The 115,343-nt window shown below is 58.6% G+C and carries 98 protein-coding genes and 3 tRNA genes (1 of these 101 running past the window's edge); 63 read left to right on the top strand and 38 right to left on the bottom strand.

What is annotated here, in order from left to right:
* From EB809_RS11810 to EB809_RS11710, 21 genes are all read left to right on the top strand, one after another.
* Nucleotides 1-225, top strand: partial view of a LegC family aminotransferase gene (locus tag EB809_RS11810; RefSeq protein ID WP_223807927.1) — the final stretch only. Its footprint begins 936 nt before the window's first position; only the last 225 of its 1,161 coding nucleotides appear in the window; its start codon lies beyond the left edge, outside the window; the stop codon is at nucleotides 223-225.
* On the top strand, nucleotides 222-1,388 hold the full coding sequence (neuC, locus tag EB809_RS11805) for a UDP-N-acetylglucosamine 2-epimerase (protein WP_123635019.1): 1,167 nt from the start codon (nucleotides 222-224) through the stop codon (nucleotides 1,386-1,388). Before EB809_RS11810 ends, neuC begins: the two co-directional genes overlap by 4 nt.
* 5 nt (nucleotides 1,389-1,393) lie before the next feature.
* Nucleotides 1,394-2,458 carry an N-acetylneuraminate synthase gene (gene neuB, locus EB809_RS11800; protein ID WP_123635018.1) on the top strand — a complete coding sequence of 355 codons (1,065 nt, stop codon included), beginning with the start codon at nucleotides 1,394-1,396 and terminating at the stop codon, nucleotides 2,456-2,458.
* Nucleotides 2,455-3,078: an acetyltransferase gene (locus EB809_RS11795; protein WP_123635017.1), complete on the top strand. Its 624-nt coding sequence runs from the start codon at nucleotides 2,455-2,457 to the stop codon at nucleotides 3,076-3,078. Before neuB ends, EB809_RS11795 begins: the two co-directional genes overlap by 4 nt.
* A 45-nt stretch (nucleotides 3,079-3,123) precedes the next feature.
* Complete coding sequence (locus EB809_RS11790; RefSeq protein ID WP_123635016.1) at nucleotides 3,124-4,170, top strand: nucleotidyltransferase family protein; 1,047 nt, start codon at nucleotides 3,124-3,126, stop codon at nucleotides 4,168-4,170.
* Entirely contained in the window at nucleotides 4,167-5,177 is a 1,011-nt protein-coding gene (locus tag EB809_RS11785) for a Gfo/Idh/MocA family protein (RefSeq protein ID WP_123635015.1), read from the top strand. Before EB809_RS11790 ends, EB809_RS11785 begins: the two co-directional genes overlap by 4 nt.
* Nucleotides 5,174-5,875, top strand: coding sequence for a cytidylyltransferase domain-containing protein (locus EB809_RS11780; protein ID WP_123635014.1), 702 nt, complete (start codon nucleotides 5,174-5,176; stop codon nucleotides 5,873-5,875). The genes EB809_RS11785 and EB809_RS11780 overlap by 4 nt, the downstream gene beginning before the upstream one ends.
* The gene (locus EB809_RS11775) at nucleotides 5,859-6,623 is read left to right on the top strand and encodes an oxidoreductase (RefSeq protein ID WP_123635013.1); all 765 of its coding nucleotides are present in this window, start codon (nucleotides 5,859-5,861) and stop codon (nucleotides 6,621-6,623) included. The genes EB809_RS11780 and EB809_RS11775 overlap by 17 nt, the downstream gene beginning before the upstream one ends.
* Nucleotide 6,624: 1 nt before the next feature.
* Nucleotides 6,625-7,905, top strand: a complete 1,281-nt coding sequence (locus tag EB809_RS11770; protein WP_123635012.1) for a hypothetical protein — start codon at nucleotides 6,625-6,627, stop codon at nucleotides 7,903-7,905.
* Nucleotides 7,906-8,134: 229 nt separating this feature from the next.
* Nucleotides 8,135-9,448 carry a hypothetical protein gene (locus EB809_RS11765; protein ID WP_123635011.1) on the top strand — a complete coding sequence of 438 codons (1,314 nt, stop codon included), beginning with the start codon at nucleotides 8,135-8,137 and terminating at the stop codon, nucleotides 9,446-9,448.
* 18 nt (nucleotides 9,449-9,466) lie between these two features.
* Nucleotides 9,467-10,252: a glycosyltransferase family 2 protein gene (locus EB809_RS11760; RefSeq protein WP_190294880.1), complete on the top strand. Its 786-nt coding sequence runs from the start codon at nucleotides 9,467-9,469 to the stop codon at nucleotides 10,250-10,252.
* A 1-nt stretch (nucleotide 10,253) separates the two neighbouring features.
* Nucleotides 10,254-11,201, top strand: coding sequence for a UDP-glucuronic acid decarboxylase family protein (locus tag EB809_RS11755; RefSeq protein WP_123635010.1), 948 nt, complete (start codon nucleotides 10,254-10,256; stop codon nucleotides 11,199-11,201).
* An 8-nt stretch (nucleotides 11,202-11,209) separates the two neighbouring features.
* On the top strand, nucleotides 11,210-12,169 hold the full coding sequence (locus tag EB809_RS11750; RefSeq protein ID WP_123635009.1) for an NAD-dependent epimerase/dehydratase family protein: 960 nt from the start codon (nucleotides 11,210-11,212) through the stop codon (nucleotides 12,167-12,169).
* Nucleotides 12,153-12,710 (top strand): sugar transferase, encoded by a 558-nt coding sequence (locus tag EB809_RS11745; protein WP_123635031.1) that lies wholly within the window; start codon nucleotides 12,153-12,155, stop codon nucleotides 12,708-12,710. Before EB809_RS11750 ends, EB809_RS11745 begins: the two co-directional genes overlap by 17 nt.
* 196 nt (nucleotides 12,711-12,906) lie before the next feature.
* Nucleotides 12,907-14,847, top strand: a complete 1,941-nt coding sequence (locus EB809_RS11740) for a nucleoside-diphosphate sugar epimerase/dehydratase (RefSeq protein WP_123635008.1) — start codon at nucleotides 12,907-12,909, stop codon at nucleotides 14,845-14,847.
* 65 nt (nucleotides 14,848-14,912) lie between these two features.
* Nucleotides 14,913-15,515: an adenylyl-sulfate kinase gene (gene cysC, locus EB809_RS11735; protein WP_123635007.1), complete on the top strand. Its 603-nt coding sequence runs from the start codon at nucleotides 14,913-14,915 to the stop codon at nucleotides 15,513-15,515.
* Between the two features lie 217 nt (nucleotides 15,516-15,732).
* The gene (gene tviB / locus EB809_RS11730; RefSeq protein ID WP_123635006.1) at nucleotides 15,733-16,998 is read left to right on the top strand and encodes a Vi polysaccharide biosynthesis UDP-N-acetylglucosamine C-6 dehydrogenase TviB; all 1,266 of its coding nucleotides are present in this window, start codon (nucleotides 15,733-15,735) and stop codon (nucleotides 16,996-16,998) included.
* A gap of 226 nt (nucleotides 16,999-17,224) precedes the next feature.
* A complete protein-coding gene (locus EB809_RS11725; RefSeq protein ID WP_123635005.1) occupies nucleotides 17,225-17,593 on the top strand; it encodes a histone-like nucleoid-structuring protein, MvaT/MvaU family in 369 nt (122 codons plus the stop codon).
* 180 nt (nucleotides 17,594-17,773) lie between these two features.
* Nucleotides 17,774-19,180 (top strand): mannose-1-phosphate guanylyltransferase/mannose-6-phosphate isomerase, encoded by a 1,407-nt coding sequence (locus EB809_RS11720; protein WP_123635004.1) that lies wholly within the window; start codon nucleotides 17,774-17,776, stop codon nucleotides 19,178-19,180.
* Nucleotides 19,181-19,529: 349 nt separating this feature from the next.
* On the top strand, nucleotides 19,530-20,282 hold the full coding sequence (locus EB809_RS11715; RefSeq protein ID WP_123635003.1) for a hypothetical protein: 753 nt from the start codon (nucleotides 19,530-19,532) through the stop codon (nucleotides 20,280-20,282).
* Nucleotides 20,283-20,384: 102 nt separating this feature from the next.
* A complete protein-coding gene (locus tag EB809_RS11710; protein WP_123635002.1) occupies nucleotides 20,385-20,759 on the top strand; it encodes a hypothetical protein in 375 nt (124 codons plus the stop codon).
* 65 nt (nucleotides 20,760-20,824) lie between these two features.
* Here EB809_RS11710 and EB809_RS21245 read toward each other — a convergent pair whose 3' ends face one another.
* The gene (locus EB809_RS21245; protein ID WP_123635001.1) at nucleotides 20,825-21,349 is read right to left on the bottom strand and encodes a cold-shock protein; all 525 of its coding nucleotides are present in this window, start codon (nucleotides 21,347-21,349) and stop codon (nucleotides 20,825-20,827) included.
* Between the two features lie 202 nt (nucleotides 21,350-21,551).
* On the opposite strand from EB809_RS21245, the gene EB809_RS11700 reads away from it, so the two are divergent.
* Nucleotides 21,552-21,770, top strand: a complete 219-nt coding sequence (locus EB809_RS11700; protein WP_123635000.1) for a SlyX family protein — start codon at nucleotides 21,552-21,554, stop codon at nucleotides 21,768-21,770.
* 285 nt (nucleotides 21,771-22,055) lie between these two features.
* On the opposite strand, the gene dapE is transcribed toward EB809_RS11700, so the two are convergent.
* The 6 genes from dapE to map form a co-directional block, all read right to left on the bottom strand.
* Nucleotides 22,056-23,189 carry a succinyl-diaminopimelate desuccinylase gene (gene dapE / locus EB809_RS11695; protein WP_123634999.1) on the bottom strand — a complete coding sequence of 378 codons (1,134 nt, stop codon included), beginning with the start codon at nucleotides 23,187-23,189 and terminating at the stop codon, nucleotides 22,056-22,058.
* A 253-nt stretch (nucleotides 23,190-23,442) separates the two neighbouring features.
* A complete protein-coding gene (gene dapD / locus EB809_RS11690; RefSeq protein ID WP_123634998.1) occupies nucleotides 23,443-24,471 on the bottom strand; it encodes a 2,3,4,5-tetrahydropyridine-2,6-dicarboxylate N-succinyltransferase in 1,029 nt (342 codons plus the stop codon).
* A gap of 87 nt (nucleotides 24,472-24,558) precedes the next feature.
* A complete protein-coding gene (locus tag EB809_RS11685; protein WP_123634997.1) occupies nucleotides 24,559-24,900 on the bottom strand; it encodes an ArsC family reductase in 342 nt (113 codons plus the stop codon).
* Nucleotides 24,901-24,905: 5 nt separating this feature from the next.
* A complete protein-coding gene (gene dapC, locus EB809_RS11680; protein ID WP_123634996.1) occupies nucleotides 24,906-26,102 on the bottom strand; it encodes a succinyldiaminopimelate transaminase in 1,197 nt (398 codons plus the stop codon).
* Nucleotides 26,103-26,122: 20 nt separating this feature from the next.
* On the bottom strand, nucleotides 26,123-28,792 hold the full coding sequence (locus EB809_RS11675) for a [protein-PII] uridylyltransferase (RefSeq protein ID WP_123634995.1): 2,670 nt from the start codon (nucleotides 28,790-28,792) through the stop codon (nucleotides 26,123-26,125).
* 84 nt (nucleotides 28,793-28,876) lie between these two features.
* The gene (gene map / locus EB809_RS11670; protein ID WP_123634994.1) at nucleotides 28,877-29,647 is read right to left on the bottom strand and encodes a type I methionyl aminopeptidase; all 771 of its coding nucleotides are present in this window, start codon (nucleotides 29,645-29,647) and stop codon (nucleotides 28,877-28,879) included.
* Nucleotides 29,648-30,000: 353 nt separating this feature from the next.
* Between map and rpsB the strand changes: the two genes are divergently transcribed.
* The 15 genes from rpsB (at nucleotide 30,001) to rnhB (ending at nucleotide 45,150) form a co-directional block, all read left to right on the top strand.
* The gene (gene rpsB, locus EB809_RS11665; protein ID WP_123634993.1) at nucleotides 30,001-30,741 is read left to right on the top strand and encodes a 30S ribosomal protein S2; all 741 of its coding nucleotides are present in this window, start codon (nucleotides 30,001-30,003) and stop codon (nucleotides 30,739-30,741) included.
* Between the two features lie 190 nt (nucleotides 30,742-30,931).
* Nucleotides 30,932-31,801: a translation elongation factor Ts gene (tsf, locus tag EB809_RS11660; RefSeq protein ID WP_123634992.1), complete on the top strand. Its 870-nt coding sequence runs from the start codon at nucleotides 30,932-30,934 to the stop codon at nucleotides 31,799-31,801.
* A gap of 189 nt (nucleotides 31,802-31,990) precedes the next feature.
* Nucleotides 31,991-32,719 carry a UMP kinase gene (gene pyrH, locus EB809_RS11655; protein ID WP_123634991.1) on the top strand — a complete coding sequence of 243 codons (729 nt, stop codon included), beginning with the start codon at nucleotides 31,991-31,993 and terminating at the stop codon, nucleotides 32,717-32,719.
* A gap of 59 nt (nucleotides 32,720-32,778) precedes the next feature.
* The gene (frr, locus tag EB809_RS11650; RefSeq protein ID WP_123634990.1) at nucleotides 32,779-33,336 is read left to right on the top strand and encodes a ribosome recycling factor; all 558 of its coding nucleotides are present in this window, start codon (nucleotides 32,779-32,781) and stop codon (nucleotides 33,334-33,336) included.
* Nucleotides 33,337-33,410: 74 nt separating this feature from the next.
* A complete protein-coding gene (gene uppS / locus EB809_RS11645; protein ID WP_123634989.1) occupies nucleotides 33,411-34,193 on the top strand; it encodes a polyprenyl diphosphate synthase in 783 nt (260 codons plus the stop codon).
* Nucleotides 34,194-34,214: 21 nt separating this feature from the next.
* Nucleotides 34,215-35,057: a phosphatidate cytidylyltransferase gene (locus EB809_RS11640; protein ID WP_123634988.1), complete on the top strand. Its 843-nt coding sequence runs from the start codon at nucleotides 34,215-34,217 to the stop codon at nucleotides 35,055-35,057.
* Between the two features lie 16 nt (nucleotides 35,058-35,073).
* Nucleotides 35,074-36,270 carry a 1-deoxy-D-xylulose-5-phosphate reductoisomerase gene (gene ispC / locus EB809_RS11635; protein WP_123634987.1) on the top strand — a complete coding sequence of 399 codons (1,197 nt, stop codon included), beginning with the start codon at nucleotides 35,074-35,076 and terminating at the stop codon, nucleotides 36,268-36,270.
* Nucleotides 36,271-36,401: 131 nt separating this feature from the next.
* Nucleotides 36,402-37,751, top strand: coding sequence for an RIP metalloprotease RseP (gene rseP, locus EB809_RS11630; protein WP_123634986.1), 1,350 nt, complete (start codon nucleotides 36,402-36,404; stop codon nucleotides 37,749-37,751).
* A gap of 44 nt (nucleotides 37,752-37,795) precedes the next feature.
* Nucleotides 37,796-40,114 carry an outer membrane protein assembly factor BamA gene (bamA, locus tag EB809_RS11625; RefSeq protein ID WP_123634985.1) on the top strand — a complete coding sequence of 773 codons (2,319 nt, stop codon included), beginning with the start codon at nucleotides 37,796-37,798 and terminating at the stop codon, nucleotides 40,112-40,114.
* A gap of 72 nt (nucleotides 40,115-40,186) precedes the next feature.
* The gene (locus EB809_RS11620) at nucleotides 40,187-40,681 is read left to right on the top strand and encodes an OmpH family outer membrane protein (protein WP_123634984.1); all 495 of its coding nucleotides are present in this window, start codon (nucleotides 40,187-40,189) and stop codon (nucleotides 40,679-40,681) included.
* A gap of 296 nt (nucleotides 40,682-40,977) precedes the next feature.
* Nucleotides 40,978-42,009 carry a UDP-3-O-(3-hydroxymyristoyl)glucosamine N-acyltransferase gene (lpxD, locus tag EB809_RS11615; RefSeq protein WP_123634983.1) on the top strand — a complete coding sequence of 344 codons (1,032 nt, stop codon included), beginning with the start codon at nucleotides 40,978-40,980 and terminating at the stop codon, nucleotides 42,007-42,009.
* Nucleotides 42,010-42,020: 11 nt separating this feature from the next.
* Nucleotides 42,021-42,458 (top strand): 3-hydroxyacyl-ACP dehydratase FabZ, encoded by a 438-nt coding sequence (gene fabZ, locus EB809_RS11610; protein WP_123634982.1) that lies wholly within the window; start codon nucleotides 42,021-42,023, stop codon nucleotides 42,456-42,458.
* The gene (gene lpxA, locus EB809_RS11605; protein WP_123634981.1) at nucleotides 42,458-43,249 is read left to right on the top strand and encodes an acyl-ACP--UDP-N-acetylglucosamine O-acyltransferase; all 792 of its coding nucleotides are present in this window, start codon (nucleotides 42,458-42,460) and stop codon (nucleotides 43,247-43,249) included. The genes fabZ and lpxA overlap by 1 nt, the downstream gene beginning before the upstream one ends.
* A gap of 76 nt (nucleotides 43,250-43,325) precedes the next feature.
* The gene (lpxB, locus tag EB809_RS11600) at nucleotides 43,326-44,495 is read left to right on the top strand and encodes a lipid-A-disaccharide synthase (RefSeq protein ID WP_123635030.1); all 1,170 of its coding nucleotides are present in this window, start codon (nucleotides 43,326-43,328) and stop codon (nucleotides 44,493-44,495) included.
* On the top strand, nucleotides 44,482-45,150 hold the full coding sequence (rnhB, locus tag EB809_RS11595) for a ribonuclease HII (protein WP_123634980.1): 669 nt from the start codon (nucleotides 44,482-44,484) through the stop codon (nucleotides 45,148-45,150). The genes lpxB and rnhB overlap by 14 nt, the downstream gene beginning before the upstream one ends.
* A 24-nt stretch (nucleotides 45,151-45,174) precedes the next feature.
* Here rnhB and EB809_RS11590 read toward each other — a convergent pair whose 3' ends face one another.
* Nucleotides 45,175-46,215 carry a GGDEF domain-containing protein gene (locus tag EB809_RS11590; RefSeq protein WP_190294878.1) on the bottom strand — a complete coding sequence of 347 codons (1,041 nt, stop codon included), beginning with the start codon at nucleotides 46,213-46,215 and terminating at the stop codon, nucleotides 45,175-45,177.
* A 236-nt stretch (nucleotides 46,216-46,451) separates the two neighbouring features.
* Here EB809_RS11590 and EB809_RS11585 point away from each other — a divergent pair.
* Nucleotides 46,452-46,528, top strand: a tRNA-Met gene (locus EB809_RS11585).
* 71 nt (nucleotides 46,529-46,599) lie between these two features.
* Nucleotides 46,600-46,676, top strand: a tRNA-Met gene (locus EB809_RS11580).
* A gap of 244 nt (nucleotides 46,677-46,920) precedes the next feature.
* On the opposite strand, the gene EB809_RS11575 is transcribed toward EB809_RS11580, so the two are convergent.
* Both EB809_RS11575 and EB809_RS11570 read right to left on the bottom strand, forming a co-directional pair.
* Nucleotides 46,921-47,907, bottom strand: a complete 987-nt coding sequence (locus EB809_RS11575; protein ID WP_123634978.1) for an IS110 family transposase — start codon at nucleotides 47,905-47,907, stop codon at nucleotides 46,921-46,923.
* 383 nt (nucleotides 47,908-48,290) lie between these two features.
* Nucleotides 48,291-48,785, bottom strand: coding sequence for a GNAT family N-acetyltransferase (locus EB809_RS11570; protein ID WP_190294877.1), 495 nt, complete (start codon nucleotides 48,783-48,785; stop codon nucleotides 48,291-48,293).
* 260 nt (nucleotides 48,786-49,045) lie between these two features.
* Here EB809_RS11570 and EB809_RS21070 point away from each other — a divergent pair, with 260 nt between their 5' ends.
* Nucleotides 49,046-50,170: a fibronectin type III domain-containing protein gene (locus tag EB809_RS21070; RefSeq protein WP_223807926.1), complete on the top strand. Its 1,125-nt coding sequence runs from the start codon at nucleotides 49,046-49,048 to the stop codon at nucleotides 50,168-50,170.
* Here the strand turns inward: EB809_RS21070 and EB809_RS11560 are convergent.
* The 4 genes from EB809_RS11560 to EB809_RS11545 form a co-directional block, all read right to left on the bottom strand.
* Entirely contained in the window at nucleotides 50,162-52,780 is a 2,619-nt protein-coding gene (locus EB809_RS11560) for a CHASE2 domain-containing protein (RefSeq protein WP_123634976.1), read from the bottom strand. The two genes, EB809_RS21070 and EB809_RS11560, sit on opposite strands and share 9 nt — an antisense overlap.
* A gap of 87 nt (nucleotides 52,781-52,867) precedes the next feature.
* A complete protein-coding gene (locus tag EB809_RS11555) occupies nucleotides 52,868-54,517 on the bottom strand; it encodes a FecR domain-containing protein (protein ID WP_223807925.1) in 1,650 nt (549 codons plus the stop codon).
* 24 nt (nucleotides 54,518-54,541) lie between these two features.
* A complete protein-coding gene (locus EB809_RS11550) occupies nucleotides 54,542-55,288 on the bottom strand; it encodes a response regulator transcription factor (RefSeq protein WP_123634975.1) in 747 nt (248 codons plus the stop codon).
* A gap of 179 nt (nucleotides 55,289-55,467) precedes the next feature.
* Entirely contained in the window at nucleotides 55,468-57,621 is a 2,154-nt protein-coding gene (locus EB809_RS11545) for a DNA topoisomerase 3 (RefSeq protein WP_123634974.1), read from the bottom strand.
* 134 nt (nucleotides 57,622-57,755) lie between these two features.
* Between EB809_RS11545 and EB809_RS11540 the strand changes: the two genes are divergently transcribed.
* Nucleotides 57,756-58,091, top strand: a complete 336-nt coding sequence (locus EB809_RS11540; protein ID WP_123634973.1) for a BolA family protein — start codon at nucleotides 57,756-57,758, stop codon at nucleotides 58,089-58,091.
* 76 nt (nucleotides 58,092-58,167) lie between these two features.
* Nucleotides 58,168-58,788, top strand: a complete 621-nt coding sequence (locus EB809_RS11535; RefSeq protein ID WP_123634972.1) for an L-threonylcarbamoyladenylate synthase — start codon at nucleotides 58,168-58,170, stop codon at nucleotides 58,786-58,788.
* A 15-nt stretch (nucleotides 58,789-58,803) separates the two neighbouring features.
* On the opposite strand, the gene EB809_RS11530 is transcribed toward EB809_RS11535, so the two are convergent.
* Nucleotides 58,804-59,445 (bottom strand): hypothetical protein, encoded by a 642-nt coding sequence (locus EB809_RS11530; protein ID WP_123634971.1) that lies wholly within the window; start codon nucleotides 59,443-59,445, stop codon nucleotides 58,804-58,806.
* A 184-nt stretch (nucleotides 59,446-59,629) separates the two neighbouring features.
* On the opposite strand from EB809_RS11530, the gene EB809_RS11525 reads away from it, so the two are divergent.
* Nucleotides 59,630-60,322, top strand: coding sequence for an SDR family oxidoreductase (locus EB809_RS11525; RefSeq protein ID WP_223807924.1), 693 nt, complete (start codon nucleotides 59,630-59,632; stop codon nucleotides 60,320-60,322).
* A gap of 29 nt (nucleotides 60,323-60,351) precedes the next feature.
* Here the strand turns inward: EB809_RS11525 and EB809_RS11520 are convergent.
* Nucleotides 60,352-60,428, bottom strand: a tRNA-Arg gene (locus tag EB809_RS11520).
* Between the two features lie 160 nt (nucleotides 60,429-60,588).
* Between EB809_RS11520 and EB809_RS11515 the strand changes: the two genes are divergently transcribed.
* Both EB809_RS11515 and EB809_RS11510 read left to right on the top strand, forming a co-directional pair.
* A complete protein-coding gene (locus EB809_RS11515) occupies nucleotides 60,589-61,299 on the top strand; it encodes a TIGR04283 family arsenosugar biosynthesis glycosyltransferase (RefSeq protein ID WP_123634970.1) in 711 nt (236 codons plus the stop codon).
* Nucleotides 61,277-61,927 (top strand): TIGR04282 family arsenosugar biosynthesis glycosyltransferase, encoded by a 651-nt coding sequence (locus EB809_RS11510; RefSeq protein WP_123634969.1) that lies wholly within the window; start codon nucleotides 61,277-61,279, stop codon nucleotides 61,925-61,927. The genes EB809_RS11515 and EB809_RS11510 overlap by 23 nt, the downstream gene beginning before the upstream one ends.
* Nucleotides 61,928-61,986: 59 nt before the next feature.
* On the opposite strand, the gene EB809_RS11505 is transcribed toward EB809_RS11510, so the two are convergent.
* Nucleotides 61,987-63,987 (bottom strand): tetratricopeptide repeat protein, encoded by a 2,001-nt coding sequence (locus EB809_RS11505; protein ID WP_123634968.1) that lies wholly within the window; start codon nucleotides 63,985-63,987, stop codon nucleotides 61,987-61,989.
* A gap of 234 nt (nucleotides 63,988-64,221) precedes the next feature.
* Here EB809_RS11505 and rfbB point away from each other — a divergent pair, with 234 nt between their 5' ends.
* The 6 genes from rfbB to EB809_RS11475 all read left to right on the top strand — a co-directional run bounded on the left by rfbB (nucleotide 64,222) and on the right by EB809_RS11475 (nucleotide 70,243).
* Nucleotides 64,222-65,271: a dTDP-glucose 4,6-dehydratase gene (gene rfbB, locus EB809_RS11500; protein WP_123634967.1), complete on the top strand. Its 1,050-nt coding sequence runs from the start codon at nucleotides 64,222-64,224 to the stop codon at nucleotides 65,269-65,271.
* Nucleotide 65,272: 1 nt separating this feature from the next.
* Entirely contained in the window at nucleotides 65,273-66,154 is an 882-nt protein-coding gene (gene rfbA, locus EB809_RS11495; RefSeq protein ID WP_123634966.1) for a glucose-1-phosphate thymidylyltransferase RfbA, read from the top strand.
* Entirely contained in the window at nucleotides 66,099-67,217 is a 1,119-nt protein-coding gene (locus tag EB809_RS11490; protein ID WP_317848718.1) for a DegT/DnrJ/EryC1/StrS family aminotransferase, read from the top strand. Before rfbA ends, EB809_RS11490 begins: the two co-directional genes overlap by 56 nt.
* Nucleotide 67,218: 1 nt before the next feature.
* A complete protein-coding gene (locus tag EB809_RS11485; protein ID WP_123634964.1) occupies nucleotides 67,219-68,016 on the top strand; it encodes a sulfotransferase family protein in 798 nt (265 codons plus the stop codon).
* A 79-nt stretch (nucleotides 68,017-68,095) separates the two neighbouring features.
* Nucleotides 68,096-69,382, top strand: a complete 1,287-nt coding sequence (locus tag EB809_RS11480) for an ATP-grasp domain-containing protein (RefSeq protein WP_123634963.1) — start codon at nucleotides 68,096-68,098, stop codon at nucleotides 69,380-69,382.
* On the top strand, nucleotides 69,383-70,243 hold the full coding sequence (locus tag EB809_RS11475) for a hypothetical protein (protein WP_123634962.1): 861 nt from the start codon (nucleotides 69,383-69,385) through the stop codon (nucleotides 70,241-70,243).
* Between the two features lie 9 nt (nucleotides 70,244-70,252).
* Here EB809_RS11475 and EB809_RS11470 read toward each other — a convergent pair whose 3' ends face one another.
* Together EB809_RS11470 and EB809_RS11465 are read right to left on the bottom strand one after the other, a co-directional pair.
* On the bottom strand, nucleotides 70,253-72,106 hold the full coding sequence (locus EB809_RS11470) for a hypothetical protein (RefSeq protein WP_123634961.1): 1,854 nt from the start codon (nucleotides 72,104-72,106) through the stop codon (nucleotides 70,253-70,255).
* A gap of 62 nt (nucleotides 72,107-72,168) precedes the next feature.
* Nucleotides 72,169-73,671 (bottom strand): flagellin, encoded by a 1,503-nt coding sequence (locus EB809_RS11465; RefSeq protein ID WP_123634960.1) that lies wholly within the window; start codon nucleotides 73,669-73,671, stop codon nucleotides 72,169-72,171.
* 383 nt (nucleotides 73,672-74,054) lie between these two features.
* Between EB809_RS11465 and EB809_RS11460 the strand changes: the two genes are divergently transcribed.
* The 5 genes from EB809_RS11460 (at nucleotide 74,055) to EB809_RS11440 (ending at nucleotide 79,625) form a co-directional block, all read left to right on the top strand.
* Nucleotides 74,055-75,500, top strand: coding sequence for a flagellin (locus tag EB809_RS11460; RefSeq protein WP_123634959.1), 1,446 nt, complete (start codon nucleotides 74,055-74,057; stop codon nucleotides 75,498-75,500).
* A 72-nt stretch (nucleotides 75,501-75,572) separates the two neighbouring features.
* On the top strand, nucleotides 75,573-75,998 hold the full coding sequence (locus EB809_RS11455; RefSeq protein WP_123634958.1) for a flagellar protein FlaG: 426 nt from the start codon (nucleotides 75,573-75,575) through the stop codon (nucleotides 75,996-75,998).
* A gap of 330 nt (nucleotides 75,999-76,328) precedes the next feature.
* Nucleotides 76,329-78,308: a flagellar filament capping protein FliD gene (gene fliD, locus EB809_RS11450; protein ID WP_123634957.1), complete on the top strand. Its 1,980-nt coding sequence runs from the start codon at nucleotides 76,329-76,331 to the stop codon at nucleotides 78,306-78,308.
* A 33-nt stretch (nucleotides 78,309-78,341) separates the two neighbouring features.
* Entirely contained in the window at nucleotides 78,342-78,743 is a 402-nt protein-coding gene (gene fliS / locus EB809_RS11445; RefSeq protein WP_123634956.1) for a flagellar export chaperone FliS, read from the top strand.
* A gap of 114 nt (nucleotides 78,744-78,857) precedes the next feature.
* Nucleotides 78,858-79,625, top strand: coding sequence for a substrate-binding periplasmic protein (locus EB809_RS11440; protein WP_123634955.1), 768 nt, complete (start codon nucleotides 78,858-78,860; stop codon nucleotides 79,623-79,625).
* A gap of 3 nt (nucleotides 79,626-79,628) precedes the next feature.
* Here the strand turns inward: EB809_RS11440 and EB809_RS11435 are convergent, their stop codons facing one another.
* Complete coding sequence (locus EB809_RS11435) at nucleotides 79,629-80,558, bottom strand: histone deacetylase family protein (RefSeq protein WP_123634954.1); 930 nt, start codon at nucleotides 80,556-80,558, stop codon at nucleotides 79,629-79,631.
* 225 nt (nucleotides 80,559-80,783) lie between these two features.
* Between EB809_RS11435 and EB809_RS11430 the strand changes: the two genes are divergently transcribed.
* Complete coding sequence (locus tag EB809_RS11430) at nucleotides 80,784-83,519, top strand: GNAT family N-acetyltransferase (RefSeq protein ID WP_123634953.1); 2,736 nt, start codon at nucleotides 80,784-80,786, stop codon at nucleotides 83,517-83,519.
* Between the two features lie 262 nt (nucleotides 83,520-83,781).
* Here EB809_RS11430 and rdgC read toward each other — a convergent pair whose 3' ends face one another.
* From rdgC to EB809_RS11390, 8 genes are all read right to left on the bottom strand, one after another.
* The gene (rdgC, locus tag EB809_RS11425; protein ID WP_123634952.1) at nucleotides 83,782-84,720 is read right to left on the bottom strand and encodes a recombination-associated protein RdgC; all 939 of its coding nucleotides are present in this window, start codon (nucleotides 84,718-84,720) and stop codon (nucleotides 83,782-83,784) included.
* Nucleotides 84,721-84,878: 158 nt separating this feature from the next.
* Nucleotides 84,879-85,079 carry a DUF2788 domain-containing protein gene (locus EB809_RS11420; protein ID WP_123634951.1) on the bottom strand — a complete coding sequence of 67 codons (201 nt, stop codon included), beginning with the start codon at nucleotides 85,077-85,079 and terminating at the stop codon, nucleotides 84,879-84,881.
* 9 nt (nucleotides 85,080-85,088) lie between these two features.
* Entirely contained in the window at nucleotides 85,089-85,862 is a 774-nt protein-coding gene (gene yaaA / locus EB809_RS11415) for a peroxide stress protein YaaA (protein WP_123634950.1), read from the bottom strand.
* Nucleotides 85,863-85,964: 102 nt separating this feature from the next.
* Complete coding sequence (locus EB809_RS11410) at nucleotides 85,965-86,204, bottom strand: glutaredoxin family protein (RefSeq protein ID WP_123635026.1); 240 nt, start codon at nucleotides 86,202-86,204, stop codon at nucleotides 85,965-85,967.
* A 28-nt stretch (nucleotides 86,205-86,232) separates the two neighbouring features.
* Nucleotides 86,233-86,976, bottom strand: a complete 744-nt coding sequence (locus EB809_RS11405) for a YciK family oxidoreductase (protein WP_123634949.1) — start codon at nucleotides 86,974-86,976, stop codon at nucleotides 86,233-86,235.
* 32 nt (nucleotides 86,977-87,008) lie between these two features.
* Nucleotides 87,009-87,689, bottom strand: a complete 681-nt coding sequence (locus tag EB809_RS11400; RefSeq protein WP_123634948.1) for an HAD family hydrolase — start codon at nucleotides 87,687-87,689, stop codon at nucleotides 87,009-87,011.
* On the bottom strand, nucleotides 87,686-88,411 hold the full coding sequence (ubiG, locus tag EB809_RS11395; RefSeq protein WP_123634947.1) for a bifunctional 2-polyprenyl-6-hydroxyphenol methylase/3-demethylubiquinol 3-O-methyltransferase UbiG: 726 nt from the start codon (nucleotides 88,409-88,411) through the stop codon (nucleotides 87,686-87,688). Before ubiG ends, EB809_RS11400 begins: the two co-directional genes overlap by 4 nt.
* 40 nt (nucleotides 88,412-88,451) lie before the next feature.
* Entirely contained in the window at nucleotides 88,452-89,783 is a 1,332-nt protein-coding gene (locus EB809_RS11390; RefSeq protein WP_123634946.1) for a TRZ/ATZ family hydrolase, read from the bottom strand.
* A gap of 158 nt (nucleotides 89,784-89,941) precedes the next feature.
* Between EB809_RS11390 and mtnA the strand changes: the two genes are divergently transcribed.
* Entirely contained in the window at nucleotides 89,942-91,015 is a 1,074-nt protein-coding gene (mtnA, locus tag EB809_RS11385; protein WP_123634945.1) for an S-methyl-5-thioribose-1-phosphate isomerase, read from the top strand.
* Nucleotides 91,016-91,064: 49 nt separating this feature from the next.
* Here mtnA and EB809_RS11380 read toward each other — a convergent pair whose 3' ends face one another.
* Nucleotides 91,065-93,884 carry an insulinase family protein gene (locus EB809_RS11380; protein WP_223807922.1) on the bottom strand — a complete coding sequence of 940 codons (2,820 nt, stop codon included), beginning with the start codon at nucleotides 93,882-93,884 and terminating at the stop codon, nucleotides 91,065-91,067.
* A gap of 73 nt (nucleotides 93,885-93,957) precedes the next feature.
* Nucleotides 93,958-94,257: a hypothetical protein gene (locus EB809_RS11375; protein ID WP_123634943.1), complete on the bottom strand. Its 300-nt coding sequence runs from the start codon at nucleotides 94,255-94,257 to the stop codon at nucleotides 93,958-93,960.
* A gap of 546 nt (nucleotides 94,258-94,803) precedes the next feature.
* Here EB809_RS11375 and EB809_RS11370 point away from each other — a divergent pair.
* Complete coding sequence (locus EB809_RS11370; RefSeq protein ID WP_123634942.1) at nucleotides 94,804-96,789, top strand: SDR family oxidoreductase; 1,986 nt, start codon at nucleotides 94,804-94,806, stop codon at nucleotides 96,787-96,789.
* A gap of 88 nt (nucleotides 96,790-96,877) precedes the next feature.
* Here the strand turns inward: EB809_RS11370 and EB809_RS11365 are convergent, their stop codons facing one another.
* From EB809_RS11365 to EB809_RS11340, 6 genes are read right to left on the bottom strand one after another with little or no spacing between them, the layout of a single operon-like run.
* Nucleotides 96,878-98,653, bottom strand: a complete 1,776-nt coding sequence (locus EB809_RS11365; protein ID WP_123634941.1) for a BatD family protein — start codon at nucleotides 98,651-98,653, stop codon at nucleotides 96,878-96,880.
* Nucleotides 98,647-100,509: a VWA domain-containing protein gene (locus tag EB809_RS11360; protein WP_123634940.1), complete on the bottom strand. Its 1,863-nt coding sequence runs from the start codon at nucleotides 100,507-100,509 to the stop codon at nucleotides 98,647-98,649. Before EB809_RS11360 ends, EB809_RS11365 begins: the two co-directional genes overlap by 7 nt.
* On the bottom strand, nucleotides 100,502-101,512 hold the full coding sequence (locus tag EB809_RS11355; RefSeq protein ID WP_123634939.1) for a VWA domain-containing protein: 1,011 nt from the start codon (nucleotides 101,510-101,512) through the stop codon (nucleotides 100,502-100,504). Before EB809_RS11355 ends, EB809_RS11360 begins: the two co-directional genes overlap by 8 nt.
* A complete protein-coding gene (locus EB809_RS11350; RefSeq protein ID WP_223807921.1) occupies nucleotides 101,506-101,991 on the bottom strand; it encodes a DUF4381 domain-containing protein in 486 nt (161 codons plus the stop codon). Before EB809_RS11350 ends, EB809_RS11355 begins: the two co-directional genes overlap by 7 nt.
* Nucleotides 101,992-102,013: 22 nt before the next feature.
* The gene (locus tag EB809_RS11345) at nucleotides 102,014-102,949 is read right to left on the bottom strand and encodes a DUF58 domain-containing protein (protein ID WP_123634938.1); all 936 of its coding nucleotides are present in this window, start codon (nucleotides 102,947-102,949) and stop codon (nucleotides 102,014-102,016) included.
* 4 nt (nucleotides 102,950-102,953) lie between these two features.
* Nucleotides 102,954-103,916, bottom strand: a complete 963-nt coding sequence (locus EB809_RS11340; protein ID WP_123634937.1) for an AAA family ATPase — start codon at nucleotides 103,914-103,916, stop codon at nucleotides 102,954-102,956.
* A 434-nt stretch (nucleotides 103,917-104,350) separates the two neighbouring features.
* Between EB809_RS11340 and EB809_RS11335 the strand changes: the two genes are divergently transcribed.
* Nucleotides 104,351-109,243, top strand: a complete 4,893-nt coding sequence (locus EB809_RS11335) for an NAD-glutamate dehydrogenase (protein WP_123634936.1) — start codon at nucleotides 104,351-104,353, stop codon at nucleotides 109,241-109,243.
* 181 nt (nucleotides 109,244-109,424) lie between these two features.
* On the top strand, nucleotides 109,425-110,096 hold the full coding sequence (gene can / locus EB809_RS11330) for a carbonate dehydratase (RefSeq protein ID WP_123634935.1): 672 nt from the start codon (nucleotides 109,425-109,427) through the stop codon (nucleotides 110,094-110,096).
* Here can and EB809_RS11325 read toward each other — a convergent pair.
* Nucleotides 110,082-111,056 carry a sensor domain-containing diguanylate cyclase gene (locus EB809_RS11325; RefSeq protein WP_123634934.1) on the bottom strand — a complete coding sequence of 325 codons (975 nt, stop codon included), beginning with the start codon at nucleotides 111,054-111,056 and terminating at the stop codon, nucleotides 110,082-110,084. The two genes, can and EB809_RS11325, sit on opposite strands and share 15 nt — an antisense overlap.
* Before the next feature lie 3 nt (nucleotides 111,057-111,059).
* On the bottom strand, nucleotides 111,060-112,073 hold the full coding sequence (locus tag EB809_RS11320; protein WP_123634933.1) for a response regulator: 1,014 nt from the start codon (nucleotides 112,071-112,073) through the stop codon (nucleotides 111,060-111,062).
* A gap of 388 nt (nucleotides 112,074-112,461) precedes the next feature.
* Between EB809_RS11320 and EB809_RS11315 the strand changes: the two genes are divergently transcribed.
* Entirely contained in the window at nucleotides 112,462-113,334 is an 873-nt protein-coding gene (locus EB809_RS11315) for a DUF6160 family protein (protein WP_123634932.1), read from the top strand.
* A gap of 75 nt (nucleotides 113,335-113,409) precedes the next feature.
* Nucleotides 113,410-114,858: an exodeoxyribonuclease I gene (sbcB, locus tag EB809_RS11310; protein ID WP_123635024.1), complete on the top strand. Its 1,449-nt coding sequence runs from the start codon at nucleotides 113,410-113,412 to the stop codon at nucleotides 114,856-114,858.
* Nucleotides 114,859-115,343: the final 485 nt, after the last annotated feature.

Genomic DNA, 115,343 nt, shown 5'->3' with positions numbered 1-115,343 from the left:
AGAAGCAATTTCTGGCTAAACGCCGTCCTGTGTCCGGATCAGGTATCGAGAGATCGATTGCTTGAGGTGACTAACGCCAGCAACGTAATGACTCGCCCAGTCTGGCAGCTAATGTGTGATCTGCCGATGTACCAGCATTGCACACGAGGAGCCCTCGACATCTCACGAAGCATAGCAGAGCGCCTCGTTAATCTTCCCAGCAGCGTAAAACCGGCCCAGCCATGAAAACAGTCGCCGTATTTACCGGAACCCGGGCAGAGTATGGCTTACTGCACCCACTGCTCACGAGACTGACACAGCACTCAGAAATGAACTTGCAACTGATCGTCAGTGGCATGCATCTGTCGCCTCAATTCGGCGAGACTTGGCGGACCATTGAGGCCGACGGGTTTACCATTGACGCCAAGGTGGAGATGCTCCTCGCCTCAGATACGAGCTGTGGCGTTGCCAAATCCATGGGGGTAGGGGTGATCGGTTTTGCAGATGCATTGGAGCGTTTGCAGCCAGATTGCCTGGTGATCCTGGGAGATCGATATGAAGCTCTGGCTATTGCTCAGGTAGCGGCCGTCATGCGCATCCCAATTGCACACCTCCACGGTGGAGAACTCACTGAAGGTGCTTACGATGACCCAATTCGCCACGCTATCACTAAACTCTCGCACTACCATTTTGCTGCCTCCGAGGAGTATCGCCAGCGAGTAATACAGATGGGTGAGCAACCGGATAGTGTCTGGAACGTTGGCGCGTTGGGCATTGAAAACATACGGACTGTCCCGAGGGTTTCCCTCGCCGCAATCAACCAGAAGTTCGGGCTTGACTTGAAACAGCCGTTTTTCCTGGTGACTTACCATCCTGTCACTGCTGGCGACGAAGACAGTGAGCAAACGTTCGACAACCTGCTAACGGCACTGGATGAGTTTCCGGAGCACCAGGTTTTGCTCACCTACCCCAACTCCGACAACGGCGGGCACCGGCTGATTCAGATGCTTGAACACTTTGCCAGTGAACGCATTGGCAGAGTGTTCGCCATACCCTCTCTGGGCATGCAGTGCTACCTGAGTGCAGTGGCTCTCGGTGATGCTGTTATCGGCAACTCTTCCAGTGGCGTCATAGAGGTGCCCTCACTTAATACACCAACAGTCAATATTGGTGTTCGCCAAAAAGGGCGCCTTGCCGCAGATTCCGTGATTCATTCCGGAACGACCCGAGAGGGTATCAGCCGCGCCATCGAACGGGCTTTGTCGCCCATGACCAAACAGGTTTCAGAGTCCTGTGGCAATCCCTATGGCAGTGGTGAGACATCGGCGAGGATTGTTGACATCCTGCGTGAGCAACAGCCCCCCGGTGCCAAAGTCTTTCATGACATCTCCGAACGCCAGGAGGATTAAAGCGAATGGTAAGAGTAATCGCAGAAGCCGGAGTGAATCATAACGGCGATCGTGAGATGGCTTTTCAATTGGTCAAAGTGGCGGCTGATTCCGGTGCCGATGCCGTTAAATTCCAGACATTCAACGCTGAACGGCTGGCTGCGCTGACGGCCCCGAAGGCAAAGTATCAGCAAGCCACCACCGATGCACTGGAAAGCCAGTTCGCGATGCTCAAGAAGCTGGAGTTGCCATCCGAATGGCACGTTGAACTCCAGCGTTACGCAAACGACCTTGGCATTACCTTTATATCGACAGCTTTTGATTTGCAAAGCCTTGCGTTCCTGCAAACGCTGGACCTGCCCTATTACAAAATTCCATCCGGGGAGATCACCAATGGCCCCCTGCTGCTGGCATTTGCACAAACCGGCAAGGAACTGATTATCTCCACGGGCATGGCAACGCTGAGTGAAATTGAACAGGCGCTCGCAGTAGTCGCTTATGGCTACGCCCACCAAGGAGAGCCGGAACGCCTGGAGCAGATATGGCGCTTCTGGAGCAAGCCGGGGGTACAAGCGTCATTGGAAGGTAAGGTCTCGTTGCTCCATTGCACCTCCCAATACCCAACACCCATGGAAGAAGTTAACCTGAAGGCCATGAGTGCACTGGCAAACGCGTTTGGCTTACCTGTTGGTTACTCAGATCACACCCAGGGCCTGGTTATACCGACCGCTGCGGTCGCACGGGGCGCCACCATCATCGAAAAACACTTCACGCTGGATCGCAACTTACCGGGCCCGGATCATAAGGCATCGCTTGAGCCCGATGAACTCAAAGAACTGGTCAGCAACATTCGTGGCGTTGAAAAAGCCCTGGGCGATGGCGTCAAAAAGCCTCAGCCCAGTGAATGGGATACCCGTGAGGCTGCGCGGCAGCAGGTGATTTTCTGCGAAACCGTCGGGAAAGGTGAGAGGATTGAGCGGCACGCGTTGTCGACCGCTCGCTGCGGGCGAGGTGCTTCGCCAATGACACTCTGGGATATGGTAGGCAAAGTGGCATCTGATACCTACGCAAAGGGAGATGTGCCGGAGTGACCAGCAGGAAAGTAGACGACCTTCGAGCAAGAGATTGCATTTTAATCGGTGCTGGCGGACATGCGCGGGTTATTCAGGGGCTGGCGGAGCTCTGTGGCGCCAACATCCTTGGAGTCTGCGATCCAAAGTTCCGGGATGGAGGAGATAAGCTCTGGTATGGTCTGGAGGTTTTAGGCGGTGACGAGTATCTCTCGCAGGTTAGTCCGGAGAAAGTTCTGTTGCTCAACGGAATCGGAATGATGCCCGGCAACTCTGTTCGCAAGGTCGTATTCGAGAGGCTCAAAGAAATGGGTTTTTCTTTTCCGCCACTGGTACACCCATTTGCCTGGCTTTCCCCCTACGCGTGTATTAGTGATGGTGTACAGCTGATAGCGGGGGCTGTGGTACAACCCGGTGCAAGCATTGGGACAAACACCATTGTGAATACGCGCAGCTCCATTGATCATGACTCCCAACTGGGCGCTCATTGCCATCTGGCTCCCGGTGCCACCCTGTGCGGTGATGTGCGTATTGGTGACGGAAGCTTCGTTGGTGCTGGTGCCACGGTCACCCAGGGAATCAGCGTGGCGCCGCAAACGTTTATCAAAGCCGGGTCCTTGACGACCAGAGACGTTCCATAGGCGTCCGAATAGCGAACCCCATCTCTCAAACGGAATACTTAATACATGAAAAAGTGGCAGAACATTCTCATTCAGCCGGATCTACCGCTGGAAGACGCCATTTCTATTCTTGATAAAGGTGGTCTAAGGATTGCCTTGATCGTGGCCGACAATCAGCGATTGATGGGCACACTGACTGATGGTGATATTCGCCGGGCTCTTCTGAAGCATGTACGGCTGGACGCCCCGGTAAAAGAAGTGATGTGCGCCAATCCCCACGTCGCCGATGTTGGCTGGTCCAAGGATAAAATTCTGTCTGTTATGGAAGACCTTGAACTGCTGCAAATCCCATTGCTGGACACTGAAGGTCGCGTTGTGGGGTTGGAAACATTGCATGGACTGATGGAGCGCCGAACCGTTGAAAATCCGGTTTTTCTCATGGCCGGCGGTTTTGGAACAAGGTTGCAACCACTGACCAACGAATGCCCAAAACCATTGTTGAAGGTGGGTGATAAACCCATTCTCGAGTTGATACTTGAGAGCCTTGCGAAGGCAGGATTTTATCGCTTCTTTATCTCGACACACTATTTGCCGGAAATGATTCGTGAGCACTTCGGTGATGGTTCCCAGTGGGGTGTGAATATCGAGTATGTTCATGAGGAAGAGCCCCTCGGTACGGGCGGGGCCCTGGGGTTGTTGCCAAAAGACCAGATTGACAGCCCCTTGATCATGATGAATGGCGATCTCTTGACCACCGTAAACTACCGTGGGTTGCTCGATTTCCACCTTGAGCATAATAGTGTGGCGACGATGTGTGTGCGCGAGTACGAACACAGGGTGCCCTATGGCGTTGTGCAGACCGATGGCACCTACATCCATAGCATGGAAGAAAAGCCGGTGCAGAAGTGCTTTATCAACGCTGGTATTTACGTGGTTTCACCGGAACTGGTCAGTGAAGTAGGGGCAGGTGAGCGAATCGACATGCCGAGCCTGCTGGAGAAGCAAATCGATCAGGACAAAAAGGTCTCCATGTTCCCGGTACACGAATACTGGCTGGATATTGGCAAGATGGATGATTTCAAGAAAGCACAGAAAGAAGTGGATCTCCTGTGAACACCTGCCCGGTAAAGCTGGCCCTCGTGGTTGGAAGTGGGAGTATCGCGAAGCGGCATATCAGAAATCTACGTGAGCAATTTCCTGATTCAAATGTTATTTGTGTCAGCTCTTCTGGACGGGTATTGGATAAAAATGAAGTTGGTGCGTCGGCAGTGGCGCCGGATCTGGCCACTGCGATAAGTTGGCAGCCGGATTTTGCGATTGTGGCTTCTCCCGCTCCCTATCACCTCAGGAATGCCGATGAGCTGTTGGCGGCGAATGTGCCGGTACTGATCGAAAAGCCCTTGTGTGCTTCCTTTGCTGAAATGAAGCAGGTAGATTTGAGCCGGCACACTGCAGGTGTAGGAATAGCGTACAATTTGCGTTTTATGCCTGCGGCGAACATGGTCAAAACCCTTCTAGACGACAAAGTGGTAGGAGCCATAAGCACCGCCTTTGCTGAAGTGGGCCAGTACCTGCCGGACTGGCGACCTCATAGTGACTATCGGGCGGGCGTATCCGCGAGAAAGGAATTAGGGGGTGGCGCGCTGCTGGAACTGAGCCACGAACTTGACTACCTGAACTGGTTTTTTGGTCCGTTTTCACGAGCGTTGGGTGTCATCCGATGCACAGGCCAGTTGGATATCGATGTAGAAGATAACGTTGACGCCCTGCTCGAACAGACACAGGGGCTAATGGTCCATGTCCACCTGGATTTCAATCAGCGCCAGCCCTGTCGGCGTTTCAAGGCTGTTGGAGACCAGGGAACCCTTGTTTGGGACCTAATGGCCAATGAAATTAGCTTGTTGCGTCCAGGTGGTCGTGTTGAGCAGGTATATGCTGACCCCAGTTACGATCGAAACCAAATGTACACGGATCAAATGAACACATTTGTCAAATTTACTCAGGGAGAGACGATGTTTGAATCATCTCTGGATTCTGCCTCAGGCGTAATGCGACTGATCGAGTCTATCAGGGTGTCCAGCGAACACTCTGCTTGGTGTGATGTGGAAGGTCTATCGTGAGCCGTATTTTCGCATTCGTATTCGCTAGAGGCGGTTCAAAAGGATTACCCGGGAAAAACCTCCTCCCACTGGGCGGTGTACCGCTCATTGGGCATTCCATCAAAGTCGCAAAAGCTCTACCGCAGGTTTCAAAAGTGTTTGTTTCAACGGACGACGCTGAGATAAAGAAGGTTGCCGAGCAACATGGCGCAGAAGTGATTGACCGCCCTGCAGAACTGGCAGGCGATAAGTCCCCTGAATGGGAAGCGTGGCGTCACGCTATTGGTTATTTGGAGCGCACTGGGCAACATTTTGATGTCTTCCTGAGCCTTCCTGCGACGAGCCCCCTGAGATCCGTGTCGGATGTCACAGCTGTTATTGATGCTCTGAATAGTGATACGGACGCAGTCATTACGGTAACCCCTGCCTCAAGGAGTCCATTCTTTAACATGGTTTCCAGGGACTATGATGGAGTATGCCGGATTCTGTCGCCATCAAACGGATATACCCGGCGGCAAGATGCCCCCGAGGCATTTGACGTGACGACCGTAGCCTATGCTCTGAGAAGGGAGTTCATTAAAGGGAAAGGCGGGCTTTTTGATGGAAAGGTAAAGTCCGTCGTTGTCCCCAAAGAGCGAGCTGTGGATATTGATGACAACATGGATTTTAAATTCGCGGAATTACTCTATGCGGAGGCTCAGCATGCTGTTGGAGAATAAGGTTATTCTGGTCGTTGGTGCCGGGGGGGTAATTGGGAGCGAGATCGTGCGCGCCGTAGTTCGCGAGGGTGGGCGAGTGATTGCCGCCGACGTGAATATGGACTTGGTAAGGCCTTTGGTGAACGAGTTTGGGGAGGGTACTGTTTTACCCGTACGAATTGATATAACCGATAAGGCGTCCATTGAGCAGGCATTTGCAGTTGCAGACAAAACTTGGCATCGCGTGACTGGTGCTGTAAACACGGCCTATCCGAGAAATAGGAATTACGGACGCAAAGCGCTGGAAGTTACCTACGAGGATTTTTGTGAAAACGTAAGTCTGCACCTCGGTGGCTACTTTCTGTTTATGCAGCAATGTGCTGTGTACTCTCAGAAACGTGATATTGAGTTCTCGTTGGTCAATATGTCGTCAATTTATGGCTCGATTACACCTAAGTTTGAAATTTATAACAATACTGACATGACGATGCCGGTTGAATACGCTGCTATTAAGTCGGCGGTGCAGCATACAACCAGCTATTTTAATGCCTATATGAAAGGAGGTAAGTTTAGGGCAAATTGCGTGAGTCCGGGTGGTGTCGAAAATGGACAGAATAAAGATTTCCTGCAGGCATATCACAATGAGTGCAATCAGAAAGGCATGCTGGAGTCCAGAGACATCTGTGGGTCTGTAGTTTTTTTGTTGTCTGCTCTATCCAGTTATGTGATAGGTCAAAATATTATAGTTGATGACGGATTCTGTGTTTAAAATGAAATTCCGTTTTGCTCTAAGCTTTAGGCCCTTACTGTTTTTTTGGGTTGTTGTGTTTTTTATTGTTGAAATTAGTGACTGGGTTCTCCCATTTGATGCGCGAGGCCAGTCGTTTTCGTCTTGCCTGATATATTACTCTGTGTTTTTTGCAGTATTTGTTTTTTTCTCTTTGCTTGCTATTCCTAAGTTTTATGCGACTATAAATTTTGGTTCAGTAGGCCGGCTACAGAAAGTTTTAAATTGGTTTTTTTTGATTTCATTTTTATCTCTCGTTGCGGTTTTTTTTGATCGAGTCTACATACAGGGAGTAAGTTACAGTAATGGGATTGCGCAGGCTCGTGAATCATGGCGAGCGATGGCTTCAAGTCGTGATGGAGCTTCAAGTATTATAAATGTTTTAGGAAATCTTTTATTTCCGTTTTGTTTTTTTGTTTTTGCGCTCAGCTATAGTTTTTTTGAGAGTCTGATCAAGCCTAAGCTTTACTTATACGGGTCCGTTCTTTTGATTTTTTTGTTTTCAGTCTTGACAGGCGGTCGAGAGTTGTTGTTGATTTTGTGTGCTATCGCTGCATCTTCGGCGTGCCTAAGAATTAGCATTAATGCGCCTCTTCTGCCTAAGAAAATAAGGCTTGAGACTATTTTCTTTGTCGCTCTTGTTCTGGGGTTTTCTTTATATGTTGGTTTTCTAAGATCTCAGTCCTACTCCGATGGCCTGAGTTGGTATTCTAACTCTCTCGCAGAAAGATTAGGTGGCGTTAAAAGTTCAGAATTCGTGCAAGATTCTTTTGTGTCTCCAATAGCGATGCCTGTTCTAATTTATCTAGCCCACGTGAAATGGGTTTTTATCAATGTGATCGATGGAGGCTTAGAAGGAGGGTTGTCAACTTTTAGGCAAATATTTATATTGTTTGATCGTTATACTTTTTTTTCAGATGATGTTGTTGGTTTCAGTTCTCCAAAATATTCACCAAATTGGATCTCTGCTATCGGTTCATTTTACTACGATTTTGATTTCTTCGGTTTGGTTTTGTGTATAGCAGGGGTCTTTATTTTATGGTTTACAGCTCTAGGATTCTTGAGGGTTTGCGAACTCTCACGTTGTTTTTTTTCCGTCTTTTACTTCTATGTTGTATGTTCAGTTATAATAATGATGCCTTTCGCTTTTATGTTTGAAATAGTTCAGTTTATCTATCTGTGCATTCCTCTCATGTTAACATTGTTTTGGGGTTTTTTAGTTAGCTTTCAGGGTCGTTCTGACTATGAATTTAGGGTTCATTAATGTATATGCATATCGCCCACACGGGCATCATGCAAAATTCCTCTCTCATTTAGCAAAATCTTCGGGCTATAAACTAACTTCTTTAGATTGCTTTGGGGCTCCGTCACACTGTTACGTTAGGGAGTATAAAGGAACTGGACGCTCTGAGTGTCTCAAGTGCTCATTGGCTGGGCTTCACTCTTTTGGTTTCGATACCAATGAATCTGTCAGGAAGTACTGGAACACCTCCTTGAATGGTGCAGCCGATGAAACCGTTAAGTCCAGTGCCTATACGCTCACTAGAATAGAGTCATTCGACGATCGATCCTCTGAAGCAGTTCAACGGGTTGTCGGTAAATTATCAGGCGACGCGTTCAGGTTTTACCATGCCGTCCGAGCTTGGATTGAGGTGCAGGCCTTGGATGCGGTCATTTTGTTTAATGGCCGGATGGATTATAACCGAGCCGCTATGGAGGCATGCCATGATATGGGCGTTACTTGCATCACTCACGAACGCCCGTTGTTCGGCCATGGAATTATACTCAATAGAAATTCCAATTGTTCTTCTCTCACTAATATTCACCGTATAAATCGGAAATATAGAGATAAACCGCTCACATCAAGGCAGGTCAGTATTGCTTCGGCCTTGGGGGCACAACGGCTTATTGGAGGTAACCCCCTTGAGTGGAAAAAGTATAACGAGCATCCTGCTTCGGCAAAGACTTGGCCTATAGCGGGTGCCACGCGGCGAGTCCTGGTGTGTCCGAGCAGTAAAAATGAATTGTTAGGACATCCGGACTGGGAAACGCCTTGGAGAGACAATACGGACGCTTTGGATCATGCAGTCAGACACGGCGTATTCAGTTATCAAGACCTGCTGATACGCTTCCATCCATCCTGGGCTGTACCCTTTGGTGTCGTGACTGCCGAGAAGTGTGAACAGCACTATCGCTCCTGGTGCGAATCCCGTGGCGTTTCGTTCATCCCGAGCGACAGCAAGGTGAACACCAAGGACCTGATTCGGCTGGCCGACATGATTGTTCTGAACGGCAGTAACACGGTTCTTGAGGCCGGTATGCTTGGGAAACCGGTCGTCTGCTTTGGTCCTGCGCCCTACACCCACTCCGGTGCGGCCATTGATGTACTATCATTTAGTGACATTGAGCACTTGGATTTCGCTGACATTGTCTCTAAAGACCCCCGTGAGATCGTGCAGAATACCCTGCGGTACTATTACTCGAAAGCGGCGCGTGAACCCCTATTCATAGATTTTGTACGATCCAGAACGGTCACAGAGTGCGCGTTTTACGGCGGAGCTGACCCGTCATTACTGGAACGCCTGTTGAGTGATGGTGGTGAGTTCGAGGGAGATTCCGTCTTTGCCGACGGAACTGAATATGAGGACTCGGTTATCGAAGCGTTCTTAGGTAACGACGTGGCAAAACTGGAAGAATATGCGAGCTGGCAGTGGGAAACAGAAGCTTCAGAAGAGTTAAAAATAACCCGTCGAGGTGTGTTCCGACTAATTGATGGAATTCGACGCCTGACACCGAAAGGTGTGTGACGGCACGAGGAGTGAATAGTGGAAGAAGTCAGTGTCAGTGTCGTCATGCCGGCATACAATGCAGCTCAATATATAGAGAACACGATTTCGTCGCTTCAGCATCAGACCTATAATAACTGGGAGCTGATTGTTGTTGACGATTGCTCTACGGATAGCACTTGCGATCTAGTCACTCGCATCGCTGAAGATGATCACCGGATACGTCTTATTCGACTGGAAAAAAATTTCGGCGGCCCTGCTGGCCCAAGAAACGTAGGTGTGAGTGAGGCCCGGTATGATCTTGTTGCGTTTTTGGATTCCGATGACATCTGGCATCCCCAGAAACTGGAAAAGCAAGTTGATCTTGTCGAGTCACCGGATGAGTTTTTTGCCTGTTCATCCATGATAGATTTTGAGGATGATTCGACAATTGAATTCCCGGAAATAGGGCAGGTATCCGTCGATCATATCGGTTTCATGGCCCAGTCTTTCAGAGCCAAGATTCCGACCTCAAGTGTTGTTGTATCGAAGTCACTGGTCAGCAAGTTCCCATTTGAAGAATCTCCGAACTATAAAGCGGTTGAGGATTTTCACTGCTGGTTGAGAATTCTTAACGCCGGTGTTAAATGCAGAAAGGTCCGGGAACCGCTTTTATATTACAGAAAAAGTGAAGGCCAGATTTCTGGATCCAAACTCAAGATGATGAAAAAGGTCTTCATGGTCCACATGAATTATCCAGGCCGAGGGCTTTTAACTTCTATTCTATTTACGGCGTCCCATATTTTGGGTGGTCTTTATTTCAGGTATTTACGGAAAGGAATGTGATATGAGAGTGTTGGTTACAGGCGGCGGTGGATTTCTAGGATCCCATTTATGCGAACGCCTTCTCCAGGACGGGCATGATGTGCTTTGTGTCGATAACTTTTTCACCGGTCGAAAGCGTAATATTGCCCATCTCATGAATAATCCCTATTTTGAGGTAATGAGGCACGACGTTACGTTTCCTCTCTACGTGGAAGTGGATCAGATTTACAATCTTGCATGTCCTGCGTCGCCTGTTCACTACCAGCATGACCCTGTGCAAACTACAAAAACCAGCGTGCATGGTGCAATCAACATGCTGGGCCTTGCAAAACGACTCCGGGCACGTATTTTTCAGGCGTCAACGAGCGAGGTTTACGGTGATCCGGAAGTGCATCCCCAGCCGGAAAGTTATTGGGGGAAGGTAAACCCCATTGGCATCCGCTCTTGTTACGATGAGGGAAAACGGTGTGCTGAAACACTGTTTTTCGATTATTACCGACAGCACAATTTGCCGATCAAGGTGGCGCGTATCTTCAATACTTATGGTCCGAGGATGCACCCTAATGATGGCCGGGTGGTCAGTAATTTTGTGGTCCAGGCACTGAAAGGCGAAGATATCACGATATACGGAGAGGGGCAGCAAACCCGTAGTTTTTGTTATGTTGATGATTTGATAGAGGGCTTTGTCAGGCTGATGAATTCTCCGGAAGAGCTCACAGGACCCGTAAATATGGGTAATCCGCGTGAGTTTACTATCAAAGAGTTGGCTGAGCAGGTTATTGAATTGACGGGGTCGTCCTCCAACTTGGTCTTTAAGCCGCTTCCGCAGGATGATCCCAAGCAGCGGCAACCGGATATTCAAATGGCTCGCCAAGAACTGGGCTGGGAGCCGACTATCAGGCTGGAAGAAGGGCTGCGCAAAACCATCTCTTATTTTGACGAACTGCTTACCCTCAATGATTTGGACTGATCGTTAGCATGGCGAAGAAGTTGCTGGTTACCGGTGCTTCCGGATTCGTAGGTCGTGAGCTGTGCAAACATCTGGTATCGACGGGTTATGAAGTGATTGGCGTGACCCGTTCAGATAGAGCCGATTTACCTCCTGGAGCGATTCTACACCGCTGCAATCTGGAGAAGGATTTCTTGGGCGACTCGCTGCTGCGGGACGTCGACTGTATCGTGCACTTGGCTGGCCAGGCACACGGAAAGGGTGGCGAAGATCATCAAGAGCTGGACCATTTCCGGCAAGTCAACGTGGACGTGACACTCCGCTTGGCTAAGGCCGCACTGGATTCCGGCGTTCGTCGCTTTGTGTTTGTCAGCTCAATCGGAGTGCATGGGGCAATAACAGATGGGAGGCCGATCTCAGAGCAAGCACCGTTTAATCCGGAGTCGCCTTACGCCGTTTCGAAGATGGAGGCCGAATTAGCCTTAATTCGGCTTTTTGAGGAAGAAGGCGAGAGCGAGTTGACGATTGTGCGACCACCGCTTGTTTATGGTGATCAGGCGCCCGGCAATTTTGGTAAATTGCTTAAGCTCGCGCGTATGGGGATACCGTTGCCGTTGGGGCGCTGCTCAAACAGAAGGAATATAATATCGCTCAGCCAATTGGCAGCGTTCATGGCGGTTTGCATAGATCACCCGGCCGCTGGCAACGAGACCTTTGTTGTTGCTGAAGAGAGTCCGGTTTCAACCAGCGATATGGTGAGGGCTTTGAGAGCCGGTATGCGCCGTTCTGCCGGACTTTTTCCCGTCCCCCAATGGCTCATGAGTTCCCTGCTTAAGTTTGTGGGAAAGCGAGGTATGTATATTCAGTTATTTTGTGATTTGGAAATTGATGGAAGCAAGGCACGAAAGAAGCTGGGTTGGGTCCCGAAATCCGGATCGATAGAGCAGCTCGAGGAAATAGGGAAGCGTTATGCTGATTCGCTTGATTGATTTGACGCTGGCGGGCATCGGGTTGCTTCTGGGAGCACCGGTATTCCTTCTCTTGTTCATCGTGGGTTTGTTCGACACCGGATCGCCGCTGTTTGTGCAGGAACGAGTCGGATTGAGGAAAAAATCGTTTCGATTGGTTAAATTCCGCACCATGAATGTGACGGCTAAATCGGTTGCCACCCATTTGGCAAATTCCAGCGATATTACTTCGTTTGGAAGGTTTCTGCGAAAGACCAAGCTGGACGAGCTGCCTCAGCTCTGGAACGTGTTTATGGGCGATATGAGTATCGTGGGTCCCCGGCCTTGCCTGTTTAGTCAGGAAGAATTAATCATGGAAAGAGAGGCTCGCGGAGTGCTGGATGCACGGCCGGGTATTACAGGTTTAGCCCAGGTAAACGGCATTGATATGTCTACTCCAAAGCTGCTCGCTGAAACGGATCAGCGGATGCTTCAGTCCTTGTCTTTGAAAATGTACTTCAAGATGATCTTGTTGACGGTGGCCGGAAAAGGCTCTGGAGATCGCATAAGGACCGGCATGTAAGCAGAGCATCCTCGCCGACTCATTGGTTAATGAATCGAGAAGCAGGCAATGCATTCATGTTATCAATTGGCTTCGGTACTGGCTTCAAGTTTCCGTAAGGTATAGGGCACCTCGTTGGCATCGACAAGTGATATATGGCGACATGAAAGGTTTAGCTTGCGGCAATTCCTTGGCGGAATCTGAATAAGGACAGATTATGTTGGATAAGTTTCTGAACCTGCCTAGATATCAAAAGAGGATGATATCCGTGGCATCTGACATGTTTGTCCTTTTTTTCGCGATATGGGCCGCTTTTGCCCTGCGCCTGGACCAGCAGTACTGGCTTCCTACCCAAGAGCAATTTGCGGTAGCGTCTCTAACCGTCATGGTTACAATTGGTGTCTTCATAAAACTGGGATTATATCGCGCGGTTATTCGTTATCTGGGCGACAAGGCATTCTTAGTGATTGTTTATGGCGTTGTTGCATCAAGCCTAACGCTGATTGTGCTTGGCTATCTGTTTCAGGCTTTTGTTCCGCGATCTGTTCCCATTATTTACGGTGCGGTTGCCTTCCTTTTCGTTAGCGGTACCCGGTTGAGCGTGCGCATGATTGTTAATCGTCCGCGCATGCGGCGCAAGGAGCGTGTCGCTATCGTAGGGGCGGGAGATACGGGGCTGCAGCTTGCTTCGGCGCTTGAGAAGGGTACCGAGTATGGGCCCGTACTTTTTCTGACATTCACTCCTGCGAATCATCGATCAACCATAAATGGATTGCCGGTTGTTGGAATCGAGCATGTTTCGAAAGCTGTGGAGAAACATCGCGTCCAGCGACTACTGCTAGCTCTTGATGCCGATTCTCGTGTAGATCGAAAGAGGTTACTTAAGCAGTTGGAGGTCCTTTCAGTGCCAGTTCAGACTGTTCCCTCAATGTCGGAACTCGTTGCTGGCCGGGCCCGTATCAATGATATCCGCGACCTGGATATTGAGGACTTACTTGGACGAGATCCCGTTCAGATTGATGCGTCGGTTGTTGAAAGCAGCCTTTGTGGGAAGTCTGTTTTGGTGACCGGGGCGGGTGGTTCAATCGGCTCAGAATTATGTCGACAAATCATCCGGCACCGTCCCAGTGTGCTGGTTCTGTTTGAGCAGTCCGAATTCTCTCTTTATTCAATAGAAAGAGAACTTCGAGCAATTAATCAGGTTGAAGGGTTGGGCGTTGAGCTACATCCTATACTTGGAAGTGTCTGCCATCGTCGACGCTGCGAAGCCGTATTGAAAGCATTTGCCGTTCGTGCTGTTTATCATGCCGCTGCCTATAAACACGTTCCGCTGGTAGAGCACAACATTATAGAAGGATTGCAGAATAACGTGTTCGGAACTTGGCACATGGCTGAAGCTGCCATAGCGGCGGGGGTAGAGAAGTTCATTCTGATCTCCACGGATAAAGCTGTGCGACCTACAAATGTCATGGGAGCTTCGAAACGATTGGCTGAGTTGGTTCTGCAGGGTTTATCTGAACGGGTCAGCAAGACGCGCTTCACAATGGTGCGTTTCGGTAACGTGTTGGGGTCAAGCGGCTCAGTTGTGCCGCTATTTAGGGATCAGATTCGGGACGGTGGGCCAATCACCGTTACACATCCAGATATTATTCGATATTTTATGACGATACCCGAGGCTACCCAGTTGGTGTTGCAGGCTGGCTGCATGGGGAGCAAAGGAGAGGTTTTTGTCCTCGATATGGGTGAGCCAGTTAGAATTGTTGATTTGGCACGAAAGATGATCCATTTGATGGGTTTGGAAGAAAAATCTGAGGAGAATCCCGACGGAGATGTTGAGGTGGTTTTCAGTGGATTGCGGCCCGGAGAAAAACTGTATGAGGAGCTTTTGATCGGGGATGATCCTCAAGGTACTGAGCATCCAAGGATCATGATGGCGAGAGAGGTCAGTCTGCCTTGGTCCGAGGTAAGGGAATTGATTGACTTGATTCAAACGGCCAGCGAGCGATTCGATTTGACAACATTGAGCAAATTGCTCAAAGAGGCACCCTTGGGATATCAGCCGAATGGCGATCTTTCTGATTTGGTTTGGCTTAGCAATAGCATGTTTGTTGGTGATCGGGGCCCAAATGCAAATCCCTTGAAGGGTAATGTGCATTAGCCTGATTTGGTCAGGAGCTCGGATAGGTGCAATTATCGTGTGGTCATCGGCGAAGGAATGTGTGAATGAATCACGATATCGTGTGGCACCAGCATAAAATCAGCCGTTCAGAACGTGCCGGCCTCAAGAATCAGGGCCCCTGCTTGCTCTGGTTCACTGGTTTAAGTGGTTCGGGTAAGTCGACGATTGCTAATGCACTGGATATAGCGCTCTTCCAGCGCGGTTACCATACGTTTCTCTTGGATGGAGATAATGTGCGGCACGGTCTCAACAAGGATTTAGGTTTCTCGTATGATGATCGAGTTGAAAACATTCGCCGAATTGGTGAAGTGAGTAAGCTATTCGCAGATGCGGGACTGATTGTTCTCAGTGCATTTATTTCACCTTTTACCGATGATCGCAGAATGGTGCGAAAGCTATTCCCGGCGGGTGAGTTCATTGAGGTGTTCATGAACACACCTTTGGAAACATGCGAATCCCGAGACCCAAAAGGCTTATACAGCAAGGCTCGATCGGGGCAGATAAAGCACTTCACAGGTATCGATTCACCCTACGAAATTCCTTCGCATCCCGAAATTACGCTGGATACTTCTCAACTGAGCATTGAGGAATGTGTTGAGAATCTGCTCCAGTATCTGAAAGAGAGAAATCTTATTCTCGATAGCTAGGCTATTTGCCATATTTACTATGGCGATAGATCTGGAATTATTCGGGCATCTTGGTCTGCATGTTCGCTCGAATGGCTTGTCGAAAGAGTTTAAACGTGAGCACTACCTTTTTTGCGCCCTTGGCCTGGATCATATTGCCAGATTTCCCTTCCAAAAAGTTCGATAACTCAATTAAACTGACGAATCAAAACTTCCCTGTGTGCAAAGGATCTGAGAAATGGGAAAAAAAGTTGCTGTGATCGGTCTGGGTTATGTTGGCTTGCCGCTGGCTGCTGCTTTCGGCGGAAAGATGGACGTTGTTGGTTTTGATATCAATCCAAAACGGATCGCTGAACTGCGGAAAGGGCAGGACTATACGCGGGAAGTGTCTACTTCTGAGCTCGCTGAAGCAAAGGGACTTTCGTTTTCAGATTCCGTTGAAGGGATAAGGGACTGTCAGATCTTTATCGTCACGGTCCCTACGCCAATTGACGAATTTAAGTCCCCTGATTTGACACCGCTCGTTAAAGCCAGTGAAACCGTCGGCCAGGTCCTGAAAGCAGGCGATATCGTCATTTATGAATCGACCGTTTATCCCGGAGCAACCGAGGAAGTTTGCGTCCCCATTCTTGAAAGAGTCTCTGGACTCAAATTCAATCGGGATTTCTATGCCGGCTATAGTCCGGAACGGATCAACCCAGGCGATAAAGAACATCGCATAACAAGTATCAAGAAGGTGACTTCAGGATCCACACCTGAGATTGCCAGCGAAATCGACGCGCTTTATGGAAATGTGATTACCGCAGGCACTCACAAAGCCAGCTCCATCAAAGTCGCCGAGGCGGCCAAGGTCATCGAGAACACCCAGCGTGACGTCAATATCGCCCTAATGAATGAGTTGGCCATGATCTTCGCACGCCTTGGTCTGGACACTCAGGACGTGTTGGCTGCGGCGGGCACCAAATGGAATTTCCTTCCGTTTAAACCGGGCCTGGTTGGCGGGCATTGTATTGGTGTCGACCCCTATTATCTGACTCACAAGGCACAAGCCGTCGGTCATCATCCGGAAATGATTCTTGCGGGTCGTCGTATGAATGACTCCATGGGCGCTTATGCCGCCTCTGCGCTGGTTAAAGCAATGATCAAGGCCGGGCAGACAATATCCGGGGCCCGCATACTGATTTTGGGCCTGACATTTAAAGAGAATTGCCCAGATTTGCGGAATACACGCGTTATTGATGTCGTTCGTGAATTGCGGGATTTCGGATGTCAGGTTGATGTCGCCGATGTTTGGGCAAGTAATGAAGAAGCGCAGCACGAGTATGGGATAGCATTGGCGAATCAGCCGGAAGCAGGCGTCTATGAAGGCGTCATACTGGCCGTACCGCATCGTGATTATATTGAAATGGGTGCCAGTGAAATTCGAACCTATCTGAAACCGGGCGGCATCTTCTTTGATCTGAAGGCTGTATTCGGGAAGTCGGAATCCGATTTACGACTCTGATTTATTGAAGGGCGATATCGGTAATTTCGTATTCTTGTCGTTTTTACTCGATATTGTCATGAAGCTCAGGTCATATTTCCTCATTTAATTGTCACTGAGGGATTATTGATCTATTATCGCTGTTGTCAGTTTTTGACTCGGCAAAGAACGATATTTCTTTTGCTTTACTTTCCGAATTTACGAATTCAGTTTCAAAGTTGTTTTTGACCAATTAAGGGTAAAATCCATGGCAAAGATCAATGAGTATTACCAGAAAAAACAGCTGATGGATAAGCTTGCAGACGAATTGAAGAAGCTCGAGGAAGACAACGCATTGAAGCGTGAACTTGAGTTTGAAGAGAAGATCCGCGGTCTGATGAAGGACTACAACAAATCCGCCAAGGATGTGTTGCAGGTCCTGGGTGCGATTGATCCGTCAGTGTCTGGCGCCAAAGCCGACGCGGCAGGCTCCTCTCGCCCGAAGCGTCCGCTGAAGACTTATAAAAACCCGCACTCCGGCGAAGTTGTGAAAACACGCGGTGGTAATCACAAAACGCTGAACGAGTGGCGCGAGAAATACGGTAAGGAAGCCGTACAGGGCTGGCAGCAGGATTAAGCCAGTCGGGCCCCGGCAGTTGAGGTGCCGGGGCCTCGTTTCTTTTAATTTCCGCCGCATTATTTCTCGTTAATAAAACTGTCTTATTGGCTTTTCCCGGCCATTTGACCTCCTTCCAAAGAAGCATTGAGTAGCGCTTTTACGTTAGAATCCGATCAAAGTTTCTGACAAGGATGCTCTATGCTAGCCGTCATTCTTTCCGGTGGGTCCGGTACCCGATTGTGGCCGCTATCCCGCGAGGCTTATCCAAAGCAGTTCCTGCCTGTAGTCACAGAAGAGTCGCTATTGGCCGAAACCATTACGCGTGGTTTGGGGTGTGCCCCGTCGACACGTGTTATGGCGATTACCAATGAAGACCACCGCTTTGTCGTGGCAGCGCATCTGCATGAGCTGGCGGACAAGAAAACCGATGGGATCATTCTCGAACCGGTTGGTCGGAACACGGCGCCGGCAATCGCGCTGGCGGCGCTGGCCGCTGCAGAAAGCGATCCGGAAGAGTTGTTGCTGATCATGCCTTCCGATCACGTCCTTCGTAACCAGCAGGCGTTTGCCGAGGCTGTCGCGGTCGGAGCCAAAGCCGCCGCAGGCGGCAAGCTGGTGACCTTTGGTGTGGTGCCTGCTACGCCTCATACCGGTTACGGCTATATCAAGGCGGGCGACATGGCCGAGGGCTCCGCTCCGGTGGAGGCCTTCGTAGAAAAGCCTGATGAAGCTACGGCTCAATCCTATCTGGATCAGGGCGGCTACTACTGGAACAGCGGTATGTTCCTGTTCCGCGCGGATCGCTATCTCGAAGAATTGGGCAAGCACAACCCGAAAATGCTGGAAGCCTGCCGGAACGCTTATGCCGGCAAACAGTCGGATATGGACTTCGTGCGCGTCGATCGGGAAGCCTTCGAGGCCTGTCCGGATGATTCCATTGACTATGCGGTGATGGAAAAGACCCAGGATGCCGTAGTCGTACCTCTGGACGCCGGATGGAGTGATGTGGGGTCCTGGTCCGCGCTGTGGGAAATTCAGCCGCGGGATGAGCATGGCAACGTCTGTCGGGGCGATGTCATCACCGAGGACGTATCCGGCTCCTACATCCATTCTGAGGGCCGTCTGATTGCGGCGCTGGGCATCAGTGACCATGTTATCGTCGAGACCGATGACGTGGTCCTGGTGGCGGACCGTAACCGGGTTCAGGATGTGAAGAAGCTCGTCGCCCAGGTGAAGGCCCAGGGGCGCGCCGAGCACCGCTTCCACAAGAAAGTCCACCGGCCCTGGGGAACCTACGAGGGTATTGCGATGGGCGAGCGCTTCCAGGTCAAGCGCATCACCGTTAACCCGGGCGCGTCCCTCTCCCTGCAGAAACACCATCACAGGGCCGAGCACTGGGTTGTGGTCAGTGGGACCGCCAATGTGGTTCGCGGTGACGAGGAGATTCTGCTGACAGAAGATCAGTCCACATACATTCCCGTTGGCCACCGACATCGTCTGACCAATCCGGGCGTCATCCCGCTGGAATTGATCGAGGTCCAGACCGGGAGTTATCTCGGCGAAGACGATATTGTACGGTTCGCCGATACTTATAACCGGGTCTGACCCGCGTTCGTAGCCGGGGTACAGGAGTTAACCGGCTACGAGATCCATTATCCAGTCATACAGGTCAAAGGAGGACCTTATGTCACAATGGCCAGGGAACCGGCCGCAAGCCCCTCGTTCGTCTTCTTCCGGCGCCTCGAGTCGCACTTCCCATCTCACGTTGGCCTCTGTTTCACCGGGGTGGCACGCCTTTGCTGACTCGTTGGCCGTCGCCCTGATGCGCTCGTCGAGAGGAATCGTCTGGTTAAGGGGAGAAGCCGGTTCGGGCAAGACCGAATTGCTGCGGGCTCACATCCCGCATTGGCCATTTCCCTCGGTGTGGATGGACTTGCGGAGAGAGTGTGAGGTGATGGCGAGTCTCGAGCCGGCTGTGCCATCGGGCAATGAGGTGAGTCCGGCCCGGACGGTGTTGATCCTCGATGATATGTCGCCAGACGATCTGCTTTACCTGATGAAAGACCCTCTACATCCGGCGAGCGAGTTGTTGCTGTCTCACCCGGGCCCTGTGCTGTTGGCCAGTCGGGCTTCGGGGCAAGAGGATGCCCAGTCACTGATGGCCCACTCCGGCCGTTCGGTCGACCCCATGGATATGCCGCCCTCTGGAATCGACCACCGGTTGAGCATTATAAGAGGCAAGCAGTCGGCGATTGAGCGCGAATGGCGTGTCGAGATCGACCCTGATGCGTTGCATCGAGCGGCCCGTGGACTTTCGCCCGAAGGGCCGGAGACGCCGGGTGGTTCGTTGCGTTGGCTGTCTGCGGCGGCGGCGCGTGTGGCGATGGTGGCCGAGCGGGGCGATCCGGCGTTGCGAAGTGTCGAGGCGCGTATCGAAGATCTTAACCGGGCCTTGTTATTGGCTCAGGCCCGCGGTGGCGACGTTGACTCGCTGGAGTACGACATCCGTCTGGCGGAGATCGAGCGGGCGGCGTACAGCGTCGACTGGCATGAAAAGGCGCGCCGCGGCGATTTGCGGACGGTGCGGGTAGTCGATGTGGAGCGGGAGATTGTCGCGGCACGTGGGGCAACGTTCAATGACGGTGGCCCGGATGTGCTGTGTCGGCAACCCCGGTGTTGTCCCGCACCAATTGCCGAAGACAGCTAGCTGCGGCATTATGGCCGGATTTGGCGTTTCTCGATGCTGCGAGAGCGGTCGTTCTCGTGCCGTTGCATTGAGCGTCGTTATTCGAAGGTTTGATGTTCTGCTATGAACGATCTGGAAATCTACGTGCGTGAACTGGATACAGCCCGGTTGGAAGCCTGGCTGGGAGAATCCCTGGATGGCCTTGCGATGGCCGCTGTCGGCAGTGTCGGTGTTGCTAAAGGTAAGGGCTATTATCAGGGCGTGCCGGTACGCGTTTCGTTATACCCCGGCGCCTTTTCCAAACATTTCACCAGTGTCGTACTGGAAGGCGATGAGCTGCCATGGCGTTCGGATCTGGACTGTGCCCGTAATGCCTGGCGTCGTCTTGACGTTGAAGTGCGTTGCAGCCCGGGTGACTGGAAGGAAGGGGATCCCGTGCAGGATGAAAAATGGTGGCGGTTGGATCACCGGGGTGAGCAGATGGTGAACTGGAACTGAATGGCCAGAGGTCCATGGGAATCCCGAGCCATGTCGGGATTCCCATGGACTTGCAGCGGTTTCGGTCAGTCTTCCAGGATGCTGACGTTGTCCGCCTGCAGACCTTTATCGGCCTGAACGACGTTGAAGCGCACCAGTTGGCCTTGACGCAAAACGCGACGACCACGGCCGCGAATGGCTCGGAAGTGGACGAAGACCTCATCACCGCTTTCGCGGACAATAAAGCCAAAGCCTTTCTTCACGTTGAACCACTTAACGGTTCCTTCCTCATTGCCTTCCGGCCCGAAATCATCCTCCATGCCATCGCTGGCGGGACGATCATTCTGGCTGCCGCTGGCGGATTTGCTTTGGGTTAGTGCCACGGCCAGGAAGCCAGCAATGCCAAACAGGACTACGGCGATCACGTAGGCGGCAATACCCTGCGCGCTGCCGAGCACAAAGGTGGGGTTGTCGGCGACATCATTGGTGCCCGATTGCGACAGGATCTGGAAAAGTTCCGGTGTAAAGGTGACCAGGAAAAAGGCCAGGACGAACGGGGCCGGAATAGCGATCAGCAGGGCTACCAGAATCGCTTTCTGTGGATTACGCATTGGACGACTTATTCTCCCATCAATCGATCAATCAAAAACATAAGGGCGCCTGAATCACGTAAAATGGGGGCTCAGGCGTAACAAAATTGCAGAGGTTCCAGGCGACCACAATAGCCGGATTAGCCGGGTAGCCCATCTGCAAGCGCAGCATCATAACAGATCAGTCTGTGGACGACCCACCCCAGAGCAGGAGTTCCGTCACATGAATTGGGAAGAACTGGAAGCACGAATGGTGGAACTGGAAACCCGTGTGGCCTTCCAGGACGACGTGATAGCCACCCTGAGCGACCAATTGTCACGTCAGGAGATCGATATGCGGGAACTTTGGGAGGCCAAGAGACTACTCAAGAAACAGTTGGAAGCGGTGTCGCCCTCCAACATCAAGCGGGAAGAGGAAGAAGCGCCGCCACCACATTATTGAGGTTAAGCAGGGTTTTGCGGGCGCCTGGCGGCGCCTCAGAAGCTAAAGCATCTGCTACATGCTCGAGTTGGCTGACCAATGTAGCCGATGCTTCAGCGGGGTTGGGCTGACACAGGAAGCCCAACAAACCGGGTTTACGGCCAATCCCATTCAATACCGGCCAAGCCGGTTTTTAAAACCCAAGCGCTAGGCATCTCCGCGATAACGGGAACATCCGGTGCCCACTTCTTGTTGGGCTTCCTGTGTCAGCCCAACCTACCGGATCGCGGCCGTGATCACCGGCGTTTATTTCGCCAGCAACCGCACCAGAATCTCTTCATAGATCGCCGACAACGTATCCAGGTCGTCGGCCTTCACGCACTCATCGATCTTATGGATCGTTGCATTCACCGGGCCCAACTCCACGACCTGGGCGCCCGTCGGAGCAATAAAGCGACCGTCAGAGGTGCCGCCGGACGTTGAGAGCTCCGTCGGCTCGCCGGTAACGGCCTGGATTGCCTCGCTGGCCGCATCAACCAGGGAGCCTCGGTCGGTCAGGAACGGCTGGCCGCTCAGGTGCCACTGCAGGTCGTATTTCAATCCGTGGCTGTCCAGGATCTCGATCACGCGCTGCTGCAGGCTGTCCGCGGTGTTCTCGGTGCAGTAGCGGAAGTTGAAGTGAACGGTCAGTTCGCCTGGAATCACGTTGCTGCCGGTGCCGGCTTCGACCTTGGTGATCTGGAACGTGGTGGCAGGGAAGAATGCATTGCCTTCGTCCCACTGCGTCCGGGCCAGCGCGTCCAGTGCCGGGGCTGCCGTGTGCACCGGATTTTCGGCCAGGTGAGGGTAGGCCACATGGCCCTGGATGCCGTGTACGGTCAGGTAGCCGTGCAGCGACCCCCGTCGGCCGTTCTTGATGATGTCGCCTACCCGATGCGTGCTGGACGGCTCGCCGATCAGGCACCAGTCCATCTTCTCGTTGCGGGCTTCCAGGGCTTCGACCACTTTGACGGTGCCGTCATGGGCCGGACCTTCCTCATCGCTGGTAATCAGCAGCGCAATCGAACCCTTGTGATCCGGATGCTGGGCGACAAAGCGTTTGCAGGCCGTCACAAAGGCCGCCAGGCTGCCTTTCATATCGGCGGCCCCCCGACCATACAAATAGCCATCCCGGATCGCCGGCTCGAACGGCGCCTGTGACCAGTTCTTTTCCGGACCGGTCGGCACCACATCGGTATGACCGGCGAACGCCAGCACGGGCCCTTCCTTTCCACGACGCGCCCAGAGGTTCTGGACCTCGCCAAAGTTCATGGCTTCACCCTCAAAACCCAGCGGGGAGAGGTGTTGCATCATCAGCGCCTGGCAATCCGCGTCATCGGGCGTGACGGATCGGCGGCGAATCAGTTCTATGGCGAGCTCAAGGGTGGGGGATAGGGACATGCGGGTCTCTTGGGTTGATTGGATCTGCGGGTTATTGGATTAACCGAATGTTCAGTACGGGCCGTGGCTTCTTGCGAGAGGCCGGTAGGTTGGGCTGACGAAGGATGCCCAACAATTCTCGACTTGCAGCCGGTTGGATGCCATCCGCGTTCATAGCGGAAACTGTTTGCGTTCAGTACCTTAGGGCGCTCACCCCGTTGGGCTTCCTTCGTCAGCCCAACCTACGGTGATTTAGCGCCCCTCCGGCAAACAATCAATTATTTGCGTGCAACGCCTCGTTCAGTTCGATCGCGGTCTTGTTGGTCTTGCACTCCACCGCGCCGTTCTGGGAGTTGCGGCGGAACAACAGGTCCGGCTTGCCGGCCAGGTCCCGCGCCTTGACCGTCTGAACCACCTCGTTCTTGTCGTCCAGCACGGCAACCTTGGTGCCGGCGGTGATGTACAGGCCGGCTTCAACGGTGGTGCGGTCGCCCAGCGGGATGCCGATGCCGGCATTCGCGCCGATCAGGCAGTTCTCGCCGACGGCAATGATGATGTTGCCGCCACCGGACAGGGTGCCCATGGTCGAGCAGCCACCGCCCAGGTCGGATCCTTTGCCAACCATGACGCCGGCGGAGATCCGGCCTTCGATCATGCTGGTGCCTTCGGTACCGGCGTTGAAGTTGATAAAGCCTTCATGCATGACGGTGGTGCCTTCGCCCACGTAGGCGCCCAGGCGAACCCGGGCGGTATCCGCGATACGCACGCCGCGCGGCACCACGTAGTCGGTCATCTGCGGGAATTTGTCGACGGACTTCACTTCCAGCAGGCGGTCTTCCGTCCGGGCATCCATCTGGCGGTCAGCCAGCTCGTTCAGATCAATCGCGCCCTCGTTGGTCCAGGCTACGTTGGGCAGCAGGCCGAAGATGCCGTCCAGCTTGAGTCCGTGCGGCTTAACTAGGCGATGGGAGATCAGGTGCAGCTTGAGGTAGACCTCCGGGGTGCTGGAGGCGGTGTCGTCGGTATCCAGCAGTGTGACGACGGCCGGGCGTTTGCTGCCGGCGGCTTTCTCGGCCAGACGAGCCTGATCGTCCTGTCCGGCGCTACGCAGGGCCTCCGCAAATTGGGTCAGCTGTGCTGCATCGGCTTCGATGGCCTGGTTGCCGCCCTGATATCCCAGCGTGTTGGATGCGATTTCCCGGATGGTCGCCTCCGGCATGTACAGGGGCTTCTGGTAAAACGTTTCCAGCCACTCGCCCTTGCTGTTCTGGGTGCCGATGCCGATGCCGAATGCGAAACTCATGGGGGTTGTGCTCCTTGATCAGTAAACGGTTGCTTCGGGCGCCGCGAGGCGCCCGGATTATCCTGAAACGGGATCTGAAAATAGGTTTCAGCCGATGAGGCGGGTCCAGTCGTCGGCGTTGAAGCCGACATGAATCTGGCCTTTCAGCTCAACGACAGGCCGCTTGATGATGGACGGATTCTCCATCATGACTGCCAGCGCGGAATCGCGGTCTATGTTATCACGAACGTCATCCGGCAGCTTGCGCCAGGTGGTGCCGCGGCGGTTCAGCAGGATTTCCCAGCCGACCTGTTTCTCCCAGCTGGCCAGCCGATCCTCGTCAACGCCTTCCTTCTTGAAATCGTGGAAGGTGTAGCTCTGGTCAGCGTTGTCCAGAAACTTGAGGGCTTTCTTGACCGTATCGCAGTTTTTGATGCCGTAGATGTCCATGGGCCTTACTGCTCCTGAATGAAGGTACGGATGCGTTCGGCGGCCTCGATGCATTCGGCCAGCGGTGCAACCAGCGCCATACGAATTCGGTTTTCCCCTGGGTTTCGTCCGTTCACGTCGCGGGACAGATAGCGTCCCGGCAGTACATGAACGTTCTGCTGGGCCGCCAGGTCACGGGCGAAGATGTCATCGGCGAAGGGTGTCTCTGGCCACAGGTAGAAGCCGGCATCCGGGGCCGATACGCGCATCACCTCGGACAGGATGGGCACTACCGCATCGAATTTCTCGCGATAGGCGGCGCGATTTTCCCGGACGTGATCTTCATCCTGCCAGGCGGCGATGCTGGCCAGTTGGTGCTGGATCGGCATGGACGAGCCGTGATAGGTGCGGTAGCGCAGGTATTCCTTGAGCACTTGGGCGTCGCCAGCCACGAAGCCCGAACGCAGGCCCGGCAGGTTGCTGCGTTTCGACAGACTGTGGAAGACAATGCAACGCGCATAGTCATCGCGACCGATAGCGGCGCAGGTCTGCAGCAGGCCTTCCGGCGGATTGTTCTCGTCCGGATAGAGTTCGGAATAGCACTCATCCGAAGCAATCAGGAAATCGTGCCGGTCAGCCAGCTCGATCAGCCGCTTGAGCGTATCCCGGGGGATGACGCTGCCGCTCGGGTTACCCGGCGAGCACAGGTACAGGATCTGGCAGCGATCCCAGACCTCGCTGGTCACCGCTTCGAAATCCGGGATGAAATGATTGTCCGCCTCGCAGGGCAGGAAATGCGGCTCGGCGCCAGCGAGAAACGCGGCCCCCTCATAGATCTGGTAGAACGGGTTGGGCATGACCACTTTCGCGCCCGGAATGGGGTTAACGACGGCTTGGGCGAGGGAGAAGATGGCCTCCCGCGTGCCGTTTACGGGAATGATGTGATCGGCTGCTGTCAGCGTGCCCGGCGTCAGCTCAAAACGCGCCGTGGCCCAGTCGGCGATGGTCTGGCGCAGCTCTTCCATCCCTTTGGTCGTCGGGTAGTTGGCCAGACGGTCCAGGTTGTTACGCACCACGTCCTTTACGAACGAGGGCGCGGCGTGCTTGGGCTCACCAATGCCCAGGGCGATCGGCGCGAGCGACGCGGGCGGCGTGATGCCGGCCTTGAGTTGCGCCAGTTTCTCAAACGGGTAGGGATGAAGACGGTCGAGATTCGGATTCATGCTTGGTTCTCTGGGAAAATTTAGACGCCCACGCTCTCGTCCAGCTGGCGGCACAGGTCGTCCTGTAAGGCCTGGCAGACGACAGGGTCACTGAGCGGTGCACCTTCCTCGTCGGTGACGAAGAACACGTCTTCGACTCGCTCGCCCAGCGTAGCGATCTTGGCGTTGGTCAGCCGAACGTTGTTTTCCAGCAGGATGCTGCCGATACGTGCCAGCAGACCGGGGCGGTCCGGTGTGATGACTTCCATAACGGTCCGCTGGTTCACCGTGTCATTGGAGAAGGTGACCTGGGTCGGGAACGAGAAGTGCTTGAGCTGTCGCGGTGTGCGGCGATGGATGATGTCCGGGTAATCCTCGGGATCGTCCAGCTCCTCAATCAGGCGCTGGCGAACCCGTTCCTTGCGCGCCTGGTCCTTGCCCAGCGGCTGGCCCTGTTCATCCAGCACCACGTAGGCGCTGATGGAATAAGGGCCGTCGCTGCTGCTGATGCGGGCGTCAACGATGTTGAGGTTAAGTTGTTCGAGCACGGCGGTTGTGGCCGCGAAGAGAGCCGCCCGGTCTTTCATGTAGATCACGATCTGCGAAAAGCCATCGGTTGGCCCGCCGCGGGTATCGCGGATCATGACCAGCGGATCGGGATCGTTGCCGTGACGGATAATGGCGGCGGTCTGCCAGGCGATGTCGACGGTGGAGTCCTGCAGGAAGTAGTCCTCGTCCATCACATCCCAGATGGCATCGATCTGCTCGTCGGTAATGTTCTGGGCCAGCAGGATTTCACGGGCCTCGGATTGGGTGGCCTTGATCCACTCGTTGCGGTCCACCGGTGTCTCTGACCCCCGGCGCAGGGCTCGCTTGGCCTCGATGTAGAGCTGGCGCAGCAGGGAGGCGCGCCAGGTATTCCAGAGTTTCGGATTGGTCGCGCTGATGTCGCAAACCGTCAGCACGTACAGATAGTCCAGGTGCACCTGACTGGGCACGGCCCGGGCGAAGGCGTGGATGATGTCCGGGTCGGAGATGTCCTTGCGCTGGGCGGTCATCGACATCAGGAGGTGGTTTTCCACGAGCCAGGCAATCAGGTGGGTGTCCCGTTGGCTCAGGTGATGGCGGTCGCAAAAGTCGATGGCTTCCTCGGCGCCCAGTTCCGAGTGGTCGCCGCCGCGGCCCTTGGCGATGTCGTGGTACAGGCCGGCAATATAGAGGTTTTCCAGTTTGGGCAGGCGATGTACCAGGCGTGAGGCGAGCGGGAAGTTGGAGAGTGCCTCGTCGCCACTCATCTGCACCATATTGCGGATCACCCGCAGGGTGTGGGCGTCAACCGTGAATATATGGAACAGGTCGTACTGCATCTGCCCGATAATGGCCCCGAATTCGGGCAGGTAACGGCCCAGCACGTTGTACTTCTTCATGAAGGACAGGGTCTGGTCGAGGGCGTGCGGTGTGCGCAGCAGCTCCATGAACAATGTGGTGACCGCGAGGTCGGAGCGGAACGCGTCGTCGATCAAATGACGGTGGGCCCGCAGGGATCGGATGGTGGTTGCCCGGATACCGCGGATAGTCGGGTTCTGGGCCATCAGTACGAAGATTTCCATCAGCGCATAGGGCGCGTACGCAAACACCTGATTGTTGATGGCCTCGATGTAACCGTTACGGATCTGGAAGCGCTTGTTGATCGGGTGGATGTCGTCGTTCCCGTCGGAGCCCAGGATCGCCTCGTCGTAGTACTGCAGGATCACGTCCGTCAGTTCCGCCAGGGCCAGGACCGTGCGGTAATACTCCTGCATCATGATTTCCACGCCCAGGCGTTTGCCTTTGTCGTGGTATCCAAGCATCTCGGCCAGGGCGCGCTGGTGGTCGAACAGCAGGCGGTTTTCGTTGCGGTCGGCGATCAGCTGTAAGCCGTAGCGAAGGCGCCACAGGAAGTTCTCGCCGTTGAGGATGATCTGGTATTCCTCCTCGGTGAGAATGCTGAACCGGGTCAGGTCGGCAATGGACTCCAGGCCAAAGTGGCGCTTGGTGATCCAGCCGATGGTCTGGATGTCCCGCAAGCCGCCGGGCGAGCCCTTGATGTTGGGCTCCAGGTTGTACTCGGTGTCGCCGTATTTTTCGTGGCGACGGCGTTGTTCTTCCCGCTTGGCGATGAAATAGGCTCGATCGGCGCTGACGTCGTCTGAGTAGACCTGCTCCGAAAGGGTCGCACGCAGGCTGTCTGGACCGGCGATGGTGCGGGTTTCCAGCAAGTTGGTGAGGATGGTGACGTCGTCCCGCGCCGCTGCCTTGCTTTCCTCGATGCTGCGGACGCTGTGGCCGATATCCAGGCGCAGATCCCAAAGCAGGGTGATAAAGCTGGTCAGGTCCTCCTGCCACGCTTCGTGGACCTGGTCGCGCGTGAGAATGAGCAGGTCGATATCCGAGTGGGGGTGGAGTTCCCCGCGGCCATAACCCCCGACGGCAATCAGGGCAATATCGTCCGATGCGGCAAACTCGTAACGACTCCAGAGCAGGGCCAGGATGCGATCGACCGAAAGCGCCCGGGCCATGACCAGTTCACGGACATCAGCGCCGTTACGAAACGCCTGGGCGTGGGTCTCGAAAGTGGCCTTCAGGGCTTGCCTGGCCGGCCCGATCGGTGAAGGCGCTTCGGCGATCTGGGCTTCCAGACTGGCTGTATCAAGGACGTCGGCTGTCGCCATGGTAGTCGTGGCCTCGGCGGCTAATGGCAGGCCGGGCAACCCGGCCTGAGACACTATAGGGCAGGATCGGGTTGCTCTGCTGGCTTAAAACGTCTCGTCCGAGCGCTTCGTCAGCACTTCGTGGCCATCGGCTGTTACCAGGATGGTGTGCTCCCACTGGGCTGACAGCTTGTGATCCTTGGTGACCACGGTCCAGCCATCCGGTAGCAGTTTACAGTGGTACTTGCCCTGGTTGATCATTGGCTCGATGGTAAAGGTCATGCCTTCCTGCAGCTCGAATCCGGTGCCCGGACGGCCATAATGCATGACCTGAGGCTCCTCGTGGAAGACGCGCCCGATGCCATGCCCGCAATAGTCGCGAACGACCGAATAACGGCTTTTCTCCGCGTGCTGCTGGATGACATGGCCGATATCGCCAAGACGGGTGCCCGGGCGGACAAGCTCGATCCCTTTATAGAGGCATTCCTGGGTAATGCGCACGAGTCGTTCCGCCGCAATTTTAGGTTCGCCTACGAAGAACATCTTGCTGGTGTCGCCGTGGAACTCGTCTTTGATCACCGTGACGTCAATATTCAACGTATCGCCGTTCTTGAGCACCTTCTTTTCGCTCGGAATGCCATGGCAGACGACATGGTTGACGGACGTGCAGATCGATTTCGGAAAGCCCTTGTAGTTCAGGGGCGCCGGGATAGCCTTCTGGACGTTGACAATATAGTCATGGCAAATGCGGTCCAGTTCTTCAGTGGTTACGCCGGGCTTGACGTGTTCACCGATCATCTCCAGCACATCGGCGGCCAGGCGGCCGGCCACACGCATCTTTTCAATTTCCTCAGGGGTCTTGATCGATACCTGCATCAGTAAGGCTTTCCTTCACACGGATTAAGCGCCCATTTTAGGGAGGTGCCACGGATGGTACAAGGCAACGCTTTCTAATTGGACCATATGCCCGCTCTATATAGGCATCATTATAAGGCCTTGATCTTCGGCAAATGCGTAGTGCGTTAATGAAAAACAAGTGGCGTATTTGGGCGATCATGTGGTATAAACGCGCCCGCTGAAGCCATTGTCCGGACGCTTGTTTAGGTAGTGATCAGCAAAAAACACACATGTGTCGACACGTTGACCCAGGGTGCTTGTCAGGATCGGATCCTGCAGGTTGGGCAATTGGACACGTGGAGGACTAACCCAAAGTTTGAAAGGTATTGATCATGGCACAAGTCAACATGCGTGACCTGCTCAAGGCAGGCGCTCACTTCGGTCACCAGACTCGTTACTGGAACCCGAAAATGTCGAAGTTCATCTTCGGCGCCCGCAACAAGATTCATATCATCAACCTGGAACAGACTGTTCCGGCCATGGACGAAGCGCTGAACTTCATCCGTCAGCTGGCCGAGAACAAGAACAAGATCCTGTTCGTGGGCACCAAGCGCGCCGCGGCCAAGATCATCAAGGAAGAGGCTCAGCGCGCCAACCAGCCGTACGTCAACCATCGCTGGTTGGGCGGTATGCTGACCAACTACAAGACGATCCGTCAGTCCATCCGTCGCTACCGTGATCTGGAAACCCAGAGCCAGGACGGTACCTTCGACAAGCTGACCAAGAAGGAAGCGCTGGAGCGCACCCGTGAGATGGACAAGCTCGAGCGCAGCATCGGCGGTATCAAGGACATGGGCGGCCTGCCGGACGCACTGTTCGTGATTGACGTGGACCACGAGCGCATCGCCATCAAGGAAGCCAACAAGCTGGGCATCCCGGTTATCGGCGTTGTCGATACCAACAGCGATCCGGACGGCGTCGATTACGTGATCCCGGGTAACGACGATGCGATCCGTGCGATCCAGATCTACGTGAAAGCCGTTGCCGATACCTGCCTCGAAGCGAGCCAGGGCGGCACTGGTGCTGATGAGTTCGTTGAAGTCAGCGAAGAAGACGCACCGGCTGCTGAATAAGGCGGTGCAACCGGCTGATTCAGATTCAGCGACGAAAAAGGGGGGCTGAGTCCCCCTTTTTTGTAAGGGTTGCAGGTGCTCGCAATGACACAGGGTCGACCGCATGCATACCCGGTCGGCCCCGCGAATTAAAGAGGTGGCGCCCAACCACGGGTGTCATTGACCGGATATTGAAACGAGAGGATTGAACATGGCTGCTATTACCGCTGCAATGGTCAAAGAGCTGCGTGAGCGCACGGGTCTGGGCATGATGGAGTGCAAGAAAGCACTGGTTGAAGCCGAGGGCAGTGTTGAAAACGCGATTGAAGAGCTGCGCAAGTCTTCCGGCCTGAAAGCGGCCAAGAAGGCCGGCCGTACTGCGGCTGAAGGTGTTGCCGTGCTGAGCGTTGCCGACGACAACAAGAGCGCTACGTTGCTGGAAGTGAACTCCGAGACTGACTTCGTCGCACGTGACGATAACTTCATGACTTTTGCCAACGAAGTTCTGGAAGTTGCGGTCAAGACCGGTGAGACTGACGTGGCCAAGTTGATGGAAGGCGATCTGGAAGGCAAGCGTGAAGCGCTGGTCCAGAAGATCGGTGAGAACATCACCGTTCGTCGCATCCTGAAGATCGAAGGCGACGTGGTCGATGGCTACGTTCACAGCAACAGCAAGATTGCTTCTGTTGTGGCCCTGACCGGCGGTAACGCTGAAACGGCACGTGACATCGCCATGCACGTCGCAGCGGTTAACCCGCGGGTTGGCAAGCCGGACGAAATGCCGCAGGACGAAGTCGAGAAAGAGAAGGACATCATCCGCGCGCAGCCGGACATGGAAGGCAAGCCGGAGGAAATCGTCGAGAAGATGATGACCGGCCGGATCAACAAGTTCCTGAAGGAAAACAGCCTCGTGGAACAGCCTTTCGTGAAGAATCCGGATCAGACCGTCAAGGCGCTGCTGAAAGAGCAGGGTGCCGAACTGGCCGGTTTCATCCGTCTGGAAGTCGGTGAAGGCATCGAGAAAGAAGAAGTGGATTTCGCTGCAGAAGTGGCTGCAGCGGCAGGTACTGGCAAGGCCTGATCCCGCTTCTGCAAGCCGCGTCGCGCGCCGTTCCGGCGGCGCCGCCGCGGGTTGCATCCGGAACGGTCTGACGTCGGGCCGTTCCGGATGCAGCCCTGACCCTGATAACGTCTGCGACGGCGAGCTTCGGCGGCGACAGGCGTTGTCGGCCGTCAAGTCATCGTTCACGCCATTAGGGGAACCCTCGCCATGCCGAAACACTCGCAGTCCCAGCCCAAATACAAACGCGTCCTTCTCAAGCTCAGCGGCGAAGCCCTGATGGGTGAGCAGGATTTCGGCATTGACCCCAAGGTCCTTGATCGCATGGCGCTGGAGATCGGCGCATTGATCGGTATTGGTGTCCAGGTGGGGCTGGTCATCGGCGGGGGTAACCTGTTCCGGGGTGCCGCGCTCAACGCCGCGGGTATGGATCGGGTGACCGGCGACCACATGGGCATGCTGGCAACCATGATGAACGGACTGGCAATGCGGGATGCGTTGGAGCGCTCCAACATCCGCACGCGCGTTATGTCCGCCATTCCGATGAGTGGTATTGTCGAGCATTACGACCGTCGCCGGGCCGTGCGCGACCTGAAAGACGGCGACGTAGTGATTTTCTGTGCCGGTACCGGGAACCCCTTCTTCACGACGGATTCGGCGGCGTGTCTGCGGGGCATCGAGATCGATGCCGACGTCGTTCTCAAGGCGACCAAGGTCGACGGCGTTTACTCCGCCGATCCGGTCAAGGATCCCTCGGCTGAGAAATACGAAAGCCTGACCTATGATGAAGTGCTCGACAAAAAGCTCGGCGTCATGGATCTCACTGCCATTTGCCTGTGCCGCGACCAGGGTATGCCGGTTCGCGTGTTCAACATGAACAAGTCCGGCGCGCTGACCCGTATCGTGGTGGGCGAGGCAGAAGGTACACTGATTGAATAAGGCTCGACCGAGCCTGAACACGCATTTTCCGGGCAACGGACTGAATTGAGGAATTCAAAGTGATCAACGAAATCAAGTCAGACGCCGAAAAGCGCATGAAGAAGAGTCTGGACGCGCTGCACTCGGCCTTCAACAAGATCCGCACCGGCCGCGCGCATCCGGCCATCCTGGACAGCGTCACGGTCAACTACTACGGCCAGGAAACCCCGCTGAAACAGGTGGCTGCGGTCAACGTTGAAGATTCCCGTACGCTGGCGGTTGCCCCGTGGGAGAAGAACATGGTCCCGGCCATCGAAAAGGCCATCATGATGTCTGACCTGGGTCTGAACCCGGCCAGCAATGGCGATATTATCCGCGTGCCCATGCCGATGCTGACCGAGGAAAGCCGTCGCGAGCTGGTCAAACAGGCCAAGGCGGACGCCGAGCACGGTCGCGTTTCCATCCGTAACGCACGGCGTGACGCGAATAACGACCTGAAAGAACTGCTCAAGGAAAAGGACATCACCGAAGACGAAGAGCGTAAGGGCGAGGAAGAGGTCCAGAAGCTGACCGACCGCTACATCGCTGAAGTCGAAAAGATGCTCAAGAGCAAGGAAGACGACCTCATGGAGGTCTGATTCCTGTTCTGGAATTTACCGGGGGCGACCGGGGACAATGATCCCGGCGCCCCCGTGACGTATCAGGGGAAGGCATGACGGAAAGTCTATCCGCCAACATACCGGTGACGGCGGCCTCAACGCCGCGGCATGTGGCCATCATCATGGATGGCAACAATCGCTGGGCGAAGCTGCGCCGACTGGCGGGAGTCGCGGGTCACAAGGCCGGCGTCAACGCAGTGCGCTCGACGGTCGAGACCTGCGCCCGGAATGGCGTCGAGGTGCTGACGCTGTTCGCATTCAGCAGTGAGAACTGGCGGCGGCCCAAGGATGAAGTGTCGGCGCTGATGCGCTTGTTTCTGATGGCTCTGGAACGCGAAGTCCGTAAGCTGCATCGCAACAACATCCGCTTGCGCATTATCGGCGATCGCTCCGCGTTCAACGACAAGCTGCAGGAGCACATGGCCCGGGCAGAAGAATTGACGGCCGGGAACACGCGTATGACGCTGGTGATCGCCGCCAACTATGGCGGGCACTGGGATATTACCCAGGCGGCACAGTCGCTGGCGCGGGACGTCCAGAATGGCCTCCTGCAACCGGGCGACATCACCGATGAGCATCTGCAAAAGCGGCTGTGCATTGGTGATCTGCCCATGCCTGACCTGCTGATCCGTACCGCCGGAGAGCAGCGCATCAGCAATTTCCTGTTGTGGCATCTTGCGTACACCGAATTCCACTTTTCCAATGTGTTCTGGCCGGATTTCGACGAGCGGGAGATGCTCGCGGCACTGGAGGCCTATGCCGGCCGCAAGCGTCGTTTTGGCCAGACGGACGATCAACTGGAGAAGGCCGCCGCGACTGGCTCCGAATCCAAATAAATAACAAGAGCGAGCCCTGTTGTGCTCAAAACACGTGTCATCACAGCCCTCATCCTGGCTCCGATCGCCATTGGATGTATTTTTTTCCTGCCACCACTGGGCTTTGCCCTGTTTACCGGGATCATCATTTCCATCGGTGCCTGGGAGTGGGCCAACATGGCCGGCATGACGGCCGGTCCCGCCCGCATTGGCTATGCCCTCGCCACTGCACTGGTTCTTTTCCTGTTGTTGCAAAGCACGGCGCTGACCGTCCTGGTGCTGGCGGTGATCTGGTGGGTCGTTGCCCTGTTGTTGGTACGGGCCTATCCGGGCGGCAGCCAGCAATGGCAGCCGGTTCCGGTCAGGGCGCTCATGGGCGGGCTGGTGCTCGTCCCCGCCTGGGTCGGTTTGAACCAGTTGCGCTCCGGAGATTTTCATCTGGCCAATGCGGATAATAATCTGCTCCTGTTGCTCTACGTCTTTTGCGTGGTTTGGGTGGCAGATATCGGCGCCTATTTTGCGGGGCGCGCTTTCGGCAAAGCCAAGCTCGCCCCCCGGGTCAGTCCCGGGAAGTCCTGGGCCGGCGTCTGGGGCGGGCTGGTCGCTGTGGCGGCGCTGTCTTTGATTGTGAGCCTGGTGATTGGTTGCAGCGCCAACGAAACGGGACTGCTGCTGGTCGTCAGTCTCATTACCGGGGCGGTGTCGGTGCTTGGGGATTTGCTTGAAAGCATGCTCAAGCGCTTCCGGGGCATCAAGGACAGCAGTCAGTTGTTGCCCGGTCACGGTGGTATCATGGACCGCATTGATAGCCTGACCGCGGCCATCCCCGTCTTTGCCCTGTGTATTACCCTGCTGGGCTGGCTTCAGGTCAGTCCGATTGCATGAACCTGCTGGGGGCACCATGCGTCACGTAACCGTCCTGGGCGCGACGGGCTCAATCGGCCTGAGCACGCTCGATGTCATTGCCCGCCATCCGGATCGTTTCCGTGTCTTCGCGCTGACGGCCTGCCGTCAGGTCGACAGCATGCTTGAGCTGTGCCGGCGGCATCGGCCGCGCTATGCCGTCATGGCCGACCCTGAGGCCGCTGTGCGGCTTCAACAACAGGTGCCGGCGGCTTGGCAGGTTGAGGTTCTATCCGGGCCAGAAGGGCTGGTCGCTGTCGCTGATGCGGATGACAGCGATACCGTTATGGCGGCGATCGTCGGCGCGGCCGGGCTTGAGCCGACACTGGCTGCCGTGCGCGCCGGCAAACGGGTGCTGCTGGCCAATAAGGAAGCGCTGGTCATGTCCGGCGCCCTGTTTATGGATGCGGTGGCCGAGAGCGGGGCGGAGTTGCTACCGATCGACAGCGAACACAACGCGATTTTCCAGTGCCTGCCGCCGCACCAGGTGCGTGATTTCCAGGGAGCTGGCGTCCGTCGGGTATTGCTGACCGCCTCTGGTGGCCCGTTCCGCGAAACGCCGGCGGACGCCCTGGTTGATGTGTCTCCCGAGCAGGCTTGCGCCCATCCCAACTGGAGTATGGGGCAGAAGATTTCGGTAGATTCGGCCAGCTTGATGAACAAAGGGCTGGAGTTGATCGAAGCCTGCTGGCTGTTCAATACCCGGCCGTCGCAAATTGAGGTGCATGTGCATCCGGAAAGCATCATCCACTCCATGGTGGAGTATGTGGATGGCTCGGTGCTGGCCCAGTTGGGAAGCCCCGATATGCGAACACCGATCGCCAATGGGCTGGGCTGGCCGGAGAGGATTGATGCCGGTGTCGCTCCTCTGGACCTGTTTGCCCTTGGGCGCTTTCATTTCGAGCGGCCGGACTTGCAGCGTTTCCCCTGCCTGCGGCTGGCAGCGGAGGCGTTTGAATGCGGCGGTACCGCGCCAGCCGTTCTGAATGCGGCCAATGAAGAGGCGGTGGCTGCCTTCCTGCGTCGTGAGATCCGTTTTACCGATATTCCGGCCGTGATTGAATCGGTTCTGTCGTCGTTGCCGGCGGTTGCCGCGGACGGTTTTTCCGTTATCTTCGAAAAAGATCGTGAATCCCGGGCCTTCGCTGTGGAACAGATTCGCAGACGCGCGGTCTCAGTGTCTGGCCTCAAGTAAGGTCGGTCTCCTGGCGGGTGTCTTTCCCGAGGCGGTCGGCCGCTATAAAGAGGCGTGTGACGACGGGCATCGTCACGGTCGGAGCCTGCCCCCGGCAGGTCGGCCTTAACCTGGTTTGAATCCGGAGCAACATGCAGTTTATTGAATCAGCGCTTGCGCTCATCGTGACCCTGGGCATCCTGGTCACCATCCACGAATACGGGCACTTCTGGGTGGCCCGCCGGTGTGGCGTGAAGGTTTTGCGGTTTTCTGTCGGCTTCGGCAAGCCCATGTTTTCCCGGTACGACCGGCACGGCACCGAGTTTGCGGTGGCCGCCATTCCGCTGGGCGGCTACGTCAAGATGCTGGACGAGCGGGAAGGGCCGGTGCCCGATGATCAGCTCGACCAGGCCTTCACCCGGAAGTCCCCCGGCAAGCGCATCGCCATTGCCGCCGCCGGTCCTGCCGCCAATTTCCTGTTTGCCATCTTCGCCTATTGGTTGTTGAGCGTCGTGGGCGTCACCACAGTCGCGCCGGTGGTGGGGGACGTCAAGCCGGGCAGTGTGGCCGAACGCATGGGGTTGTCGCCCGGCATGGAAATCATCAGCGTCGACGGCGAGCCGGCAGCCAACTGGCGCGACATCGGCGCCTCGTTACTGGAACGTGCCGGTGAATATGGCCAGGTTCGCATGACCGTCCGGGAAGATGGCCGGACCAGCGAGCATTCGGCCGATCTCCAGGGCTGGCGGTTGGATCAGGATGAACCCAATCCGATCGACCTGTTTGGTATCGCGCCATACCGCCCGGATGTGCCAGCGGTGCTCGGCCAGGTTATGGAGGGTGGCCGTGCACAAGCGGCTGGTCTGAAGGCCGGCGATCATATCGAAGCGGTTAACGGTACACCGGTGGAGGATTGGTTCGCTCTGGTCAAGAAGATCCAGGCGTCGCCCGAGAAAACACTGACATTGACGCTGACGCGTGATGGGCAGGAGCGGCAGGTGGATGTCACGCCTGCAAGACACGAAACCGAGGACGGTCAGGTGATTGGTCTGGTTGGTGCCGGGGTCAAGCCGGTCGACTGGCCGGACGACATGATGCGGAATACCCGATACGGTGTCCTGGCAGCTATTCCGCATGCGGTGGGTGAGACCTGGGGGGACACCCGCCTGACTCTGATCGCCATCAAGAAAATGGTGACCGGGTTGCTGTCTTTGAATAATCTCAGCGGCCCCATTACCATTGCCCGCGTTGCCGAGCAAAGCGTGAGCTCCGGGTTCGAGGATTTCATCCAGTTCCTGGCGTATCTGAGCGTGAGCCTTGGCGTGCTGAACCTGTTGCCGGTTCCCGTTCTGGACGGCGGCCATATTATCTTCTACAGCCTGGAGGCCATCCGGCGCAAACCGCTCTCCGAGCAGGTGCAGGCGGCCGGAGTGAGAATAGGGATGGCCATGATCCTGACATTGATGGTCTTTGCTCTTTACAACGACCTGATGCGGTTGTGAGAATCACGACCTTCCGTACGCGCATAAACAGGCGAATTATCTGAATGAGACGTTCTCTTCTGAGTGTGGCAGTAGGCCTCATTTCCACAGTAGGGGTCCTGCCATCGGCTCTGGCTGACCAGTTTGTCGTATCCGATATCGAAGTCGAAGGATTGCAGCGGGTGTCCGCCGGGACCGTATTTGGTGCCTTCCCCGTTGATATCGGTGAGCCGGTCGACGAAGTGTCACTGGCGGATGCGATCAAGAACCTGTTCGGTACCGGGCTGTTTACGGATCTGAGCGCCAGCCGGGACGATGACGTCCTGGTCCTGACCGTCAAGGAGCGGCCAGCCATCAGTTCCATCGATATTGAAGGGAACAAGGCGATCGAGACCGATGCGCTCAAGCAGGCCCTGGACAGTGCCGGCCTGAAGGAAGGGCAGGTCTTCAAGCGCGCCACCCTGGAGCGACTCGAGCTGGAAATCCAGCGCTCCTATGTGGCCCAGGGCCGCTACAGTGCCCGGGTCAAGGCGACGGCGGAAGAACTGCCCCGCAACCGGGTGGCGATCAAGCTGGACATCAACGAGGGCGAAGTCGCCTCGATCCGTCATATCAATATCATTGGCAACGAATCCTTCTCCGACGAACAGCTACTCGACCAGTTCGAACTGGAAACATCCAACTGGTGGGCCTCGATCACCAACTCCGACAAGTACGCTCGCGAACGTTTGAGCGGCGATCTGGAAACGTTGCGCTCCTGGTATCTGGACCGCGGGTATATCGATTTCAACGTGGAGTCCAGTCAGGTCTCCATCTCTCCGGACAAGAAAGACGTCTTCATCACCATCGCGATTAATGAGGGGCCGAAGTACACCATCTCGGACATCAAACTGCGTGGTGACCTGATCCTGAAAGAAAGCGAACTGCGTGATCTGATCAAGCTGAAGTCCGGCGATACCTACTCACAGCAGGCGCTGACCAATACGTCCGAACGTCTTTCCCGTCGTCTGGGCAAGGAAGGCTACACCTTCGCCAACGTCAACGCGGTGCCGGAAACTCACGATGATCACACCGCATCGGTGACGTTCTATGTTGAGCCGGGTAAGCGTGCCTACGTTCGCCGGGTCAACTTCAAGGGGAACGTCAGCACCCGTGACGAGGTTCTGCGCCAGGAAATGGTGCAGATGGAAGGCGGCGTGGCTTCGACCGATCTGATCGAATACTCCAAGACGAAACTGGAACGACTGGGTTTCTTCAAAACCGTGGACGTGGAAACCGTCCGCGTGCCGGGTCACGATGATCAGGTCGACGTCAATTACACCGTGGAAGAGCAGCCTACGGGCAGCCTCTCCGCCTCGCTGGGTTTCTCGCAGAGTTCCGGCGTGATCCTGGGGGCCAGCGTCTCCGAGAAGAACTTCTTCGGCACCGGCAAACAGGTCACCATCGGCGCCACCCATAGTGATTCGGTGAAGAGCGCCAAGTTCTCTTACACCAACCCGTACTACACCGTCGACGGCGTCAGCCGCGGCTTCAGCCTGTACGGCCGGCAGACCGATTACGATGAAGAGGACATTACGTCTTATCTGCTGGACGAGTACGGTGGCAGCATCGACTTCGGCTATCCCATCGACAGCATCACCCGACTGAACTTCGGCACCGGTTATACCCGGACCAAGATCAAGCTTGACGACTATCCGGCTCAGGAAGTGACGAAGTTCATCGATGAATACGGCGATACCGCCGATACTTTCCATCTGACCGGTAGCTGGAGTCGCAACTCGCTAAACCGCGGCGTCTTGCCAACCGCGGGCTTCAGCCAGTCGATTTCGCTGGATGTGGCGGTGCCGGGCAGCGACCTGACGTATTACAAAGCGTCTCATCGGACCAACTTCTATCAGCCGCTTAACGACAACCAGACCTGGGTTTTCCATACGCGGACGGACGTTGGATACGGCGATGGCTACGGCAACAACAGTGAGCTGCCGTTCTATGAGAACTACTTTGCCGGTGGCTACGGTTCGGTTCGGGGTTATGAGGCCAACTCTCTCGGGCCGCGTGCTACCAATGCCGATGGTGACAACTCCGATCCGGATCCGTTCGGCGGTAACCTGCTGACCGAAGGCAGCATGGAGCTCATCTTCCCGACACCGTTTGCCGGCGATACCCGGTCCATGCGAACGGCGTTCTTCCTGGACGCCGGTCAGGTCTTTAATACAAGCAGTGGGTCTGGCCCGAAAATGGGTGAAGTCCGTACGTCGGCCGGTATCAGCTTCCAGTGGATTACCGCGATTGGCCCGCTGGCGTTCAGTCTGGCCAAGCCTCTGAACGACAAATCCGGGGACGATACGCAGGTGTTCCAGTTCTCACTGGGGCAAACTTATTAATCGCCGGGCTCAAATCGCTAAGCGCAATCGGTACAATGCGCAGTACAAGACGAATGAACAGGAGTTTTCAGCATGATGAAGAAGATGATGGTCGCAGCCCTGGCCTTGATGCTGGCGGTGCCGGCACTGGCCGACACCAAGATTGGTGTCGTGGACTTGCGCCGCGCTCTTTTTTCTTCGGATGACGCGCAGGCATTCAGCAAACAGCTTCAGTCCGAGTTCAGTGACGATGAACAGAAAGTCCGGGACGCCCAGGAAGAAGCTCGCAAGCTCAAGGAACGTCTGGAAAAAGACGGTGCTATGATGAACGAGTCCGAGCGCAACGAGCTGTCGGGCAAATTCAAGGACAAGGTCCAGGAATTCCAGTATCTCAAGAACCGTCTGGACTCAACCGTCAACAGCCGCAAGCAGAAGTTCCTCGAAGACGCCCGTCCGCAGGTGGATGCGGCCGTGAAGGCACTGCTTGAAGAGCATGACCTGGATCTGGTGCTGCCGAGCGAAGCCGTTGTCTATGCCAAGCCGGATATGGACCTGACCAAAGAGTTGATCAAGAAACTCAACAAATAAGTCGATGGGTCGCTGCCTGAAAACGACGTGAGCGCCCCCGAATCAGGGGGTTCCAGCCATTGTCCCGCTGCGGGGCCTCTGGCAGGATTCGGCGGTGTTTTTCGGGCGACTCGTTTTGGCGAAGAGCCCCTGTCCAGGGGCGGGTTGTATTTCGCCCTCAATAGGGAGGCGAGGCGACCCGTCACCTTTTCAGGGGCTTTTCAGGTCTGGTGGCTGGCACAAGGGAAGCTGTCCGCGTCCTGTGTATTTGCGACGGTGAGCCCGAAGCAGTATCCCAAGACAGGGTGGAGTGAATCATGACGAACAAAGTCCATACGCTGGGCGACATTGCACAGGCACTGGGCGGCCGCGTAATCGGGGATGAATCGGTCCAGATCAGCGGCATTGCGACGCTGCAGTCTGCGGGAGAGGGCCAGATCTCTTTCCTGGCCAACCCGTCCTACGGCCGCTATCTCAAGGAGACGCAAGCTACGGCCGTGATCGTCTCGCCGGACATGGCTGACGAGTGTCCGACCAATGTCCTGTTACTGGACAATCCCTACCTCGGTTATGCTCGGTTGAGCCACTGGTTTGATCCCGAGCCCAATCCTGAGGCCGGCATTCATCCCTCGGCTGTGGTTGATCCGTCGGCAACGATTGCCGAAACAGCCTGGATCGGTCCCCAGGCGGTTATCGAGGCAGACGTGTCGATCGCTGATCATGCGGTGATTGGTGCGGGTTGTGTGGTCGGTCAGCGCTGCCGGGTCGGGGAAGGGTCCCGACTCAACCCGCGGGTGACGCTCTATCACGACGTCGTCGTCGGCAAGCGTTGCCTGATCCTGAGCGGGGCCGTGATCGGTTCCCAGGGGTTTGGATTCGCCAATGAAAAAGGCGTCTGGCATCGCATCGCCCAGGTTGGAGGCGTGGTCATCGGCGATGATGTGGAGATCGGCGCCAACACGACAATTGATCGCGGCGCGCTGGACGACACCGTCATCGGCGATGGCGTCAAACTGGATAATCTCATCCAGATTGCCCATAACGTGAGCATCGGTGACCACACGGCTATGGCGGCACTGACCGGGATAGCCGGCAGTACCCGGGTGGGACGGCACTGCGTCTTTGGTGGCGCATCCGGTGTGGGTGGACATCTCGAGATTGCCGACAACGTGCACCTGACCGGCATGACGATGGTGACACGCAGTCTGAAGGAACCGGGTGTTTACTCGTCAGGTACCGGCGTGGATACAAACCGCAAGTGGCAAAAGAGCGTCGTGCGCTTCCGTCAGCTGGATGATCTGGCGCGGAAATTGCGCGAGTTAGAGAAGAAACTGCTTAAACGAGCCTGAGGCCGTACCTGATGATGCATATTGAAGAAATTATGGAATTCCTGCCCCACCGCTATCCGTTCCTGCTGGTGGATCGCGTCACGGAAGTCGAGAAAGGGCAGTCCATTGTCGGCTACAAGAACATTTCGATTAACGAGCCGTTCTTCAACGGACACTTCCCAGGCAAGCCGATCATGCCGGGTGTGCTCATTATTGAGGCCATGGCGCAGTTGTCAGGGATTCTCGGGTTTGTGACTGTCGACCGGAAACCGTCCGATGGCGTGATACACTACCTCGCCGGTTCCAGTAAGGCACGCTTCAAGCGGCCGGTGGTACCGGGAGACCAGTTGCGTCTTGAGTCCCGTTTCATTTCGGACAAGCACGGCATCTGGAAGTTTGACTGCCGCGCGCTGGTGGATGACAAGGTTGCCTGCGTCGCGGAAATCATGACCGCTGAGAGAGAAGTTTGATGGCGACACAGGTCTGGTCGGGAGTCCATCCTCAGGCGATCGTTGATCCCGGAGCGAAGTTGGGGAAGGACGTGACCGTGGGTCCCTTCAGTTATGTGGGACCCGATGTGGAAATTGGCGACGGTACGGAAGTTCTGTCCCATGTGGTGATCAAGGGGCCGACCGTCATCGGCCGCAATAACCGCATTTTCCAGTTTTGCAGTGTGGGCGAAGAGTGCCAGGACAAGAAGTACGCCGGTGAGCCGACGCGGCTGATTATCGGTGACAACAACGAGATCCGTGAAAACTGCACCATCCACCGTGGCACGGTCCAGGATCGGGGTGAAACGGTGATTGGCAGCAACAACCTGCTGATGGCCTATGTGCATGTGGCGCACGATTGCGTTGTGGGTGATAACACCATCCTGGCGAACTGCGCGACCCTGGCCGGCCACGTGTCGGTGGGTGACTGGGCGATTCTGGGCGGGGGCACGATGGTGCATCAGTTCTGCCATATCGGCGCCCACAGTATGAGCGCTGGCGGCAGTATCGTCCTGAAAGACATTCCGGCTTATATCATGGCCAGTGGCCAGTCGGCGTCTGCTCATGGTTTGAACGCCGAGGGCCTCAAACGGCGCGGTTTCAGCCGTGAGGTGATCACCGAGTTGCGTCGGGCCTACAAGGTGATCTACCGGCAGGGGCACACCCTGGCACAGGCCCTTGAGGTACTGGAGCGGGATTTCTCCGGTCAGCCTGAGCTTGATGCGCTGATCGAATCCCTGCGCATCGCGCATCGCGGTATCGTTCGATAACGGGGTGACCGTGACGGAATCCCCGCCTTTCCCTGCGGTCTCAGTCAAGCACGAGGCCGCGTCCCCGAAAGCCTCCATTATCAGCGAGCGTGCGTTCACCATCGGTATCGTCGCGGGCGAGGCGTCCGGCGATATTTTGGGCGCCGGGCTTATCCAGTCGTTGCGCCGGCGCTATCCGAATGCCCGCTTTGCCGGCATTGGTGGTGAAGAGATGCAGGCCGAGGGCTTTCACTCCCTGGTGCCCATGGATCGGTTGTCCGTCATGGGGCTGGTGGAGGTGCTCGAGCGTCTGCGAGAGCTGGTCTCCATTCGCAAGCGAGTGCGCGACTACTTCCTGACCACGCCGCCGGCCATCGTCATCGGCATTGATTCCCCGGACTTTACCATCGGCCTGGAGTTGCAGTTGCGCGAGGCCGGGATCCGCACCGCACACTACGTCAGCCCGTCCGTCTGGGCCTGGCGCCGTAAGCGCATCCACAAGATTGCGCGGGCGGTGGACAAGATGCTCACGCTGTTTCCCTTCGAGGCCCGGTTCTACGAAGAGCACGATGTGCCTGTGGCTTGTGTCGGGCATCCGCTGGCCGATGCGATTCCGATGGAGCCGGACACCCAGGCGTACCGACAATCGCTGGAGCTTGACGCGTCTGCGCCGGTGCTGGCCATATTGCCCGGCAGTCGCGCTGGTGAAGTGGAGAGGCTCGGCGAGCTTTTCCTTGCAGCGGCGCGTTGGCTGCAGTCCCGTACACCGGATCTTCAACTGGTCATTCCCTGTGTGAATCGTGCAAGGCAAATGCAACTGGAAGCACTGCTCGACGCGATGGACGTCAAGCTGCCGGTGCGTCTGGTTTTGGGGCGTTCAAGGGATGTCATGGCTGCAGCTGATGTGGTGTTGCTGGCTTCCGGAACCGCCACGCTGGAAGCGATGCTGCTCAAGAAACCCATGGTGGTGGGCTATCGTCTGAACAGCTTTACCTACTTTCTTGCTTCTCACCTCGTTAAGGTGCCGCACGTCGCGCTGCCCAACCTGCTCGCCCGTCGGGAGCTGGTGCCCGAGCTGCTACAGGATAAGGCGACTCCTGAAGCGCTTGGTCAGGCGGTACTGGACCGGCTGACGCCGGGGCCGGACATTGACGCGCTCAAAGAGGCTTTCTCCGAATTGCATGATATGTTGCGCCGCAATGCCAATGAACGCGCGGCCGAGGCCTTGGTGCCGCTGATTGAAGGGGGCGTCGATGGCCGCCGCTAGTCTGGTCGGACAGCCGTTTGTGGCGGCGTATCAGGGCGATTTACTGGCCGGTGTCGATGAAGTGGGGCGAGGTCCGCTGGCGGGGCCTGTCGTCACTGCCGCGGTTATTCTTGACCCGGCCCGGCCGATCGAAGGCCTGACCGACTCCAAGAAGCTGACAGAGCGGCGCCGCGAGGCCCTGGCTGGTGAAATCCGGGAAAAGGCGCTGGCCTGGTGTTTGGGGCGCTGCGAAGTGCATGAGATCGACGAACTGAACATCTATCAGGCGACGATGCTGGCGATGGAGCGGGCCGTGGGTGGCTTGCGACCGGCGCCAGAACATGTGCTGGTCGACGGTAACCGCTGTCCGAAGTGGTGCTGGCCCAGTGAGCCGGTGGTCAAGGGCGACAGCCGCGTCGCTGCCATCAGTGCCGCGTCGATCCTCGCCAAGGTGGCGCGCGATCAGGAGATGCTGGCGTTGGAAGATCATTACCCCGGCTATGGCCTCGGTGCCCACAAGGGATATCCGACCCCGGTTCACCTTGAAGCCCTGGCGCGTCTGGGCGTGACGCCTGTCCATCGTCGCTCGTTTCGTCCTGTCAGGGAAGCGCTGGAGAGCGTTGGTGCGGCAACGGCTTCGGCCCCTGTCTTTCCCACAGATCTGTTTGACGTCTAAGGTGTTGGTTGCATCGCGCTCGCATCAGGCCGGTGCGCGTCGCTTCATTTCATAAAGTCGCTGGTCGGCCAGTCGCAGAAGTTCTTCCGTCGTGGTGTTGGTTTCCGGGCGAATACAGGCGATGCCGTAGCTGAAGCTGACCGAAACCGCCTCCCCACGGATCGTCACCGGATTTGATTTAAGATCGTCCTGCATCCGGCTGGCGATCTGTTCCGTCCGCTCTTCCGTCTGTCCGGGGAGTAAAGCGATAAATTCATCGCCAGCGAAGCGGAACAGGCTGTCATCCCGGCGCATCAGAGATTGCATTCGGCGGGCCACGTGGACCAGGCAGGCATCGCCGGCTTCGTGCCCCCAGGTGTCGTTGACCGTCTTGAAGTCGTCCAGGTCGAGAAAGAGCAGGGCGAGTGGCTGCTCTTGACGCTGTGATCGGCCCAGTTCCTGTCCCAGCACCGCTTCCATATCCCGTCGATTGCGCAGGCCGGTTAACGGGTCACGTGTGGCGAGCAGGCGAAGTTGCTCCCGCGCCCATATGCTGGTCAAGCCGGCAGAGGCCTTGATCGCCAGCTGGTGGAGGAAGAAGGATTCCATCTCCGGCTGATAGCGCGTGACGTCGCCGGATCCCAGTATCAGAGCGCCGATCAGTCGTCCCTCCATCTGCAGGGGCAGAATGGCCAGTGAGCGGATACGGCTCCGTAGGTGGCGTGGAACGAGCGTCTGCAGGGGACGGATGTTGTCGCGGAGAACCGGCGTATCACTGTTTTCGGTCAGGCGGAGAAAGTCGACCGCACTCACCAGCAGGCGCTCGGAAAGGCCACCCTGTTCGCCCAGCAGCGCAAGGATGCGGCGGTTGTCTTCGATATCCGTCAGCGCAAACCAGACCTCATCCAGTTCAAATCGATCCCGGACCTGTTCGGTCAGCCCGTCAGCGAACTGGCTCAGTTCAGCCGCCCGCAGCATATCCAGTTCAATGTCGAACAGCTTCGCTGCGATGGCTTCATTGCGGCGGGCCTGCTGAATCAAGGCCTCCAGACGATGAGTGGCATGTTTGTGATCGGATGACGGCATGACAGGTCCGGTGAAAGGCTCAGCACAAGGCGTGCTGATCGTATCGTCCATTTATGATCTTTCTGAATAACCTGTAATGCGTCAATTGGCAAGCCCGGCGCCGGAACTGATGCGTGGTTTTACAATGTGTGAAATCCGCTACGAGAAACGTTTGACACCCACCCCGCAAGGCCGTATTATTCGCGCCACTGAGATCAAGGGCACATTCACGAAGTGCTTGATTTCTAAAAGTTTGATGCGGGGTGGAGCAGTCTGGTAGCTCGTCGGGCTCATAACCCGAAGGTCGTTGGTTCGAATCCAGCCCCCGCTACCACGTTTACCCAAAGTTGGGTGTTGCCGGGAACGCTTCCAGAGTTCTCGGTCTAAAGTTAAAAGCCGTTTTGATGCGGGGTGGAGCAGTCTGGTAGCTCGTCGGGCTCATAACCCGAAGGTCGTTGGTTCGAATCCAGCCCCCGCTACCAATATGAGAAAGGCCAGTCTGAGGACTGGCCTTTTTTGTTCCTGGGGGCTTTGTGAGTCAACTCCTTTTTTGGCGCTTCGCGCGGAAATGGCGTTGCCGCAAGTGCTTCATCGCACTTGCTCCCCGCTACCAATATGAGAAAGGCCAGTCCGAGGACTGGCCTTTTTTGTTTGTGCCCGGGCTTTAAAATGTAGCAGGCGAGTCAGTATCGTAGATACCATCTGTCCCTACAGTCCTCAATGGGCTTACGCTGCCCACTGAGGATCGTAGCCTTGCTGGTGCTTCAGCACGCCGTAGGCCATCTGCACCAGTTTTCGCATAGCGGCGCCCAAGGCGCTCATCTTGGCTTTGCCTCGCGCCAGCAGACGCTCGTAGTGTCCTTTGATCCGCCTGTTGTGCCGAGTCGCCACAATGGCTCCCATATAGAGTTTGGCGCGTAAACGCCCATTGCCGGCTTTGCTCATCACGGGGCGCTTGTGGACGGATGTTCCGGAATCACGCATCACCGGCACCAGGCCGGCGAACGCGGCGGGTTCACTGGCATGGCGGAAGTCCCGACTGCGCAGCATGGCCGTCAGTTCGGCCGACAGGACGCGGCCAATCCCCGGAATGCTCTTCAGCAGTTCTCGGTCGTTCTTCAGCCCCGGGTGATCGTCAAAATGATCATCCACCTGCCGCTCCACCCGGTGCCGCTCCTCTTCCAAGGTCTGGATCATCTTGCGGATAGAGTCCTGGACCGCCTTGGACGCGTCTTGGATCTGTGCCTTTTCCTGGCGGTTGTATTCACGCTGGATGTCCGTATCCAGGGCATCCAGGCGGCTCAGCAGCGCTTTGAGTTGGCGAACTTCGAAGGGCTCCGGCTGCCACGGCTGGTGGGCACGGCTGTCGAGGAATCGGGCCAGGATGATGCTGTCCCGCTTGTCTGTCTTCGAGCGCCGCCCCAGGCTCTTGCCGAACTCGCTCACCCGGTGCGGGTTGCTCACATACACCGTCATGCCGGCGTCATATAGGGCATAGGCCAGGGCCTCGTGATACACCCCGGTGGCCTCCATCATCACGTGGATCGACTCCGGTGCCTGTCCGGTTTGCTTGCACAGCCACTGGATGAGCTCTCCAAAGGCCGGCTTGTCGTTCCCAAAGATCCGAGTCTTCAGCTTGAGGGTGTTCGGATCTCTCAGCCAGCAGACGTCCAGTTTATTCTTGCTGACATCAATACCAATCTGTGCCGTCATATCGTCATCTCGCCTTGTACATGCAGCCTCTCTGGCGTGGCCAGGGACTCGGATACCATTCAGAGTGCGATAAAGAGGAAGCCGGGTTACATCTACAACGCAGGGTCTATGCCCTCAGGTTGGGCGCTATATACCCGGCTTCCAGGTGAACTCTGGTAGCTAGCCAAAGTTCATGGACAGATACAAGGTTGGGCTGACGCAGGAAGCCCAACAATCGGGGCTTGTCGCCGCTCTCATTCAGCTTGATGGTCGCCAAGCGCCCATGCTCCATGCATTTTCGCGATAACAGGAGCGTCCGGTATGCGCTTGTGTTGGGCTTCATTTGTCAGCCCAGCCTGCCCTCGGTCCCTGTTAAAGCTCCAGCTCCACTCCAACTGGGTGCTTTAGTCGTCATCCAGCAAATACGTCATCGGAAAGCGCTCAATCCTCAAATTCTCCCTCTCGATCCATTCCGCTTCACCCGCTTTAAAGCCGTGCTTCTCGAATAGCGGTCTGGATACCCGGCTGGCGTCCGCCGACAGTTCCCGCACTCCGTCACGGCGGGCGGATATCAGCAGCTCTTCAAGTAACGCCGAGGCGATGCCGCGGCGCGCGAAGTCCGGGTGGGTGTACAGCATATTGATGTGGTCGTGCGGCTGTCGCTGGGCGAAGCCTGCGATCCGGCCGCTGTGTTGGGCGATGAGGGTTTGCCCCTGGCTCAGGGTCAGGGCGATGGCCTGGGTACTTTCGCCCCATTGGCGCCAGACCTCGATCACGTCCGGTTCATAGCTTGTCGCGCCCTGTTCGATGATCGACTGGCTGTACAGGGCGCCGATGGCTGCGCAGTCGAATTCCGGCCGGAATCGTCGGATGGCGAAGTGAGTGGTGCGTTTGGCCATGGCGTCGTCCAAATTAGTGTCAAAATATTGGCTAAAAAATAAACCATAAAATGACGTAAAACACATTAGTTTTTACGCCGCTTGGATACAGTGACGCTGTATCGTCAAATTAGTGGTGTCAAAACATGTTTTTTACCGTCATTAATCGGTCATGGGCAGGGATTGCCAGTCTGACATTATCCCTTCTGCTTGTTGGCTGCGGTGGCGGTGGATCGTCGGATGACGTCTCCACTTCGTCCAGTGCCACGTCCGAGTCTATCGTGCTGAATGGTGGCGCGATCAAGGGCATTATCAGTGATGGTGACGTTACCGCCTGGACGCTTGATAAGAACGCGGACACCGGGCGTTTCGAAATCGGCAGCGCTCTGGGTGACTCCGTGATGACCGACAAGCAGGGGCGTTTCCAGTTGCCGATCAAGCGCAAGGCCTCTGGCTGGATCCTGGTTGAACTGCGTGCCAATGGCGCTACCCGGATGACCTGTGACGTCGTACCGTCCTGTTTTACCGGCACGTCCAGTGCAGTAGCCTTTGGCGAGACCTTCCCGCTGAATGATCATTTCCGGCTGCGAGGTGCGGTCAACCTGTCGGACACTCGCGAGGTTTATCTGACTCCTCTATCAAGTCTGGCCGTTGCTCTCGCTGAGGCCTTTGACGTGGGGTTCTCCGCGACCAGTCTCACCCGGGCCTACGCAGAGATGGAGTCGGCCTTTGGTCTCCAGGCCGGTACCCTGCAGTTGCCGCCGCCGGATCTGGTGCGACTCAACGGCTTTTCCGGTAGTACTGACGCGGTGCAGCTGGCCGTTATCAACGCCGCATTTTTGTCACTGGTCGATGGCGACCACTGGCAATCCATCGAAGAAGTCCTGACGGACAGCGAGTCACTGATTCGTGACGAGGGAAGCTTTTCTTCGGCGTCCGACGGCGGCAATAACCTGTCTGTGGAATCGGTCATGCTGGAAGCTGCCGTTTTGTCAGAAGGGCTGAAATCCGAGGTGAACAATGCCTCGGTCGTGGCGACACTGGATGAGGTCTCCACCCGCACCCAGGCCTACTATGCGGTCGTCGCCGGTAACGGGAGCGAGGCCGATACGCCCAGCGATAACAGCGGCGGCGTCATTGTTGACCATACGGCAACGCTGACCTGGGATGCACCGCTCACCCGCATGAATGGCGACAGCATTGCCATGGGTGAGCTTCAGGGATACGAGATCGTCTACGGGCACAGCGCCGATCGTCTCGACAACACGATTACGATCTCAAGCGCCAGCACCACGACCCATACCATTGAAAACCTGGATTCAGGTGACTGGTACTTTGCTGTTCGGGCGATCGATACCGAAGGGCTGACAAGCCCCCTGTCCCAGGTAGTGAGCAAGTCAATCTGAGTCTAAGGTCTCAGCTGCGATGGTGGCCAGCGGATCGGCCACCGGCAGACGCAGGGTAAACGACGACCCCTGGCCTTCCTTCGACTCCACGCTGATTTCCCCCTTGTGCTTGTCCACCACGACTTTGACGAACGACAGGCCCAGGCCGGCGCCCCGGTTGCCGGATAATTCCGTGCTCTTCTGGCGCCGGTAACGGTCGAACAAATGAGGCAGTTCGTGAGCCGCGATGCCCATGCCTTCGTCGGAGATCGTCAGGCAAACCTGATGGCCGGCCCGGAACACCTGGATGGTGACGGTGGAACCCGGTGGGCTGTATTGCACGGCGTTGGTCAGCAGGTTGATGACCGCTCGCTCCAGCAACTCGGCGTTGCCCCGCAGCCAGATGTCGTCCAGACCGTGCAGGGCGAGTTCGATGCCTTTGCTCTGGGCCTGTTCGCTGACGCTGTCGCGGGCGTTCTCGACCACGGACAGGAATTCACAGTCGTAGAACCGGGTCTCGGTCAACTGCTCGGCCCGGGCCAGCTGCACGAATTCCTCGGCCAGTTGGTAGCTGCGCCGAGCCAGGTTGCCCAACTGCTCCAGCTGCTCCGGGCCGATGGATTCCGGGCGCCGCTTGAGCTGGGCGATCAGGGCCAGCTGGGAGACCAGGGGCGAGCGCACGTCGTGCGAGATGAAGTCGATGGCTTCCCGATGCTGTCGTTGCTGCTCGCGCAGCTCGGAAATATTGGAGATGTTGGCGATGATGCCGTGCTGCTCGTGATCGGACATGCTGAACGGCGCCAGGTGGATCAGCAGATCCATGCCGCGTACGCGTAAATCGACGGTACGGGTCTGGCCGAGTGTCAGCGTGTCGGCAATGGTTTCCTGCCAGGGCGTGCCGTCTCTGGGGTCATGGGCGTTGAGCAGGCCGGGCAGTGGCATACCAATGAGGCTTGGCCGTGGCTCGCCGAACCATTCCTCAATGTGACCGTTGACGAACTGGATGGTGGCCAGGGCATCGGTCACGATGACGCCGTCCGGCATGCGCTCGAAGCCGCGGCCGATGAATTCCCGCATCCCGGTCAATGATTCGATGGCGCCCCGGACCCGCTCGATGCGCGCCCCGATATTTTCGGCCGGGTAGTCCTTTTCCACGCCGCCGCCATGACCGGGATGGTCCAGTCGCAGCCGCTGCAGGTAGCGGCGGCTGGCTTCCCGGGTCAGGCTGGGTGGCAGCGCCAGACCCATATCGAACTGCCGTTCACCGCGTTTGAAGCGCAACCAGCTCTGGTCGCCCTTGTGCATCCACAGGCCATTGGTCAGCCGATCCGGCCTGTCCACCTCTGAGAGGCTGTGACAGGCCAAGACGTCGTCATCCTGGGACAGCCACCAGCCACGGGCCTGCAAGAGCTGGGAAAGGTCTTCCAGGACGCGTAGCGGCTGATGATCGTTGGGTTCCTTGAGGCCGAGACCGGGATCGCGGCTGAGGAGATCGAGCTGACGGTTGAGAAACGTATTGAGCAGCGTCAGGCGGCGGGTACTCCAAAGCGGGTAGGCGATCAGCGGGATCAGCAGCGATTGGGAGACTGGAATCCAGACATTGGCATGCCGGTACAGCAAAGTGGTCGCGAGCAACAGCAATGCGCTGGTCATCAGGCAGACCCACAGGGTATGGGACGGTTTAAGCTGGGGCAGGGCCAGGCTGATGAACAGGATGATCGCCACGAGCAGCAGCCATTGCTGATAGGGCGGCATGGTGATCATCAGCTTGTTCTGGACCAGGGCGGAAAAGGCATTGGCATGGAATTCGACGCCGGACATGGGGGCTGCCAGGCCAGACAGCGGCGTTGGCAGTACATCACCAAAGCCCGGGGCTGTCGCACCGACAAAGACCGTCTTGCCGGCGAAGCGGTCCATGGACACCCGCCCCTGCAACACATCGCTGTAGGACGTGGTGGATATTGTCCCGACGCGTCCCGAAAGCGGAATATAGGCGTACTGGCTACGGACATTCACGTAGGGGGACGCCTGATTCTCACCCGAGTTGCGGGCCGGCACATCGCTGCCACCGAGTTGTGCGGCGGCCACGGATAACGCCGGCCAGGTGGCCTCGCCGAGACCGCTGTAGAGGTAGAGGCCGCGGGCGATGCCGTCTTCATCCAACTCCACATGGACATGGCCGAGCGCCCCGGCGGCCTGGGTCAATTGCGGTGTCGGTAGCTGTTCGGTGAGCGGGGCGTCGGCGGTGGACGGGTATAAGTGAACCGGCAGGACGACCTTGCCATGCGCCTTCATGGCGGCCGCCAGGGCATCATCACCGGGACCGGCTTCGCTGAACAGCACATCGAAGACGATGACGTTGGCTCCGGCCTCCGTCAGGCGCTCGATGAGCTTGGCATGGCGCTGACGGGGCCAGGGCCAGCGGCCGAGCTCACGCAGGCTTTTCTCGTCGATAGCCACCAGCTCCAGGTTAGAGGCCGGTGCGAGAGGCGTGCTCAGGGCGAGGGTGTCGTAGAGCCAGAGGTCGAGGCGCTGAGGCAGGCCGGCAAATTTCAGTGCGAACGCAATGAGAATAAGGGGGAGGGCCAGCTTCCAGGCAGTGCGTGTCAGTCGGAACCAATCCCTGTGCATGCGTCTCGCTTATTGAAGCCCGTTTCCTGGAGGTGTGAAAAAACGTGGCGTTTGCGACGCTTTGACACGGACTCCATCCGTTACGGTTTAATTGACAAATAGCTCCCTGCCCGGTCCCCATCGGCCGTTGATCGGTCCATCAGAAAGCGCTTTCAGCCGCACAAAATACCGTCTTCCGGGAATCAGGCGCAAGGCCGCCGTGGTGTCGGCCACGTTCGCCTCCTTGATGATGTGCTTGAAAGACGGGTCTTCAGACAGCTGTAGCTGGTACTTGTCGGCGCTTGCGACCTGTTGCCAGAAGATCCGTACCTGGCTGTCGACGTAGTTGATGTTGATGATCCGTGCCGGTGGCAGGGTGCCATTGACGACCAGTTTACGCGGCTGGCTGGTGGCACTGGAGTTACCCCCGGTGCGGGTCACCACCCGCCAGTAATATTCGCCAGGAGTCAGGGCGCGGGATGGAATTGCATTGCTGTCCGGCGCCCACTCGCTGGTGGCCACCAGGTCCGAAAAGTCAGATGAGCTGGCAATTTCCACCCGGCCTACCTCGTTATCACCTTCATAGGTCCAAGCAAACGACGGCATCTTGTCATCAATTTTGGCGTCGGCTTCGGGGGTTTGCAGCTCGGCGGCGCGGGCTTTCTGATCCACGGTAATGGACTGCTTGTCGGGCATGCCGGGATTGCCATGGCGGTCGATGGCCGCCAGCCGCACCTGGTAATGGCCATTGGCGAGATTATCCAGGCGCATTTTGGGCGACGACGACGTTTTACGCGCCACCCAATTGCCTGTGTCGGTGTTGAAAATGTCCATCTGATAGGCCTGGGCGCCCTGGATATCCTGCCAGGCGATGTCCAGCGGCATCTTGTTGGTGGTGCCGGGGATCGCGCCGGGTTCGGGCGCCGGCGGCAAATGCCGGATGTCCACCGGGTTTTGGGTGCCCAAGCCCGCTGTCCCGCTGTAGCCGGCCGGTATACCAACCGTGCGGCCGTGTGGTCCGAATTCGACCTTGCCTTCGGTCACCTGAAGTTGGGTTGTCGATGAGGTGGCTTGCAGGCTGAATTTGGTTCCCCGCACAGCGGCCACAGCAGAGGGCGTATCAACCTCGAAGCGCGAGCCTTTGTCGATCAGCTTTTCCACTTCCGCGTCGAGCTCACCCCGGTCAAGGCGCATGCGGGTGTCCACCATGCCGGTCTTGCCGAAGCGAGTAAGTCGGTTGAACATCAGGTCGGTGTTGCGCCCGAGGCGTAGGAGGGAGCCGTCTGCCAGTTGAACCACGGCAAAACCGCTACCCGTTGCGATTTCGTCACCGGCTCGGATGCGGGACTGTGCCGTCAGCGCCTGGCGCCGCCCGGTCACACCGTCGACGTGCTGAACCGGTCCGGAAACGGCCAGGGCCACGGCGGGTTCGGGACTCTTCTCAAGCCAGCTGACCGGGATGCGGATGCTCTGGCCGGGCACGATGTCACCGGGGCTGGACACCCCGTTGTGCTGCAGGAGCTGATTCAGGTTGTGGGTGGATGCCAGCAGGCGTTTGCCCACCTGTTCCACGGTCTCGCCCGGGCGCAGGGTGTAGCGCCAGTCATCCACGCCATGGGCCTGGGCCACCTGCAGGTTGCCCTGTTGTGACCCATGGGTGACGGACAGGTCCGCCTGGGTGTGCGAGGCCAGGATCAATAACGTGAGGCCGCCCAGGAGCCGGGCGGCGGCACGGATGACAGTGGATAGCATCGGCATGAATCGTTTAACCCGTCGGAGACGTCATTGGATGGACGGCGAATCACCGATCGGTAGTGAGCCATCGTCGGCTGCATCCAGGGCGATCTCGTCCATCGATTCCAGGCGGTAGCCGCGCTGGTAGATGGTCTTGATGCGGAAGCCGTTCTCGGGCTTGATACCCAGGCGCCGGCGCAGGCGGCTCATGTGAGTGTCTACGGTCCGGGTATTGATGTCGCGGGTCACGCCCCAGACCCGCTCCAGTAACATTTCGCGGGTGAGCAGGCGGCCCTTGTTCTGGAACAGGAACAGGGTCAGGTCAAAGTCCTTGTCGGTCAGCGTCACTTGTTCGCCGTGCAGCACAATCGTGCGTGCCTTGGTATCGATGGTGAACGGCCCGAACTCCAGTACCGGGCGATCAACCTCCGGGTTGCTGCGGCGGGCCAGGGCGTGGATGCGCGCCAGCAACTCGCCCGGACGGGCCGGTTTGGACAGGTAATCGTCGGCACCGGCGTCCAGCGCCTGCACAATGTCCTGCTCGCTGTCGCGCTGGGTCAGGAAAACCACGGGAATGGGCCAGTTGAGCTGCTCGCGAACGCTCTTCAGCACGTCAATGCCGGTCATGTCCGGAATCTGCCAGTCGAGGATCAGCAGGTCGTAACTGCGGTGTGTGACAGCACTCAGGAAAGACTGGCCGGTCTGGAAGCTGTCACATTGGTGTTGATTGTCGGCCAGCAGGGTTTCGATGTTTCTTGCCTGAGCCAGCTCGTCTTCCAGTAATGCGATTCGCATTGAAAGTCTCCTGCGTATTGTCGTGCGCCATTACCGCCATCGCATTGAATATTGTTGCAAATTGCCAGCGAGGGGTCAGTGTCAATGTGTAGCGTACTGTTAACCAGATCGCCCGAATGCTCCAGAGGTCTGTAATAAATGGCGACGGATAGCGTGCTTTTCAGGCGGGGGCGAGACGTCTACTGCGGGCGACCCGGCCTTCCGTCGACATCCCCTACTGTTTGTCGGCAGGCGGGGAAATTACTGCAGCCCCAGAACCAGCCTTTTTTACCGTGACGACGCACCAGGGGCGAAAAGCAGGCCGGGCAGGGCGCGGGTGCCTGGTCGGTGCCGTCGTTGTGATCACTGTCGTCTTCGATTGGGCGCGTGCCTTTGCATTGGGGGTAGCGCGTGCAGGCCCAGAACCGGCCGAACTTGCCGGTCCGCTCCCGCATCGGGGCTCGACAGGCCGGGCAATGGACGCCGGTTTGCTCCACCGGTCCGCTCGAGGAGCCGCTTGCGGCTGGTGCGGAGCGGATCGGGCCGAGCAGCTCGCCGATCTGGTTTTCAATCGAGGCCAGGAACGCCCTTGGGTCGCCTTCACCCTGGCGAATCCGCTCCAGCGTGGCTTCCCAGACCGCGGTCATGTCCGGCCGTGCCACCGCATCGGGGAGTGCGCCAATCAAATCCTGGCCCTTCTCCGTCGACTTGATGGCGCGACCATCACGGATCAGGTAGTCCCGCTTGAACAGGGTTTCGATAATGCCGGCCCGGGTCGCCTCGGTGCCCAGGCCGTCCGTGTCGCGCAGCGTTTTGCGCAACTCGGCGTCCGACACGAAACGGGCGATGTTTGTCATGGCAGACAGCAGCGTGGCGTCGGTGAAATGGCTGGGTGGCTGCGTCATCCGATCCTTGATCTGGGGCGATGTGCAATCGACCGGATCGCCAACGTCCAGTCGGGGCAGCGGCCGTGCCGGCTTTTCATTCTGCTCTTTGAGGCGGATTTCCAGCACTTTCCAACCGGCGTCCAGGACGCCGGTTTCGGTGGCGCGGAAGTCATAGTCGGCCACGGTCAGGTCCAGTCGCCCTTCGCGGTGAACGGCATCGGGGAAGAACTGCATCAGGTAGTAGCGGCTGATCAGCTCGTAGACGCGCATCTCCGATCGGCTGAGATTGCCCGCCGGCCGCTTCCGGGTCGTCGGAATAATCGCGTGGTGGGCATCCACTTTCTTGTCGTCCCACGCGCGGGAGTGGCGCTTGAGTTCGGCTTGCTGTGCCAGTCTGGAGAGGCCGGGCGCGATAAATTGCAGCGCCTCGACCACGGCGTGGCGTTGCCCGAAGTGTTCCTCAGGCAGGTATCGGCAATCCGATCGGGGGTAGGTGATCAGCTGGTGCTTTTCATACAGGGACTGGGCCGCATCCAGTACGGATTTCGCGCCCAGGCCGTACAAGCGACCGGCCTCGATTTGCAGGGCCGACAGGGACAGCGGCAACGGCGGTGCTTCGTTGCGTTCACGGAAGCGGGCCTGGGTAATCGTGCCCGTCCGGCCATCCACGTCGGCGGCGACCTTTTCCACCAGGTCTCGGTCGAGGACGCGATCCTCTTCGTCCATGGCCTGTCGGAACGCTTCCCCCGGTCGCCAGCGGGCCGTGAACGTTTCCGGCGGTTCCGAACGGCTCGCTCCGGTGACGGTGAGCGTATAGAACGGCTTGGGTTCGAAGTTGGCAATGGTCAGGTCCCGCTCCACCACCAACCCCAGAACCGGCGTCTGGACCCGGCCCACGGAATAGACGCCCTGCTGGCCCTGTTGTTGGTAGCGCAGGGTGTAGGCCCGGGTCAGGTTGATGCCGTAGAGCCAGTCCGCCCGCTGGCGCGCGAGGGCAGAGTGGGACAGATGCCGGAACTCGCGGTTGTCGCGCAATTGCGAGAGTGACCGTACCACCGCGGTGGGGGTCAGATCCTGGATCAGCAGCCGCTCGACCGGCATGCGCACGCGACAATAGCGCAGGACTTCGTCGACCAACAGCTGGCCCTCGCGATCCGGGTCGCCGGCATGGACAATCGTTGTCGCCTGGCCAACCAGCGTCTCCAGGATCTTGAGCTGGTTGCGCACGTTGTTTTTGGGCAGCACGGCCCACTGCTCCGGGAAAATCGGCAACTCATGCAGGCGCCAGGACTTCCAGCGTGGGTCGTAGTGGGCCGGTTCCGCCGGTTCCAGCAGGTGGCCGATGCACCAGGTCACCACGTCGCCGTCACCGCAGCGCAGGTAGCCTTGCCCTTTTTCGATATGACCGGGCAGGGCCGTTGCAATCGCGCGGGCGAGGCTGGGTTTTTCGGCGATGAACAGGCGCATGGTGATACCGGGTCGGAAACAGGCGATGGAAGATGGCGAACCCGCCGGATCGTGTCAAGGGTGGACCGCGTCTTCTCAAGCAGGCGGGGTCGGGATTACGTTACAATAGAGAGTATTGTTAAGGGAGGTTCTTTATGGCCGAAACGGCACCCATCCAGACTGCCATTGAACAGAAGCTGAACCAGGGGTTCCAGACGACGCACCTGGCGGTCGAAAACGAAAGCCACATGCACAGTGTGCCCCCGAATTCGGAGACGCATTTCAAGGTGACGCTGGTCAGTGACGACTTTGCCGGCAAGAACCGCGTCAAACGGCACCAGGCGATCTACGGTGCGCTCGGAGCGGAGTTGCAGGCCGGCGTCCACGCTCTCGCCCTGCATCTGTATACGCCCGAGGAATGGCAGGCCCGCAACGGGGTATCACCAGCATCGCCCCAGTGTCTTGGCGGGTCCCGGCACGACAAGGCGTAAGCTCACTTTCGCCAGGAACATCATTGCACCGGTCCTGACCGGATGACCTATTTCGCTCAATCAAAAAGGATGCCCCATGAGCCAGTTTTTCCAGATTCATCCGGAGACGCCACAGCTGCGCCTGATCAACCAGGCTGTCGACATCCTGCGAAAGGGCGGTGTCGTGGTCTATCCCACGGATTCGGCCTATGCCATCGGTTGTCAGCTTGAAGACAAACAGGCGACGGATCGCATCAAGCGCATTCGCCGCCTCGACGACAAGCACAACTTCACGCTGGTATGTCGCGACCTGTCCGATATCGGGCAGTACGCCAAGGTGGACAACACCCAGTACCGCCTGCTCAAGAATTTCACGCCCGGTCCTTACACGTTCATCCTCGATGCCACCAGCGAAGTGCCGCGTCGGTTATTGCATCCCAAGCGCCGCACCATCGGTCTGCGCGTGCCGGACAACCCCATCGTCCAGGCTTTGCTGGCAGAACTGGGTGAGCCGATCATGAGCAGCACCCTGATCCTGCCGGGTGAGACCGAACCGATGACCGACCCGTACGAGATTCGTGAGACCCTTGAGCATGAACTGGACCTGATTATTGACGGCGGGTTCTGTGGCTTCGAGGCAACGACGGTTGTGAACTTCTGCGGGGAAGTCCCGGAAGTGACCCGGGTTGGCAAGGGAGATCCCGGCCCGTTCCAGTAAGGTCGTACGACCGGATCAGGCCCGGGTATTCAGGCTGAAGGCGTACTGGCGATTCTGGCCGGCCGCTTCCAGGGCGGTGGCGCCGGCGTTTTTGCGCAGACTGTCGTAGCGGTGGGCCAGGTCCTGCAGCCCATTGAACTGCTGGTTTTCGCTGACCATCTGGTCCAGCACGCTGTTGCTGACGCCATAGGCCTGGTTCAGGCGCAAGGCAGTGTCCACAAAGGAGACGGTCGGCTCGTTCACGCTGAGCCGGCCAAACGCCTGCCTGAACGCTTTGTTGTTATCCAGGTCCTTCTCGATCTGCTGGCGGGTCGATTCCGGCATCAACGCGTTGATGGAGAAATCGCCGGACTCTTTCCTGGAGACGGCAATGCGTGTTGCCGGGTTCAGCCCGTACTCGGCAAGTTTGTGCCGCAGCGTATCCTTCACAAAGGCATGATCCTGCCCCACATTCTGCTTGAACGAATTCACCGACAGCTTGCTGGATGCCTTGTGGGTTTCCCCGCCATTGATCGTGACGCTGTCACTGTCGGTGGCAGCCGATTTCTCGACATCCGCGCCAGCATTGGCTTGTGTGGCCGCCTTCTGGGCTGCCCGGTTTTCTGTGGCCTGTTGGAAACTGGTGCCGGCCCGCATCAGTGATGTCAGCAGAGACATGGTTTTCGATCCCCGAACGTCAAGGTTTCAACGCTTACCGGTATCGGATTGCATAATGTGGGCCAATTGGGCGTAAACGCGAGCGTGTCTTTGCCCCGACCATCCCGAGGCCCGGCAACGGAAGTCCACATGTTAGTGTCGGGCGTAGACTTTCGACACAATCTACCGACGAACAGGAGGACGGATGATGACAGACAAGGTCATGTTGATTACAGGAGCCTCTTCAGGCATTGGTGCCGCGACAGCCCGGGCTGCGGCCAAAGAAGGTTATCGACTGGCGCTGGCGGCGCGTTCCGTCGACAAATTGCGATCGCTGCAGGAGGAGCTGGGTGGCGAGTCCACGGCGCTGGCGCTGTCCTGCGACGTCCAGGATTTCGACCAGCAGAAAGCGGTGGTCAGCAAGACGCTGGAACATTTCGGGCGCCTGGACGTGGTCTTTGCCAACGCCGGACGCGGCGGCTCACCGGGTGGATTCAGCGGTGCCGATCACGAAGCCTGGCGGGATATGATCCTCACCAACGTCTACGGGGTTGGTTTGACCTTACAGGCGGCTTTACCGGCATTACGGGAATCGAAAGGGCAGGTGCTGCTGACCGGTTCCGCCGCCGGACGGGCGACCATTCCCGGATCCATGTACAGCGCGACCAAATGGGCCGTGTCGGCGATCGGTTATGGTCTGCGGGAAGAGCTGCGAGGGTCGGGCATTCGCGTCACGCTGATTGAGCCCGGCATGGTCGACACGCCGTTCTTCGATCAGAAGCCCGAGCATGCGCTGGTCGACGACGACATTGCCCGCGCGGTGATCTATGCCGTGTCACAACCGGCCCATGTCGACGTGAACGAAATCCTGGTGCGACCGACACCGAAGGTGGAGTGACAAGGCGCTGTAATCAGCGGGAAAGGCAATGGTGCCCCCGGCAGGACTCGAACCTGCTACCTGTCCCTTAGGAGGGGACCGCTCTATCCAGATGAGCTACGGGGGCGCGCGGGTCCGGTATCATACCCATGGGGTGCGCCGGGCTCAACCTGCGAGCATCAGAGGCCTCTACCGGGTTGCCGACGTCGTCTTTCACGCTTGGCTGCAGGGGACCGGACCTGTTAATTTAATAGCGTCATTTCCTGTGCAATGTCACGGAGTTTTCCTTGGGTACGGTACCCCTGCATGTTTCCTTTGTCCTGCCTGTCCTGAACGAGGCGGAGGGCATTGTCGTGGCGTTGAATGAGTTGCAGGGCTGGCGCGATCAGGGCCACGAGGTGATCGTGGTGGATGGCGGCAGCAGTGACGCCACGCGAGATCTCGCGGAGCCGCTTTGCGATCAGCTGGTCTCGGCACCGCGCGGGCGAGCCAACCAGATGAATACGGGGGCTGCCCTGGCAGGCGGCGAGGTGCTGGTCTTCCTGCATGCGGATTCCAGGCTGCCCCTGGATGCCCTGCCGCAGTTGCAACAGTTCGTTGACAGCCCCGCGGCCTGGGGGCGGTTCGACGTGCGTTTGTCCGGGGAGAGTTTGATCTTCCGGGTGATTGGCTGGTTCATGAATCAGCGCTCACGCATCACCGGCATTGCTACCGGCGATCAGGCCATATTCGCGCGGCGTGTGATTTTCCAGGAGGTGGGTGGTTTTGAAGCCCTGCCATTAATGGAAGACATCGCCCTCAGTCGACGCTTGTTGGCGCTTTCCCGTCCTTACTGTATCCATTCCCGGGTAACCACCGACAGCCGTCGGTGGGAGCGACAGGGCGTCCTCAAAACCATACTGCTGATGTGGCAGTTGCGCTGGCGCTACTGGCGGGGCGAAGACCCGCTCAAGCTGGCTCAGGTCTATTACCCCGATGCACGCACCAAATCCGAGTGAGTCGTCCGACGGCGTGCTGATCCAGTTTGCCAAGTGGCCAGAGCCGGGACAGGTCAAGACCCGGCTGGCGGCCGGCATTGGCGACGAGAAAGCCCTTGAAGCGCACTTGGTTCTGACGACTGCGGTGCTCGACTCGCTCTCGGCAACGGCTTATCCGCTCTCTTTCTGGTGGGACAGGCCCCGGCCACCCGGAGTGCAGGTCTACGCCGATAAGCTTCTGACTCAGCTGCACCATTTGGCGATTCCCCAGTTCAGCCAGAACGGCACGGATCTCGGCGCGCGCATGGCCCATGCGCTGGGCACCGCTCTGGAAAACTCGCCGAAGGCGGTGATTGTCGGCAGTGATTGCCCGTCGGTTGACCCGGACTATGTCAGTCAGGCGTTTGCTGCGCTGGCCGAGGCGGATGTGGTTCTGGGACCGTCCGACGATGGCGGTTTTGTCTTGATCGGTACCCGCTGTGATCTTGGAGATGCGTTGTCCGGTATCGAGTGGGGCACTTCGAGAGCGCTCGAGCAAACCGTCCAGGCTTTGACTGAAGCGGGCTTTGTGGTCCGGCAGCTGGCCCATCGGTGGGATGTCGATGATGTGGCGGACTGGCAGCGTTTTCTCGAGAGTCGGGGTAGTTGATCGGGAAGGTTATCAGCCACCCGCGATCGGCAGGACCGACGCGGGTGGCTTGATGAGGACTAACGCCGCTTCATGAAGTACAGCGTCAGCGGCTGGCCCTGAACGCTCTGCACGTTGCTGCCTGTTGCTTCCGCCTGAAGCTGCTTCTGCACCGGCGCCAACGCCAGACTGTGGCCGTCGCTGTCCTGGGCCCGGACGAGCTTCCAGTTCACTTCATTGCTTAGCAGGTTGATCAGACCCGCCAGCTGGGTTTTGTCCTGGGGACGGAACCAACGATTGTGGCAGCCCCCCGCACCATAGAAATCATCTTCGCGAAGCAACGCACCAAGTTCCGGATCCTGGGCGTTATTGATGATCATGCGCCGGAGTCGACGCAGTGCCGCGCGGGTTTCTGGCAGCTCATGCTGACGGATAAGCTGACGAATATGGCTGTCGGCCTCCGAGTCGCCTTCAATTCGCGTGTGCAGGTGGACAACAGCGCCCTGGCCGCTGGCCTGATCGACCAGTTGGGCCAGTGACAGCGAGCTCATTTGTTCTGAAGGGAGGCGACCGATTTCGAGCCAGTGCACCTGGTTGCCATCTGCAATGAACTGACTGGCCAACGACCAGGGCCAGAACACGATGTGGTTCAGCCCCATTTCCTGGGCGGTCCGACTGGCGCGAGCGATGTTCGGGAGAGACTCGTCCACCGCCACGATTTCGACGTCGCTCAGGGAGGCGGCAAGCTCAAGCGCCCGCTGCCCGGACTCGGCGCCACACACCATGATGCGCAGGGTATCCGGCAGCGAGTCGGTGTTCAGGCCCAGCTTCGCTTTCATCACTGCTTTCAGGCTGCTTTCGCTGTGGTGGGACAGCGTCTGCCACGTGGGCCAGGCTTGCGGCACATCGGCTCGCTCCCGTGTCAGTTCCGCGGCTTTCTCTTCAAAAGGCTGTTTGATGGCTTCTTCCATCGCGCGATTGTAGTAGCTGGCGGCCATCAGGGGTTGCAGGCCGACGGGCCACTCCGTCAGGTTCCAGCGGCCGATATCGACAGCGAAGGATTGATGGAACAGGGCGCCGTAAAGGGCGCTGATCATCAGCGAGCCGGCGATGTCTTCCTGGCGCTCACCCATGGCGAACTGTGCGCGGATGCTGTTGTTGATGGCATCGAGCAGCCGTTCCTCGGCATCGCTGACCAGCAGTGCATAACCAGTCCGGTCGGCATAGAGGGCGATCGCGGCCGCAAGCCGATGCATGTCGTCACGGAGCGTTGCGGTTTGTGCAATTTCCGCCAGAATCGCATGGCGCAGCAGAGTGACCAGATTTTCGATCCGGGCATCCGGCATCAGGGTCTTTTCCAGGGCGAGCAGGAGCAGTTCGTCTTCGGCGGCGGCTTCGAGCAGGACCGCCGCGTTGGGGTTATCCAGATCATACTGCTGGCACAGGATGCCCGCCGCGAAACGACCCAGCTCCTGATGCGCAACATCGTCCCGGCTGAGCAACGTGATGGCGTCGTAAGCCAGCTCCTGGTCCGCCCGGTCGACCTGCAAATGACCGGCACACGCCACCATGCCTGCGCAGACCGACGGCCAGTTCAGATCGAGCTGCAGCAGTTTGCGGTAATGCAGGTAGGCCACATCGAACTGCCCCAGCCGCCGTTTGGCGTGGGCGATGCCACAGAAAGCGGCGGCAGACTGCCGGTCACGCTGCAGGGCTTCCTGAAAATACTGCTCGGCAAGGGCAGGACGTTCGCAGGCCAGGGCCCAGTAGCCGAGGTTGGTATATTGCTGGGGCTGGTCCGGATTGATGTCGAGGCTGCGTTCGAACAGGGCCCTGGCGGTATCCAGGTTGCCGTCGTCCATCTCCAGGCGCCCCAACAGCCCCCATGCCGCCGCGTTCTCGTGGCTGAGCTCCATCACCTGGGCCAGCAATTGCCGACTCTCAGCCCGGGCTTCCACGCGCTGGGTGTAGCTGTTATCCGGTCGGTTGGACTCGCCGTAGGCGCTGTTGGCGGCCAGCAACAGACGCGCGATGGTTGCCTGGTTGCGGGAAGCGACTTGGGGTTGGTGTTGTGCCTGCATGTTTCACCTCGTGATCGTTCTGGCCGCTTTTTAAGGGGAGGCGGCAAGAATCTGCAGCTTTTATGGCGATGAATCGATGTTGAGGTGAGTGGAGCGAAAGCTGTGCCAACCTGTCGATAATTTCTACAATCCACTGTTTTAAAAGACTTTGTCGTAAATAAAACGGCCGGATCAGTTTCGGTATGGATGTTGCTCCGCTATGCTCAGTGTTGCCGCAACGAGTTGAAGAATAATATGAAGGTACTGGTTTCCGGAGGGGCGGGCTTTATTGGCTCTGCGTTGATCCGGTTTTTAATTCAGGAAACCGACGTTTCAGTGATCAATCTGGACAAGCTGACCTATGCAGCCAGTCCGGAAGCGCTGGACGCCGTGAGGGCAAGCACGCGCTACCATTTCGAACAGGTGGATATCTGCGACCGTGAGGCCGTGACGAGCGTCTTCGAACGGCATCGTCCGGATGCCGTCATGCACCTGGCCGCGGAATCCCATGTCGATCGTTCGATCGATGGCCCGGAAGCCTGCCTGCAAACCAATGTAGTAGGAACGTTTGTTCTTCTGGAAGCGACCAGGGAATACCTGAAGCAACTTTCCACCGAGTCACGCGACGCCTTCCGCTTTCACCACATCAGTACGGACGAGGTCTTTGGTGATTTGTCGCCTGATGCGCCACCATTCAATGAGGTGTCGCCTTACTCGCCGAGCTCTCCCTACGCGGCAACAAAAGCCGCATCGGATCACTTGGTCAGGGCATGGGGGCGTACCTATGGCGTGCCCGTGGTGTTGAGCAACTGTTCCAACAATTACGGGCCGTTCCAGTATCCCGAGAAGCTGATTCCCCTGACGATATTCAATGCACTGCGCGGGCAACCGTTGCCACTATACGGTCAGGGCGACCAAATTAGGGATTGGCTGCATGTCGATGATCACGCGCGGGCGCTTTTCCGGATCCTTTGCGGTGGTGAATTGGGTGAAACCTACCTGGTCGGCGGCGAATCGGAAAGAACCAATCTGGAGGTCGTCGAGGCTATCTGCGACCAACTCCAGTCGTTGATTCCGCGACCGGGTGGCTACCGTCCGTTGATCCGGTTTGTGGATGACCGGCCAGGCCACGATCGCCGCTACGCGGTTTCGCCCAGCAAGGCGCTCAGGACGCTCGGGTGGATACGGCATTATTCCTTTGAAGCCGGTATTCAGCAGACCGTCTCCTGGTACGTCGATCATCAGGACTGGCTGTTTGGCAGTGGGGCGGACGGGCGCCGGTTGGGTTCAGGGAGTGCGGGATAATATGAAGGGCATCATACTGGCCGGAGGCTCCGGCACGCGGCTCTATCCCATCACCATGGGTGTTTCCAAGCAGCTCCTGCCGGTGTACGACAAGCCTATGATCTATTACCCGCTGTCAGTGCTGATGCTGGCTGGGATCCGCGACATTCTCATTATCACCACACCCGAGGACAGCGACAGCTTCCAGCGCATTCTGGGCGACGGTGCCTGCTTTGGGATCCGTTTATCCTACGCCGTCCAACAGGCACCGGAAGGATTGGCCCAGGCCTTCCTGATTGGCGAAGAATTCATTGGGCAGGACTCTGTTTGCCTGGTTCTGGGGGACAACATTTTCTACGGGCAGGGCTTCTCACCAAAGTTGAGGGAAGCGGCGGGGCTTGAAGAAGGCGCTCGAATCTTCGGCTACCAGGTTCGGGATCCGGAGCGATTTGGTGTGGTTGAGTTTGACCGGGATCGTCGTGCGATCTCTCTGGAAGAGAAGCCACGTCGGCCAAAATCCAACTACGCGGTGACCGGGCTGTATTTCTACGATAACGACGTCATCGATATTGCCCGATCAATCAAGCCTTCCGGCCGGGGAGAGCTGGAAATAACATCGGTGAACCAGGTCTACCTGGAGCGCGGAAAACTCGCTGTCGAGAAACTGACGCGCGGCTTTGCCTGGCTCGATACGGGAACGCACGAAAGTTTGCTGGAAGCCGCCCAATTCGTGGAGACGATCGAGAAGCGGCAGGGCTTCAAGATTGCCTGTCTTGAAGAGATCGCCCTCAAGCAGGGTTGGCTCTCGACGACCGATATTCGCGGGTTACCCTCGTTTATGGCCAGCAATGGCTATGGAGACTACGTTCGCATTCTGGTGGATGAATATGATTCCGGTGACTAGGCCCTATTTCCCCCCACGATCGAGACTTGATTCCTACCTTGACCGGATATACGCATCGCGTCAGCTCACGAATAATGGAATGCTGGTGCGGGAGTTGAGCGAGCGCCTATGTGATTACCTAGGAGTGGACTATCTGTTGCCGGTGGCGAACGGGACGGTCGCATTACAGGTAGCCTATGAAACGCTTGGCATAAAAGGGGCTGCGATAACAACGCCTTTCACGTTTCCAGCCACAAGTTCATCGCTGGCCTGGCAGCGGATCCGGCCGGTCTATGCCGGTATAGATGCGAACGATCTCAACCTGGATCCGACCGATGTGACTTGCCGACTGGAGCCGGAAGTTTCTGCCATCGTTCCCGTTCACACTTATGGCAACCCATGCCAGGTTGAGGCATTCGACCAGCTGGCTGCCCAGCATGATCTTTACCTCGTGTACGATGCTTCACACACGTTTGGTGTGCAGTATCGGGGCCAGAGTCTAATGCGCTGGGGGGATGCGGCGACGCTGAGTTTTCATGCGACCAAGCTGTTCCACACAGCAGAGGGGGGCGCGATTATTTTCAGGCAAGCCGACGATTTGGAGCGTGCCCAAGAGCTAATTAATTTCGGGCTTGTCGATGGGTCTCCAGCCAGCGTGGGTGTCAATGGAAAAATGAGTGAGCTACATGCGGCCATGGGATTGGCGATGCTGGAAGATATTGATGAAATCATCGAGCGTCGGGTATCGGTGATACACCAGTATCGAAGGTTGTTGGCCAACTGGGTTGCCATGCCCGAGCGGTCGGCTGATGCTTCTGACAACGGGGCGTATATGCCCATCCAGTTAAAAAGTCGGAAGAGTCGCGACCATGTCCAGCGACGCTTGAAAGAGCATAGTATCGAGAGCCGGGCTTATTTCTCGCCGTCGCTAGATTCTTTGGGACTGTATAGCGAGGCTGTGTCGAACCTCGCCGGTGACGCCGCGGGCCGGGTGCTATGTCTTCCGGTATACGCGGAATTGTCCGAAGGGGATGTGCAACGGATCGCTGGCCTGGTTTGTGAATCAATTGAAGAGGTAACCTAACATGAAACTATGCTTCGTGGGGGGCAGTCAGCGCTCTGGAACGACAATGTTGCAGCGCTTGCTGTGCTCACACCCGTCCGCCAATGAAAAGGTCAAGGAGGCAAGTTATCTGCGGACATTGATGGCGGCCTACAAGTTCGGCCGAGATGATTTTGAGAATGATACCCGGGATTATTTTGGTGATATCGGTTTTTTTCGCCAGTTTAATCGAACGCTGGTTGAGTCTGTCCTGCTTAATGTCGCGGATCTGCAAAACCAGCATCGAGATGATCCGATCGACACCGTTATCGTGAAGGAGCCGCACCTCACGATGTATTTCCCGGAGTTGCATGAACTGTTGCCTGAATCGGTCTTTATTCTCATTGCCAGGGATCCCAGAGATATCATCGCCTCGATGATTGAAGTGGGCGAGAAGCTTCGCAAGCAGGGGCAGAAACACTTTTTTCAAAGCCGGGATATCAAACAGTTGAGTCAGCATATGAAGTCCTTTTATGCGCCCAGTCTCAACCACACTGACCCCGCCTTCCGACAGTCCTTGGTAACACTCAAGTATGAAGAGCTGGTCAGCGATGTGGAGGCTTTTATTCATTTTGCCAAAGCAAATTTAGGGCTGGATCTCGTCAACGACATCGCCGAGAAAAATGAAGCACGGGCCAAATACGGCGCCTGGCGCACGAGACAGTGGTACAGCAATGCCAATGCAGACTCTGTCGGGCGCTACCGTGATGTCCTGTCTGACGCCGAAATTAGGCAGGTGGAAACTGAATGCAGCGATTACATCAAATTGCTGAATTACTGACGCTTTCAGAGGCGATTACCTGCGCATAAAGGCACGCAGGTTCGGTGGAGAAAAATGATGCCAGGTGGTGTTCGATTTCATGAATGATTGCGTGCGGGTAGGCGTATTTCCATCGGGTTCCGAAGTGTCTGCGGAGGTATTCCGTTCGCTTGAAAATGCCAGGATTATTGAACTAGTCGGCCTCAGTAGCGTGCCTGACTACGGCGATGTGCTTTTCAGTAATAATCGACGAGATATACCTCACATCCATCATTCCGGTTTCATAGAGGCGATCAGGCAGTGTGTGTCTATTCATCGGCTTGATCTGTTGATTCCCGGCATGGATGAGGTTGGTTACCTACTGAAACAAGCCGAGCCGGAACTGGGTTGTCAGGTGGTCTATGCCCACCTGAAGACGGCTGAAATCATAAGGCGTAAAAGCACCACGTACAGAGCACTATCCGGTATTGTTTCCACCCCTAAAATGCTTTTGCCGGATGCCATCCAGGATAATGATTTCCCCTGTTTCCTGAAGCTGGATATCGGCTATGGCTCCAGAGGGGCTCGCAAGATCGAAAACAGGGCGCAATTGGAAGCGCTGACGGAGGGGGAACGTGAGACCGGTATTCTTTGCGAATACCTGCCGGGCGAGGAACTGACGGTCGACTGTTTTTCGGATCCCCAGTCCCGGTTGCTGTTTTGCGGGCCTAGAACGCGGGAACGAATAAAAACAGGCATCAGCGTATCGAGCCGTCCGGTTGAACTGACGGATGAGATCCATGATATCGGTCTGTGTATATCCTCCGAGTTGAACATGAGCGGGTGCTGGTTCTTCCAGCTCAAGAAAGACCGAGGCGGCCGCTACAAGCTGTTGGAAGTGGCCTCACGTTTGGCCGGATCGATGAGCATGCACCGGCTTCTGGGGGTCAATCTCATCCTGCTGGATATCTATCAGAGGCTGGGTTTCTCTGTGACCGTCCCTGCGCGCCGGGAGGGGGACTTTCGTCTTGAGCGGGCGTTCGATGCGCGCTTGGTCGGAAAGGTCCGGTTTAACAGCGTGTATGTTGATCTGGATGATTGCCTGTTGTCTCCACAAGGGGTGAATACCCGGGTCATCGCTTTCATCTTCGCGTGTTTGAATCGGGACCTTCCAGTCTTCCTTGTCACCCGACATGCCGGGGATTTAACGGCAACGTTGACCCGGAGCAGGCTGGCGGGTCTTTTCGATGAGATATACCACCTCGTCGAAGGGCAGCCCAAATCGAGCGTGATTCAACACGACAATGCACTGTTTATCGACGACTCTTTTGCCGAGCGGTTGGAAGTCGAGCAGAACAGTGGCGCTGTGGTGATGTCGCTTGACATGTTGACGGAGGATTTTATCTAGATGGCCCGGGTGACAGTGCACATCGGCTATCCGAAAGCCATGTCGACCAGCCTGCAGAACGGTTTTTTTAATGCGCATCCTGACATCCAACATATGGGGGTCGGAGAGGGAAGCCGCATTGACTACGCCTCGGAGGACATCGAATTCATCTTTGAGGTGTTACTCAAGTATGCCCGTCGCGACGTTTTTGACGAAAGGAAAGAAGCGGCCCGGCGCGCCATCAATGACAGGCTGGATGCCTGGAAACTCAATGTGTTTTCCAGTGAACACCTGAGCATGAATTTCAGCTTGCAGGGAATCGACCCCGTCGAGAAGTTTGAGCGGCTTCGGTTTCTATTGACCGGGCACGAGGTCACGATTGTGGCCATAACCCGGGACAAGGATTCGTTCCTTCGCTCCATTTATGGCGAGTTTGTCAGGATGGGGTACTGTGAGTCGTTTGACTTCTTCCAGCGCATGCTCGTGGCCCTTGAGGATCGGTCCTTTTATCGCGACCTGGATTACGCGCGCAAGGAAGCGATGGCCCGGGCGTATTTTGATCGGGTGCGTTTCGTGTCCTTCGAGTCCCTGACGGCCCTTTCGGAAGAGCACCTCCCGCGAAGGTTGTGTCAGCTCTTCGAGGTGTCGGAAACCGTCGACCTGGAATTGCCCAACGCCTATCCCGGCCTGTCACCCGACGAGGTCGACAGACTTCGCCGGGATAACCGGGACAGTCATCGCGAGATGTCCAGGGGAATCATGGAACCGTTCGAGCGGCATAGAAACCGGACGGTGCTTTCGCCTCATTTCTCCGAGCCCGAAGTGTTCGAGAATGTCCTTGAGAAGAGAGCGGCGCTCGAGCGGCTCGCCCGGCGCCGTTAGTCCGTGGGATCAGGCCGAGGCGAGCTTGCGGATGCCATCCACGTAACTCATGGCGGCATTGCTCTCTCGGGCGTGCTCCGAACTTTCGATCAGGGCTGACCGCATGTTTCTGACGCGCTCCCTGGCGGCATTCAGTTCATTCGGGTTGTGGATCCAGATGATTGCCTGTGCAACCAGTTCCAGCTCTGTGCTGTGCACAAACCCGCTTTCCGTGTCGTAACGCATAAAGTCGTTAGCGTCGGTATAGCTGGCAAGATCTTCATTGGGGAACAGGTAAATTTTCGGCTGCTGCAGCAACATGGCATCAATGTTCGTATTGGTGCCGCCGAAGGGGAATGTGCCGATGGCGAAATGGCACCGGGCCAGATGCCTCATGTATTCCCCATAAGGCTGGGGCTCATGGACGATGACGTTGTTGCCGATGGTTTGCAGCAGCTTTCTGTATAAGGCCGGTAGTTTGAATCCCCGGTTGTGAGCCGGAAAGAAGTGGAATTCGAGCGGCCTCGTACTGTTGTCCTGAATGAGCTTGCACACTTGGAGCGCGCGATCGCTGATTTTCATCAGAGAGCTGTTGATGGCGACGCGCACAGGGCTGTCGTCTATGTCCAGATGAGCCGTACGAAGGTCACCATCCAACTGGGGGTGCAACGTCGTATGGCCTTTCTCGCCATAGCAGGGAATCAGCCGCTCAGTGCACCAACGCTGATAGTCCGGCCCCTCGAAATACCCGCTGAGGAAACCGTAATCGATTATCTCGCTCATGGCGGATGCCGGATGGCCATAGCCCATGATCTGGACCGGTGCCAGATGGAAATTGGACAGGAAGACCGTCCAGATATTCATCCCCAGCGATGGATAGATGATGACGTCGGGCTGGAACTGCTGGATTTTCTTCGCCGTCTTGAGAAGGTTTTCAACTCCGCCATCGACCTCGACGAATTGATGCGCATCCTGGCGGCTGTTGTCGTCGACGTCGCCTTTCGCGGCAAAGAGTGCCGTGACGAAATGGTTCTTCAGTGGCGCGATACGGGCGTGATAGCAGCGGTACATGGCGTGATCGGACCGATAACGCTCGACGAGTATGGCGACCCGCGGTTTTTCCGGCAGTGCCCTTGATGGGACTTCTTTGATCTCGGGGTATTTGGCGCGGATCAGTCCGTTGATTTTGCGCTTGATCTCGTGGCGCCGCGGGGTTTCCCAGTACGAGCAGCCCATCCAGATGTTGACGAGCATGATGGCGCACAGGGAGACATCCAGGCCCTCCGGCAATTTGAGAAAGGCGTCGAATGCCTTTTCAAAATTATCGAAGCCCCGATGGGTCTGGATCTGTTCGAGCTGATAGAAAACGGCTGTCAGCGTATACAACATTTCCTGCGGAATCCGTTCAAGCAGAGTCTCGAACGGCATCTCCATCTCACTGTTGATCGTCCAGCAGATCATCAGCATGAAGACATCCGCATCCGTTTTCAGCTGGAATCCACCGTTCGCGGACCAGAGATCCCGGTATGCCATCACGTGATCCAGGTTGCCGAAGTCCGAAAGGTAGAAAATATCAGTCAGGTGCGTTTTGTAGAAAATCAGCTTGCGGATTTCAAGGGTTTCCAACTCGAGCTTGGGAGAGCAGAGAAAACCCGTGATACATGTCGCAAGCCGTTGGACCGCATTTTGGTTGTCAAAGAAGCTGGCATCTTTATGCAATGGATAGATGCCGGGTGACCGGTGAGCACTTCCTTGCTGGGTCATGCGCTCACCACCAAGAACCGGATTGCCTTTTTCCATCGCATCGAGAATGTCGAACAGTTCTTTCTTGAAACCCGCGTCATCACGGGTAAACAGCTTCTTCTCGAGCGAGGCGATAGTCACATCGGGTCCTTATAAAGCGGAGGGAGAGGGGCGGCACTCTCGTGCCCCCCCAAAAGGCTAGTTTAGCCTTGCAGCAGCTGCAATACCTGCTGTGGTCGGGCGTTGGCCTGGGCCAGGATGGACAGGCCGGCCTGTTGCAGGACCTGCGTCCGCGCGAGCTCTGCGGTTTCCGCGGCAAAATCGGCGTCCTGGATCCTGGATCGGGCTGCCGTCAGGTTTTCCGAAGTGGTGCTCAGGTTCGCAATGGTGGATTCGAAGCGGGACTGGACCGCACCCAGATCCGCTCGGATACCGTTGACCACCGACAGGGCACCGTCAACGATTGAAATGGCGTCGTTGGCACCTTCTACCGTACTGATATCGATACTTGAGACCGTCTCTCGCTGTGCGCCGACAGGCGTGTCGGCCGCCACGTCAAAGAGTGAGCCGGCGGTGTTATCGATGTCGGATGTGACGGCGTAGGCGCCTGAAGACGAAAAGTCCACGGTGCCCGTCACGACCACAGAATCCTGGGTGGCATCGTCACCGATCAGATCGGTTGACGCGCCGCTACCCGTAACGCCAGCGACGGTCATGTTGCCAGGACCACTGTGGGAGAAGTTCTCGATCTGGATGTCTTTGCCCGCATCCTGGGTCAGAACGATCGTGTCATCCTGGACCTTGGCGTTGATGCCTGTCTGGCCGGCTGCCTTGTTGATCACCGATGCCAGTTCCGTCAGATCATTGGGGTCGTTGATGGACGCCGAGATTGTGGAGGTCTGCCCCCCTGAACTGAGATCGAAAGTGACCGTGCCGGCAGCGTTGGTGGTCAGCGTCGTTTCGGTACGGGCAGTTGCCGTGACACCGGTGCGTTCTTCTTCCTTATTGACCAGGGCCGCAATGTCCGCAGCCGATGAGCCCGCCGGGATCGCGATGTCGACTTGATCCAGGGCGCTGGCAACGGTCAGGTTCTGGGCGGCCACCGGATGGTTGGCTGCAGTGATGTTAGCGGCAACAGCAGACGGTGAGCCGGACCCGAGGTTATCCTGATCGTTGACGCTTTCGATCGAGTAGTTACCCAGGTCATCGTTGGTTGCGCCGGTGACCGAGACTGAAATGTTCTGGTTTTCGTTGGCGCCCACCTGGAAGGTCTGGGCCTGGAACGAACCGTCGAGGAGTTTCAGACCGTTGAATTCGGTCGTCTCCGCGACGCGTTGCAGCTCCTGCTTCAACTGGTTGACTTCGCTCTGCAGGGCCGCGCGATCCGAAGCGGAGTTGGTGGAGTTGGCAGACTGTACAGACAGCTCGCGAATCCGCTGCAGAATTTCGCCGGATTCGTCGAGGGCGCCCTCGGCCGTCTGTGCCAGGGAGATGCCGTCGTTAGCGTTGCGCACAGCCTGGTTAAGGCCTTTGATCTGCGACGTGAATCGCTCGGAAATCGCAAGACCGGCCGCGTCGTCCTTGGCGGAGTTGATACGAAGGCCTGAAGACAGACGTTGCAGGGCAGTGTCGGCGTCCCGTTGTGACGTGTTCAGGTTTCGCTGGGCATTCAGCGAGGCAATGTTCGTGTTGATAATCTGAGGCATATCGCTCTCCTTATTCAGAGAAGCCGGTAGCTCAGTGCCCGATCACAAGGACGCCCTGCCGGCCGTTATTCAGAAAAATTCATTCCTGAGCGGCACAAAGCGAAGGCCATGCCAATTTTGGGTTATGGCTTTTAACCAATTAATAAATATAAAAAAATTGTTACTAAGTAGCGTGACTAGTGGGCATGGGTGACGAGCTTTTGGCGGGGCGGCAAGGCAGGCTTTTGCCGCTTTTACAATCCTTAACAATAAAAACCGAAGTTTTTTCTAAAGGAACCGTAAGGGTCGCCGTTAAGCACTACAGCAGGGCGGCGCACCCAAACAAACGAGGACGGGCGCCAGACCTCTTCCAAGAGAAACATAGGTTTTATAGGAGAAGCATCATGGCTCTCGGTATCAACACTAACGTCGCTTCACTGTCCGCTCAGAACAACCTGAACAAATCCCAGTCTCTGTCGGATCAGGCTCTGGAGCGTCTGTCTTCTGGTCTTCGCATCAACTCCGCCAAGGACGATGCCGCGGGCCTGGCCATTTCCTCTCGCTTCGACGCGCAGATCCGCGGTCTGAACGTTGCCCAGCGCAACGCCAACGACGGCATCTCCCTGGCCCAGACCGCCGAAGGCGCTCTGGGCCAGGCTGGCGACCTGCTGCAGCGTATTCGTGAGCTGTCTGTACAGTCTGCCAACGACACCAACTCCTCCACCGACCGCAAGTCGCTGCAGGCTGAGGTGACCCAACTGCAGGCCGAGCTGAACCGTGTTGCTGACACCACCAACTTCAACGGCCGTACGCTGCTGAACGGTGATTTCACCAACTCCCAGTTCCAGGTCGGTGCGAACGCCAACCAGACCATCAACGTGTCCCTGGGCAGCGCGCGTGCTACCGATATCGGTAACTACACCGCCGATACCAGCAACGGCTCGCTGACGGGTAACCTGACTGCCGCAGCAAACTCTGCGCCGACAGGTAATGGTATTGCGGCCGGTAACATCACGGTTTCTGGTAATGGTGCAACGGAGCTGGCCGAGTTTGGTGCGAACGCTACAGCCAAGGATATCGCTGCATCTGTTAATGATCTGACATCGAAGACTGGCGTCAGTGCCGATGCCTACACAGAAGCCACTATCTCTGGTCTGAGTGCTGGAACGGTTTCTTTTGATCTGCAGGGCGAGAACAGCTCCGCCGTGACCATCTCCGCCACGGTTGAGTCTGGTGACAACAGTGCCTTGGTTACTGCCATCAACGATGCATCCGCAACCACCGGCATCACCGCTAGCCTCGACGATTCCGGTAACGTATTGCTCGAAAGTGATGCGGGTGATGACATCGTCATTGCAGATGCATCTGCGGATATCACAGTGACTTCAGCGGACGGCTCCTCAGAGAACCTGACGGCTGGTGGCACCGACAGCACCCGAGTGACTGGTGAAGTCGATTTCAGCTCCAGCTCTGCCTTCAGCATCGTAGGTAACGCTGCCGAAGTGGTAGATAGTACGGCCGAAAGTGGCCAGCTCCAAAGCGTCGCCGCAATCGACATCACCACGGCTGACGGTGCGAACGCTGCGATCGACACCATCGACGCCGCCCTGACATCCATCAACAGCCAGCGCGCTGACCTGGGTGCGATTCAGAACCGCTTCTCATCGACCATCGATGCGATTGCGACCACTTCTGAGAACCTGTCCGCTGCGCAAAGCCGGATCCTGGACGCGGACTTCGCCGCTGAAACCGCGAAGCTGTCCAAGTCCCAGGTCCTCCAGCAGGCTGGTATCTCTGTCCTGGCGCAGGCTAACGCCCGCCCGCAGCAGGTCCTGTCCCTCCTGCAGTAACAGGGATAGCACGGTAACGGCCGGTCCCCTCGGGGGCCGGCTTTACGCCGTATGAGGATAGCGAGGTGAGCTATGACTGACGTAAACCTGAACAGCCCGGATTTGAAGCTGGTTCGCTCCAGTGAACAAGCTCCGGCTCGGGCGTCTGCGTCACCTCAGGCAGAAGGAAGCAAGCCTTCCGCTCGAGCCCAGGATACTTCCAACGTTGTGTCGCTTGACCAGTCGCAGCAGCCTACAAAAGTGCAGCGGATGGAAAAGCAGGAGGAAGCCCAGAGGGAATCTCTTGATCAAGCCGTTTCCCGCCTCAACGATTTTGTCCAGACGGTACAGCGAGACCTGCAGTTTGAGGTCGACAATGACTCCGGCAAGACGATCGTGCGCGTGGTGGATCAGCAAACGGAAAAAGTGATTCGGCAGATTCCGGATGATGTGGCTTTGAGGTTGGCCGAAAATTTGCAGCAGGATGAACCGCTGACGTTATTCAATATCGAAGTGTAGGCGCTTGCCGCCTCTCAATCCGGTCACGAGTAACGGAATTTCAGCACCGCCGCCTTCGCGAGAAGCCGGCGGTGTTCTGCGTTAAGGGCGCTTTGCTGAAGATCGTGAATAATCTGTGGCGTCAATAGGTTGGGGCGAGTGGGAACCACGAGAGCTGACCAAGAGTGCGACCAGAGGGCCAGACGGTCTATCCTGGTTATCGACGGTCCTGGATGCCGGGTCTCGGATACATGTTGTTACAAATTGGCGGTCGTAACTGGCAAAGTTTTGCCGCTTCTGGCCGATAAGCGTACAAATGGATAAGGCAGCCTTCTTGGGGAGGCGATCGATATGGCTAACATTTCTTCATTGGGGATTGGTTCCGGCGTACTGACGTCTGACCTGGTGGACCAACTGGTAGAAGCCGAGCAGAAGCCGACGGCAAACCGGTTGGACAGCAAGGAAAAGGAAACCGAGGCCCTGATATCCGCTTACGGGACACTGCGCAGCGCTATCACGGAACTGCGGCTGCCCATGCGCCAGCTGAGTTCGGTCGACAATCTGAAAGCCTTTTCCGCAACGTCATCCAGTGAGGATGTCGAAGTCTCTGTGGACAGCGCATCCGCCAGCCGCGGCAACTACACCATCCAGGTCGACAGTCTGGCGCAGGCCCAGTCTCTGGCATCCGGCACGTTCGAAGATAAGGACGGCACCGCTATCGGCACGGGTCGGATTAGCCTGAGTGTGGGCGGCGAAGTCAAAAACATCGATATCGACAGCTCGAACAACACTCTGCAGGGCATCGCCGATGCCATCAATGATGCGGATATTGGCGCCAGCGCTGGGGTGATCGATACGGGTAATGGCTATCGTCTGGTGTTGTCTTCAGATGAAACCGGCACCGACAACGCCATCCGTATTTCGGTCAACGATGGCGACGGCAACAACACCGACGGTTCCGGGCTGTCGCAGTTCGTCTTCAATGACACCACCCAGAACCTGACCGAGACCGTGGCCGCGCAAGATGCGGTCGTTCAGGTCAACGGCATTACCATCACTCGGTCCTCCAACACCATCGAAAACGTGGTCGACGGGCTTACGTTTGATGTGAAGGCGGAAGGTGCCACCTCAACGGTCAAGGTTACCCAGGACACCGGGGCCGTGGCCGATCGGGTTCAGTCTTTCGTCGACAAGTTCAACGCGCTGCAGCAAACCATTCAGGGGCTGGCCGGCTACAATGCCGAAACCCAGCAGGGCGGCCTGCTGTCCGGCGATGACACCGTTCGCAATATCCAGAATCAGCTGCGCAACATGCTGACGGGCGTCGTCCCCGGTCTCGAGGATGCCGGCGTACGCTCTCTTGCCGATGTGGGGATCACCACAGACTACAAGACCGGACAGCTGAGCTTTGATGCCAGCAAGTTCCAGACGCAGCTTGAGAAATACCCGGATGACGTTGCCGCTTTGTTCGGCGAACAGGGGCGGGCATCCGATTCCCAGGTGGAGTTCATCAGCAGCAACGTGAATACCGAGCCTGGTGAATACAGTATCAACGTGACCCAGGCGGCGACGCAGGGTGCACTGACGGGCGCAAACGCCGGCACGGGCTCCGTCACGATCGATGGCAACAATGACAACCTGTCGTTCAAGATTGACGGGTCCACCTCAGTCAGCATCCAGCTGACCGCAGGTACCTATACCCGCGACGAGCTGGCCGCTGAAATCCAGTCCCAGCTCAACAGCAGCGGCAGCCTGAGTGCGTCCGGCAAGAAAGTCCAGGTTGAGTTTGATTCGACCAGTGGCGCACTGAGCTTCAAATCCGGCGCTTATGGCAGCGATTCGAACGTCAGCATCACCTCGGTGGATACCAACAGTGCCGCAGACCTGGGGTTGTCCGTTGCCACGGGCACGGCCGGAAAAGATGTGGCCGGCACGATCAATGGTCAGCGGGCCACCGGTGAAGGGCAGATTCTCTACGTCGAGGGAACGTCCCAGGCGGCGGGCATGCAGGTGCGCATCACCGGCGATGCTACCGGCAATCGTGGAACCATTACCTACATTGAGGGACTGGGGGAGCGGACCGTCAATATGGTGACGGACATGCTCAGCGCCGATGGTGCGCTTGAAGCGCGTACCGATAGCCTGCAGGACACCCTGGATGATATCGCAGATGATCGCGAGCGACTGCAGACCCGCATCGACGCATACCGGGAGCGCCTGGTGTCGCAGTTCAGTGCGGCCGACTCCCTGATTTCGCAGCTCAACAGCACCAAAGACTACGTCACCCAGCAGCTGGCGGCTCTGGCTCCAAACAGCAATAATAACAACTAACCCGTTGTTACGAAGGCAATCAAGAGGTTGATTATGAACGGTTTACAGGCATATCAGCGGGTCAATACCCAGACCAGCATCACCGATGCCGACCCGCACAAATTGATTCAGCTGTTGTATAACGGCGCCCTGGAACGGATCAATATGGCCAAGGCGCGTATGCAGGCCAAGGATTACGAAGGTAAAGGTCGCCTGATCAGCAAAGCCATCGAGATTGTCGGTGGTCTGCGCAGCTTCCTGGACTTTGAAAAAGGCGGTGAGCTGGCGCGTCATCTGGAAGGGCTGTACGACTACATCGAGCGCACGCTGTTTGAGGCCAATCGCCAAAACGATGTCGCCAAACTGGATGAAGTGTCTGACTTGCTGCGTCAGGTCAAGGAAGGTTGGGACGGAATCCGCGAAGAGGTCATGTCTGACCAGCAGGCCGTCGGCTAACCGATAGCCGATGTTGTGCTGACAGCCGCGGGGCACCAATGGTCGAATAGGGGCTGATTGTCATAGCCGGTAAGCTGGTGCCAAGCTGGTTCGTTTGAGCGGTTGTCCTGCCACATGAAGCCCATTGTTCGGCATCCGGTTGCCGTAGTTCTGCTGACCTTTCTGGTGCTGGCTCTCGACGCGGCCCACGCCAAAGAGCCCCACAGGGGGGACGATTACCCGGAACCTGCCATTTTTGTCATTCCCGAAGTCTGGCCCTGGGGTTATGAAGGTCGTTATGGCCAGCCGGACGGCACGTTGGTGGCTTTTGCTCATCGTCTTGTTGCCGTCGCCAACCTCCCGATCACCTATGAATTAAGGCCACATCGTCGCGCCATCAGCGAATTACTGGAAGGCACTGCGGATTTTGTGGTGCTGTTTGAAAGCCCGGCTCTGGATACAGCCGCGATCAACCTCGGCACGGTTGTGACCACGCAGGTGATGCTGACCGCGCTTGCGGACAGCGACTTTGAACTTTCTCTTGATGGATTGGCGGGCAAACCGGTCGCGTTCGTTAACGGTACCTATTACGGTGAGGTCTTCGAGCAGGCGAAGACAATCCAAAAGTTTCCGGTGCGGGACATTTTTCAGGCTATTGAGATGCTGAAGCTGGGGCGTGTCAGCGCCATCCTGTGCAGTGATCAGGCCCTCTATCACACCATGCGATCCCTCGAACTTTCATGGAATCAGTTTCGCACTGCCGTGTTTCGCAAAGGGCAGCGGGGCATCCTGTACATGTCGAAAAAAGCACGCTACCCGCAACTGCGAGAACCTATTCAGGCTGCCCTGCGGCAGCTTGAACGGGACGGCGACCTCGCCGATATCTTCCAGTTATCACACTGACGATCAGTCTTCGATCGCCACCAGGCCTTCCAGGTGAGCCGTGACGCCCTCGGCGAGCGCTTTCAGGTGATATCCCCCTTCGAGCGTCGACACGACACGGTTATCCGAGTAATCCCGGGCAATCGACGTAATCAGGTCGGTCAGCCAGCGGTAGTCCGCGGCTTCCAGTTGCAGTTCGGCCAACGGGTCCGACTTGTGAGCATCGAATCCAGCGGAAACCAGCACCAGTTGCGGTTTGAATTCTTCCAGGCGATGCAGCCAGGCTTCTTCGACGATTCGTCGATAGTCTGTGCCGGACGTGCCAGCGGCAATCGGCGTATTGATGATGTTTTCCGGCAACCGGTAGACATGGGAGTGAGGATAGAAGGGATGCTGGAAGCTTGAGCACATGAGCACCCGCTCATCGCCCTGGACGATATCGACCGTGCCGTTGCCCTGATGCACGTCGAAGTCGATGATTGCAACACGCTCCAGGCCGTGGAAATTCAGGGCGTGCCGGGCGGCCAGGGCGATGTTGTTGTAGAAACAGAAGCCCATCGATTTACCGCGCTCGGCGTGGTGACCCGGCGGACGTGCCGCGACAAAGGCATTGGTGGCCTGGCCAGACAGCACCATATCAACCGCCTCCACATTGGCGCCGGCGGCCAGGCGCGCGGCGCGCAGCGTGTGAGGCATCATCGCCGTATCGGGGTCGGTGAACACGCGACCCCGGGTGGGCTGCATCATGTCCAACTGACTGAGGTAGGTTTCCGGATGGACCTGCAGGAGCTGGTCCCGGGTAATTTCCTCGGGCCGCACCCAGTCCAGTTGCTGCTCCAGCTCGGTATCCGCCAGATAACTGATGATGGCATTGAGCCGTTCCGGTGACTCGGGGTGCTCCGGCCCCATGTCATGCTTCAGGAAGTCGTCGTGGTAGAAGAACGCAGTTGTCATTATTGGTCCCGTATTACCGGTGCGCTGTGGCATCTCTTTTTGCCATGGTATCAGGGATGGCAGGGTCTCGCTTTGCTTCTTTGGTGGGTTTTTATACCGTCCTCGCGGTGCCGGATAGGTGCGACAACAAGTCGTTTCAAATGGCAAAAGTTTCGTTTTTAAATCCACCCCGGACCGCCTAACATGAGAGGCAGATTGGAGTACGGCTGACGCGGGGGCGACGACTTGAGCACACGGTATCTGGAAAGTCTGTTCAATCCGGAATCGATTGTGATTGCCGGTGCATCGGAGCGGGCGGAAAACCTGGGCGGGATGGTGCTGCGGAACCTGATGGCCGGTGGTTTTCCGGGCCAGTTGCTGGTGATCAACCGCAACGAGTACCAGAACGTCCACGGCGTGCCCTGTGTGCCGAAAGTGTCGCGCATGCCCATGAAGCCGGATCTGGCGATCGTCTGTACGCCGCCGGACACGGTGCCCAAGATGATCCGTCAGCTGGGTGAGGCCGGCGTCCGCACGGCGATTGTGATGACCGGTGGGATGTCCCGGGCCCACAGCAAGACCGGTCAGCCGCTGATGTACTCGGTCCGCGATGCGGCGCGCGAGGCTGGTATTCGGGTGCTCGGACCGAACACGATCGGTCTGATGGTCCCGTTCCGCAGCCTGAACGCCACCTACGCCCATATGGGGGCGATTCCAGGTAAGGTCGCCTTTGTGGGGCAGTCGGGCACCGTGGCCAGCTCCATCATCGACTGGGCGTTTGCCCGGGGCGTGGGCTTCTCGCACTTCCTGACCCTGGGTGATGGCATGGACATCGGTCACGACGACCTGATCGATTACCTCGCACAGGACACCCGCTGCCGTGCCATCCTCCTGCACATTGAAAGCATTCCCAACCCTCGACGGTTTATCTCGGCGGTTCGAGTTGCCTCCCGCACCAAGCCGGTCATCGCTGTAAAGAGCGGACGGGTGCCGGAATCCGAGTGGATGCCGGTGCAACGTCCGGTGGGTGTGACCCGAACGGACCCGATCTATGATGCCGTCCTGCGCCGCGCCGGTGTGTTGCGGGTGGACGGTCTCAGCCAGATGTTCGATGCCCTGGAAACTCTGACCCGCATGCGCCCGGTGCGCCGGGAAGAGCTGGTGATCATGGCCAACGGGGTCGGACCGGGCGTATTGGCGGTGGATCGGCTGGCGGGGCTCGATGGCGATTTGGCCACCCTGTCGAACGAAACCGTCGAGTCGCTGGCGAAACACCTGCCGTCCTACTGGACCCGCAAGAACCCCATCGACCTGAACTACGATGCGTCGCCGGAACTCTACGCCGAGGCGATCCGGATCCTGGCCAAGGATCCCAACGTCAGCAACGTGCTGGTGATGTACGCCCCGAGTCTGACGGAAGACAGTCTGCAGATTGCCGATGCGGTGGTTCAGGCCAGCAAGGGTACCCGCTTGAACATCTTCACCTGCTGGCTGGGCCAGAGTACGGTACTGGAGGCGCGGGACGAGTTCTATCGGGCCGGCATCCCGTCGTTCTTCTCGCCGGAAAAAGCCGTTAACGCCTTCATGCAGCATGTTCATCATCAGCGGGTCCAGCGGCTGCTGCGGGAAACGCCGGAATCCTTTACCGATCACTTCGCCGACAGCTCCGTGGCTCGCAAGTTGGTCATGAAAGCGCACCGTTCCGGGCGCAATCACCTGTCCAACAGCGAGGCGAGGGCGGTCATCCGCGACTACGGGATCCGCGCGGTGGATACGGTCTACTGCGATGATGTGGAAGGTGTGGTGGAGAGTTTCCAGGTCGAACGCCGCCCTATTGACGTCACTCTGATCCACGAGCGCGGCTGTCACCCGTTCATGGAAGAGCAGACCGGTCGCGGGCGCTACAAATCGACGATTCAGGGGCTCAATAGTGAGTCGGCGATCATCGAATCCTGTCAGGTCCTGATGGACGAGTACCGAGCGCACTTCCCGCGCAGTGGTTTCCTCGGATTTGCCGTGCAGCGCACCTACCAGCACCTGGGCGGTATCGCCTTCAGCGTGGGCATTACCCGGGATCCGGTGTTCGGCCCATTGGTGGTTTGTGGTGCAGCCGGCGCCAGCGTCAACGTGATGACCGATCGCCAGATCGCACTGCCTCCCCTGAACATGGTGCTGGCCAAAGAGCTGCTGCGGCGAACCTATATGTACCGCCTGCTGCGCGAATACAGCCTGCAGCCGGAAGAGGACATCCGGGCGATCTGCGAGACCCTGGTGACCCTGTCCCAGATCGTGATCGATATTCCGCACATCCGCGGGCTGGAAATCCTGCCCTTGTTATTTGATCGCAACGGTGCCGTGGCGGTGGACGTGGCCATCGACCTGGCTGAAGAGCCGGGGCGTCCGATTATCCAGCCTTATCCGCGGGAACTGGAAGAGTGGGTGGTTTTGCCAAAATCCGGGCGTAAGGTGATCGTGCGGCCGGTACTGGCTGAGGACGAGCCCGCGCATCTGGAATTCCATCATCACCAGTCCCCGGAATCGATCCGCTATCGGTTTTTCCAGTACCGCAAGCATTTCTCCCACGAAGACGTGGCCCAGATGGTCCAGATCGACTATGACCGTGAAATGGTGTTTATCGCCAACGCCGAACGGGAGGATGGCAACGGCGAGGAAACCCTGGGCACCGTGCGCGTCTGGACCGACGCCGACAACCTCCAGTGCGAGTTCGCCGTCATGGTCCGGGACGACATGAAAGGCGAGGGCCTGGGCTACATCCTCATGCGCAAGATGATCGACTACTGCCGCGCCCGCGGCACCGTGGAAATGATCGGCAACGTCTTGCCGGACAACCACCCCATGCTCAACCTGGCGCGCCATCTCGGCTTCGAGATCACCTACAACATGGAAGAAGACGTCATGGACCTGCGCCTGCCGCTCAATGAGCCGGAAACGGATTGGCAAAGGGAGCGTTTGCGGGGGTAGGGCGATAAACGCCCGAATTGGCCGGAGAGCCCCGTAGGTTGGGCTGACGCAGGAAGCCCAACAATCCGGGTTTTCGGCCAATCTCTTACAACGCAGTGGGTGCCAAACCGGTTTTTGAGCCCCCATGTACCAAGCCGGCCTGCGATAACGGGAATGTCCGGTGCCCGGTCATTGTTGGGCTTCCTGCGTCAGCCCAACCTACGATAACGCTCCTGCTCGACCAGACCGAGGGGGCACATGAAGGCTTTGCGTTTAACCGGAATTACGCCGCTTCTTCCTCATCCACGATCGCCGAACGATCCTCACCGCCCAGCGCTTCCAGCAATGCCGGAATCAGGCGCGCCAGTTCCAGTGTCATCAGCGTAAACGCAGCATCGAATTTGGCGGCGGCGTCATCGGCGTCCACGTCGTCCAGTTTTTCCTGGAAGGTGTCACCGAACTTGAGGCGGCGCAGGGCCAGCTCCTCGTCCAGTACAAAGGTCAGGCTGTCTTCCCAACTGAGGGACAGCTTGGTCACCTGCATGCCGGCGTTGAGATGGTTGCGGATTTCGTCACCCAGCAGGTCCAGGCCCTTGCAGCGGACCACGCCACCGTCTTCGCTGGTGTCCTTGAGTTCGCACTCGTTACCCAGCGAGAAGGTTGAAGGCAGGTCGATGGTTTCGCTCAGCCAGCCGGAGAAGGTGAAGGTCGGCGCCTGTTCCAGCGCGGGCGGGCGGATCGGCAGGGAGCCGATGCACTTACGCAGGGTGGTGGCGATTTCCTCGGCCTGCTTGTCGGACCCGGCGTCGACAATCATGAAGCCGTCCTGTGGTGCCAGGTAGGCAAACGTGCGCTTGGACTTGGTAAAGGCCCGCGGCAGCATTTCCTGGGTCAACTGCTCCTTGATCTCGTCCTTTTCCTTGCGCGGGACCTTACGCATCTGCTCCGCTTCGATCATCTCGACCCGCTCCGTCACGGCTTCCTTGAGCACCGCGGCGGGCAGTACACGCTCTTCCTTGCGCAGGGCAATCAGGTGATAGCCGTTGGCGCTGTGCACCAGTTGCTGGCCGTGGCGACCCAGCGGCGGGACCCAACCCTGACGGAAAGACTCCTGCGGACCACAGGGTTTAAAGGCGGATTCACCCAACTGACGTTCCAGCTCTTCGGCGGACACGGTGAACGGTTTGGTGAATCGGTAGATACGGGCATTACGAAACCACATTCAGATGTTTCCCTGAGTTGAATGGTTGTTGGAACGTGATGGGCCGGAGGGACGGCTCCGGCAAAAGATATGTGCGCATTGAAGCACAAAGCGACCGCAAAGGTCAGTGTCGAAATTGCGGACGGTAGAGCGCCGTTTGGACAAAGGGTTGAGAGGACTCAGAAATCCATCGTTTCAACCAGGATCGTCTTAATGACGAAGCCCACAACGCCGGCGCCCAGCACCACGAACAGAATCGCGGTGCCGAAGCGTCCGGCTTTGGAGCGTTTGGCCAGGTCCCAGACGATGAAGCCCATGTAGGCGATCAAGGCCGTCAACAGGACATAGAGGGCGATCTCGGAAAACAGGGCTTCGTTCATGGATGTTGATCAGGCCGGTTCGTCCCGCAGGAAGACCCAGTTGTCGCCGCTGGATTGCTCTTCGCTGAAGTAATAGCCCGCCGAGTCGAATTGCTTGAGGGCCTCCGGATCGTTGATGCGGTTCTTGATGGCGTAGGCGCACATCAGCCCGCGGGCTTTCTTGGCGTAGAAGCTGATCATCTTGTACTGGCCGTTCTTCCAGTCCTTGAACTGCGGCGTGATGATGCGACCGTCCAGTTCCTTCTTCTTGACGCTCTTGAAATACTCGTTGGACGCGAGGTTGATCAGCACCTGACCTTCGTCCGCCAGTTCGTCGTTGAGCGCCATGGTCAGCTTGTTGCCCCAGAAGGCATACAGATCCTTGCCGCGTTTGTTCTCGAACTTGGTGCCCATCTCCAACCGGTACGGCTGCATCAGGTCCAGCGGACGCAGGATGCCGTACAGCCCGGACAGAATGCGCAGGTGATCCTGGGCAAAGTCGAAATCCCGGTCGTCGAACGACGGCGCGTCCAGGCCGGTGTAAACATCGCCGTTGAACGCCAGGACGGCCGGTCGGGCATTGTCTGGCGAAAATGGCGTATGCCACTGTTGATAGCGCTCGGCATTCAGCTGCCCCAGCTTGTCGCTGATGCCCATCAGGTTGCTGACCTGATGCGGCTCCAGCGTCTTGAGCTGGTCGATCAGTTCGCAGGCGTCGTCCAGGAAAGCCGGCTGGGTATACTTCTGCGTCGCCAGGGGGCTCTCGTAATCCAGGTTCTTGGCCGGGGAAATGACCATCAGCATGATTGGATCCTCGCTCTCGAATAGGGGCTATCGAAATAGTCGATAATAATAAATTATAAAATGCTGATTATTAAATTGAGTTTGGCTATCTCACGCATCGGTTCAGACTTTGTCCAGAAACGCCATCAGGTCGTCCCGGGTAAACGGCCAGTCCAGTTCGCGGCCGTTGTCCGCACGCCGCAATACGGGAATGCGCTCGCCATAGCGGGCGACCAGTTCCGTGGATTGGGCGATGTCCACCACATCCACGGGAATCGGCGGATCCATGGGCGTTTGTACGAGCAGCGTCTCGGCCAGTTCACAAAGTTGGCAGTTGTCGGTGATGTAGAACACCAACTGCATGGGATGAAGCGCGTCCTGGCTCATGGGGTTACCGCGCGTCGAGCTGCTGGCCGGTCACGCCATGGCTGTCCGGCCCCATCAGGTAGAGGAACATCGGCATGATGTCTTCCGGCGTCTGGTTACTGTCCGGATTTTCGGCCGGGTAGGCGTGGGCCCGCATGTTGGTGCGAGTGGCGCCGGGGTTGAGGCTGTTCACCCGCACATTGTGGCGTTCGTCGTCGAGTTCGTCGGCCAGCAGTTGGCTCAGTCCTTCCAATGCAAACTTGGACACCGAATAGGCGCCCCAGTAGGCCCGCGCCTTGCGCCCCACACTGGAGGAGACGAAAACAATGGAGGCATCGTCGGATTTGCGCATGGCCGGAATCAGGGCGCGGGACAGCAGAAAGGGCGCCGTGACGTTCACCCGCATGACTTGCTCCCAGATTTCCGGATCGTAGTGTTCAATCGGCGTGCGCTGGCCCAACAGGCCGGCGTTGTGCAGGATGCCGTCCACTTGGCCAAAGGATTCCTCGATGGTCATGGCCATCTCCTCGTAATCCTTCACCGCCGCGCCTTCCAGGTTCATGGGGACAATGGCCGGTTGCGGGTGGCCGGCGGCTTCGATCTCGTCATAGACCGATTCCAGCTTGCTGATGGTGCGGCCCAGCAGGATAACGGTCGCCCCGTGGGCGGCGTAGGTCTTGGCGGCGCATCGGCCGATGCCGTCACCAGCGCCGGTGACCAGGATAATGCGACCTTTCAGCAGGTCGGCAGGTGCCTTGTAATCTTGCATGGTCTGCGCTCCTTGATCCGGGCCTGATTCCCTCAGGCTTCCTTTCCAGTGTACCGGTTCTGCAGCATGGCCAGCAGTTGCCCGGCGGAATCGATGACAAAATCCGCCTGCCAGCCTGGGATTTCGCCAGGGTGGCGGATATAGCCATAGCGGGCGGCCACCGTGGTCATGCCGGCCCGGCGCCCGGCCTCGATATCGCGCACATGGTCACCGACATAGAGGCAGTCGGCGGCCGGGATGTGCAGCAGTTCACTGGCCAGGAACAGGGACTCGGGGTGGGGCTTGCGCTGATCCACGTCGTCCGGGCAGACAAGGGCGTCGCAGCGGTCGTGAAGATCCAGCGCGTGAAGCAGCGGGACGCTGAAGCGGCGCGGTTTGTTGGTAACGATGCCCCAGGCAATGCGGTTTTCTTCCAGCCAGGTCAGCAAGTCGGCCATACCGGGAAACAGTTTGGTTTCCACGGCGATCTCGCTTTCATAGAGATCGAGGAATTCGCTGTGCCGATCGAAATAGTCCTCATCTTCGGGGGTCAACCCAAAGCCCACGTGAATCATGGCCCGGGCGCCGTCGGACACCGCTTCGCGGATTTCGGGCTCGGGCAGGTGGGGCAGCTTGTGGCGTTCGCGCACGGCGTTCAGGCAGCGAATGAAATCCGGCGCTGTGTCGATCAGTGTCCCATCCAGATCAAACAGGACGGCGCGCGGTCGCTTCACGCCGGCTCGCTCCTGTCTTCCAGCTTGGCGTGCATCAGGTAGTTGACGTCCACGTCACGGCCCAGCTTGTAGATCTTGGTGATCGGATTGAAGGTCATGCCGGTCAGATCCTTCACCTCGAAGCCGGCGTGGCGCAGGAAGTCGGACATTTCCGAGGGCCGGATGAACTTGCGCCACTCGTGCGTTCCTTTGGGCAGCATGTTGAGCACGTATTCCGCGCCCACAATGGCAAACAGGAACGACTTGGGATTGCGGTTGATGGTGGAGACGAACAGGTCACCGCCCGGACGCAGCAGCTTGGCACAGGCCTGGATAATCGAGGCCGGTTCCGGCACGTGTTCCAGCATTTCCAGGCAGGTGATGGCGTCGTACTGGCCGATGTGCGCCGGATCCTCTGCCAGGGTTTCGATGGGAATCTGCTGGTAGTCCACTTCGATCCCGGATTCGAGACCATGCAGGCGGGCGACGGAGAGCGGTGCCTCACCCATGTCGATCCCGGTGACGTGCGCACCGCGCTGGGCCATGCCTTCACTGAGCAGGCCGCCGCCGCAGCCCACGTCCAGCACTTTGCGGCCGGGTAGGGGCGCGCGCTCATCGATGTAGTTCAGGCGCAGCGGGTTGATGTCGTGCAGCGGCTTGAACTCGCTGTTGGGATCCCACCAGCGGCTGGCCAGTGCCTCAAACTTGGCAATCTCGTTGCGGTCTACGTTGTTACCACTCATTCGTGTCTTTCCTGTGAGAAAACAATAACGAGTCAGGGGATCAGCCCTGGCGAATGCGTTGTGCCCAATGGTCGACCCGCAGCATCAGGTCCGGCACGTCGATGCGCGTCAGGATGCCGTCCTGCACCTGAGGTACGCCGCCGATCCAGCTGTGGCTCAGTTGGCGGCCATGGCGGCTATAGATGAGGTGTGAGGCCGGGTCGTATATCGGCTGGTTGAACGGATCGCTCAGGTCGATGGCGATCACATCCGCCAGTTTGCCGGCTTCCAGCGAGCCGATGTCCTGTTCCCGGCCCAGCGCCCGGGCGCCATTGATGGTGGCCATGGCCAGCGCATCGTGGGCGGACAGGGCCGCGGCGTCCTCGGCCACGGCCTTGGCCAGCAGCGCGGCCGTGCTGACTTCGCCGAACAGATCCAGGTCGTTGTTGCTGGCGGCGCCGTCGGTGCCGATGGCCACGTTCACGCCCGCTTTCTGCAGCTTGTCCACCGGGCAGAAGCCGCTGGCCAGTTTCAGGTTGGATTCCGGGCAATGCACCACGTGGGCGCCGCTCTCCGCCATTAATGTCAGGTCGCTGCCGTCCACCTGCGTCATGTGAACGCACTGGGTGCTGGAGGACAGCAGGCCCAGATCCGCCAGGCGCTGGGTCGGGCGTGTGCCGGATTTCTCGAGGGCGTCGGCGACTTCGAACGCGGTTTCGTGCAGATGGATCTGGATGGCCGCCTGCTTGTCCGCGGCCAGGCTGACAATGTCCTTCAGCGGGCCGTCGGAGACGGTGTAGGGCGCATGGGGCCCGATGGCGATCCGGGTATGACTGTGATCGCCCCACTGGTCAATCAGGTCCGCGCCTTTTTTCAGATAGGTGTCCGGGCCATCGCCCCAGGCCGTGGGAAAATCGAGGACCGGGAAGCAGATCTGGCTGCGAATGCCCACGTCGGTCGACACCTGGGCGGCGACCTCCGGAAAGAAGTACATGTCCGAGAAACAGGTGGTGCCGGTGCGCAGCATTTCCGCAATCGCCAGTCGCGTGCCGTCGGCAATGAAGTCGTCGCTGATGAACTTGGCTTCGGCGGGCCAGATGTGGTCGTTCAGCCAGGTCATCAGCGGCATGTCATCGGCCAGCCCGCGCATCAACGACATGGCGGCGTGCCCGTGGGCATTGACCAGCCCCGGCAACAGCACATGGTCGTTGAGATCGAGGGCTTCCCGGGCGTGAAAGCGACGGTCGGCTTCGTCCTGCGGCACGATGGCTTCAATACGCCCGCCCTGGATCAGCAGGGCGTGATGGTTGAGGACCGTGCCGGCGGGAACCACCGGGATAATCCAGCGTGCGTTGATGCGGGTATCGACAGCGGTAATGGTGTCTGCGGTCATGCCTGTCCTGGTTGGGTTTCCATGGAATGTCGGCGCGGGCCGGTATGCTCGCCAGTATAGCGACGTCCGCCCGGTGGAACCAGCAATCCGGGTGCTTCGGGCGGCCCTGAAGCGTTATAATCCGGGCCAGTAAGCCCTCAATTTCAGGACGCTTTTTCATGACTGACAATACCCCACAGACGCCCGGCCCGGACAGCCTTGGCACCCTGGCCATTCTCTGGCACGGCGACCACCTGGCGTTGCTCGACCAGCGCCTGCTGCCAGACCAGGAAATCTGGCTGACCTACCAGGACCCCCACGGTGTTGCCGATGCCATCCGGGACATGGTGGTTCGTGGCGCACCGGCCATTGGGATCAGCGCGGCCTACGGCGTGGTGCTGGCGGCGATCCAGGCGCGGGTGAAGGACGACTGGAAAGGCGCGATTGGCGAGGCGATCGATGTCCTGGCCGCCTCCCGGCCCACCGCCGTCAACCTGTTCTGGGCGCTGGAGCGGATGAAGACCCGGCTGCAGGCCTGCCAGGCACCGGATGAAGCGATTGCCAGCCTGACCGGCGAAGCCGAGGCCATCCACGCCGAGGATGTGGCCGCCAACCGGCTGATGGGGCGCCACGCGCTGTCCATTATGGAAGAGTCGCCGTTTGCCGTGTTGACCCACTGCAACACCGGCGCGCTGGCCACCGGTGGCTACGGCACGGCACTGGGGGTGGTGCGCAGCCTCTGGCACGCGGATCGGCTCACGCGGGTTTACGCCGACGAGACCCGGCCCTGGTTACAGGGAAGCCGCCTGACGGCCTGGGAGCTGCAACAGGAAGGCATTCCCGTCACGTTGAATGCCGACAGCGCCGCCGCCCAGATCCTGCGCCAGGGGGAGGTTCGCTGGGTGATCGTCGGGGCGGACCGGATTACCGCCAACGGCGACGTCGCCAACAAGATCGGCACCTACAGCCTGGCGATCCTGGCGCGCCATCACGGGGTGCGCTTTATGGTGGTGGCGCCTTCCAGCACGGTGGACATGGCGCTGCATTCCGGCGCGGACATTCCCATTGAAGAGCGGGACGGTACCGAAGTCCGGTCCGTGCGTGGTGTGTCGATTGCGCCGGGAAAGGTGCCGGTCTACAACCCGGTCTTCGATGTGACGCCGGCGGAACTGATTGACGCCATCGTGACGGAGAAAGGGGTCATCGAGAAGCCGGATGCGGAACGAATGACGGCGATGTTCGGCAGCCGCTAAAGGACGTGTTACCAGCCCGGCCTTACCGCCGGGCTGGTCGAGAGGGCTTTCAGTAAACGAACGGCGCGCTGCGCAGCTGGGCGAGGGCGCTGTCATCGGCCTTTTTCTCAGCGCCGGTGGACACGCGCAGACTGTGCAGTCGTGGTTCGATGGTCTGGCGGTAGGTCTTGAGCACGTCGTCGAGGGTGACGTTGCGGATGGCCTTGGCCAGTTGCTCACGGCTGTCGAAATCGAACTCGCCCCGGTCGATCTCCTGCCAGTAACGCTCGGATACCTCGCTCAAACGACGATCCTGCGCCAGCAGCTGGCTCAGGACGGCCTGTTTTTCCCGCTCCAGGTCGGCCTTGTTCAAGTCGGCGAGCGTCTTGTCGAAACCTTTCAGGAAATCGCTGACCGCCTGGTCGATGGCGGCGGCGCTGGCCTTGGGCGACTGGATCATGAAGCCCAGGGCCGGGACCTCCAGCATCTCGAAGGACGACGCGGAGACGATGTAGCCCAACTGCTGCTGGGTGCGCAGGCTCTCATAGAAGGGGGCGCCGATAATCTGCGCCAGAACGCTGAAGCGGGCACGCTCGTCGAAATCCGTCGAGTCGCCCTGCAGATACAGCGCATAGCCGGTGTCCGGGTGGTCGACCTGCAGGTTCACCGACAGCTCACCCTTGGGCAGCTGACGAACGCCGCTGCGGGGTACGTCGTCGATGGTGCTGTCGCTGAACAGAATGGCGTTGGCCTGACGCTGCAGGTTCATGGCCGCGGCTTCGGTCAGGTTGCCGTGGGCCAGCATCACCGGATCCACTTCCGCCAGGAACTGACGGGCGAATTCGCGCAGGTCGGAAAGTGTGACCGCATTGGCCGCAGCCAGCTTGTCATCCACCGACCAGGCGCCTTCGATCAGGGCACTCTGCAGCTTCATCGCCGCCTGCTGGACCGGCTTGCTCTTCTTCTGGTTGCGCAGGTCATCGATCAGCTGTTCCCGGTTGATCTGGAAACGCTGGGCGTCGATGTCCGGATGCGCCACCTGGTTCATGATGCGACGCAGCAGCACGTGCAGCTTGTCGTCGTAGCCGCTTACGCGCAGGGTGATGCCCCGCAGGTGGTTGTAGACGGCGTAATCCAGGCCGGCAAGCTGGGCCGGGTAGGCGTACGCGTTCAGGTTGTCCTTGATGCTGTCCACCAAAAGGCTGGTCAGCACCTGACCACGCGCGGAATCCCGGGTCAGGGGCGAGCGCAGGCTCAAATACACATCGGCCTTGGGCGCGCCGAAGCGCTTGTCACGCGCGTACCAGACCTTTGGCGCACCCGAGCCGGAAAGGGCAATGGGGTGGTCCATGGTTTTGCCATCCACCATGGCAAAATGCTCCGGGATGAACGGGTTGGGGGCCGGCAAACCGAGCTGGGCGACCAGATCCTTGGGCGCGTCGTCCAGATCCGCGGCGTTGAACGACTGCACCTGGTAGGGCGTGCTGTACCACGTTGTTTTGGGCGCATCGTCCGGCAAGGCCTTCGGCGTCATCAGGGAGATCAGCGCGTTGTCCGGCGTCAGTCGCTTGAGCACGTCCCGGTATTTCTCGGGCGTGTAGTCCTGCATCATGTAGGGCGCCTGCAGCACGTCTTTCGGCGCTACGCGCTGGAGCTGCATGGCCAGCGAGCTGACCTTGTGGATCGGCGACGACTTCTCCTGGAAGCGGAAGCCAATGTCCGAGAGCTGCCGCAGTTCGTCGTAGTAGGTCTTCTGGATGCCGTCCTTGCGGATCTTGTCGATGTAGTCGAATGTCAGCGCAACCACCGTTTTCCAGTTGTCCGCCCCTTTCGGCGTCAGCGACATGCTGATGTTGAAGCTGGTCTGGTGGCCGTCATCCTGGCCCTGCCCGGCGGAAAGGCTGTCGGCCAGTCCGGCGTTCTTCAGCACATTCAGCAAGCTGCCCTGGCCCTCATGGCCGATCAGGTTGGCGACATAGCCCGCCGGTTTGTCCGCGTAGTCTTCTTCCATCGACGGCATCGGGAAAGAGAGATCCAGCTGGCGCACGTCTTTCAGGGACTGGACCTGCATAAAGGCCGGCAGGAAGCCCGGTTTGAACAACGGAGCGCTGTAATCAGTCTTTTCCAGGTGGCGGTTTTCGATCGCTGAGAAACGCGGGCGAACCATCTTTTCCAGGTTATCCAGGGACTGTTTGCCGTAGACCACCAGGGTCATCAGGTTGGCGGAGTAGTGGGTCTTCCAGAAATTCACCAGATCTTCCCGGACCGGGTCATTCGGGCGATCGGCCAGGGTGTCCAGGCTGCCGACGGCAAACCGGCTGGAGGGGTGTTCCGGATTGTAGATGGCTTTCTCCGCCGAGAAATAGCGGCGTCCGTCGTCTTTCAGTTTGGACGAATACTCGGAATTCACGGCGTGCTTTTCACGTTCCACCAGATCGGCGGTAAACAGCGGCGCGGAGAACTGCTGGGCAAAACGGTCCAGCGCCGGCTCCAGCGAATCGGCCTGGATGTCGAAAAAGAAGTTGGTGTCCCGGAACGCCGTGAACGCGTTGTGGCTGCCGCCGTGGCTGGTGATGAACTGCTGGTATTCGCCCGGTTTGGGGTATTTCTGGGTGCCCAGAAAGAGCATGTGCTCCAGGAAGTGGGCGAGTCCCTGGCGATTTTCCGGGTCATTGCCGCTGCCCACGGCCACGTTCATGGCGGCCGCTCCCTTGTCCGCATCCGGATCGGAAATCAGGAGCACTTGCAGGCCGTTATCCAGCTCCAGGTAGCGGTATTGGCTGTCGTCATTGGGGCTCTTGATCGGCGTCGTCGCGGCGAGCGCCAGGTGGGGCAGGGTGACAAACAGCAGGAGGACCAGTAAACGAAACGGGGACCTGTGGCCGATCAACACAACACTCCTTTTCCCAAGTTCAAAATAGTGGGGCGATCACGCTGGGGCATGATCGCCTGACAATCAATGCTTAGTGGATGGGCCGGTTCGCGACATTGTGGCCGGAACCCGCCAGGGTTTTACGGGCCAATTCCGAGGCCGACTCGCCGCTGAGTTCGCCGGAAGCGATCCGCTCGAGCACCGACCCCATGACCGCCAGGGACTGACGGTAATCGCTGAACTCGGCCTGGAAGGCGTCGTCGATGGCGTCGTAGACCTTCTGGATCTTTTCTTCCCGACTCTCGCCACTGGTGCCGGAATCGTTGATGGCCTTCAGGCAGGCCCGGGCGATCTTGATGTAGCGCTCGGAATGGGCGTTTTTCTCAGACATGGTGTGCTCCCGAAAAGTTCAAAGGTCGCGGATTATGTCATTGCAACATCATTGTGTCCCGTCTGCGCAGGGAATTCTGCGAGGCCTGGCTGGTCCATTGTGCATGGTCCGCAAGCCCGCGCACAGTTGTGAAAGGGGTGCGACCCAAATCAAATTCAGTACCCGGGCGCGATGCGCCTGGTGGACGCTGTGCTAGGCTCATTTGAGAGGTGTCCCGAATGCGCTGTTACGTCCCGTCGCCCTGGGCCCGGGAGGTGTACCTGCCCCAGATCCCTCTCAAGAATTTAGAGTAATTAATCTAGCAAAAACAGTAAATTACACGGAGTAAAAGCTCTAATAAAGTACAATACTTGCAAAAAACAATTGCGTACAATGCGACCGATCTCGCCGGGGTACGCACGCCACGGCGGATCATGGAGAGGGAGTCCTCCAGCTGTCCCCGCAGCGATGCTGATCGAGACACGCAGACAACCACAGGCCTGCAGCCGTCAGCGGACGTTGAGGGTGGTGGATTCCAAATAAAAGCAATAAGTGGATGGGCAAACTATGGACTATTTCCTGACGGGTGGAACCGGATTCATTGGGCGGTTCCTGGTAGAGAAGCTGCTCGCACGAGGCGGTACCGTGCACCTGCTCGTACGCGAGGAGTCTCTGGAAAAAATCGACCGGCTGCGTGAGCGTTGCGGCGTCGACGAGACACGGATCAAGCCGGTGGTGGGCGATCTCACCAAACCGCAGTTGGGCATTGATGGCGACGTGCTCAAGTCGCTGAAGGGGCACATCCGCCACTTCTTCCACCTGGCAGCGGTATACGACATGGGCGCGGACGAGGAGTCCCAGCGCGCGGCCAACATCGACGGCACACACCAGGCCATCGCCGCGGCTTCGGCCATGGATGCCGGTTGCTTCCACCACGTGTCTTCCATTGCGGCAGCCGGCCTGTTCAAGGGCACCTTCCGTGAGGACATGTTCGAGGAGGCCGAGAAGCTCGATCACCCCTACCTCAAGACCAAGCACGACAGCGAACGGGTGGTGCGCTACGAGTGCACGGTGCCGTTCCGCATCTACCGTCCGGGTATGGTCATCGGCCATTCGAAGACCGGTGAGATGGACAAGGTCGACGGCCCCTATTACTTCTTCAAGATGATCCAGAAAATCCGCTCGGCGCTGCCACAGTGGATGCCGACCATTGGTATCGAAGGCGGTCGGCTCAACATCGTGCCGGTCGATTTCGTCGTGGCCGCGCTGGATCACATTGCCCACCTGGATGGCGAGGACGGCAACTGCTTCCATCTGGTGGATTCCGACCCTTACAAAGTGGGCGAGATCCTCAACATCTTCTGCGAGGCCGGTCACGCGCCGCGTATGGCGATGCGGATCGACAGCCGCATGTTCGGCTTCGTGCCGCCGTTTATCCGCCAGAGCCTGAAGAACCTGCCGCCGGTGAAACGCATCACCAGTGCGGTGCTGGACGACATGGGCATTCCGCCGTCGGTGCTGTCGTTCGTGAATTACCCGACCCGGTTCGACGCCCGTGAGACCGAGCGCGTGCTGAAGGGCACCGGCATCGAAGTGCCGCGCCTGACGGATTACGCGCCGGTAGTATGGGACTTCTGGGAACGCCACCTGGATCCGGATCTGTTCAAGGACCGCACCCTGAAAGGCACCGTCGAAGGCCGCGTGTGTGTCATCACCGGCGCCACCTCCGGCATCGGCCTGGCCACGGCCCAGAAGCTGGCGGACGCTGGTGCGATCCTGGTGATCGGTGCGCGTAAACCCGAGCGCCTGAAAGAGGTGGCGGCCGAGCTGGAATCCCGTGGGGCCAGCGTGCACGCTTACCAGTGCGACTTCTCCGACATGGAGGAGTGTGACCGCTTTATCAGCACCGTACTGGACAATCACGGTCAGGTGGATGTGCTGGTCAACAACGCCGGTCGCTCGATCCGCCGTTCGCTGGACCTGGCGTTTGATCGTTTCCATGATTTCGAGCGCACCATGCAGCTCAACTACTTCGGATCGGTCCGCCTGATTATGGGCTTCGCACCGAAGATGCTGGAGCAGCGTCGCGGCCACATCGTGAATATTTCGTCCATTGGTGTGCTGACCAACGCGCCGCGGTTTTCGGCCTACGTGGCATCGAAGTCCGCGCTGGATGCGTTCAGTCGCTGTGCCGCGGCGGAGTGGTCGGATCGTAACGTGACCTTCACCACCATCAACATGCCGCTGGTGAAAACACCCATGATCGCGCCGACGAAAATCTACGATCAGGTGCCGACCCTGACTCCGGACGAGGCGGCCGATATGGTCGCGGAAGCGATCATATACCGTCCCAAGCGCATCGCTACCCGTCTGGGCACCTTTGCCCAGGTGCTGCACGCATTGGCACCGAAGCTGGGTGAAATCGTGATGAACACCGGCTACCGCATGTTCCCGGATTCCGCCGCCGCCTCCGGTTCGCGCAGCGGTGAGAAACCCAAGGTATCGACCGAGCAGGTGGCGTTCGCGGCCATCATGCGCGGGATTTACTGGTAGGTTTTGCCGGGCAACAAAAAAACCGGAGGCGTGGCCTCCGGTTTTTTTATGGGCGATGAAAACGCCCGGTCAGGCGGGCCGCTCCCGTTCAGGTGTTAGCGCTGCCCGCTTTCAGGCTCGACGGATACAGCGGTGCCAGCCCCGGCGCAGCCTGTCGCTGGGGGCGATCGCGCAGCCGCTGGAGGGCCTTGAGCAGGGGCTCGGGTTGCCAGTGGGTCTCGGACGCCTTGCCGCCGTAGAGCCGTTCCTGCAGCTTCTCCAGCTCTTCCGCCAGGGTTTCGTCGGTGCTGAAGCGAACCACATCGCCGGCGCTGCGCAGATGCTGGTTGCCGAATCGTTGGCGGGCCCACCGTGGCAGCAGACTGAGCGTTTGGGCTTCGCCGGCGCGGGCGGCTTTTTCCAGATCCGCATAAAGCGCCGCTTCCGCCGGATCACCTTGTGGACCACTTTCCCCGGACGGATCCGTCGCGCGTCGGCGGTTGAGCCACCAGAACAGGACCGTCAGCGCCCAACCGGTGCCCAGCGCGACAGCGAGCCACAGCCAGGTGTTGTCCAGCGGTGAGTGCAGGGGCTGTGGCGACTCGGCCATCGATGTGTCCCGGGTTTTGGCAACGACCGGCTCGGCCTTGTCCGGCGCCGACGGCGAGTTCTTGGCGGCAGGCGGGGTTGCAGCCACGCCGGCGCTGTCGGTGATGGTCACCGTGCGGGCCGGGATCACGGCGACGCGCTCCTTGTCGTTCACGGTGTCCCACCAGGGCACCCGGACTTCCGGCAGGGTGATCTGGCCCGGTTTGACCGCCACCAGCGCCGTGCTCTCGGTGCGCGAGGAGGTGACCGTGCGGTTGTCCACGTTGGATTTCAGGTCCGGCTTGTCCGGGTAGCTGCGCACGGCGTCCGGGTACTCGACCTTGAGCGGCGGCAGCGCGGAACCCAGCAGGCCCAGGGCGTTCAGGGTCAATGTCCGGGTCACGCTCTTGCCGGCTTTGAGGGTGCTGCTGGGATCGCTCCAGTCCTGGGACAGTTCCAGGCTGCTGGCCGGCAGCCAGGTGTCGCCGGTGAAGCTGGCGGGAATCCCCTTGACCGGAATATCGAGCGGGTCGGCCGCATCCCGCAGGAAGGTGAGGTTGCCGGTGTCGTCCCGGGCCTGTCCGTTGAACTTGATGCCGTCGATGGTCAGCGTGCCGGCCGACTGCGGGTAGATGGCGTAGCGCCGTTCCACCACGCGATAACGTACGTTGTTGCGGACCCGGGCGTATTCCTGCTGTTCGCCCATGGATTCGACGATCGCATCCCCTTGATCCGGCTGGCTCAGGTCGCCGCGGATCAGGTTCCCCCGGTAGAACAGGCGCACGGTCAGGACCAGTTGCTCCTGCACGTAAACCGAATCCTTGTCCGTTTCCACCTCGACAAAGGCGGGGCGGGCGGTACCGTCCGGCGCGGGGGCATCACCGGGCTCGACAGTGATGGTCACGGGGTTGGAATGGGCCTCACGGAATTTCAGCGAGGGGATTTCCAACTGACCCGTTTTCTTCGGCGCCAGTTCGTAGATCCAGGTGACGATGGCCGTGGCGTCGCCGTTGACCGAGCGCAGGCTGTACTTCTGGTGCTTGCTGAGAATCTCGAAGTTCTCCTTCAGCGCATCCTCTTCGGGGGAGGGCAGCTCCAGATCGCCGATGTTGAACAGCATGTCCAGATCCATGGAGAACGGCATCTCGCCCTTGACCGTTAACGTCAGGGTCTGATTCTCGTGCAGGGTCTTCCGATCCACGTGAACGTCGAGCGTTCCTTTCTCGTCCGCCCAGGTGTGGGTCGTGACAAGGGCCATCAGGATCAGCAGGAGCATCTGCCGGACGTGATTTACCATGGTGTATCGCCTTCCATTTGTTGCTGGTTGCCGCGCTCACGGTATTGGTAAAGGAATTTGCGGCGCATCAGGCCGGACGGGTCGTCCGGTATCCGCCGAAGCCATTGTTCCTGGCTCTGGGTCAGTTGCTTTTCATCGCCGGCCTTGTCGGCAGGCTGGGGTTCGGCCTGGGCTTCCTGGCCGGATTTCTCGCCGGACTGCCCCTGTTGCTGGGCGGACTGGCGTTGGGATTGCTGATCGTCCTGTTTTTGCTGGCCAGATTGCTGCTGGGATTGATTCTGCTCTCCCTGCTTGCCCTGGTCGGCGTTCTGGTCCTGCTGGGACGGGTTCTCCCCCTGCTGGCTATTCTGCTGTTGTTGCGAAGAGGACGGGTCCTGGTTGGGCTTGTTCTGCTGACCCTGACCGGACTGGCCCTGTTGCTTTTTCTGCTGGTCCGACGACTTGTTGTCCTGTTTCTGCTGGTTCTGTTGATTCTGCTTTTGCTGCTGTTTTTGCTGTTGCTCCAGCAGTTTCTTCACCAGGTCGCGGTTGAACTGAGCGTCCTGATTATCCGGATTTTTCTCCAGTGCCCTGTCGTAGGCGGCCAGGGCGTCCTTGAGGTTGCCCTTGCGGGCGAGGGCGTTGCCGCGGTTGTACTGGGCATCCGCTGAATCCGCCTTGGCGAAGGCATCGGCCGCGCGGCCGTAGTCGCCGGCCCGATAGAGGGCGGAGCCTTTCCAGTCGCTGTCGTCCAGCTTATCGGCCGCGACCGCCGGGTCCTTCTGGATCAGCTCCTCGGCACGCTGGTCCGGGCGGCTCCACCAGTCGTCCCAGTCCATGGCCTGGGCGGGCAGTGGCATCAGCGGCAGCAGCACCAGCGGAATCAACAGCAGGGCGCCGCGGCGCCAGGCAATGAGGGCCAGCGGCGCAGCCAGCCACAGCAGCCAGTAGCCGTCGTCCTTCCAGCGTTTGACGGTCAGGTCGCGCTTGCTTTCCTGCCAGTCGTCGCTGTCCTGCGAGCGCAGTTCCAGGGTGCGGATATCGTCATCGTCCAGCGTGACCGGCGAACTGAGACCGCCCGTGGCGCTGGCCAGCTGGGCGAGTCGATCCGGCTGTGCCTTGGCGATCACCACATGGTCGCCGTCCCGGATAAAACCGCGCTTGGGCAGCGGTATCGGGCCGCCTTCTCGGGTGCCCACCACCAGGGTACTGAGGCTGTAGGGCGAACCCTGCAGGGTTTCGCGGATGGACTGGTAGTCGCTGGCGCGCAGCGCGTCGGTGACCAGCAGGATGCGGCCTTTGCCGGGCGCGCCCTGTTCGAGCAGTTGTTCCGCCTCCTCCACGCCCAGGTCGGCGCGGTTACCGCTGGCGGGCATCATGAAGGGATCGATCACACCCAGCAGGCTCTCGATGGTGCGGCCGTCATCGGTCAGCGGCGTGACCACATGGGCATCGCCAGAGTAGACCACCAGCGCGGTGAAGCTGCTCCCGCGCTGGGCCAGGATGTCGCGGATCTTGCGCTTGGCCTGGGTCAGCCGGTCCGGATCCACATCCTGGGCCAGCATCGACAGGGACAGGTCCAGCACCACCACCAGGCTGTCGTTTTCCTGCATCAAGGGTGTGGGTGCCTCGCGCCAGCTGGGGCCGGACAGGGCCAGGGCACAGGCGATCACCAAGGTGCCGAGGATAATGCCCGGGCGTTTACGGCGAGCGTTCTGCTCCACTGCTTCGCCCAGCAGCGGCCGCAGCAGCGCCTCGGGGATCACCCGGGCCCAACCGCTCTGACCTTCACCCTGGAAACGCAGCAGGAAGGGAATCAGGGGCAGCAGCACCAGGAGCAGTAACCAGAGCGGCCGCACGAAGTGGAAGTCAGCCATGACTCACCTCCGGAACGTCACGCCGGCGCACGTGGGACAGCAATTGACCGATCAACAACAGGGCCACGGCCAGGCCCGCCGGCCAGTAGAACAGGTCGGTGGTGGGGCGATACTGTTTGCCTTCCAGTTCGATCGGCTCCAGTTTGTTGATGGTTTCGTAGATGGATTCCAGCTCCGGGGTGCTGCGGGCGCGGAAATACTGGCCGCCGGTCTGGCTGGCAATGCGCTTGAGCAGGTCTTCGTCCAGATCCCGGGACGGGTTGATCTTGCGGGTACCCAGGAAGCCGCGTTGCAACATGGCTTCAGCACCAATGCCGATGGTGTAGATGCGCACGCCGGCGGCTGCGGCGATTTCGGCGGCCTTGTCCGGGCTGACTTCGCCGGCGGTGTTGGCGCCGTCGGTGAGCAGGATCAGCACCCGCTGTTCTTGTGGGCGGTCCCGCAGGCGTTTCACCGCCAGGCCGATGGCGTCGCCAATCGCCGTAGCCCGGCCCGCCATGCCCAGCTGCGCTTCCTGCAACAGCGTCTGGATGGTCTCGTGGTCGAAGGATAACGGCGCCTGGATGTAAGGCTGGGTACCGAACAACAGCAGCCCGAGGCGATCGCCTTCCCGGCGCTTGATGAATTCATCGAGGACGTTCTTGACCGCCGTCAGCCGGTTCACCTGGCGCTGGCCCACGATCATGTCCTCCTCTTCCATACTGGGTGAGATGTCCACCGCCATCAGCAGGTCGCGACCGGTGACCGGCAGGTTGACGCCTTCGCCGATGTACTGGGGGCGGGCGAGGGCAGCGACCAGCAGCATCCACACCACCAGCAGCAGCACCTTCTGCCACAGGCTGCGGGCATTGCCGCTGCGGCTGACGCCGGGCAGGTCCGCCAGCCAGTGCCCCACGGGGATGGCCGGCGCGGCCACCTGGTCGGCATCGGTCTTGCGACGCCGCCACCACAGCAGCGGCAGCAGCACCAGCAGCAACAGCCAGGGATAGGCAAAACTCAGCATTTCTGCCCTCCCAGCCAGCGTTCAGCCAGCGCCCGGGCCTGGTCCGGTTCGATGCCCGGTGACGGGCGCCAGGCGGCGTTTACCAGGGCTTCCACCTGCTGGCGCTCAAGCGTCGGTTCGGTGCGGGCGAGAAAATCGGTCCACTGCGATCCGCTCAGGGCATCCGGATGCTGGTCCGGGTAGCGCTGGCGGGCGCAGCGTTTGAGCAGGGCATTAAGCTCGGTAAACCAGTCGTTGTCGGACCGGGCCGAGGCGCTGAGCCGGGCCAATTCCTGCTTGGCGTCGTGAATCCAGCGGTTGCGCCGGTGCCGGCGCCAGAACCACCAGAGGACGGCGGCCACCAGAATCAGCACCAGCGCGGCAAGAATCCACCAGCCGGGCGCGGGCGGCCAGAAGCCGCCGGGTTCGGGCAGGTGGATGTCCCGCAGTTGTGCGAGAGGATCGCCCTGGTTCATGGGTTGTTGTACTGCCTGTGTCATGCTGTTGTTGTGACCGTTGTGCTTATCCCAGTCGGCCCCTCGGGCCGAGCACGGTTTTCAGGACCTGCGCCGGCTGCTGTCCGGTGTAGATCGGAACGGCTTTGACCCCGGCCAGACTGAAGCAGCGGTCCACCTGGTATTCGTGTTCCGCCACTTTCGCCTGGAAGGCCTCGCGGAAGGCGGCGTTCCCGGCGTCGAACCAGAGCGGCCCGTCCGGTCCGGCCACCGCAAAGCGGCCCCGTTCCGGCAGCGCCTGTTCCAGCGGATCAATGATGCGCAGGGCGCTGATCGTATTGTGCCGGGCCAGTTGCGCAATCAGCGCCGGAGTTTCGGGCGACAGGTTAATAAAGTCGCTGATGATGAAAACACGGCTGCCGGTGTGGGCGATACGACGTGCCTCACGCAACGCTTCATCCAGTTTACTCCCGGTCGCGCTTTGGCCCGAGCGGCCGGTATGGTCGTCCTGGCGCTGCACCAGACTGTCCAGCAGACGCACCACGGCGCGTCGGCGGCGGGCCGGTCGCAGCACGTCGCATTCCCGGTCGGAGAAAACGATGCCGCCCACCTGGTCGCCGGCAAACAGGCCCAGCCAGGCAATCAGCCCGGCCACCTGCGCCGCACGCACGCGCTTGTAGGCACCTTCGCTGCCGAAATACAGCGAGTCGCCCAGATCGCACAGGATCAGCAGCGGGCGTTCCCGTTCCTCTTCGTAGAGTTTGGTGTGTGGCTGTTGCCGGCGCGCGGTGACCCGCCAGTCGATGCTGCGGATGTCATCGCCGGGCTGGTAGAGCCGCACTTCCGAGAACACCATGCCGCGGCCTTTCTGCCGCGAGCGGTTGACGCCGGCCTGGCGTACGGTGACCGGTCGCGTGCCGGGCAGGCGCAGGGCGCGGGCGTCCGCCTGCAGGCGGATCAGCTCCGGCAGGTCAATGCGAATCAGTGGAGAGGCGTCCGGCATGGTGTCAGGCGGCCACCGGTACCCGATCGATCAGGCGCTGGATAACGTCGTCCGGCGTGATCCCATCGGCCTCGGCTTCGAAAGTCAGCAGCACGCGATGGCGCAGCACGTCGAATGCGATCGCACGCACGTCGTCCGGGCTGACGAAGTCCCGGCCGTCCAGCCAGGCCTTGGCGCGGGCGCAGCGGTCCAGCGCAATGGTGCCGCGCGGGCTGGCACCGAAAGCGATCCAGCGGGCCAGGTCCGGGTCCAGCGTGTCCGGCTGGCGGGTGGCCAGCACCAGCGCCACCAGGTAATCCTCGACCGCCTCCGCCATGTACAGTTCGCTGGCGTCCAGGCGGGCCTGGAAGATGTCATCGGCACGAAGGCGCAGGTCCGTCGGTGCGACGCCCTGTTGGTAATCGCGCCGCGCCAGGTGGAGGATGTCGCGCTCGGCGCCCGCATCCGGGTAGTCGATCGTGACGTGCATCAGGAACCGGTCCAGCTGCGCCTCGGGCAGGGGATAGGTGCCTTCCTGCTCGATCGGGTTCTGGGTGGCCATGACCAGGAACAGGCGGTCCAGCGGGAAGGTTTTCATGCCCACGCTGACCTGGCGTTCGCCCATGGCTTCCAGCAGGGCGGATTGCACTTTGGCCGGCGCCCGGTTGATTTCATCGGCCAGCACCAGGTTGTGGAAGATCGGCCCTTTCTGGAATTCGAACAGGCCGGTCTCGGCGCGGTAGATTTCAGAACCGGTCACGTCCGATGGCAACAAATCGGGCGTGAACTGGATGCGGTGAAAGTCCCCTTCGATGTGGTCAGACAGGGTCTTGATGGCGGTGGTCTTGGCCAGACCCGGGGCGCCTTCCACCAGCAGGTGGCCGTCGGCGAGCAGGGCGATCAGCAGCCGGTCCACCAGCTTTTCCTGCCCTATGATCCTTTTCGCTAATTGGGATCGCAGATCCCCGAATATACGCTGTAACGACATTGATCCTTCCGTTTGTTTCGGAGCTGTTGAAAAAGCCCATGCTGTGGCGAGTTGCAGTGTTGCACAGTGTTTCCATTAGATCTGCCCATCAGGTGGACATTCCTTGCTGCGCGTCATGTATCCCGCAATCGCCGTCTGATCTTTTTCAACCACTCCCTGCCATTTTTCTGTTTCGGACCGCATCGGACGAAAAGCACCCCGGGGTCGTCATGAACGATTCGTAGGGTGCTTAGGTTGCAAACCAGTCCGGGGTCCGTATTGACCACAATCGCTGTAAGCGACCAGTGTTTGTAACCTACCAGCAAAAATCAAGGGTTTGACTATGCTAGTGGAGTAAGCCAGCTGCCTGTCATGACCCGGTAGTGGAACCCAGTCTGTGACAGGTCTCCACTGGATTTGTTTATTAACATTCATTCAGAAAGTTGGGGTAGCACATGAACGCGCTGACGGTGACCAGCAAGGACCAGTTCCATGACTTGCTGGCCGAAGCCTTTGCCGAAAAGATCAACAAGACCGAAGCGAAGAAGATCAGTGAATTTGCAGTTCAACATTTATCCCACCTGCCGCTTGATGAGCTCCTGGCCCGCCGGTTTGCCGATGTCTACGGTTCCGTGCTCGCCGCCTGGAAGTTCATCCAGAACCGCGCGGCAGCGGATTCACCGGTGGCGGTGTTCAACCCGGACCTGGAAAGCGACGGCTGGCAGTCGACCCACTCCGTTATCTTTATCCTCCACCCGAACATCCCGTTCCTGATCGACTCGATCCGCATCGCCATCAACCAGCGCGAAATCGGAACCCACACGCTCTACCACGCGATCCTCCAGGTGGAGCGCGACCGCAACGGCAAGCTCAAGAAACTCCACGACCGGGACAGCAAGGCGAGTAAGGCGAAGACCAGTTACGAGGCGATGATCGTGCTGGAGATCGACCGGCACAGCGACCCGGAAGAGCTGCGCGGTCTGGAAGACGAGCTGCAGCAGGTGCTGCAGGAAGTGCGCATCGCCGTGGACGACTTCCCGGCCATGAAGGCCAAGTCCGCCGAGATCCTGAAAGAGCTGGACAACTGCAAGGCCAAGATCAGCAACGACGACATCAAGGAAGCACACCGTTTCCTGGAATGGCTGGCGGACGATCACTTCACCTTCCTGGGCTACGACGAATACGACTTCGTCAAGGAGAAGGGCGGCATGCTGGTCACCCAGGTGCCGAATTCCGAGATGGGCATCCTGCGGGTCCACAACGAACGGCCGGTCAAAGTCCGGCTGGAAGAGCTGCCCCAGCGCACCCGCACCGAGATGACCCGCACCGACGACATCTTCATCTTCGCCAAGTCGGCCCAGCGTTCACGAGTGCATCGGCCGGCCTATCCCGACTACATCGCGGTGAAGAAATTCAACGCCAAGGGCGAGGTGATCGGTGAGCGCCGTTTCCTCGGCCTGTACACCTCCCACGTCTATCAGGAGCGCCCTGACCAGATCCCACTGCTGCGCCGCAAGATCACCGAAGTGATCAAGCGCTCCGGCTTCCTGCGGGACGACTACGCCGGCAAGGAGCTGGACCAGATCCTGACGGTCTACCCCCGCGATGAACTCTTCCAGATCGAAGCGGACGAGCTGTACCGGGTGGCGTTGGACATCCTGTACATTCAGGAACGCCGCATGATCAAGGTGTTTATGCGCGAGGACGTTTACGGTCAGTTCGTCACCTGCCTGGCGTTCTTCCCGCGGGACATCTACAACACCGAGCTGCGTCTGAACGTGGAACAGGTGTTGATGGAACGCCTGGGTGCCGAAGACATCGAGTTCGTGACCCACTTCTCCGAATCGGTGCTGGCCCGGGTCCAGTTCACCATCCGCGTGCCACAGGTGGAAAACCGGCAACTGCCGGTCCACGACATTCAGGAGCAGGTGATCGCCCTGGCGCAGTCCTGGCGCGACGGCCTGTCCGATGCCCTGCATGAGACCCATGGCGAGGAACGCGGCAACGAGCTGATCCGTCTCTACCGCAACGCCTTCCCCGGCAGCTACCGGGACAAGTTCTCTCCACGCCGGGCGGCGATCGACCTGGAGCACATCGTCGACGCGGCGAACAGCTCCCAACTGGAAATGAGTTTCTACCGTGCTCTGGAAGAGGAAGAGAGCACGGTTCACTTCAAGCTGTTTGCGCCCGACGAGCAGTTGCCGCTCTCCGACGTATTGCCCATCTTCCATAACCTCGGCTTCCGGGTGCTGGGCGAACACCCCTTTGAGGTGGTGGATCGTAACGGTCGTTCGGTGTGGATCCACGACTTCTCGCTGCAGGCCTACACCGGCAAGATCGTCGATATCCACCGCATCCGGCCGATCTTCGAGGACCTCTTCCGCCGGGTCTGGTACGGCGAGGCAGAGAACGACAACTTCAACCGCCTGATCCTGGCCTGCTACCTGGACTGGCGGCAGATCGCGATGCTGCGGTCCTACGCGCGCTACATGCGCCAGATCCGCATCTCCAACAGTCAGACGTTCATCTCCAACACCCTGGTCAACCACGTTGGCCTGGCGCAGAACCTGCTCGACTTCTTTGCCGTGCGGTTCGATCCCGAGCGCAACCAGAGTGCCGGCAAGAGCGCGGCGGCCCAGCAGAAGCTGGAGCTGGAGTTCAACGCCGGCCTGGACGACGTGGAAAACCTCAGTGAGGACCGCGTCCTGCGCCTGTACCTGGACCTGATGAAGGCCACCCAGCGCACCAACTACTTCCAGGCGGACGCCGACGGCAACCACAAGCCGTACATCAGCTACAAGTTCCGTCCGTCCGAGATCCCGGACATGCCGCTGCCCATGCCCATGTTCGAGATCTACGTCTACTCGCCGCGGGTGGAAGGTGTACACCTGCGCGGCGGCAAGGTGGCTCGCGGCGGCCTGCGCTGGTCGGATCGCTTCGAGGACTACCGCACCGAGATCCTGGGTCTGGTCAAGGCCCAGCAGGTCAAGAACGCGGTCATCGTGCCGGTGGGTGCCAAGGGTGGTTTTGTCGCCAAGCAGTTGCCTGACGGCGGCGATCGCGACGCCTTCCAACGTGAGGGTATCGAGGCTTACAAGACCTTCGTGCGTGGCCTGTTGGACGTCACCGACAACCTGATCGACGGCGCTATTCGCCCGCCGCAGAACGTGGTGCGCCACGACGAGGACGACCACTATCTGGTCGTTGCGGCCGACAAGGGCACCGCCACCTTCTCTGACATCGCCAACGGCCTGTCGAAGGAATACGACTTCTGGCTCGGCGACGCCTTTGCCTCCGGCGGCAGCCAGGGTTACGACCACAAGAAGATGGGCATCACCGCCAAGGGCGCCTGGGTGTCCGTGGAGCGTCACTTCCGCGAACTGGGCATCAACCCGGCGACGGACGACTTCACCGTGATCGGGATCGGCGACATGGCCGGGGACGTGTTCGGCAATGGTCTGCTGCGTTCCGAGCACGCCAAGCTGATCGCGGCGTTCAACCACATGCACATCTTCGTGGACCCGTCACCGGATCCCAAGAAGAGCTTCGAGGAGCGCAAGCGACTGTTCGAGCTGCCGCGTTCCGCCTGGACCGACTACAACGCCGACCTGATCTCCAAGGGCGGCGGCGTGTTCAACCGCAGCGCCAAGTCGATCCCGGTCAGCGCAGAAATGAAGAAGCTGTTCAACATCAAGTCGGACCGCGTGCCGCCCAATATGCTGATCAGCCACATCCTCAAGGCCCAGGCGGACCTGCTGTGGTTCGGCGGCATCGGCACCTACGTGAAGGGCTCGAAAGAGACCCACAGCGATGTGGGCGACAAGGCCAACGACGGCCTGCGGGTTAACGGCAAGGAACTGCGGGTCAAAGTCGTGGGCGAGGGCGGCAACCTGGGCATGACCCAGCTCAGCCGCATCGAGTTCGGTCTGAACGGCGGCCGCCTGAATACGGACTTCATCGACAACGCCGGCGGGGTGGACTGCTCCGACCACGAAGTGAACATGAAGATCCTGCTCAACCGTGTGGTGGCCAATGGCGATCTGACCGAGAAGCAGCGCAACAACATGCTCGAGAAGATGACCGACGACGTCTCCGAGCTGGTGCTGCTCAACAACTACCGCCAGACCCAGGCCCTGAGTATCGCCAACACCGATACCACCACCCGGCTGGAAGAGTACCGTCGGCTAATGAACACCCTGGAGTCGGAAGGCAAGCTCAACCGCGAGCTGGAATTTCTGCCCGATGAGGAAACCCTGGCCGAGCGCAAGCTCGACAAGAAAGGCCTCACCCGGCCGGAGCTGTCGGTGCTGATTTCCTACGTGAAGGGCGACCTCAAGCAGCTACTCACCGAGAGCGATCTGCCGGACGAGCCGTCCCTGGCCAAAGAAATGAACAAGGTCTTCCCGGACGCGTTGATCAAGAAATTCGGCAAGGAACTGGGCGAGCACCAACTGCGTCGTGAGATCATCGCCACCCAGATCGCCAACGACATGGTCAACCACATGGGCATCACCTTCGTCGACCGGCTGGCCAAGTCCACCGGCGCGTCAGTGTCGGCCATTGCGATGGCCTGGCTCATCGCCCGGGACGTGTTCCGCATCGACGAGTGGTGGAACAAGATCGAGGCGCTGGACAACAAGGTGCCGGCGGCCCTGCAGCTGGAGCTGATGAACGAGCTGATCCGACTGGTCCGCCGGGCCGTACGTTGGTTGCTGCGCAACCGCCGCAGCGAGCTGAACATCCAGTCCCATGTGGACCGGTTTGCCAAGTCGCTGTCGGATATCATTGCGCAGCTGCCGGATTACCTGGGCCATCAGTCCGGCGAGGAATGGCGCGAGCACTACGACGCGCTGGTCAAGAAGTCGATTCCAGAGGATGTGGCGGCCGTGGTGGCTGGAACGTCCTACCTGTACTCGGCGCTGGGCATCATCGAGGCCCACGAGACCACTCAGGTGCCGCTCAAGCAGGTGGCCAACCTCTACTACAGTCTGGGCGAGCGGCTGGACCTCAACTGGTTCGCCGGTGCGGTGGCCAAACTGTCGCCGTCTTCCCACTGGGAAGCCCTGGCGCGGGAAAGCTTCCGCGAGGACCTGGACTGGCAGCAGCGTGCGCTGACCACCGGCGTGTTACGCATCAGCGGCAAGGAAGGCGACGTCGGTGCCGCCATCGACGACTGGATCGAACGCCACAAGCCGATGGTCGATCGGTGGCAAACCATGCTCTCCGAACTGCGCAGCACCCGGGAGCCGGAGTACGCGATGTTCTCCGTCGCCCTGCGGGAGCTGCTGGATCTGGCACAGTCGTCGATCCACACCCCGCTGGAGGCAACGACCAGCCCGATGGGTTGAACTTGACGGGCATATCCCGTTCAATTTGTGCGCCGGTACCCGACCGGCGCTGGTTTGATGGCCGGGGTGGCGCGCCCTCCCGCAATATCCCGGCCATCGATGGGCTCTACTGGATCTGCTGAACGTCACCGGTCACCGCCGACCGGGCCGGGTAGCGGCTCCCCAACCAGAGAAGGAAAATATGCGACGGCTTAATCATATCTTTGAAAGTAACCGTGACTGGGCAGAGAAGATCAAGGAAGAAGATCCGCAATTCTTCGAGCGTCTGTCCAATCAACAGTCCCCGGAATACCTCTGGATCGGCTGTGCCGACAGCCGCGTGCCGGCGAACCAGATCATGAACCTGATGCCGGGTGACGTGTTCGTTCACCGCAACGTGGCCAACGTGGTGGTGCACACCGACTTCAACTGCCTGTCGGTCATCCAGTTCGCGGTGGAAGTGCTCAAGGTCAAGCACATCATGGTGGTCGGCCACTACGGCTGCGGCGGCGTGAAGGCGGCCCTGAAAGACCAGGGTCTGGGCCTGATCAACAACTGGCTGCGCCACATCCAGGATGTCCGCGACCAGTTCAAGCCGGTACTGGAAAAACTGCCGAGCGAACAGGACCAGATCGATCGCCTGTGCGAACTCAACGCCATCGAGCAGGTACGCCACGTGTGCCAGACCACCATCGTCCAGGACGCCTGGGCTCGCGGTCAGGAACTGTCGGTTCACGCCTGGGTGTATGACGTGGCCGACGGCCTGCTGCGCGACCTGGGGCTGTGCATCACCAACAACGATGAGCGTGAAGAGATCTACGACAAAGCCGTGAAGGGACTGGTCGACCGGCCGGTTCGTTCACTCAGCGCGTGACGGCACGTCCGTAACGCAGGTCTGATTTCGGCCGCCCTCTTTCGCTTCGTAGAGGGCGGCATCGGCCCGCTCGATCCATTGCGTCGGGGTCTCGGTGTCGTCGGTGATCGGCGCCACGCCCAGACTGATCGTGTAACGGATCCGCGCCGTCCCGGTGTCCACCGGTGACGATTCGATCGTCTGCCGAATGCGCTCGCACAACGCCACCGCACCATCGACGGTCGTCTCCGGCAACACGATGGCAAACTCCTCCCCACCGTAACGCCCTGCCAAATCCGCATGACGCAGGTTGGACCGCAGCACGTCGGAGGTCCGGCGAATCACCTCATCACCCGCCACATGGCCGTAGGTGTCGTTCACCGATTTGAAGTGATCGATGTCGAACATCACCAGCACCGAATCGTTGCCGTAGCGCCGGCAGCGCTCGTAGTCCGCCTGTAGCAGGCTCTCCCAGGTGCCCCGGTTGAGCAGGCCAGTCAGGCGGTCCGTTTCGCTCAGGCGCAACAGCTGCTCGTTGGCCTGTTCCAGTGCCAGCTTGCCGCCGGCCATGTCCGTCACGTTGTAGACCATCAGGCACACCATGCGCACCTCGCCGTCGGCGCTGGTGAGCGGGCTGATGGTCAGGTTCTGGTACATGTAGGGCGCTGTGCCGGTGATCGGCCGGGTGTTCCGGAAATGGAACAGGTAGGGGCGCTGCTCCCAGGTGGTGAAGGCCCGGGTCTTGAGCATCCGCACGGACTTCACCTTACGTCGCAGCCACGGCTCGGGCAGATCCGGGAAAAAATCGAACAGGTTCTGGTCCTTGATGCGCGACGCAGTCACGCCGCTGTGGTTTTCCATAAAGCCGTTCCACACGTGCACCCGGAACTCGGCGTCGAGCACGATCAGGCCCACCTCGACGGTTTCCAGCATGTCCATCAGCCAGTGGAATTCGAGCATGTCGTCCTGGTTGATCGCCATGGGTTACTCCGTCAGGTAGTCGATGGCTTGTTGAAGCTGGGGGATCGAGTCTGCCGTCAGCAGGATCAGCAGATCGCACACCACGTTGTAATCCTCAATGGCATAGTTGATCTCGATGCTGAGCAGTTGTTGATCCCGGGCCTCGTGGTATTCCAGCAGGTCGCTGACCTGACGATGCTGACCCAGCACCGTGGGGTGGCTGAGGCCGAAGTGCAGGTCCAGCTGATCGCCCAGCCCCTTGATAAAGGCCCCGAACAGGATGCTGGACAGATCCATCAGGACTTCCAGTTCGAGGGCGTTGCGATTGTCGCCCTCGTAACCCAGCAGCCGGGCCATATCGTCGAAGCTGGCATCCGAAAAGAGCAAAAGCGCTTCGCCCGCCACGCCGGCGCCATTGAACCCCTGGCACACGGCGGAATAGCTGTCGCGCTCGCTGGCGGCACCGAGCGCCATGATCAACTCGCTCTGGGCCAGCGTGGCCACCCGCGGTACCGGCAGTTTGATGAACACATCCAACAGGCGCGCCAGCAGGTCCGCCGCCTGGCCCATGGCCACGTTGGACATTTCCTGCAGGTAGGCGTTGAGATCCAGCGTGCCATCGGGCTGGGGTTGCGGGCTGGGCGACGGGGCCGGCTCCGCCGAGTCCGCCTCACTGTAGAGGCCGTAGGCGCCCAGAATCTCGGTGATCTTCTCCGGATCGGTGGGCTTGCGGATGAAATCCATGGCGCCGAGTTTGAGCACCCGCTTGCGGGCCTCGGGCTGGATATCGCCGGACACCACCAGCGTCATCACCGGCAAATCCTCGCCGGCAATCGCCTCCAGCACCCCGTAGCCGTCGAGCATCGGCATGTTCAGGTCCAGGAACAGGACGTCGCAGTCGCCTTCGCGAATGATCTCCAGGGCGGCCTCGCCGTGTTCGGCAAAGCGCACATCGCCGGCCCAGCCGTCGGGCAGGGCGCGGGCCATCTGCTTGCGGGCCATGGAGGAGTCGTCACAGATCAGGACGCGGTAACTCATGCCTATAACTCATTGACGTGTGTAAGAAGTCTAGCAGTCACTCACAGGTCGGGTATGGCACTCCGTCGTCATAGGCCCGCTGAATCATTTCCGCAAAACTAGCGCATTCGCCGCGCATTTTGATGAACAGAATGTAATTTGTTGTAAGACCTCAATCACAGTTTCGAATGACCGGTGACGATTCCGTGGCCTAATGTGACAGGTCTCACTTAAATGACCGAAATGCCCACCTATAGTCGTCACACAAGCAAATAATAACGGGCCTCTGCAAGGCTCCTAAAAATGCTGTGGCTGCGATACCGGACATCAGGCCGGACAACAAAAACAACACGTCGCGTCTTGCCGCAGTGACTGTCGGACAGCAGTCAACCACTCAGAGACACTAACAATGAACAGGGATGCGCTTAAACGCGTGGCCCCGGTGTGCTTCGGCCTGATGTTGTCATCAGTCGTACAGGCGGAACTCAAGCCCATCTCCGACAGCGAGATGGAGCAAGTCACCGGTCAGGCCATGATGGCCGTGGATATCGATGGAACGCCGGAACACCGCTACACCCGCGTGACGATGGGGTTGGATGCCGAAATCCAGACCAACATCGACACCGTGGCCCTCGGCGATACCGGCGACGGCTCCGACGTGCTGGTCAGCCAGTTGTCGCTCGGTCACATATCCACCGACGCCACCCAGGTCCAGCTCAACGGCCAGACCTATGCCGTCAACGAGATTGTGCCATTCGAAGCCAGCAACCCGTATTTCGAGCTGGCCGAAGAGAACGGTGACATCGTCGGCTTCCGCATGGGCTTCGGGCAGGCGCGGGGCACGCTTTCCGGCGATTTCGAAAGCTTCTCCGGCAACCTGGGCATCAAGCTTGAGGACAGCAGCGGCAACGTCTCCGACGCCCAGCTCTACGACGCCAGCGGCAACGCCACCAACACCCGCGCCAGCTACATCGGCCTGAACGACGCCGCCACCGATTGCACCGCCGGCGTCCAGTGCGCACCGCTGACCAACCTAAAAACCCTGGATATCGGCGCGGACAACGGCGACGGCACCGTCAGCCCCACGGAAGACTTCTTCATCTCCTTCCAGAAGGCCCCGGTAAGCTGGGCCAGCAACGCCACCGGCGGCACCGCGGTGGATGCGGCCGCGGGCGTGTACCTGAATATTCCGACGTCCATGCAGATGGACCTGACCACCCTGCAGAACGGCATTTCCCGGGCGCGGACCGAATACATCGATCGCGGTGTCGGTCTCTTCTGAGGCCGGCCTGCTGATCCCTTTTCACGGCTTTGCTACACTCGGCAGCCAAACGACATGGCTGAGGTTGGCAAACACGTGATTAAAAGCTTCTACTGGCACGACTACGAAACCTTCGGCGCCGACCCGGTGCACGACAGGCCCTCCCAGTTTGCCGGCGTACGCACCGACGCGGACCTCAACATCATCGAAGACCCGCTGGTCATCTACTGCCAGCCCACCGAAGACTACGTGCCGGACCCGGTCGCCTGCCTGATCACCGGCATCACGCCCCAGCAGGCCCGTGCCGAAGGCTACCCGGAAGCCGAGTTCATCAGCCTGATCCACGAGGCCTTCAGCCAGCCGGGCACCTGTGTGGTGGGGTACAACAGCCTGCGCTTCGACGACGAAGTCACCCGCCATACTTTGTATCGCAATCTGCGCGATCCCTACGCCCGGGAATGGCAGAACGGCAACTCCCGCTGGGATATCATCGACATGGTGCGCCTGACCTACGCGCTGCGGCCCGAGGGCATCAACTGGCCCAAGAAGGAGGACGGCTCCCCCAGCTTCCGCCTGGAAGAGCTGACCGCCGCCAACGGCATCAGCCACGAAGCGGCCCACGACGCCATGTCCGACGTCACCGCCACCATCGCGCTGGCCAAGCTGATCAAGGACAAACAGCCCAAGCTGTTCGAGTACGTACTGGAGCACAAGGACAAACACTCCGCCCGCTCCATGCTCGACCTGGCCACCATGAAGCCGGTGTTCCACGTGTCCAGCAAATACCCCGCGTCCATCGGCTGCTGCGCCATGATCGCCCCGGTGGCCCAGCACCCGGTCAACAAGAACGCCGTCATCGTCTACGACCTGCGTAAAGACCCGACCGAACTGATCAACGCCGACGTCGAGGAAATCCGCCGCCGCCTGTTCACCACCCAGGCGGAACTGGGCGACGAGGAGCGCTTCCCCCTGAAAGCCGTCCAGCTCAACAAATGCCCGGTGCTGGCCCCGGGCACCATGCTCAAATCCCTCAGCCCGGAACGCCTCGAACAACTGCAACTGGACGGCGACACCCTGCGCGCCAACCTCCAGATACTGCGGCAGGCGAGGGGACTGGGCGAGAAACTGGCTGAAGTCTACCAACCCCAGGACGACGGCCCCGGCGACCTGACCGATCCCGACGAACAGCTCTACGCCGGCGGCTTCCTCAGCCCCAACGACCGCAAACGCCTGGAACAACTGCTCCAGCAGCCGGTGGAAGTCATGGGCGAAGCCACCCCCGAATTCGACGACGCCCGCCTCGCGGAAATGGTCTTTCGCTACCGCGCCCGCAACTACCCCCAGACCCTGGAGTCGGAAGAGCAGGAACGCTGGGAAGCATTCAAGCAACAACGCCTGATGCACCCCAAAGCCGGCTGGCGCTCGCTGGAAGGCTTCTTCGCGGACATCCAGCAACGGCTGCAATCGCCGGAACTGGAGGCGAAGGATCGGCATGTGCTGGAAGAGCTAGCGTTGTATGGGGAATCGTTGATTCCTTATGTTTGAGGGGTAGGGCAGACCAACTGCCCATCTCCATCTCTGAAGTTCCCTTCGAATAAATCCTTTCTTTGAGACTGTCGCCCGATTCGGGGAGACGGCTTACGCCTGCCTGATTTGTTGATCTGCCTCATTGGCGCGGTGTGGTTGGTTTGGCTACATTGGTTAGCGGGCGACAGGTTGGTGCATGTTATGAGGAATTCGTTGATATTGCAGGGTGCGATCACGTGTAGGTTTAATGCTATAGAAATAAAGCATTTATGGGTTGGATGGTCATACTGTTATACCGAGCGCTCGTATATTCAATATCACAGAACGTGGTCTAATCGCTGTTAGGACCAGACTACGTCACGGGCATAGTTAGTTCTTAGCCCGGATTTCTCATAGCGACCCAGCAAGTCTCGCAGGCTGGGTAGATTAGCGCCATGACCGCTCAGCTGCGGGCGTGATTGCCTAATAATTGGTCAATTTCTGTTATCCGGACACACTGCCCC

It is taken from the genome of Marinobacter sp. R17, assembly GCF_003789045.1.
GTDB classification, from domain to species: domain Bacteria; phylum Pseudomonadota; class Gammaproteobacteria; order Pseudomonadales; family Oleiphilaceae; genus Marinobacter_A; species Marinobacter_A mangrovi.
The sequence above is the reverse complement of the archived record's forward strand: the minus strand, read 5'-3'. Positions and strand labels throughout refer to the sequence as shown.

Coding starts and splice junctions, on each gene's coding strand:
- EB809_RS11570 (WP_190294877.1), bottom strand. CDS start 48,785: ATGGCCAAACGCACCACTCACTTCGCCATCCGACGATTCCGGCCGGAA.
- ispC (WP_123634987.1), top strand. CDS start 35,074: ATGCGTCACGTAACCGTCCTGGGCGCGACGGGCTCAATCGGCCTGAGC.
- EB809_RS11370 (WP_123634942.1), top strand. CDS start 94,804: ATGGACTATTTCCTGACGGGTGGAACCGGATTCATTGGGCGGTTCCTG.
- EB809_RS11465 (WP_123634960.1), bottom strand. CDS start 73,671: ATGCCTCAGATTATCAACACGAACATTGCCTCGCTGAATGCCCAGCGA.
- fliD (WP_123634957.1), top strand. CDS start 76,329: ATGGCTAACATTTCTTCATTGGGGATTGGTTCCGGCGTACTGACGTCT.
- rpsB (WP_123634993.1), top strand. CDS start 30,001: ATGGCACAAGTCAACATGCGTGACCTGCTCAAGGCAGGCGCTCACTTC.
- EB809_RS11315 (WP_123634932.1), top strand. CDS start 112,462: ATGAACAGGGATGCGCTTAAACGCGTGGCCCCGGTGTGCTTCGGCCTG.
- EB809_RS11410 (WP_123635026.1), bottom strand. CDS start 86,204: ATGCAGTTGGTGTTCTACATCACCGACAACTGCCAACTTTGTGAACTG.
- EB809_RS11320 (WP_123634933.1), bottom strand. CDS start 112,073: ATGAGTTACCGCGTCCTGATCTGTGACGACTCCTCCATGGCCCGCAAG.
- EB809_RS11550 (WP_123634975.1), bottom strand. CDS start 55,288: ATGCGAATCGCATTACTGGAAGACGAGCTGGCTCAGGCAAGAAACATC.
- EB809_RS11685 (WP_123634997.1), bottom strand. CDS start 24,900: ATGGACATCTACGGCATCAAAAACTGCGATACGGTCAAGAAAGCCCTC.
- EB809_RS11710 (WP_123635002.1), top strand. CDS start 20,385: ATGAACGATCTGGAAATCTACGTGCGTGAACTGGATACAGCCCGGTTG.
- EB809_RS11420 (WP_123634951.1), bottom strand. CDS start 85,079: ATGAACGAAGCCCTGTTTTCCGAGATCGCCCTCTATGTCCTGTTGACG.
- EB809_RS11455 (WP_123634958.1), top strand. CDS start 75,573: ATGACTGACGTAAACCTGAACAGCCCGGATTTGAAGCTGGTTCGCTCC.
- EB809_RS11390 (WP_123634946.1), bottom strand. CDS start 89,783: ATGACCGCAGACACCATTACCGCTGTCGATACCCGCATCAACGCACGC.
- neuB (WP_123635018.1), top strand. CDS start 1,394: ATGGTAAGAGTAATCGCAGAAGCCGGAGTGAATCATAACGGCGATCGT.
- EB809_RS11375 (WP_123634943.1), bottom strand. CDS start 94,257: ATGTCTGAGAAAAACGCCCATTCCGAGCGCTACATCAAGATCGCCCGG.
- yaaA (WP_123634950.1), bottom strand. CDS start 85,862: ATGCTGATGGTCATTTCCCCGGCCAAGAACCTGGATTACGAGAGCCCC.
- fabZ (WP_123634982.1), top strand. CDS start 42,021: ATGATGCATATTGAAGAAATTATGGAATTCCTGCCCCACCGCTATCCG.
- tsf (WP_123634992.1), top strand. CDS start 30,932: ATGGCTGCTATTACCGCTGCAATGGTCAAAGAGCTGCGTGAGCGCACG.
- EB809_RS11620 (WP_123634984.1), top strand. CDS start 40,187: ATGATGAAGAAGATGATGGTCGCAGCCCTGGCCTTGATGCTGGCGGTG.
- dapE (WP_123634999.1), bottom strand. CDS start 23,189: ATGTCCCTATCCCCCACCCTTGAGCTCGCCATAGAACTGATTCGCCGC.
- EB809_RS11485 (WP_123634964.1), top strand. CDS start 67,219: ATGAAACTATGCTTCGTGGGGGGCAGTCAGCGCTCTGGAACGACAATG.
- pyrH (WP_123634991.1), top strand. CDS start 31,991: ATGCCGAAACACTCGCAGTCCCAGCCCAAATACAAACGCGTCCTTCTC.
- EB809_RS11460 (WP_123634959.1), top strand. CDS start 74,055: ATGGCTCTCGGTATCAACACTAACGTCGCTTCACTGTCCGCTCAGAAC.
- EB809_RS11405 (WP_123634949.1), bottom strand. CDS start 86,976: ATGCAAGATTACAAGGCACCTGCCGACCTGCTGAAAGGTCGCATTATC.
- EB809_RS11335 (WP_123634936.1), top strand. CDS start 104,351: ATGAACGCGCTGACGGTGACCAGCAAGGACCAGTTCCATGACTTGCTG.
- EB809_RS11675 (WP_123634995.1), bottom strand. CDS start 28,792: ATGGCGACAGCCGACGTCCTTGATACAGCCAGTCTGGAAGCCCAGATC.
- neuC (WP_123635019.1), top strand. CDS start 222: ATGAAAACAGTCGCCGTATTTACCGGAACCCGGGCAGAGTATGGCTTA.
- EB809_RS11740 (WP_123635008.1), top strand. CDS start 12,907: ATGTTGGATAAGTTTCTGAACCTGCCTAGATATCAAAAGAGGATGATA.
- EB809_RS11505 (WP_123634968.1), bottom strand. CDS start 63,987: ATGCAGGCACAACACCAACCCCAAGTCGCTTCCCGCAACCAGGCAACC.
- lpxD (WP_123634983.1), top strand. CDS start 40,978: ATGACGAACAAAGTCCATACGCTGGGCGACATTGCACAGGCACTGGGC.
- ubiG (WP_123634947.1), bottom strand. CDS start 88,411: ATGAGTGGTAACAACGTAGACCGCAACGAGATTGCCAAGTTTGAGGCA.
- EB809_RS11440 (WP_123634955.1), top strand. CDS start 78,858: ATGAAGCCCATTGTTCGGCATCCGGTTGCCGTAGTTCTGCTGACCTTT.
- EB809_RS11770 (WP_123635012.1), top strand. CDS start 6,625: ATGAAATTCCGTTTTGCTCTAAGCTTTAGGCCCTTACTGTTTTTTTGG.
- EB809_RS11575 (WP_123634978.1), bottom strand. CDS start 47,907: ATGACGGCACAGATTGGTATTGATGTCAGCAAGAATAAACTGGACGTC.
- dapD (WP_123634998.1), bottom strand. CDS start 24,471: ATGAGTTTCGCATTCGGCATCGGCATCGGCACCCAGAACAGCAAGGGC.
- EB809_RS11700 (WP_123635000.1), top strand. CDS start 21,552: ATGAATTGGGAAGAACTGGAAGCACGAATGGTGGAACTGGAAACCCGT.
- fliS (WP_123634956.1), top strand. CDS start 78,342: ATGAACGGTTTACAGGCATATCAGCGGGTCAATACCCAGACCAGCATC.
- EB809_RS11530 (WP_123634971.1), bottom strand. CDS start 59,445: ATGTCTCTGCTGACATCACTGATGCGGGCCGGCACCAGTTTCCAACAG.
- EB809_RS11555 (WP_223807925.1), bottom strand. CDS start 54,517: ATGCCGATGCTATCCACTGTCATCCGTGCCGCCGCCCGGCTCCTGGGC.
- EB809_RS21245 (WP_123635001.1), bottom strand. CDS start 21,349: ATGCGTAATCCACAGAAAGCGATTCTGGTAGCCCTGCTGATCGCTATT.
- EB809_RS11545 (WP_123634974.1), bottom strand. CDS start 57,621: ATGCGCCTGTTCATCGCCGAAAAACCCAGCCTCGCCCGCGCGATTGCA.
- EB809_RS11720 (WP_123635004.1), top strand. CDS start 17,774: ATGCTAGCCGTCATTCTTTCCGGTGGGTCCGGTACCCGATTGTGGCCG.
- EB809_RS11435 (WP_123634954.1), bottom strand. CDS start 80,558: ATGACAACTGCGTTCTTCTACCACGACGACTTCCTGAAGCATGACATG.
- lpxA (WP_123634981.1), top strand. CDS start 42,458: ATGGCGACACAGGTCTGGTCGGGAGTCCATCCTCAGGCGATCGTTGAT.
- EB809_RS11365 (WP_123634941.1), bottom strand. CDS start 98,653: ATGGTAAATCACGTCCGGCAGATGCTCCTGCTGATCCTGATGGCCCTT.
- rdgC (WP_123634952.1), bottom strand. CDS start 84,720: ATGTGGTTTCGTAATGCCCGTATCTACCGATTCACCAAACCGTTCACC.
- EB809_RS11475 (WP_123634962.1), top strand. CDS start 69,383: ATGGCCCGGGTGACAGTGCACATCGGCTATCCGAAAGCCATGTCGACC.
- cysC (WP_123635007.1), top strand. CDS start 14,913: ATGAATCACGATATCGTGTGGCACCAGCATAAAATCAGCCGTTCAGAA.
- rfbA (WP_123634966.1), top strand. CDS start 65,273: ATGAAGGGCATCATACTGGCCGGAGGCTCCGGCACGCGGCTCTATCCC.
- EB809_RS11525 (WP_223807924.1), top strand. CDS start 59,630: ATGATGACAGACAAGGTCATGTTGATTACAGGAGCCTCTTCAGGCATT.
- EB809_RS11355 (WP_123634939.1), bottom strand. CDS start 101,512: ATGCTGAGTTTTGCCTATCCCTGGCTGTTGCTGCTGGTGCTGCTGCCG.
- rfbB (WP_123634967.1), top strand. CDS start 64,222: ATGAAGGTACTGGTTTCCGGAGGGGCGGGCTTTATTGGCTCTGCGTTG.
- EB809_RS11345 (WP_123634938.1), bottom strand. CDS start 102,949: ATGCCGGACGCCTCTCCACTGATTCGCATTGACCTGCCGGAGCTGATC.
- EB809_RS11540 (WP_123634973.1), top strand. CDS start 57,756: ATGGCCGAAACGGCACCCATCCAGACTGCCATTGAACAGAAGCTGAAC.
- EB809_RS11350 (WP_223807921.1), bottom strand. CDS start 101,991: ATGACACAGGCAGTACAACAACCCATGAACCAGGGCGATCCTCTCGCA.
- tviB (WP_123635006.1), top strand. CDS start 15,733: ATGGGAAAAAAAGTTGCTGTGATCGGTCTGGGTTATGTTGGCTTGCCG.
- EB809_RS11590 (WP_190294878.1), bottom strand. CDS start 46,215: ATGCCGTCATCCGATCACAAACATGCCACTCATCGTCTGGAGGCCTTG.
- dapC (WP_123634996.1), bottom strand. CDS start 26,102: ATGAATCCGAATCTCGACCGTCTTCATCCCTACCCGTTTGAGAAACTG.
- can (WP_123634935.1), top strand. CDS start 109,425: ATGCGACGGCTTAATCATATCTTTGAAAGTAACCGTGACTGGGCAGAG.
- EB809_RS11715 (WP_123635003.1), top strand. CDS start 19,530: ATGGCGAGTCTCGAGCCGGCTGTGCCATCGGGCAATGAGGTGAGTCCG.
- EB809_RS11360 (WP_123634940.1), bottom strand. CDS start 100,509: ATGGCTGACTTCCACTTCGTGCGGCCGCTCTGGTTACTGCTCCTGGTG.
- map (WP_123634994.1), bottom strand. CDS start 29,647: ATGCAGGTATCGATCAAGACCCCTGAGGAAATTGAAAAGATGCGTGTG.
- rnhB (WP_123634980.1), top strand. CDS start 44,482: ATGGCCGCCGCTAGTCTGGTCGGACAGCCGTTTGTGGCGGCGTATCAG.
- EB809_RS11340 (WP_123634937.1), bottom strand. CDS start 103,916: ATGTCGTTACAGCGTATATTCGGGGATCTGCGATCCCAATTAGCGAAA.
- bamA (WP_123634985.1), top strand. CDS start 37,796: ATGAGACGTTCTCTTCTGAGTGTGGCAGTAGGCCTCATTTCCACAGTA.
- EB809_RS11560 (WP_123634976.1), bottom strand. CDS start 52,780: ATGCACAGGGATTGGTTCCGACTGACACGCACTGCCTGGAAGCTGGCC.
- EB809_RS11725 (WP_123635005.1), top strand. CDS start 17,225: ATGGCAAAGATCAATGAGTATTACCAGAAAAAACAGCTGATGGATAAG.
- EB809_RS11750 (WP_123635009.1), top strand. CDS start 11,210: ATGGCGAAGAAGTTGCTGGTTACCGGTGCTTCCGGATTCGTAGGTCGT.
- EB809_RS11480 (WP_123634963.1), top strand. CDS start 68,096: ATGAATGATTGCGTGCGGGTAGGCGTATTTCCATCGGGTTCCGAAGTG.
- uppS (WP_123634989.1), top strand. CDS start 33,411: ATGACGGAAAGTCTATCCGCCAACATACCGGTGACGGCGGCCTCAACG.
- EB809_RS11755 (WP_123635010.1), top strand. CDS start 10,254: ATGAGAGTGTTGGTTACAGGCGGCGGTGGATTTCTAGGATCCCATTTA.
- EB809_RS11490 (WP_317848718.1), top strand. CDS start 66,099: ATGGCTATGGAGACTACGTTCGCATTCTGGTGGATGAATATGATTCCG.
- EB809_RS11535 (WP_123634972.1), top strand. CDS start 58,168: ATGAGCCAGTTTTTCCAGATTCATCCGGAGACGCCACAGCTGCGCCTG.
- EB809_RS11775 (WP_123635013.1), top strand. CDS start 5,859: ATGCTGTTGGAGAATAAGGTTATTCTGGTCGTTGGTGCCGGGGGGGTA.
- EB809_RS11510 (WP_123634969.1), top strand. CDS start 61,277: ATGCACGCACCAAATCCGAGTGAGTCGTCCGACGGCGTGCTGATCCAG.
- mtnA (WP_123634945.1), top strand. CDS start 89,942: ATGACTGACAATACCCCACAGACGCCCGGCCCGGACAGCCTTGGCACC.
- rseP (WP_123634986.1), top strand. CDS start 36,402: ATGCAGTTTATTGAATCAGCGCTTGCGCTCATCGTGACCCTGGGCATC.
- EB809_RS11325 (WP_123634934.1), bottom strand. CDS start 111,056: ATGGCGATCAACCAGGACGACATGCTCGAATTCCACTGGCTGATGGAC.
- EB809_RS11790 (WP_123635016.1), top strand. CDS start 3,124: ATGAAAAAGTGGCAGAACATTCTCATTCAGCCGGATCTACCGCTGGAA.